Source organism: Sorangium sp. So ce385 (assembly GCF_051474135.1).
Classification (GTDB): Bacteria; Myxococcota_A; Polyangia; order Polyangiales; family Polyangiaceae; genus Sorangium; species Sorangium cellulosum_D.
On sequence record NZ_CP150337.1, the window covers coordinates 3,590,344 to 3,705,686 of the forward strand.

Here is a 115,343-nt window from a genome sequence, read left to right on the forward strand (position 1 = left end):
GAGATCGCTCGTGTCGAGCGTGCCCGCCTGACGCGGCGCGGTCGGATCGGACAGGTCGATCACCCGGATATGGGCCACCTTGCCCACCCAGTTCTCGAACGTGGTGGTCAGCGTCACGAGCAGATCGCCCACCTGGTAGAGCTGCGCGTCGATCGGCAGATCGAAGGTGGCCACCGGCTGCTCGAGCTGCGCGACGCCGGAGCTCGGGACGACCTCCGCCTTCAGCTTCCGGTTCTCGTACGGCATCCAGTAGGTGTCGTACGGCAGCTTCACGCGCACGCGGTGGCTGCCGAACGCGAAGACCTTCAGGTAGTCCGGCGCGAGCTCGAGCTGCCCGAGCTTGGTGGGGGCGTCGAGATCGCCCTGCGCGTAGAGGGAGAGGTGCTCGTCGGACACGTTCGCCGTGGCGATGTCCTCGGCGCGGAACGTGCGGCGCACGGGGGTCCCGTGCTCCATCAGGCCGCGGCGGGTCAGCGTCGTGTCCGAGAAGGTGAAGATCTGCACCCCCGAGAACGGGCGCCGGTAGTTGTCCACGACCCTGCTCGCGGAGAACGGGAGCAGCACGAGGCCGGTCTCGGGCTCTCCGGTCGGCGCCACGGCCTCGACGGCGTCGTCGAGCACGGTGAACGCGCGGTGATCCCAGTCGGCCTCCGACCAGCTCCAGCCGTCGGGGGCGCTGTCGACCTCGGCGCGCGCCACGAGCGGGTCCGCGCTGGTCAGGTCGGTGATGTCGTAGAGGCTGGCGGCGAGGCGGCGGCCGTTCTGGTCGTTCACGCCGATGCCGATCAGGCGCGTCGCGCCGAGGACGGGGCGGAAGAAGTTGTTCCACCCCGACACGACGAACTCGCTCTCCTCGGTGACGTTCCCGGCCGGATCGATGGAGAAGGCGTGGAACGGATCCTGTTGCCGGTAGGTGACCGCGAACGCCCTGTCGTCCATGAAGATGGCGCCGTAGAGCGACTGCTCGGCGCCGAAGTCCTCGCTGTCGATCGGCGTGATGTCGTCGCGGTCGGCGGCGTTCCACGTCTCGAGGTAGCTGGGCGCCCCGCTCGCCCACCGCGGGCCGGAGAAGACGCGCAGCATGTCGTCGCGGAAGTCCATGTGGAACTGCGAGCGCACGAAGCTCTTCGCGGTGACGCTGCCGCGCTCCACCATGGATCCGTCGGTGTTCGAGATGTCGATGACCGAGATCGAGCTGGGCTCCTCCGACCAGCTGAAGCGGTTGCGCGCGACGAGGAGCACGTCCGCCTCGGCGTGGATGGCGGTCACGGCGTCGTCGAGCTCGAGCCCGGGGCGCTCGGTCAGCGCGGCGGTGCCGACATCGAAGCTCCTGACCAGGGTCTTGTTGACCCAGTGGAACTGGCCTGGGGCGAACTCCTCGAGCTCCGAGCCGTTCGAGGCGATGTAGAGCGAGGTCTTGCTCGTGCCGCGCGCGAGGCGGCTCGTCATGATGCGGCCCGCGACCGGGTACTGCGACAGGATCTTGGGCGCGGTGCGGTCGGCGATGTCGATGAACAGGACCGTCCCGCCGGTCCGCCGCTCCACGGTCAGGCCATCGGCCTTGAGCTGGTAGCCGGCCCAGTCGTTCAGGAGCACGGCCGCGCGATCGCCGACGACGTACATCTCGACCGGGGTGCCGGCGACCTGGAGCTGGCCGAGGAACTTCGGGTTCGACGGGTCCTGGATGTCGATGACCTGGAGGCCGCGGTAGGGGTTGAGGTTGAGGAGCTGCCCGCCGCCGAGGACGCGGTAGATGTCGCCCTCCTCGATCTCGCGGCTCTCTTCCTCCTCCTCTTCTTCCTCTTCCTCCTCCTCCTCTTCTTCCTCTTCCTCGCCGAGGTAGCCTTCGGTGAAGGGATCGTCGGCCGAGACGAACTCGGTGGGCCCCTCTGGGGTCGCGGGCTCCTCCTCTTCGGGCTCCTCCTCTTCGGGCTCTTCCTCTTCGGGCTCTTCCTCTTCGGGCTCCTCCTCCTCGGGCGGCGGGTTCTCGTTCTCTTCTTCTTCCGGCGGAATCTGCTCCTGCGGATCGGGCTTGTTCTCGTCGCCCCCGCATCCCTGTCCGTACACCAAGAGGAGCGCGGCCATCACCCTGGCCTGCGCTGACAGCACGCCTCTGAATCGAGCTCTCTTCGCCACTGCCTACTCCTCCCTAGTACCTCGCGCGAGGTACGGAGCCTGCGCACATCGATGTGTCCTCCACGGCTGAGCGGCGGTCTGGACGTTCCGGTCCGAGGTCGATGGGATCTCGGTTTCCCGGCGGGCGATCGAGGCGCGTCCGGCACGGCGCGGCCTGCGATTCCCCTGGCGTCCGCGGCCGCGCGCTACCATGAGCCGTGAAGTTGCATTGCACGGATTATCCACGTTCTGGATGACATCCTCAACGCGGAATGCGGTGACGGGACGGAGGCGAAAGCGGATCCACCCGTGACGCACGACGGCATCGGGGCGTATGTTCGTGTGGATTTGGGCAGAGCGGCGCGCCGGGAGTCTCACATGAGGAACGCCGTGCTCACATCGAGCGATAGCGAGCGAGCCTTGCAGTCGCCTCGACCGGTGACGAGGAAGCGACCCAGGACTCCATCCGACCCGTTGAACTCCTCATCATCGCCGAAGCGACGGCCTCCCGACACCCAGGGGTGACCTGCCGCCCCGCCGAGCCCGTTGCGCCGCCGGGCCACTCCGCTGCAAGATGCCCGCGCGCACGACCCCAGCGCCCCCGGCGCGGCCGTCGATCCGCCCCAACTTCCCTCCTTCGGACCTAGCCCCCGCGATGACCAGCGAACCGACCTTCATCGAGAACCCCGTCCTCCGGGGCTTTCACCCCGATCCCTCCATCCTCCGGGTGGGCGAGGACTACTACCTGGCCACCTCGACCTTCGAGTGGTTCCCCGGCGTGCGGCTCCACCACAGCCGCGATCTCCGCCACTGGAACCCCATCGGCTATGCCCTGGACCGCCGCTCGCAGCTCGACCTGCTCGGCAACCCCCGCTCGGGCGGCGTCTGGGCGCCTTGCCTCACCCACGCCGGCGGCGTCTTCTACCTCGTCTACACCGACGTGAAGTCCTGGGGCGGCTTCGTCGACGCGCACAACTACTACGTCACCGCGAGCCGCATCGAGGGGCCGTGGTCCGAGCCCGTCGCGCTGAACCGCGGCGGCTTCGACCCCTCGCTGTTCCACGACGAGGACGGCCGGGCGTGGCTCGTCAACATGGTGTGGGACCACCGCCCCGGCAACAACCAGTTCCCGGGCATCGTGCTGCAGGAGCTCGATCTCGAGCAGCGCCGCCTGGTCGGCGAGCGCCGCTGGATCTTCAGCGGCAGCGGCCGCAGCTGCACCGAGGGGCCGCACCTCTACCGGCGCGGGGACCACTACTACCTCCTCGTCGCCGAGGGCGGCACCAGCTACGAGCACGCCGCCGTCGTGGCGCGCTCCCGCCGCATCGAGGGCCCGTACGAGGTCGACCCGAGCGCCCCGCTCCTCACCTCCGTCCACGACCCGGCCATCGAGCTGCAGAAGGCCGGGCACGGCTGCCTGGTCGAGACCACCACGGGCGAGTGGTACCTCGCCCACCTGGTCGGGCGGCCGCTCCCGGGCGAGCGCCGCTGCATCCTCGGCCGCGAGACGGCGATCCAGCGGGTGCGCTGGACCGACGACGGCTGGCTCGCGCTCGACGCGCCCCGCCCGCCCGCGCCCGCCGTCCGCGTGCCGGCGCCCCGCCTGCCGGACCACCCGTTCAAGGAGCCCCCGGCGCGCGATCACTTCGACCGGGCGGCGCTGGGCGTCGCGTACCAGACGCTGCGCGACGTGCCCGACGAGAGCTGGGTGTCGCTGCGCGAGCGCCCCGGCTACCTGCGCGTCCGCGGCCGCGAGTCGCCCCAGTCACTGCACCGGCAGAGCGTCGTCGGGCGCCGCATCCAGTCGCTCCGCTGCCGCGTCGAGACCTGCCTCGAGTTCGAGCCCGCCTCGTTCCAGCAGATGGCGGGGCTCATGTGCCTGTACGACGACGAGAGCTTCTTCTACGCGCTGCTCAGCCACGACGAGCGCGCCGGGCGCTCGATCGCGCTCCTCGGCAGCGAGCACGGGCGGCTCAGCTGGCTCGCGCGCCCGGTCGCCTGCGCCGCCCCGCGCGTCCACCTCCGCTTCGAGCTCGCCGGCAAGGCGCTCCAGTTCTCGTCCTCGATCGACGGAGAGCGCTTCGACCCGCTCGGGCCGGCGCTCGACGCGTCGCTCCTGTCCGACGAGCGCACCTCGCGTGGCCTGGGCTTCACCGGCGCCTTCGCGGCGCTGTGCGCCCACGACCTCACCGGCAGCGGCCTCCCCGCCGATTTCGACTACCTCGACTACGCGGAGCTCCCGCAGGAGCCCTGATCCCCTCTGGAGCGGTCTTCGCCCTGCGTTACAGAGCGGCGTTCACCCGCACAGGAGACGGGTCCAGCTCGGCGTTTTCGGCGCGGAAGCGCACTCCGGTGCGCTGAGCACCGAAAACGTCGAGGTGGGCCCGTATCCGAAGCGGGTGACCGCCGCTCTAGGCGGCCGCCTCGGCGTCGGGCGCCGGCGCCACGGGCAGGGCCACGAAGAACGTCGCCCCCTTCGAGACCACGCTCTCGACCCAGATGCGCCCGCCGTGCCCCTCGACGATGCGCTGCGCGATGGCGAGCCCGAGGCCCGTCGAGCGCTCGCCGCCGGTGCTGACCGTCCTCGCCCGGCCGAACGGGCGGAACAGCTTGCCGATGTCCTCCGGCGCGATCCCGGGCCCCTCGTCCCGGACCGACAGGAGCACCTCGGTCGCGCTCCCGTCGGCGGTGGGGGCGCTCTCGACCCGGACGCGGATGGTCGTGCCCGGCGGGGAGTAGTGGATCGCGTTGCTGATCAGGTTGTTGAGCACCTGCTCCAGCTTGTGGACGTCCACGTCGACCCGCGGGACGCTCTCGTCGCTCTCGACGACGAGCTTCATGCTCTTCTGCCCGGCCAGCACCATGTTGAGCGCCACGTTCGACTCGACGAGCTGGACGATATCCGTGCTCTTCCGGTCGAGGTTCAGCTTGCCGAGCTCGATCATCGACACGTCGAGCAGGTCGTTGATGAGCGAGAGCATGAACTTGCTCGAGCTCCGGATCATCTGGATGATCTCGACCCCGTCCTCCCGGAGCAGCGACGATTGCTCCCCGCGGCGGTGGGTCATCAGCATGAAGTCGCTGTAGCCCAGGATGACGCCGAGCGGGTTCCGGAGGTCGTGGGCCGCCATGCCGACGAAGCGGTTCTTCTCCTCGTTCAGCCGAACGAGCTCGGCGTTCTTGCCCGCGAGCTCCTCGTGCATCTGGAGGAGCTGCCGGTTGCTCTCCTCCAGCGTGTCGGCGTACTGCTTGAGCTTGAGCTGGCTCCGCTTGTGCTCGATGGCGTAGCGGATCGTGCGCTCGAGGATCTGCGCGTCGAACCGCCCCTTCACGAGGTAATCCGCCGCGCCCGCGCTCATCGCGGCCATGTCGATCTCCTCGTCGCCGACCCCGGTCAGCATGATGATGGGGATCGCGCAGCCGAGGTGGTTCGCCTCGTGCACGACGTCGAGCCCGGTGCGGGCGTCGAGCCGGTAATCGAGGAGGCACACGTCGTAGCCGCCGGCGAGCAGCGCCTCGATCGCCTCGTCCGAGGTGCTCAGCCAGGTGACGTCGTAGCGGGTCCGGGACACCTCGCGGAGGAGCCTGCGCGTGACGAGGTGATCGACCTCGTCGTCATCGACCACCAGGACCTTGATCTCGCTGTCGTTCATCAGGAGCCTCGACGTCGCCGACCCGTCGGTACACCGGCGCTCTCGCGCCGGCGCGCGACGCGCCACGCCGCCCGCGCCGAAAGCCCCGGCGCCGTGGGCATGGTCCCCGTTTTGTTCATCATTGCTTGCGCTTCTGCTCGTCCGCGACGCCCACGAGCGCGCGCGCCAGGGTGATGAGCTGCCCCGCGTCGAACGGCTTGACGAGGAACGCCGAGGCGCCGAGGCGCGACAGGCACTGCCAGTCCGCCGCGCCCCCGGTCCCGGTCGCCACGATGATCGGGAAGTCCCCCCGCGGCAGCTTCCGCACCGCCGCGGTGAGGGCGATGCCGTCCAGGCCGGGCATGTCCAGATCGAACACGCCGAGCGACGGGGGGTTCGCCTCGATGGCGGCGAGCGCGGCCGCGCCGTCGGGCGCGGTCTCGATGACGGCGCCGGGCAGCGCCTGCGCGAGGACGCTGGCGAGGAAGGTGCGGAACGACGGGCTGTCGTCGGCCACCATGACGCGCGTCGTGCGGGCGTACGTCGGCATGGCGCTGCGGGCGTCGAGGAGCGCCTCGCGCAGCGCGTCCGCGCTCGCCATGCGCTGGTCGGGCTCCTTGGCCAGCGCCGCGAGCACCGGCGCGTCGAACGACGCCGGCAGGTCCAGGCAGAGCTCGCTCGGCGGGATCGGCGGCTGATAGGCGTGCTGCATCACCAGATCGACGGTGCTCGTGCTCTGGAACGGAAGGCGGCCGGCGAGCAGGTAGTAGGCGACCACCCCGAGCGCGTAGACGTCGATCCGCGGCAGCAGCGCAGGGTCGAGCTGCCGGCCCAGCGCCACCTCGGGCGCCAGGTACGCCGGGGTGCCGGAGAAGGCGAGCTCGACCCGGTCGCCGCGGGGGATGCGCTTCGCGAGGCCGAGATCGGCGACCACGACGCGGAGGGCCTGGCCGACGAGGATGTTGCTCGGCTTGACGTCGCGGTGGGCGATGCCCGAGGCGTGGATCGCCGACACGCCGAGGCAGGCCTGATCGAGGATGCTCAGCGCCTCGTCGAGGCCGAGCCGGCCGCCCTTGCTGTGGACGTAGGTGTCGAGCGTGACCCCGGGCACGTACTGCATCACGAAGTACGGCGCGTTGACGTACTCCCCGAAGGCGTAGATCTCGACGACGTTCGGGTGGTGGACGCGCGCCATCGCCCGCGCCTCCGCGAGCAGCCGGGCCTGCATCTGCGCGTTGTCGAGCTGCTCCGGCCGGAGCAGCTTGATGGCGACGTCGCGCTGGAGCTGCTCGTCGCGCGCCAGGAGGATGACGCCCATCGCCCCCTCGCCGAGCCGACCCAGAATGCGATAGACCCCTCCCAGTAAAGTACCGTCGGGAGGCACCTGAACGTGGCCTCCGCCCTCGTGCATGCTCGAGCGGGTGGCGGCCAGCGCGAGGTCCTCGTCGCTCAGCGTCGAGCTGTCGCTGTGGTGCTCGACCGGCGGCTCGATCCGCGCGGGGGACCGGTCGCGCACGACGGTGTCGACGCCCGGCAGCGTATCCGCGACGTCGGGCACGAGGGGCGCGGGGGGATCGCCGCCGTTCTCGCTTCCGGAACTGAAGCCAGGCGGGCCGCCCGCCGCATCTGCCATGGAGCGCATGATACGTGCCCTGCTCATGCCTATCAACGAAGAGCGACACGTGCTGCAGCTGCGAAGCGGCGTGCACGCGACGGCCTGTGGACGTGTCGCGGGAGCGTCACGTCCGCCGCCATGGCTGTGCATGCGTCCGCGCGGCGTCAAGCACGATGTCGAGAGTGTGTCGGAATGCCACGCTGCTCAGCGCGGCTGGCCCCTCGCGCGGAGCGGCGCGCGCCAGCATGGCTGGGCCCCTCGCAGGAGGAGCGGCGCCGGGCGGGGCGGCCTCGGCAGCGGCGCTCGCCGATGCGGACTGAGCGGAGCCGCTGGAAAGGATCCTGCGGAAGGGGGCGCGGGGGCGGAAGGCGATGGGCTCGCGGCGCGCGGAGCGATCGGCATAGGCGCGCTGGTCGCGACCGCTCATGACGTGCGCCCGGCGCTCAAGCGGCCCCGATCCCGGCGAGGTAGGCCCGCGCGAGGTGGATGTTGTCGTTCTGCGAAGGGTGGAAGTCGCGGCGCACGTACTCGCGGATACCGCGGAGGAACACGCCCCTCAGCACGGACCTGTGCCTGAGGGGCGGGAGGCGCGCTGTCGTCGCCGCCGCGCGCGCGTCGCGCTCGCGGCGGCGGGGGAGCTCCTGGGCGAGCAGCACGAGCAGGGCGGAGAGCCAGAACATCGACAGCGTGATCGTGGCGACCGCGAAGCCGACGAGGCGCAGGGCGTAGCTCGGGTTGACGAGCTTCAGCACGTCGAAAGCGACGGTCTTGTGCTCGATCTCCTCGGCGGCGTGCCAGAGCAGGAGCTCCCTCGCGGTCGGGTGGGCGAGGTCGAGCGTGCCGGCCTGGAGCGCGTCCTCCGCCATGATCGCTGTGTAGTGCTCGAGGGCCGCGGTGACCGAGAGCCGCAGCTCGGGCGAGCTGACGCGCTCGATGCCGTCGTAGGCGACCCGCTCGTAGGCGCGGAGGAAGCGATCGATCTCGTAGCCCTGCCCGCGGAGCAGGTCGAAGAACCGCTCGTGCGCCTTGGCGTGGTGCCCTTCCTGCCCGAAGAACGCCTTCATCTGGGCGCGCAGCGCCGGGTCCTCGACGCGGTCGGCGTAGCGCGCGACGCTGCGGATGAAGAAGCGCTCTCCCGCGGGGAACAGCAGGTTGACGGCGTTGGCGACGTGGGTCGGCACCATGTGGCCGCCGAGCCAGTGGCGGGTGAGCCCCTGCTCGAACGACACGGGCGGCTTGCGCGGCTTGAGGGGCGCCTTTTCGGTGATCATCGAGCTCTCCTTCCTCGCCAATGCTCCCAGCAGCGCCGGTCGCGGCGCCGCTGGAGCCCGTGCCGGGCGCGACGCCGCGCGCTCAGGGCATGGGTGCCGGTCCGTGTCCATAGCAGCTATTGAACTGTAGTCAATAGTGCCGCGGGCGCGGCTCGGCGCCGCGCGGTGAGGCGCGGCGCGGGCGACGTCAGGGGTTGTAGCGGCGGCCGCTGCGATAGCTCGCGATCGCGAGCTCCACGGGGCGGAAGAGCGGCGCGGGGAGGGCGTCGATGGGGTACCAGGCCCAGCCGGCGATCTTGTCGGGCTCGCGGTCCTCGGGCTCGCCCTCGAACTCCTCTGCGAGGAGCTGGATGTCCACGTAATGCTTGCCGTAGGCGATGATGTTGCTCAGGCACAGGAACGAGAGCTTCTTGACGACGAGGCCGCTCTCCTCGCGCACCTCGCGGATGGCGCAGTCCTCGAAGGACTCGCCGAGCTCGAGGTGGCCTCCGCACCAGGAATAGCTGCCATCGCCGTGGCTGCCGCGCCGCTGCGCCAGGAGCACGCGGCCATCGCGCACCAGCATGACGCCCACGCCGACCTGCGGACGAGCTGCGGCGGGAGCGCCGACGATCGAGGGGGATCCCACAGAACACCTCCGGGCCGCGCGCTCTAGCACGGGGGCGGGGGCCTGCGGGAGAGCGGCAGCGATAGAGCGGCAGCGTTAACGACGACGAGCGGCGAGATCTGATTGACTTTCCAGTGAACATGCGTAGCGTGCAAGCTCCGATGGATATCGCCCTCCCCTGGGAGCTGAACCCCGCCCTGCACGAGAGCCGGCTCGTCCTCCTGGCGCAGACGGCGGTCGATGTCCGCAACAAGGCGTTCAGCGAGGCAAACCGCGAAGAGGGCGATACCAGCTGGGGGATCGGCTGCAAGGCGCACGAGCGGTTCGGCCACGCCCTCTGCAAGCTGGCAGACAGCGGCAAACACCCGTGGCTGACCGTCCACCGAGACGGCCTGTACCTGATGCCCCATATCGAGGGGATCGCGGTGCGCGTGTACCGCGGTCCTGCCGACAAGCCCTCGCAGAGGCACCTCGAGGCGGCGCGCAGCGAGCACAGCCGGCGGGGCGAGTCGCGACAGATGACCTTCTCGTTCATGGGGCAAGAGACCGAGCCGGACGGCCCTTGGTTCTGGATGATGGCCGTCGAGACGGACGTCGAGGGGAGGGCGCTCCGCGCCGTGTTCTTCCAGGCCAACGAGGCGGGCGGGACCCGAAACGCATGGGAGGCCCCGGTCGAGATGGCGCCCGCCGCGCCGGCGCCAGCGCCCGGAGACAAGCCGGCGCGCCCGGCGAAGCAGCGGCCGGCGCAGGGCCAGCCGGCGAAAGACGCGCTCCCCGGCCGCGACGGACGGCCGCTGTTCCGGGCGCAGACCGTGCCCCTGCCGCTCGTGTCGCAGCCGAGCTGACGAGCGCGAGAGGGTCAGCGCGGAGGAGGGCTGTCCGAGGGGGAGCCCTCGCCCCGGATGTTCGGCTCGGCGCGCAGCTCGCCCTCCAGGACGGTGACGGCCTGGCCTCCGAGGTCGACGCGATCGCCGCGCAGGCGCACGCGCACCACCCCGCCGCGCGCCGAGGCCTGATAGGCCAGCATCTCCGCCTTGCCGAGGCGCGCCGCCCAGAACGGCGTCAGGCAGCAATGCGCGGAGCCGGTGACCGGATCCTCGTTGACGCCCGCGGCGGGGGCGAAGAACCGCGAGACGAAATCGAAGTCCCGGGACGAGCTCCGGCTCGTGATGATGACGCCCCGGGCGGGCAGCGTCGCGAGGAGGCCAACGTCGGGCTGCGCCGCGCGGACCTCGTCCTCCGAGCCGAGGAGGACGAGGTAGTCGGACGCGTTCCTGCCGATGTAGAGCGGCTCCACGCGGAGCGCCTCGTCGAGGCCGGGGAGCGGCTCCGCCTTCTCCTCCCGCTTCGCCGGGAAATCCAGCTCGATCCACCCGCCGTCGCGGCGAGACGCGGTGAGCAGGCCGCTCTGCGTGAAGAAGCGGGCCTGCTCGTCGGGCGCGAGCAGGCCTGTCTCCCAGAGCACGTGCGCGCTCGCGAGCGTGGCGTGGCCGCAGAGCGCGACCTCCACCGTCGGCGTGAACCAGCGCAGATCGAAGCCGCCGTCGCCGCGGGCGACCAGAAAGGCCGTCTCGGAGAGGTTCATCTCGCGCGCCACGGCCTGCATCCACGCCGCGGGGCGCGCCTCGGGCAGGACGCAGACCGCCGCCGGGTTGCCGCGGTACGGCTTGGCCGTGAACGCATCCACCTGCGTGATCCGAAGGCTCATCGGCATCGACTACCGCGGTCGTGCTCCGCAGTCCACGCCGAAGGGGCCGATCCCGGACTCGTATGCTGGAGAACTTCGAGATCCGTAGTGCGCGGACCCGCCGTCACGTCGTCACGTCCTCACCACCGGGATTCCCATCGTCCGGCGGAGCGCGTCGAACTCCTCGGTGAAGCGTCCGTTCCCGCCGCGCAGCAAGAGGGGCGGCTCGTCGCGGCACGGCGCCGCGGCCCCGGCGCGGCGCAGGGCGTAGACGGAGAAGAGGGCGGCCTTGCCCTCCTTCGGGATGACGTCGCGCCACGCCTCGAGCGCGAGCCCGGCCGCCGCCGCCGCCGCCTCGACGCGGCCGCGCTGCAGCGCCGACGCGCAGGCCACGAACGGCGCGCCGGGCGCGAGCAGCCGCGCCGCCGCGAGGCAATACTCCTCCACGCCGCCCCGGTGCTCGAAGCGGCACGGCCCGCACTGGACCCGATAGGACTCGATGCCTGTGCCGACCGGCAGGTAGGGCGGCGTCCCCGTCACGAGGTCCGCGGGGCCGAGGCCGTCGAGCGCCGCGGGATCGCGCAGGTCCCCCCACCGGACCTCGCAGCGGTCGTCGATGCCGTTCCACGCGACCGACCGCCGCGCCATCGCCATGCTCACCTCCTGCGCCTCCACGCCCGCGCAGCGCGCGTCCGGGAAGCGCCACGCGGTGAACAGGAGCACCGTGCCGATGCCGCACCCGAGATCCACGGCGCGGCGCGGGGGCGCGTGCGCCACCTGCTCGGCCGCGAACGCGGCGGTCACGAAATCGTCGGCCGACCAGCGGTGGCCGTCGAGCCGCTGGAGGATGCGGAAATCGCCGGAGAGGTAGCAGAGGTCCTCGCCGGGGCCGGGCCAGACCTCCGGCCGCTCCGGCGTCACCGGCCGCGGCCCAGGGGCGACCCAGCCGGGCGGCCGGCGCGCAGGCCGCACGACCCCGCCGGTCGGCGCGAGGGAGGGCTGGACGTCAGGGGGAGCGGTCATCGGCCCCCATGTACCACGCCCGGCGGCGCCGGGGGCTGGCGCCGTCCTCCGGCGCGGCGTCAAGGGCCCGCGTCGCCCTCCGGGCGGACGCAGTCCGTCTTGAGCGCGGGATCATCGCAGAAGCGACACGGCGTGGTCTGGCAGTCCAGCGCAGGGCACGACGTCGGGCACGGCTCGTCCGGGCGGCAGTCGATGAGCTGCCAGGTGATCCAGCTCATGTCGTTCGGGTCGTCCGGGCAATCGCACTTGCGACGGTCGAAGGCGTGCGACGCCATCATGGTGATCGTATGACACTCTCCCTCCGTCTTGTTGTCGTCCGGGAGACCTTCGAAGTAGCGGTTTAACGTGGCCGTGACTGGGCGCTGTCCGCCGGCGATGGTCCCCGGCTCGACGGACACCCGGCCCAAGACGCCCCGGTGTGGGTGCGTCTCAATGTAGAGCCGCCCATAATCGACGTACAGCCCGACCTCCACGGGATCGCCGTTGTCCTCGGACAGCACCGTCGCGTGGAAGTTCGTGATCATGTTCAGCGGGTCGATGTGCACGGGCGTGTGCGGGGGCGGGAAGACCGCCGTGAGCACGGGCGGCGTCCTCTCGGGGTGATCGTACTCCGGCGGCGAGATCACGAGGCAGCCTGTCGCCGACGCGGCGAGCGCCGCTGCCCCGAGCGAGCGCGCGAGCGCGGTAGCGAAGCGCGGGCGCGCCGCGAGGACGGCGGCGCGGAGCAGGGAAGGGCAGGGCGGAGCGGTCATTGGTGGCGCTGGTGAGGGGGGAGCGGTGTAGGGTCCGAAGCGGGACGCTGGAACTCTATCCGCTGCGGCGACGCGCGGGTTGGGTATAGCTGTAATCCGACCGCGGCCGCGCCGGCCTGCCGGCCGCGCCTGGCTGCCAGCGGCGCCGGCCTGCCGGCGGGCGAAGCGCAGGCCGCTCAGCCGCGGAGGCCGAGGCTCCGCCCACGGGGCGGGCGCGCTCGATGGCCGTCGTGGAGCGGCGGCCCGGGCCGGGCGTTCACTTGCGCGGGCTCGCCGGCGCGTTCTCCAGGGCGTAGATGACCTTCACCTGCGTGCCGAACTGAACCTCGCCGGGCGCGACGGGGGTGGCGGCGTCCGCGGACATCGTGCCGGCAGCGAGGCGGGGGGCGTACATCGGGCCGCGCGGGCCGGAGTCGACGATCTCGCTGATCGCGACGACGCCGCCGAGCGAGACGCCCTGCAGCTTGGCGAGCGCTTCGGCGCGAGCCCGCGCGTCCGCGATCGCCTTCTCCCTCGCCTGCGCCTCGAGCGGCTCGGTCTTGTCGAGGCCGAACGAGACACCCCACACGTTGTTCGCGCCCGCGGCGACGACGGCGTCGAGCACCGGCCCGACCTGATCGAGGTTGCGGATGACGACCGTCACCGTGTTGCTCACCTGGTAGTAGTACGCCGGAGGCGCCGCCTGGGGCGGCGCCAGATCGGGCGGCGCGGGCGGCTTCGGGGCGGGAGCCGGCGCCGGCTTCGGCCCGCGCCCCGCGGGCGCGGCGGGCGACGCGGCGGGCGCGGCGGGCGCGGCGGGCGCGGCCGCGGCGGGCGCCGCGAGGGGCTGAGGGGGGAGCATCCAGGGCGGCACGTCGGCCTGCCGCATGAGCTGGATGGAGTAGTTGCTGGTCTGGATGTCCTTGTCCGCGACGCCGAGCTTCCTGAGCGCCGCGAGGATCTCGTTCATGCGCGCGGCGGCCGACTTCGTCGCCTCGTTCACGCTGGGCGCCAGGACCTCGATGCCCAGCTGGGCGCGGGCGACGTCGGGCTTCGTGTGGACCTCGCCGCGGCCGACGACCGTGATGGTGTGGGACTCCGGATGGACGGCCTGAGGCGGCGTCGCCTGCGCCGCGCACGCGGCGAGCAGGGGCGCGGTCGACAGCAGGAACCCGGCGAGGCACAGCCGGCGCGACAGAGAGCTCTGGTTCTTCATGGCCGTGCAACGCGCGAGCCCCGCGCCGCCTTACAGGGGGCGCCGCCGGGCCGCGCGGGCGACGCGCGGGCGACGCGGGCCATGGCCGAGGGGGCCGCATTGCCCCCGTTCTTCAAGTTGTTCCACGGCGCGCCGGGTGCGCTATGGTCGTTCACGTGCTCACAATACCCAGCGATGAAGAGGCCCTCGGAGGACTGCAGGGGGCCACGATCCCCAGCGACCTCTCGCCAAGCATCGGCTACCGGATCGTGTCGCGCGCCGGGGCCGGGACGATGTTCGTCTCGTACTACGCGGTCCGCACCGCGCCCGAGGGCGAGACCCCGGTCGTCGTCAAGATCCTGAGGCCGTCGCTGTTCAGGCAGATGGGGCCGTCGGCGGCCGTCATCGTGAAGAAGGAGGCGGTGTCCCTCGGCCGCCTCAATGAGCAGGTCCCGCCGACCCCCTTCGTGGTCCGCCTCATCGACACCGGCACCTTCGCGGTCCGCCGCGGCACGAAGACGCTCGACCTGCCCTGGATCACGATCGAGTACGTGCACGGCGGCGTCCAGGGCGTGACGCTCCGCCAGCGGGTGCAGGGGACCATCCAGGCCACGGGCCACGCGTTCGATCCGGCGCGCGCGACGCGCGCGATCGAGTGCATCTCGAGCGGGCTGTCGGCGGTGCACGACGTGGGCGTCGTCCACCGGCAGCTCACGCCGGAGAGCATCCTGTGCTGCGGCTCCGGCGACGAGGAGCTGTTCAAGATCAGCGACTTCGGCATGGCGCGGCCGCGCGGCATCCGCGAGACGATCATGGCCGGCGTCGTCAGCAACACCGGGGTCGCGCCGCCGGAGATGCTGTCCGCCGATCCGAGCACGATCGGCCCGTGGACCGACATCTTCAACCTCGCGTCCGTCATCTTCTTCCTGCTCACGGGCGAGCAGTACATCGTCGCGGAGTCGCAGGCGCAGGCGCTCATGGCGGCCATGGCGCGCACGCGCCGGAGCATCCTCGAGACGCGGTGGCTCCACCCCGCGCTGCGCGGCAACGACCAGGCGTGCAAGTCGATCGACTTCGCGCTCCGCTGGGCCTCCGCCGGCGAGGCGCAGGAGCGCCTCCAGGAGGCCGTGGCCGTGGCCGCGATGCTCTCGCCGTACCTCCGCCCCGCCTCGCCGGTCTCCGCGCTCGAGCAGCGGATCGTGGCGAGCGCGGGCGAGCAGCGCACGCGCGCCCACGACGAGATGGCGCCCATGACCATCCCGGCGACGCACGTGAAGGCGCCGGCGCAGCTCAAGGGCGAGCTCGGCCAGACGCTGCTCTCGCCGCGCCAGCCGAAGGCCGCCGCCGCGCCCGCCGCCGTGGATCGCGCCGTCGACCGCCCGAGCCCGGATCGCGCGATCGAGGCCGAGCTCATCAGCGCGCCGCCGCGCCTCAGCCGGGAGGCGCCGCCGCCTCGGCCGTCGTTCATCGTCGAGCGCTGGACGTGGAGCGTGCTCCACCACCCGAGCCTCGACGCGGTCATCCGGAGCGTGGCCTGGGACGGCTACGGCCGGTGCCTCGCGGCGGCGACGGGCGGGCTGCTCTTCTGGAACGGGACGAGCTGGAGCGAGGCGTCGTCCGGCGGGCTCCCGAGCCCGCAGGGCGTGCGCTTCGTGCACCGGATCGGGCCCGGCCGCTGGCTGCTCGGCGGCGACGGCTCGACGCTGGCGGTGTACACGACGGGCGGCGTCACGGGCGTCTTCCAGCTGCCGGGCGAGCCGCAGAGCCACGTCGCGCTGAGCGGCGACCTCGAGGACATGGGCATCCTCGTCTCGACGACGCCGAACGATCCGCGGCCGCTCCTGCACGCGTTCATCGCCAAGCGCTGGCTGCGGCCGATGCCGGCCGAGGGGGTCGCGCTCCTCGCCGCGGTCGCGCGCGTCGAGGACGAGCGGTGGCTGCTCGTCGGCCGGTCGACCGCGGGCGAGGGGCTCGTCGCGCTCTACGCGCCGCTCGACTGGCACATGGAGCGCCTCCCCGCGCCGCCGGCGCGGGCGTTCGTCGCCTGCGCCGGGCGGCCCGATCTCGGCGTGGGCATCGCGGTCGGGGCGGACGGGAGCGTCGTCTGGCGGTACGGGCAGAGCGTCTTCACGGAGCACATCGAGCCGCGCCGCGCCCTGTCGGCCGCGACGATCGACGCGGAGGGCCGCGCCTGGGCGGGCAGCGCGGGCCGCATCTGGGTGCGCCGCGGCGGCATCCCGCCGATGGCGGGGACGTGGGAGTGCGTCTGGGAGAACGACGCCTGGGTCGGCCCGGTGGTGTCGCTGTTCGTCGACTCGGAGGTGGTCGTCGCCATCACCGCGGACGGCGGTATCATCGAGGGGCGCGTCACGGGCTGACGACCCGCGCGCGCTCCGCTCCGATGCCAGGCCACCCGCTGAACCCCGAGGCAGGCTCGACCCCGGTCCCCGACGACCCGCGCGAGGTCGCCGCGGCGCTGCGCGCGGGCGAGCTCTCCCTCCGCCAGTCGCCGTACTACGGATTTCGCTACGGCGAGCGGGGGCGGCGCTTCACCCGGAGCGACAGCGCGTTCCTCGTGACGCTCGCGACCCACACGCGCCCGGTCGTGGAGCGCCAGATCCGCTGGCTCGCGGGCCTGCTCTCCAACCGCGGCATGCCGAGCGTGCTCCTGGAGCAGCACCTCCGGGTCCTCCACCGCACGCTCTGCCGCGCGATCCCCCGGCGCGCCGCGTCCTACGAGCGCCTCCTGGAGGCGGCCGATCTGCTGCGCGAGGTCCGGCGCGCGCACCTGCCCGACGACGTCTGCCGCGCGATCGCCCGGTCGTTCGCGCGCGACGCGGGGCTGCCGCCCACGCGGCTCGCCCTCGGCACCGGGTGGCTGCTCGCCGGGGCGGTCGCGGACGAGCGCTCGGGCGTCCGGAGCGCGGTCGCCAGCGTGGCGTCGTGGTTCACCGACCCCGAGCTCTTCCCGCCGGCGTTCGTCGCCGCGGTGCACCGCGCCCTCGCGGAGGCGCGGGCGGCCGCGCGGCCGGGCCCCGCGCCCCGGTGATCACCGCGCCCCGGCGCGGCCGCCGATGAGGCTGATGTCCTTCGCGTCGATCAGGTCCGGCGCGGTCCACCCCTTCTCGTCGTAGTCGGCCATGCACCGGGCCACGAGCTCCTTACAGCGCTCCGTGGCGCCGGCGGCGGCGGCGGTGTGCAGCAGCTCCACCAGGCAGTTCTCCTCGTTGCCGCCGTAGCTCCGCTCGTAGAGCTCGTGCCGCCCGCCGAACTCGGTGCCCACGGCGTCCCACGTCAGCTTCATCAGCTTGGCGCGCTCCAGCGCGGAGCTGCCGTCCGAGCCGCGGGCGATCCGGTCGAGGTGCCGGCGGAGCTCGGGGACCTCGAAGTCGATCGCGTGCGACGGCACGTACACGAGGGAGCTGGCCAGGACCTTCTCGAGGATCCCCTTGATCCGCGGGTAGATCGAGGGCGCGAGGGCCCGGTAGGTCATGGCGTACTCCGCGTTGGGCAGCACCGTGCCGTCCTTCCACGGCGTCGGCGCGTGGACCATGGCGTCGGCCAGGCCCGAGAAGACGTTGCGCCACGCGATGACCTCGCCCACCTCCGCCTGGACGCCGCGAAAGTCCTTGTTGCCCATGACCTCGACGCCCCGGAGCAGGAGCCCGGCGATGAACTCGAGCTTCACCGAGAGGCGGACGCATCCATGGAAGAAGGCGCGCGGGGCGAAGCCCGAGCGCGGCAGGAACTGCTGCGCCCGCTCGATGTCGCGGTAGATGAGGACGTCCTCCCAGGGCACGAGGACGTTTTCGAGCACCAGGATCGCGTCGTTCTCGTCGAAGCGGCTGGAGAGCGGGTAATCGAACGGGCTCCCCATGACGCCGGCCGTCATCGCGTACGAGGGCCGGCAGAGCAGCTTCACCCCGCGGGCGCCCGTCGGCACGATGAAGGCCAGGGCGAGCCCCTCGTCCTGGATGGGCAGCGTCGCGTACTGGCTGATGAACGTGTAGTTGGTGAGGGCAGAGCCCGTCGCCACCACCTTGGCGCCGCTCACGACGATCCCGCGATCGGTCTCCTTCTCGACGTGCACGAAGACGTCGCGCGACTCGTGGGGGGGCAGCCCGCGGTTGATGGGCGGATTCACGATGGCATGGTTGAAGAACAGGACCTGCTCCTGGGCTTCCCGGTACCAGCGCCGCGCGTTCGCCTCGTAGGGAGCGTAGAACTCGGCGTTGGAATCGAGCGTGGCGAGAAAGCTCGACTTGTAGTCTGGACTACGACCGAGCCATCCATACGACATGCGCGCCCATGCAGCGATGGCGTCCCGGGCCCCCCGCAGATCTTCCACGCTCCTCGGCGATCGGAAGAACTTGTGCGTATACCCGCCTGAGCCGGTGTCCGTCGGCGCCGTCAGGATCGGCCGTGCGTCCGGGTCGTGCAAGGCGTCATAGAGCCGGGCCAGGATGCGCGCGACGTTGCGGAACGCCGGGTGCGCGGTCACGTCGCTGACGCGCTCGCCGTAGACCCAGACCTCGCGCTCGTCGCGCAGGCTCGCCAGGAACTCCTCCCCGGTCATCGGCATCCGGGGCTTCGCGAAGGAAGCGCGGCTCATGAGGGTACCTCGTTGCATGGTTGGGCCGCCCCGTCGCCGTCTCGCTGCGCCGGCCGCGGTCCACCGCGGCGCCCCGGCGCCCGGCACCGGGGCGGGCTGCTCAAGGGAATACGGCGGATTTCACCACATCCGGCGGCGGCCGTCGATTCAGAGTTGCAAGCTGCGGAAATTCTTCAGAAAAGAAACGATACAGAAACACACCTCGAGATACCTTTCCCTTCAGCTCGGCAAGGAGGCACCGCGCGTCGAACGGGCATGTGGCCGGCGCGCGGATGCGGCGCGAGGCGGCGCGGCTCTCGGCGAAGCGAGGCCGCTCGAGCGTCCGGGCGCTTCCGGGCGGCGCTTCGCGCGGGCGCCTCCCTCACCGCAAGGGGCATATGCAAGGCATCTGGTCAGCCGACACGCCGTACGATGGGAAGCGACCTGACAACGACGACGGGGGGCCGCTCTCCGAGGAGGTCGTCACGCTCCGCCGGCGGGTCGGGGAGCTGGAGCCGCAGCTGCCCGAGACGCACCGCTCGGGCGCCGCCCGGGCGGAAGGGGGCTTTGCCGAGCGAGAGGGGCGAGACGGCCGAGGGGCGCTCCTCGACCTCCTGTCGCTGAACCCGGCCGAACAGGCGGCGTTGCTCGACGCCCTCCCGGCGATGATCTTCTTCAAGGACCGCGAGCACCGGTATCTCCTCGTCAACAAGGCCTACGCCGATCACTACCGCGTCTCGGTGGAGCGGATCGTCGGGCGGCGGGACGAGGAGATCTTCGTCGCGGAGACGGCGCGGCAGTACCACGAGAGCGACGAGGCCGTGATGGCGAGCGGGGAGCCCAGGCTGAACGTGGAGCTCCACTGGAGGCTCGCGGACGGCTCCGAGGGCTGGACGATGGAGAACGACGTCCCCTACCGCGACGCACGCGGGCGCGTCGTGGGGATGGTGGGGATCGGGATCGACGTGACCGCCAGGAAGCGGGCCGAGCAGGCGCTGTTGCGCGCCGAGGCCGAGCTGCTCGAGACGCGCGAGCGGCTCCTCGACACCATCTCTGCCCTGTCGACGCCGGTCCTGCCGATCGACGACGGCATCCTGGTCGTCCCGCTCGTGGGGCACATCGACGAGGAGCGGGGCGGCCGGATCATGGAGACGCTCCTCCAGGGCGTCGAGCGCCACAGGGCCGACGTCGTCATCATCGACCTCACCGGCGTCCCGGTCATCGACGGCGCGGTCACGGGCCACCTCTTGTCCTCGGTCCACGCCGCGCGCCTGCTCGGCGCGCAGTGCGTCCTCGTCGGCGTCTCGCCGGCGATCGCGCGGTCGCTCGTGCAGAGCGGCGTCGACGTCCGGGAGCTCGTCCTGCTGAAGGACCTCCGGGCCGGCGTCCGCCACGCGCTCGCCCGGCGGAGCCGCCGCGCCGCCGCGCGCGCGGCGACCTGAGGCGCCGAGTTCATGCCGACGTCTTCCGTCCTTCGTCTCTCGTCCTTCGTCTCTCGTCCTTCGTCTCTCGTCCTTCGTCTCTCGTCCTTCGTCTCTCGTCCTTCGTCTTCCGTGCTCGTCCTTCGTGCGCGTGCGCGTGCGCGTGCGCGATTCCCCGGAGTCAACGCGCACGAGCACGGAAGGGAAGAGATTGTAACCGCAGAGGCACAGAGGGCACAGAGGAAGAGCGAAGAGAGAAGAGAGAGCTCAGAATCACTTCTCCATCCCTCTGTGCCCTCCGTGGTTCATTTTCTCGGGATCTCAACCCGTTCGGTCTCCTCGGCGGTGCGGGGCGGCGCGCGGTGCCGCGCCACGAGGAGCGTGATGTCGTCGTCCTGGCTCGAGCACCAGCTCTCGACGTCCCTCAGGAGGCGGTCGCGGATGATGTCGACGGGCGCGTCCTGGGAGGCCTCGACGGCGGCGCAGAGCCGCTCCAGCCCGAACTGCTCCTGCTGCGCGTTCCGCGCCTCCGTCACCCCGTCGCTGTAGAGCACGAGGAGGTCGCCGTCGTCGAGGAGGAGCTCGGCGTCCCGGGTCACCTCGTCGATCGACGGCAGGACGCCGATCCACACGCCGGAGCTCGCGACGCACTCGCAGCGCCGCGTGCCCGCGCGGCACACGATGATGTCGTCGTGCGCGCCGGCGAACGTCACCCGCCCGCTGCGCTCGTAACGGAGCAGGAGCAGGGTCGCGTGCTCGTCGCGCTTCAACCGATCCCGGATGTTCTCGTGGATCGCCCGGTTGAGCGCGGAGATGAGCTCGCCCGGGCTGGCGGTCGGGTCCTTGCGCGCCATGCACGCGACCATGCTCTGGATCATCAGCATGATGAGGCCCGCCGCGAGCCCGTGCCCCGCGACGTCGCCGATGCCGAGCCACCCGCCCTCCGGCGTCGCGATCACGTCGTAGTAGTCGCCGCCGACCTCGGCGGCCGGCCTCATCGCCGCGCAGAGCTCGAGCCCCTCGACGCGCAGCCGCGGCGGGACGAGCGTCGTCTGGATGCGCTCCGCGACGACGCTCTCCTGGCGGACCCGCTCCTGCTCCAGCCGCTCGCGGATCTCCACCTGCCTGACGATCTCGCGGTGCATCATGGCCGCCTTCATCGCCGAGCCGATCTGGAGGCGCAGGGCGTCGTAGACGACCTCGTTCGCGCCGCTGTTGACGAGCGCGATGCCGAAGTGCTCCGCCTCGCCGAACGAGATCGGCATCGCGATGACGCTCCATCGCTCGTCGGAGCTCAGGAACCCGGGCGGCGCGAGGCTCGAGGACGCGAAGCTCGCGGGCGACGGCTCCACCTCGCGGCTGTTCTCCATCAGGAAGAGCGACCGCAAGGTGGCGCGCTGCGGGTCGTCGTAGAGCGAGATGGCGACGTGCGTGAGGTCGAGCCTGGGCAGCTCCGCGGCGAACGTGCGGCGGAGCGTCGGCATGCTCAGGCTTGTCGAGAAGCACATGCCGGTCCAGCTCAGGTTGATCGACGCGAGCTCCAGGTGCAGCCGCTTCTCGCCCTCGGCGCGCATGGAGGCGTGGCCGATCAGGACGCGCGCGGTGTGCCAGAGCCGCTCGAGATCGTCCTCGGCGACGCCGGGCGCCCGGCGGAGGCGCGCGCGGAGCAGCGTGATCGCGCCCTGGAACTGATCGAGGGCGACGCACTCGCGCCCCGCCGCGTCGAGGATGTCCTGGAGCGCCCGCAGGAAGCGGCCCTCCTGCCCGGCGAGCTCCTCCTCGAGCGCCGAGAGCAGCGCGCGGGGCCAGTCCCTGAGCGACGCGGCCGAGGCGGTCGTCGCCCGCTCGAGCGCGCGCGTGAGGTCCTCCCGCTGCTCGGCGATGGCGCGCGGCGCGCGGCGCGAGGGCGCCTCGGCGGACGCGCGCGGGAGCGCGGCGTAGTAGCCGCAGCCGCACGACTCGCGCCGCGTGAGCTCGACCGGAAGGAGGCTGCACTCCGGCACCCGCTCGCCGGCGAGCTGGCGCAGGACCGTCTCGACCGCGAGCGCCCCGAGCTCCTTGATCGGCTGGCGGACGGTCGTCAGGGACGGCCGCGCGACGCGCGACACGGCGACGTCGTCGAACCCGCACACGAGGACGTCGCCGGGGACGCCGATGCCGTGCGCCTTCAGCGTGTCCATCGCGCCGAGGGCCATGTTGTCGTTGCCGGCGATGACCGCGTCGAAGCGGACCCCGCGCGCGAGGAGCTCGCGCATCGCGCGGCGACCGCCGTCGATCAGGAAATCGCCGACCACGAGGAGGCGCTCGTCGTAGGGGAGCGCGCGCGCCTCGAGGGCCCTCCGGTACGCCCGGGCGCGCAGCTTCGCCTCCGCGTTGCTGGGCGGCCCGCTGATGTACGCGACGCGCCGGCACGCGTGGTCGTCGAGCACGTGCGCGACCGCCACCTCCCCCCCGAGCGCGTTGTCGACGACGACGCTCGGGATGCCCTCCAGCGCGACCCCCACGCTGCATACGGGCAGGGGCGCGTACGATCGGCAGAACTCGTGCACGCCGTCGGCGCCGAGGGGGTTCGTGAGCGCCGACGACATGATCACCGCCCCGTCGACGGTCGCCGCGCCGACGAGCGAGTAGATGCTGCCCCGGGCGTCCAGGAGGGAGTAGCCCCGGCGGGCGCGCGTCTCCCCGAAGGCGATGACGAGGTTGACGTCGTGCACCTCGGCGGCGCGCTCGACCCCGAAGCGCGCCTCCGACTGGTACTCGCCGCAGAGATAGTCGGTCAGGAGGGCGATCGTGGGCCGCCTCGTCGCCATGCGCGGTCGCCCCCGGCTCACGCCTCGTCGATGGACACGAGGCTCGGGGACATGCGCTGGAGGGCCGCCAGGCTGCGCCGCTGCCACCCGAGCCTCGCGTCCGTGAGGAACTTGATCTCGCACCCGAGCCCCTGCGCGGAGATGCCGCAGATGAAGGCGATGAACGCCTTCAGGCAGCTCGAGTTCAGGAAGTACAGGGCGCGTATGTCGAACTCGACGGTGGTCAGCGAGAGGCGCTTCACCTCGTGCTGGACCTCGCTGCAATAGCTGGCGAGCGGCCCGGCCGCCGCCATGTCGCCCGTCCCCGTGAGCTTGATGCTGAGCCGATCGCCGGCGAGCGCCGGCTCGATGCCGAAGCTCTCGGTGACGACGGGCTCAACCCTTAAGCTGCTCATTGGGCCTCCACCGCTCGAGCGGCGCGTGCGCGATGATCGTGAGCTCGTTGCCCTCGATCTTGTAGTCGACGTCGAGCCCTCCCTCGGCGCGGACGCGCGCGAGGCCCAGGCCGGAGACGCCCTCGACCATCGCGGTCTCCGTGATGAGCTCGTCGTAGTGCTTCAGCGGGTCGCTGGCGGTCTTCAGATCGAGCAGGCGCTTCTCGACCTCCCGCAGGCGCTCCGGGGACGCCTCGTTGCGCGCGCGGATCTTCATGATGTGCGAGCGCTCGTCCTCCTCCAGCGCGAGCTCGAGGCTGACGCGAGGGCCGGTGGAATACTTGGTGATGTTCTCGGCGAGCTCGTGCGCGGCCATGTAGAACCGCGAGCTCACGTTCGCGTCGTCCAGCACCGCGCCGCAGAAGCTGGACACCAGCCGCAGCACCGCCGTCGCCAGGCGCTCGCTCGGAAAGAAGGTGATGCAGAGGAATAGCGAAGCGCTCTGCGTTGGTTCGGAGGATGACACAATCCGTAATTGTACGCGGCCCTCGCGCGGAATCCAACCGCGTCCGCGGGGTGTCATGCGCCTCGCAGGCCGGCGAGCACCACACCCCACGTGGTGCGATGCGGTGCGCTGCGCTGCACGGCGCCTGGCCGAGACGAGCCGAGTGGCACGCTCGTTGATTCGATCTCGACGCCCACCGACTCGACGCCCACCGATGGTGAGGTGTGTCCGTGGATCCGGTCGGGCCACCGAGCGCCTCGCGCACAACCGCCGTCACCTGCGGGAGAGATCCCGTCGGGCAACCCCACAAGGAGGTTCTTGCTGTATGAAACGACCCCTCGCGCCCGGGCTGCCCGGGCCATCCGACTGCCGATCTCGCCGCGGGGCGGCGAGATCGCGCGTCCACTCCCTCATGATGCGCGGCGTCCTCGCCGGAGCCGCCGTCGCGACCGTCAATTGTAGCACCGGGCCCGGCGAGGAGCGAGACATCGCGCATGGAACCGGCGGTGTCGACGACGTGGGGGAGGGCGATCTCGGCGATTCGCCGGCTCTCGGGCTCGGTCACGGGCTCGGGGCCGCGCGCGCGGCGCTCTCGAGCGAAGCCAAGGTGTGCGTCTCGATCCAGCGTGGAAGGTCAGGCACGGTGAGAGATGCGACACTGTGGCAAAACGCTCCGGCGTGGAGCGACTCGGCCTCTCCGAACCTCTCGACGGGATCGGCCGGGAGCGCCGGCCGCCGGCGGTCCGTCGTGCACTTCGACCTCTCTCCCGTGCCGACGGGCGCGACGGTCGTCTCTGCCTCGATGGTCTTTCATCAGACGTACAAGGTCGATAGCAGCGCGATCAGCGTACATCGCGTCATGATCCCGTGGGAGGAGCGCACCGTCGCGTGGCGGAGCTTCGGCGACGGCGGCTTCGAGCGGGAGAGCGCCGCGACGATCGCGGCGGAGGCGGGCGTCGGCCCCCGCGCGGCGGACGTGTCGTCGCTCGTCCAGGCGTGGGCGCTCGGGACCGCGCCGAACCACGGCGTGCTCCTCGACGAGGCGCCGGCGCGCTCCACCAACCTGCGGAGCAGCGAGATCGACCGCGCGGAGGAGCGCCCCCGGCTCGACGTCTGTTACGTGACCTGCTCGGACGGCGCGATGAACGGCCTCGAGGCGGGCATCGACTGCGGCGGGCCGCACTGCGCGCCCTGCACGGGCGCGACGACGGGCGCCGCGAGCACCGCCGCGTCGAGCGTCGCGACGTCGAGCTCGACCGGCGGGGCGAGCTCGGCGGGCGATCCCTGCGCGGATCCGGCCGCGCTCCCGCCGGATCCGGTGCCGCCCGAGCGGCTCTCCGAGACGGGGCTCTACGCCGATATCGCGACCCGGTCGCGCGCGGCGAACACGCGCGAGTTCCGCCCTGCGTACGAGCTCTGGTCGGACGGGGCGGCCAAGCGGCGCTTCGTGTACCTGCCGCGCTGCTCGACGATCGACACGAGCGACATGGATCACTGGTCGCTGCCGGTGGGGACGCGGTTCTGGAAGGAGTTCCGCGCCGAGGGCGTGGCCGTGGAGACGCGGCTCATCCACCGGTTCGGGCCGGGGATCGACGACTGGGTGTTCGCCGCCTATGCGTGGGATCGGTCGGGGAGCGACGCGTTCCTGGTCGAGGACGGCGTCGAGGACGCGCGCGGGACCGAGCACGATATCCCGCGGACCGCGGACTGCTGGGAGTGCCACGGCAAGCTCCCGGAGCGCATCCTCGGCTTCAGCGCGCTGCAATTGAGCCACCAGGGGCCGGGCGAGACGATCCGGTCGCTGAGCGACGCCGGGTGGCTCACCGTGCCGATGCCGGGAGGGTTCCGCCCGCCGGGCGACGCCACGGCGGCCGCGGCGCTCGGCTATCTACACGCGAACTGCGGCAATTGCCACAACGACACCGGCGTCGCGACGCTGCGGACTCGCCTGCTCGCGGCGGACACAACGGTGGAGAGCACCGACACGTACACGACGGGCGTGGGCGTGAGGCCCAGCTTCTGGGAGGCCGGCGTGGTCCACCGGATCACGGCGGGAGACCCCGAGTCGAGCGCGGTGGTGCGCCGGATGGCGCACCGCGGCTCCAGGGCGCAGATGCCGCCGATCGGATCGGAGGTCGCCGACGCGGCGGGGCTCGCGGCGGTCCGCGCGTGGATCGAGGACGTGCGGCCGCCGGCCGGGACGTCGAGCGGCGGAAGCAGCGCGAGCGCCAGCAGCGCGAGCGCCAGCAGCGCGAGCGCCAGCAGCGCGGCCAGCGGCAGCGCGAGCGCCGGCGCCGCGACCTCCGGCGCGGGCGGCGGGAGCGCCGGCACCGGCGCGGGCGGGAGCACCGGCGCGAGCAGCGGCAGCGGCGCCGGCGGGAGCGGCGGCGCCGGCCCCGCGTGCGCCGGGGTGCCGCGGCTGAAGCTCACGCAGGTCGCGTCGGGCCTGGAAACGCCCCTCTTCCTCACGAGCCCGCCGGGCGACACCTCGAGGATGTTCGTCCTCGAAAAGGACGGGGTCGTCCGCCTCATCAAGAACGGCGTCCTCCTGGCCACGCCGTTCCTCGACATCCGCGGCGGGACCTCGTGCCCGCCGTCGCGCCCGGCGAGCGCGCGCCCGCTCGTGTGCACGCCCAGCCCGACCGCGGAAGGCGGGCTGCTCGGGATGGCGTTCCACCCGAGCTACGCGAGCAATGGACGGTTCTGGCTCTTCTACACCGCGGCGCCCAGGGGCAACGTCACGATCGCCGAGTTCCGCCGCTCCGCCACGAACCCCGATGTCGCCGACACCGCGGCCGGGAGCGTGCCTGTCCGGACGCTCCTCGACGCGAAGCACGGCGGCTGGAACCACGCGGGCGGCACGCTCGCGTTCGGGCCCGACGGCTATCTCTACGCGTCGGTCGGCGATTCGGCCGTGACGCCGTACTCGGCCTCTCCGGCCAAGGACCTCTCGTCGCCCCTCGGCAAGATCCTGCGGATCGACGTGAATACCGGGCTCGGCCCGTCCGGCAACCTCACCGGCGCAGGCGTGAACCCGCTCGTGTGGGACTACGGCCTGCGCAATCCGTGGCGCTTCAGCTTCGACCGGCGCACGGGAGATCTCTACATCGCCGACGTGGGGCAGAACGCCTGGGAGGAGCTCAACATCGAGCCGGCCCGCACCGGGCGCCGCAACTACGGCTGGCCGACGATGGAGGGCGACCACTGCGTCTCTACCGGGTGCTCCCGCGTCGGCGTGGCGCCCGCCGTGGAGCACAGCCACTCGAGCGGGGAGGGCGGCTCGATCACGGGCGGCTACGTCTACCGCGGCTCGGCGATCCCGTGCCTCCAGGGGAGGTACGTTTACGGCGACTACGGGACGCACCGCTTCTGGACGCTGCGGTGGGACGGCAGCGCCGTGCGGGATCACGTGGAGATCACCGGGGACCTCGCGTCGAGCCTGCCGGCGGCCTCGTTCGGCGAGGACGCCGCCGGCGAGCTGTACGTGGTGATGCTCACCGGGGAGGTGTTCCGCATCGATCCGCGGTGAGCCCGCGAGCTACCCCGCGAGCTGCCCGTACCCCGCGCGGAGCTTCGCGAAGCGCGGGCGCCAGGCCCTGCTCTCGGCGAGCAGCGGCGCGATGCGCGCGAGCAGCAGCGCCACGTCCTCGGGCCGGCCGGCGTCGAGCAGGGCCCGCGCGCGCCAGTAGAGGAGCTCGACCCGCTGGTCGGCGCTCAGGCCGCTTCCGAGCTCGCCCGAGGGCTCGCCCTCCTCGCGGAACGCCGCCCGCGTGCGCGCGCTCTCCATGCTGTTCCTCGGGTCCTTCACGGCGAGCTGCATCACGCCGAGGAGCGCCTGCGCATAGGGCGGCAGGTCCGCGACCGCGCCCTGCGCCCGGAGCCACCGGAGCTGTCGGCTCGCGTCCGCGTGCTCGTCGCGCATCGCGTGGATCCGCGCGAGCAGGAGCGCGCTGCTGTAGACCGGCCGGTCCTTGAACTGCTCGTCCAGCGAGCGCACCTGCCGCACGAGGGGCAGCGCCTCGTCCTCGCGCCCCCAGAGGTAGAGCTGCTCCGCGAGCTTGATCGTCGCCTCGCGCTCCGCCCAGGCGTTGGCCTCCTCACGGGCGAGCTGGACCGCGCGCCTGAGGTCGGCGATCCCGCGATCCGGCGCGTCGAGCGCCGGCCAGAGCTCCGCGCGCCGGACGAGCGCCGCGCCGAGGTGGACCCGGTCGCCCCGCGCCTCGCAGGCGCGCACGGCCTCGTCGAAGCGCTGCTCCGCCTCGTCGAGGTGGCCGCACCGCACGAGCACGCACGCGAGCAGCGTCAGCCCGATCACGTGCGTGTCGTGGTCGGCCTCGCGCACCCGCTCCACGCCGAGCGTCAGCCGCTCGAGGGCGTCCTCCAGGTTGCCCTTGCGGTACGACGAGCGGCCGGCCGCGACCTCGAAGCGCGCGGCGAGCCCGGCGTCGGCGTGGTCCTCGCGGACGTCGAGCAGCGGGATCACCTCCTCGACCCGCGCCGCCGACTCCTCCCAGGCGCCGGCCCAGTCGAGCGCCGTCGCCTCCTCGAGCAGCGCCTCCGCGATCATCCGCGGGTCCTTCATGGTGCGGGCGAGCGCGCCCGCCGAGCGCAGATCGTCGAGCGCCTCGCCGGTGCGCAGGACGCGGTAGCGCACGCGCGCGCGGCCGAGGAGCGCGAGGTACCGCTGGCGCTGATCGTCGCCGTCGGCCCAGAGGAGCGCGGACGAGTAGTGGCCCTCCGCCACGGCGTTGTTGTGCCGGTCGCGGTGCATGTCGCCGAGGAGCAGGTAGGCGTGCGCCGCGCGGGCGCGCGCGCCGGAGGCCGCGGCGTGCCGCGCGATCGGCTCGAGCAGGTCCGGCGCCATCGGCTGGGCCTGGGCCAGGCGCTCCCAGACGGCGAGCGCGTGCCGGTGCATCCCCGCGCGCTGCTCCTCGGTGAGCAGCGCATAGATCGCCTCCTGCAAGAGCGCGCTCCGGAAGGCGTAGCGGGCGCCCCCGCACGGGGTGCCCTCGCGCGCGGCGTCGTGCGCGCCGCGGGGGACGAGGATCCCCCGCGCGGCGAGCGCGCGCAGGCCGCTCGGGACGTCGATGCCGTCGCCGCGAGCGGCCGCGGCGCCCTCGCCGTCGCCCTCACCCTCGAGCTCGCGCGCCCGCTGCACGCCCGCGGCCACGTCCTCCGAGAGCTCGAAGCCGAGCACGGCGCAGAGCCTCGCGCACGCGCCGAGCTCCGGCGGGAGCGCCTCGAGCTGCCGCGCCGCGAACCACTGCCACGCCACCGACGGCGGGAGCTTGTCGAGCTCGGCGGTCGCGAGCTGGTAGCTGCTCGACCGCGCCCGCAGCCGCACGAGGCCCGCGCGCTTGATCGCCCGGGTGAGCTCCACGAGGCAGCGGGGGTTGTAGCCGGCCCACGCGCAGATGCGGCGGAGGGCGGCGCTCGGCGGGTGCTCCGCGGGCCGGAGGAGCTCGGCGCAGAGGAGGCGCCCGGCGGCGTCGTCGAGCGGCGAGAGCGCGACCCGATCGCGCGCGTGGTCGCGGGCGCTCAGCGCGTGGCGCCGCGCCGCGAGCGCCGGCGCGCCGGCGAGGAGCACCCAGAGGGGGAGATCCGCCTCGCGCCGCGTCGCCAGGTCGAGCGCGTCGAGCGCGGCGCCGTCGGCGAGGTGCGCGTCGTCGACGATCACGACGACGGGGCGCTCCGCCGCCCGGCGGCGCAGCCCCTCGGCGATCGCGCGGATCACGCTGCCGCGGCGCGCGGGCGGCGGTTCTTCCGCGAGGCGCGCGCCGTCGGGCCAGCCGAGGAAGGCGGCCACGGCGGGCCACACGTCGCCGCCGAGCGGCTCGCCGAGCCGCTCGACGCAGAGGGCGCGCGGATCGCGGGGCGCCGCGAGCGCGCCGCCCTCCGCGCCGAGCACCGCGGCGAGCAGGGCGGCCGCGGCCTGGCCGGGCCGGCCCCCGGCGGCGCGCCCGGGGTGCTCCGGCTCGGCGCGCAGCGCGATCACGAGCGCGCCGGGGTGCGCGCGCCGGCTGCTCGCGGCGAGCTCCTCGGCGAGCCGCGACTTGCCGAGGCCGCGCTCGCCGACGAGGGCGCAGAGGCCGGGCCCGAGGCCCGCGAGGGCGCGCTCGCGGCTCCCCTCGAGGGCGCTCAGGGGTTCGCCGCGCCCGACGAGCGGCAGCGGCGGCGCGGCGCGCGCGGCGTCGCGATCGCCCGGGGACTGGGGCGCCTCCTGCGCGAAGAAGTAGCGGCCGTCCTCGCTCGCCGCGGCGACGTCGAAGCCGGGGTGGGCGGTGACGAGCTCGGCGCTGAGCGCGATCCCGCGCCACGGATCCGCGGGGAGCCACGCCTCGGGCCGCTCCACGGCGAGCCCGGCGGCGGCCAGGCCCCCGTCGGCCTCGCGCCGGAGCTTCAGCGGCGCGACGTGGATCGCGAGCGGCGCGCCGACCGACGCGACGATCTCCCGCCCCGCGAGCAGCGCGCGCTCGGCCGCGGCCTCCTTCGGCCCCGGGAAGATCGCGACGAAGCGGTAGCCGCGCTGCCGCGCGAGCTGCCCCTCGTGCCGGGCCACGGCGGCGCGGACCTCGGCCTCGGCGCCGCGGGCCTCCAGGGCGAGCACCACCGTGTCGTGCCGGTCCGCGGAGCTCGCGGCGTCGTCCCTCGCGACCTCCGCGGCGCCGGCGGCGCCCGCCGACGCGAGCGCGGCCCGCAGGCCGGCGGCGTCGCGGGGGCGGAGCGCCCGCTCCTTGGCGAGGCAGGCGAGGACGAGCGCCTCGACGGCCGGGGGGACGGGGGCGGCGGCCGCGGTGAGCTCGCTCGGCCGCGGGGGGCGCTGGCCGAGGTGCCCCTGCGCGACGTCCTCGCGATCGCCGGCGAACGGCGGGCGCAGCGTGAGCAGCTCGAAGAGGAGCGCGCCGAACGCGTAGAGGTCCGCGCGCCCGTCGATCGGCTCGGCCCGGAGCCGCTCGGGCGACGCGTACTCGGGCGCGCCGAGCATGGCGCCCAGCGTGGTGAGCGCGCTGTCCGCCGGGTGGCAGACGACGCCGCGATCGCGCTGCGCGAGGCCGAAGTCGAGGAGCCGCACGCCGCCGCCGGGCTCGAGGAAGACGTTCTCGGGCGCGAGGTCCAGGTGGACCAGGCCGCGCTCGTGCACGACCTGGAGGCAGCTCAGCAGGGCGAGCGCGACGTCGAGCGCGGCGCGCAGGTCGAGCGCGGCGGGCAGGCCCTCGAGGCGGGCGGCCAGCGTCTCGCCCTCGAGCCGCTCCATGGCGATGTACGCGCGGCCGTCCTCGAGCACGCCGTTCTGGAGCAGGCGCGGCGAGACCGGGGGGCCGAGCTGCTCGAGCGCCCACGCCTCGCTGCGGAAGCGCTCGCGCGCGAGGAGCGCGTGGGCCCTGCTGACCTTGAGCACGGCGGGCGCGCCGTCCTCCAGCCGGGTCGCGTCCCAGACGATCGAGAACGCGCCCGCGGCGAGCGGCTGGCCGATGAGGAAGCCCGCGAGCGACGGCGGCGTCTCGGCGCCGAGCTCGACGGGCGCGGCGCGGAGCGGCGCCAGGGCGCCGTCCGCTGGGCAGGGGGCGAGGGCTGCAAGTCGGCGATGGCAGGATGGGCAGCGCGGCAAGAAGACCTCGAATGACCTCGGATGGGGCGGCGCGAACCGTGGCCGATATTACCGGGTCTCCGCTCATCACAAGTGGGAAAAGCCGCGTTGCCCGCGCAGCTTTACGCCCCTGGTAAAAGCGCACGTCGCGGGTCGCAGCGACAGCGTGGGCGTCGTGTCGACACAGGGGGACAGGTGCGGCGACGGTCGCAGTGCGCGAAATGCGCGGCGGTCCTCGCGATCTCCCGCGGAGCGGCGGGGGATCCGGCAGGGGGCGAGTCTCCGGCGAGCACCCACCCGAGGAGAGGCGGAGTCGCGCGCGCTCGAGGAACGGCCGAGTCCGGTCGCCGGGGTGGCGCGGCCGGCCACACGGGGCCGGGAGCTGTGGTGTATGCTGCCGCGAGCGGTCGGAGGATTGGATGATCCATCGGCAGACAGGCGAGATCGAGCTCGCGTCCGGGCTCCGCATCGGCCCCTCGTACTCGGAAGCGCAGTTTTTGTCGTCGCCGCTCGCGCGGACGGCCAACGCCTTGAGCCAGGCGCAGCCGAGGAGCGGTTACCGGACGGCGCGCCAGCGCATCGGCTTCCGCACCTTCCGGATCACGCTGCACTTCTTCAGCGGCAAGCTCGCGTCGGTCGAGCTCTTCGAGGTGGGCGCGGAGTCGAAGGCCTTCTGGAACGACTGGTCCGAGAAGGAGGAGGCCGAGCGCAAGGCGAACCACGACGCGTGGCTTGAATCGATGCTCGGCGCGCCGCCGTACGAGTATCCCTGGGGCAAGGTCACCTCCGAGCACGACCCGCGGGGCGGCTACAGCAGCATCGTCGTGCGCTTCGCCTAGCCCCCCCGGATCCGCGCGAGCGCGCGCTCGAGCACGTCGCGCCGCTTCAGCGTCGGCTCGGAGAGCACCCGCGCGATCTCCGGGGCAGCCGCCTCGCCGAGCGACGCGAGCCGCTCGACCTGGAGATCCGGGCCCTCCGACGCCCAGTCGCCCCTCCCGATCGCCTCGGCCGAGAGCCGGGCCACGGCCTGCGTGGGGCAGAGATCCACGTATGCGCTGCGCTTGTACGACCTGGAGAACTCCAGGACGAAGGGCTCCCTGCGATCCCGGGGGAGCAGGCCGAGCATCTCCCGGCCGAGATCGAGGACCACGGGCGAGAGCGCCCTCGCGATCAGCGGATCGTACCGAGGGTCGACCTCCTCGCCGCGCTCGCGCAGCGTGCGCAGCATCGGGAGCATCACCAGGAGGCACTCCAGCGCGTTCGGGCTGGAGGAGCGCCCGATCTCCAGCAGGTGCTCGGCGCGCTCGCGCAGGCGCGCCATCAGCGCGGGGCGCACCGGCTCGACGAGCCGCAGCAGCAGGCCGGGACCCCGGTCCGCGAGCAAGGTGGGGAAGGCGAGGGGAGCATAGGCGCCCGAGACGATGTCGAGGCAGAGCCGGAAGATCTGCTCCGGAGAGCGCTGGCCGTGGAGCGCCTCCAGCAGCGCCGCCTCGTCCACCTGCCCGCGGCGGAGCGCCCGGAGCCACTTCCAGGTCGGCCAGTCGCGGGTCGAGCCGGCGAGCGGCATCGTCAGCCGCGCGTCGAGCGGCCCCGGCGGCGACAGCCCGAGGAACCGCGCGCCCTCCTGCGGCAGCCATAGCCCCCGCCGGGCCAGCATCGACGACGCTTCCCGCGCGAGCGCCTGGAGCGTCCCCTCGGCGACCAGGAGCTCGAGGGTCGCGCGCTGCGGCGCCGAGAGCTCCTCGGGCAGCACCTCGTCGTGCTCGCGCCCCTCGTAGTGCTTGAACGCGACGTCGAACAGCGCGGTGAGCAGGGCGGCCAGCGACTCGCGGTGCGGCGCGGGCGGCTCGACGCGCTCGCCGCTGACGCGCGGCAAGAGCCGCTGCCCTGCGGCGAGCCGGCGCTCCACGGCCGCGCGCAGGACGCCGAGCGCCTCCGCCGGCCGCGCCTCGCCGAGCCGGCCGAGCACCCGCGCCGCGTACGCGCCGACGTGCCCGTCGCCCCACGGGAAATCCCACCGGTCGAGCGGGCCGAGCGCCGCCGCGTCGCCGATCGCCTCGAGCGCCGCGCGCGGCATGCCCTGCGGCGCCACGTGCGCGAGCGCGATGCCGGCGCTCCCGCGCACCAGCGGATCCCGGGAGCGCAGCAGATCCTCGAAGCGCGGCGCGTCGATCGTGGTCCCGAGCCGCCGGCCGATCAGCCCGAGGGCCACGACGGCGCTCGCCCCGTGGGCGACTTCCCCCGCCGCCTCGACGGCGCGCTCGACGGCCTCGCGGTGCTCGAGGGTCGGCCCGGGGAGGGCGGCGAGCACGCAGGCCGCGCTGGCCCGGAGCTGCGGATCGCCGTGGAGCGCGTGCCGCACGTAGAGCGGGGCCCCGGCGCGCGCGGCCTCGCCGACCGCGTCGGCGAGCGGAGAGCGGTCACGCGCGGGCGTCCCGAGGTCGCCCTCCGGCGAGAGGAGCTCCCGCACGAGCAGCAGCAGCCGGTGTCGGTCCGGGACCTCGGGGGCCCCGAGCAGCTGGATCACGAACGGGACGACCTCCAGCGCGGCCGGCCACAAGGTCCCCTGGTGCACGAGCCGATCGAGGAGATCGAGCCAGGCGTCCGCGCGCACCTCGGCGTCCGGAGAGGCCAGATCGCGCAGGATCTCCGGGATGACGTCGCCGGGCCCGCAGGGCGTCTCGAGGGCTCCCCAGTCGACGGCGTCGAGGCCCTCGAGCTCAACCACATCCGCCTCGCCGCCTCGCCGCCCGCTGCCTGCGGTCGCGCTCGGCGTTGTAATCGTCCCTTCCCAGCATGTTGGGAGGCACAGGATCCGGCCCCAGGTAGAGCGTTACCGGCATGCCCTGGCCGCCCCTGCCCGCCCCGAGGCCGGTGTACTGGATGACCATCCCCTGGTTCTCGGGCAGCTGCCTGAAGTTGTCCATCGCGTTGACGCAGTTCGCGCAGGAGTGCCACTCGCCGAAGATCCGGATCGTGGAGCCCGAGAGATCCGTGCGCCCGGTGAGCTGCTGGACGAGCATGACCTCGCTGTCCAGGAGCCGGTTCCCAGGGACGTTGCCGACGCGGAACTCCGGGATCTCGGTGCCGTCGGCGAGCGTGATCCGCACATCGATGTCGTGGCTGAGCCCGAACGGATCGACGGACCACGTGGGCGCTCCGCCGAACCCGTACAGGTCGTTGCCGCCGTAGATCCCCAGCGGATCGGGGCTGCACCACCGCGCCACCTCCGGATCGAAATAGCGGTACCGCGTGTAGCGCAGGCCGGACTCCTCGTCCTCGTACTGCCCGAGCAGGCGGAACGGCGGCTCCACCGTCCGGCCTTGCGCCGCGCGCTCGCCGTCCACGAACGTCTCCCGCAGCTCGCCCCAGGCCGAGTAGGCGCCGGACCACGCCACCCGGCCAGCGGCGTCGATGAGCTCCCTCGGCGTGCCCACGTGGTCGGTGACGTAACAGAACACCTCCCCGTGCTCGGCCTGGAGGAGCGGCAGGAACGTCCCGGGGGCGTGGACGAAGGTCCGTGTCCCGCGCTGGCCGTGGATGTCGGCCGCGAGCATGTCGCCATCCCAGACGAACTCGACGACCTCGCGCAGGTCCGTGTCGCCGTCGAACACCTCCTTGCGAATCCGCCGCCCGAAGGCGTCGTAGGTGAACGCGACCCGGGCGCCCGACGGGAGCCTCACCTCCCGCAGCTGATCGCGGCAGTCCCACACGTACGCCGTCGTGTCGTCGGGCTGCCCGTCCGCTCCGCTCTGCGCCGACCGCTTGAGGACGCGGCGGCCCCGCCGGTCATGGCTGTACGTCGCGCGCTCCGTGCGGACCAGGCGGTTGCCGGGGGCGATCTGCCAGGGCTCCTGCTCCGCCGGCTCCGCCTGCGGCGCCGGCGCGAAGCGCTCCAGCATCCTCCTCAGGGAGCCAGCGACGTCGTAATCGAAGACCTCGCGCCGGGCGCCCCGCTGCGCGGCGACGAGCTGCCCCATGGCGTCGTGCGCGAACGCGGTCGCGCCCCACCGGCGGTCGTCCAGCCGCTCGACGTACCCGTTCTCGTCGTAGCGCCAGGATCGCTGGGCCAGCACCGAGGACAGCGCGCCGCCCGGGGGGCCGACGCTGACCGTCCTCTCGATCAGCCGGTCGAGGGCGTCGCGCTCGCTCCGGATCGTCACCTGTCCCGGGGCGTGCCGCGCGACCTCGCGCCCGAGGCGGTCGAGGCGGATGTCGAGCCGATACCCGTCGTGCTGCACGCCCGTCAGGCTGTACGCCGCGTCGTACTCGTACCGCGTGGTCGCGCCGTCCGGCATGATCCGCTCGGTCCGCCTGCCGCGCGGGTTGTACCCGTACCGGATGCGACGGGCGCCCTGCGTCTCGGCGACGATCCGCCCCAGCGCGTCCCGCTCGAAGACGGTGACGACCCGCTGGCCTCCCTGCTCGCTCACCGCGCCGAGCAGCCTGCCCTTCGGATCGCGGTGGAAGACCGCGGTCACATCCGGCGAGTCGTCGCGCACGATGTTGCCGAGCGGGTCGTGCGAGAACGCGCGGAAGGTGCTGTCCGGATAGTCGATCCGGGCGAGCCGCCCGGCGCGCGAGTATGCGTACGCGAGCTCGCGCCCATCGAAGGACGTCTCCGTCGCCATCCGCCCCGCCGTGTCGTAGGTGAACTCGTAGCTCTCGCCGCGCGGGTTCCTGACCCGCCGCAGCCGCTCTCGCGCCGTGTACGCGAAGCTCCACGTGCCCCCGCCCGGCTCGGTCACCTTCGTGAGCACGCCGGTGCCGCCGTACTCCATCTCATGGCGATACCCCATGGCGTCGGTGGACCGGATCGGCCGATCGAGCGGGCCGTACGCCCAGCGCTCGACGGTGCCGTCCGGGCGGCGGAGGGCGAGCAGGCGCCCGAGCCGGTCGTACTCGACGGAGCTGCGCCGGCCGAGCGCGTCGGTCCGCGCGACGGGGCGCCCCAGGGCGTCATAGGCGTACTCCGTCCTGGCGCCGCGCGCGTCGACCTGCTGGACGACGTTGTGCTGCGCGTCGAACGCGAACGATGCCAGGAGCCCCTGGTCGCCGTGGATCGCGCGGACCCGGCCGCGCTCGTCGCACGTCAACACGTACCGCAGCCCGGAGGGATAGACGATCTCGCGCAGGCGGCCGCGCTCGTCGTACCCGTAACGCTCCACCACCCGTCCCTCCGACTCGACGCGAGCGACGGGCAGGTCGTCCTCGTGATCCCACGCGATCACGTTCCCGGCGCGGTCGATCTCCCGGACCTTGTTCCCGCGCGCGTCGTACTCGTACCGGTTCGTCTCGCCCGCCCCGTTCGCCTCGGCGAGGAGGTAGAGGTCCGCGTCGTACGCGCACGTCCGGATCAGGATCCCGTCCGGCGTCTCCTCGCGCACGACCAGGCCGTCCTCGTTCCAGTGGAGGATCCGCGGCTCGTCATTGCCGCTCAGCCGCGTGATGCGACGCTCGAGATCGGGCACGATCTCGACCGCGTGGATCCCGCCGTCGCCCCAGGTCCGCCTGCACCAGCCGGTCTCGGGATCGTATGCATAGTGGAAGCTCACGCCGTTCTTCAGCGTGGTCTTCACCATCCGGTGGTCCTCGTCGTACGCGTAGCGGTCCGCGTACCCGAGCGCGTCGGTCGCGCTCGCGAGCTCGCCCATGGCGGTATAGCCGTAATCGACCCATTGCTCGAGGCGGTCGCCCGCCCACACCTCGAGGCGCGCGATGCGGCCGCCGTGGGTCAGCTTGACCCGCACCTCCCGGCCCGCGGTGTCGATCACCCGGCGGAGCCTCGCCCCGCTGTACTCCAGCGCGATGGCGTTGCCGTAGGCGTCCTCGATCGATCGCAGGAGCGCCGGCCCCTCGGGCTCGGCCGGCGCGAAGCGCCGGGTCAGGCGGCTTTCGTGATCGTAAACGGCGAAGGCGCCGTCCGGGAGCGCGGTCAGGGTGAGGCGGTCTCCCCGGTGGAAGGCGCGCTCGCCCGGCTTCACCGGCCTGAAGTAGACGTCGCGCCCCTCCTGGTCGCGGAGCGTGATCCGGTGCTCGCCGCGCTCGACGCGCTGCTCGAAGCTGTGGGCCCACCCGCCGCGGCCGAGCGACGTCCGCTCGAGGGCCCGCGCCGAGGAGTAATGGCGCTCCCAGGAGAGCTCGATGGCGCCGGGGAGCGAGAGATCCACCCTGGCGTCGACGACGCGCCCCGAGGTCACATCCACCGGATGGCCGGCCTCGGTGCACTTGCTCCGCGGCGGCGCGGAGGCGCCCTGGTCGGCGAGGTCCTTGGCGCCCTTCTCGGCCGCCTCCTGGCCTGCCTCGTCGGCGTTCTTGGTCGCCGCGCGGAGCCCGTCCCCGAGGAGGTCATCGCCCTTCCGGAACAGGGGCCTCACCAGGTCGCCCGCGAGCTTCGCGAGGAGCGCGCCGCCGGCCTTCGCCGCGACCCCGAAGGCGAGATCCAGGACGAGATCGATCGCCAGCGTCAGCGCCCCCTGCGCGAAATCGCTGAACGTCGGCGTCGTCTGCACCGTCCCCGGGTTCAGCACGAGCGACGTGGGCCACTTGCCGTACTCCCAGCAATCCGCGTTGAGCGACACCGGGCCGCCGATCACGCAACACGTCGCCTTCTCGCCGCAGATCTCGACGGCTCCCCGCGGCAGCCAGCACTTGTGAGAGCCGAAGAGGATGTGGAGCGGCGTCAGGGCGTCGAGCGGATCGGGGATGATCCCGAGGTGAGGCCACAGGAACACCGGCTCATGCTGGTGCGTGACCGAGGGGACGCCGTTGAACAGCACCGTCGGGTGCTGCCTGTCCCCCAGCGTGAACGGGTGGAGAAGCGTCAGCTTCCAGAACCACATCGGCGCGGGCGGGAAGATGTGAAAGCCGCTGTGACCCTCGATGCCGACGATGAGCCAGCCGTTGATGTCGTGAAAGTTGTGCGCCATGCCCGACTCCCTCGCGCCGGTGTCAAATTCAAGCTTTGGTGGAGCTGGTAGGGCCGTCCCACACCACGGTAGAAAAAGCGGCGGGATGTGGCAAGGTGCGTCCCGCGAGCTGTTCAGCGGCCCCCTGCGCGAAGCGCGGGTATCCGTCGCGGCCCGCTCGACGGGGCGCCCGCCGCGATCCTCGTCCGCCTCGTCGCCGCCTTCGGAGGCTGTCGTCATCGCGCGGCGGCGCGGCGTTCGTGGCTGCGTGTTATCGGCGCAGCCACGCATGGCGGCTCGTGTACGCTGCGCCGCCGTGCGATGTTCCGGGAGCGCCGTGCTCCACCCGCGCCGTCTCGTGGCCGTCGCCGTGCTCGCCGGTGCCCTGGCCGGGTCGGACGCGCGGGCGGAGGTCCAGCCCCTGCGCATCACCTACGAGGCGCACGAGGGCTGTCCCAGCCCCGAGGTGTTCCTGCGCGAGCTGACCGCGCGCACGAGCCGCGCCCGCGCCGCCGCGCCGGACGAAGCGGCCCTCGAGGTGCGCGTGCGCATCACCCGGAGCGCGGGCGCTACCCGCGGCCGGATCACCCTCGGCGCGGGGGAGGGGGCGCGCGTCCGCGAGGTCGGCGGCCCCACGTGCGCGGAGGTCGTCGCGGCCCTGGCGCTCATCACGGCCCTCCGGGTCGACCCCACCGCGTCGCTCGACCCGCAGCCGCCGGCCGCTGAGCCGCGCTCGACCGAGGATCCGGCTCCCGGCGGGGCGGCGACCGTCGGCGGGGCGGCGATCGCCGGCGGGGCGGCGACCGCCGGCGGGGCGGCGGACCCCACCGGCGCGGCGCGCGCGACCGGCGCGGCGCGCGCGACCGGCGCGGCGGAGGCCGCCGTCGGCGAAGCGCCGGGATCGTCGACCCCGCCCCGCGTCGCCGCGCCACCGCCCGCCGCCACCCCGGCCCCACCGGCGCAGGTCGCGCGCGCCGCGCCCGCGCCGGCCCGACCGCCGTCGCCGACCGCCCGCGTGTCCTCGGGCGCCCCGCGGCAGCCGCTGCCCGAGGAGCGCCGGTGGACGCTCGGCCTCCACGCGAGCGCGGCGTCCGGCGTCACCCCGGGCGCCCTCCTCGGCGGGGGGCCCTTCATCGAGCTGCGCGCCGATGTCGGCGTCGGCGTCTCGCTTCGCGGCGCGATCGAGCTGGCCGCCACGGGCGCCGTCGACGTCGGGCCGGGCGGCGCCAGCTTCACCCGCGGGATCGGCCGGCTCGACGCCTGCGCGGACCTCTTTCGCCCGGCGCGCTGGCTCGCGCTCGCGCCCTGCGTGGGCGCCGAGGGCGGCTTCCTCCGCGGCGCCGGGCTGGCCGGCGAGGCGATCGCCGAGGCGAAGCAGGCCACGGTGCCCTGGGCCAGCCTCGGGCTCCTCGGGCGCGCGACCGCCTCGCTCGGCGCGCGCGTGCGCGCCGACCTGCAAGGCGGCCCGCAGCTCCCGCTGGTGCGGCGCTCGTTCGTGTTCGAGAGCCCCGCGCTGCTCATCCACGAGGTGCCCGCGGTCACCTGGACGCTGCACGCTGGCGCCGGCCTGTCGTTTTGATGATCCGGCCGCCCGGATCCGGAGATTGCACGAGGCGTGAGCCGTGGTGAAGCGCTGACCCTGGCGGAGCTCCCCGCCGCCGTCCCACCCGAGAGCCGGGCGGCGGCCGGGCGTCTCGCTGCGCTCGTGACGCAGCACTCGGCCTTCGTCTGGCGCTCGCTGGTGCGGCTCGGCGTGCCGCGCGCGGACGCGGAGGACGCGGTGCAGCAGGTCTTCCTGGTGGCGGCCCGGCGGCTCGGGGACATCGAAGCGGGCCGGGAATCTGCGTTCCTGTTCAGCACCGCGCTGCGGATCGCCTCGCGCGCGCGGAGGACGCAGCAGCGGCGCCGGGAGGTCCTGGAGGACGAGCCCCGCGAGCGGGCCGACCCCGCGCCCGGCCCCGAGGAGATGATGGATCGCGCGCGCGCCCGTGCGACGCTCGACGCCATCCTCGACACGATGCCGCTCGACCTGCGCGCCGTCTTCGTGCTGTTCGAGCTGGAGCAGATGACGACGGCGGGCATCGCGGCGCTGCTCGAGCTCCCGTCGGGCACGGTCGCGTCCCGGCTTCGTCGCGCGCGCGAGCACTTCCAGGCCGCCGTGAAGCGGCTGGAGGCGCGGGCCCATCACCGAGGAGAATCGCCATGACCGATCCCGAGCGCCTCCTGGACAAGAAGGAGGGTGATCTGCAGACGGCGCTCCTCCGCGCGGCGCTCGACGAGAGCCCGCCGAGCGGCCTGACGAGGCGTACGCTCGCCGCGCTCGGCGTCGCGACGGCCGCGACGCTCGCGGGCAGCGCGGCCGAGGCGGGGGCGAGCGGGGTGGCCGCGGGGAGCGCAGCTGCGGGCGGGGCCGCGGGGAGCGCGGCTGCGGGGAGCGCGGCTGCGGGGAGCGCGGCTGCGGGGAGCGCGGCCGCGGGCGGGGCGGCCGCTGGCGGGGCGGCCGCGGGCGGGGCGGCCGCGGGCGGGGCGGCCGCTGGGGCCGCGCTGAAGGTGGCGGGCGTGGCCAGCGGAGGCGGGATCTTGAGCGCGCTCGGGATCGGCGCGCTCGCGGGCGTCCTCACCCTCGGGGTCGTGCAATGGACCGGCGTGACGGCGCCGGCGCGGCGCTCGCAGGAGGCGCCCGCCGCGCCGGCAGCACCGGAACACCCGCCCGCCGAGGCGCCGGCAGCGCTCGCCCCGCCGCCGGCCTCCGGCGCGGCGGAGGCGGAGCCTCAGCGCGCCGCGGAGGAGCGCGCCGACGAGGGCCCGCCCCTGTCCGGGCCAGCCGCCCCGGGTCCGGCTGCCCCGGGTCGCGCCGCGCCGGCGAAGGCCGCTCCGGCCGCGACCAGCCCGCGCGCGCCCGAAAGGAACGCTTCGACGCTGGCCTCCGAGCTGGCGTTGCTCGACACCGCGCGGCGCGCGCTGCGGAGCGGCGACCCGGCGGCCGCCCTCGCGCAGCTGGATCGCCACGCGCGCGAGTTCGCCGACGCGCAGCTCGCCGACGAGGCCGCGGCGATCCGCGTCGAGGCGCTGGCGAGCAAGGGAGATCGCGCGGGCGCGCGAGCGGCGGCGCGGCGCTTCCTCGAAGCGCACCCCGGCAGCCCGCACGCCGATCGCGTCGAGTCGGCCGCCGGCATCGGCGCGCGCGAAGAAACCGTGATCCGGAGGAGCGAGCCCGGAGATTGAACCGGCAGGAGGCTTTGTGATGAGGCTCTTGAACACCGTATCCACACTCTGTTGCTCCTCGGTGCTCTCGCTGCTCGTCGCTGCGTGCGGGATATCTTCTCTCGGCAGCGGCCTAGGAGGCGACGGCGGCAGCGACGGCACCAGCAGCTCCGGCGCTGGCAGCGTCTCGAGCGCATCGAGCGGCGCTGGCAACGGCTCGAGCGCGTCGACCGGCGCTGGCAACGGCTCGAGCTCGTCGACCGGCGCTGGCGCCGAGTGCCGCGGCTCGAACCCGGCCGGCTGCAGGACCCAGGGCTGCCCCGCGGGGCAGACCTGCGTCGACGAGGGCTGCACGCCGTCGAGCTGCGGATGCGACCCAGCGACCGGATCCTGGTACTGCACCGACGACTGCGGCGGCGGGACGTGCGTGCCGGACGAGCCCGCGTGCCGCGGCCCGAACCCGGCCGGCTGCAGGACCCAGGGCTGCCCCGCGGGGCAGACGTGCGTCGACGAGGGGTGCACGCCGTCGAGCTGCGAATGCGACCCAGCGACCGGATCGTGGGCCTGCACCGACGACTGCGGCGGCGGGACGTGCGTGCCGGACGAGACCGAGTGTCGCGGCCCGAACCCCGTCGGCTGCAAGACCCAGGGCTGCCCCGCGGGGCAGACCTGCGTCGAGGAGGGCTGCACGCCGTCGAGGTGCGGATGCGACCCAGCGACCGGAGCGTGGATCTGCACCGACGATTGCGGCGGCGGGACGTGCGTTCCCGACGAGACCGAGTGTCGCAGCCCGAGCCCCGCCGGCTGCAAGACCCACGGCTGCCCCGCTGGGCAGACCTGCGTCGAGGAGGGCTGCACGCCCTCGTCGTGCGGATGCGACGCCGCGCGCGGAGTGTGGATCTGCACCGCCGATTGCGGCGGCGGGATCTGCGTGCCCGACAGCGACGCGTGCAGCGAGCCGAACCCCGTCGGCTGCCGCGTCCAGGGCTGCCCGGAGGGACAGACCTGCGTCGACGAGGGCTGCGCGCCCTCGGTGTGCGGCTGCGACGCCGCGACGGGCACGTGGTACTGCACCGACGACTGCGGCGGCGGGACCTGCGTGCCCGCTCGCTGAGCGGGTCGCCGCCCCCGAGCGGCCGGGGTCCGCTCCTCGGCAGCGACGCCTGCGCTCAGGCGCTCGGGCGGGCGCGGGGCGCTGCGGCGCGCGCAGGCAGGGGGCGTTACAGCGCGCGCCGGTAGCGGACCTCCGGCAGGCTGCCCGCGCCGACGCGCGCGGGCCGTCGCGCGCCGTCGCGGGTGAAGCCGGAGAGCTCGTAGAAGCGGCGCGCGCGCGTGTTCCCCTCGAGGACCCAGATCGTCATGGTCCGGTGGCGGCGCCGGGCGAGGTCGGCCTGCGCGGTGTCGAGCAGCGCGGCGCCGAGGCCGCGGCCCCACGCGGCGGGCAGGAGGTAGATCGTGTAGAGCTCGCCCACCGCGCGGGGATCGTCGTCGTCGTCGCGCGTCGGTCCGGCGCTCGCGAAGCCGAGCGCGGCGTCCTCGGCGCAGAGCACCCAGGCCCGCGTGCCGGTCGCGGCGCCGTGGAACAGGATCCGCTGCCAGCTCGCCTCGCGCGCCCGCTCGGAGAGGGCGTTGAGGTCGGCCGCCGGAACGAGGCCGAGGTAAGCCGCCCTCCAGGAGTCGACCTCGACGCGCGCGATGGTCGCTGCGTCTGTGGGCTGCGCCCGGCGGATGACCGCCCTCGTGATCCTCTCCGACATGCTGCCTCGCGTCCCAGTATGCCTCTCGCGGCGCGCGGCGCTGCCGCCGCGTTGCCCGGAGCGCCCGCCCGCGTCGGGCGCCCGTCAAGCGGCGCCCGACGCCGCATTCATCCCGCTGCTCCATCCCCTGCCGGCGCCGGTCCCCTAAGGTCCAGGTGTACGCGGTGACGCAACCGAGCGCTGCAAACGGAGCCGAAGGAGGAAACCATGCTGTGCAAGGAGCTCATGAAGAGGGAGATCCAGTGCGTCATGACCTGGGACACGATCCAGACGGCCGCGCGCAAGATGCGCGATGCGAACGTCGGCTTCCTTCCTGTGTGCGACGACGAGGGGAAGGTGCTCGGCACGCTCACGGACCGCGATCTCGCCATCCGGGTGCTGGCCGACAGCCGCCCGCTGAGCACGAAGGCGGGCGACGTCATGACCCACGCGGTGGTCGCGTGCCGGCCGGACGACGAGGTGCACCGCGCCGAGCAGCTGATGGGGCAGCACCACAAGTCGCGCGTCCTGTGCACCGACGCGGACGGCCGGCTGGTCGGCATCATCAGCCTGTCGGACATCGCCCAGCGCGAGGACGACAAGAACACGGCGCAGACCGTCCGCCGGGTGACCGAGCGGGAGTCGGCGCACGGCGCAGGGGCGTCGTAGCGGCGCCGCGGCGCTCGCGGAGGGGGCCGACTCGACCGGCTCCCGGGCCTGCCGCGGGGCGATCCGGCCTCAGCGGCGCTGCGCGAACCGCTCGTTGAGGGCGGCGAGCTGGTCGTCGAGCTCCTTTCGCGAGCTGAGGCGCCCCTTCTCGGAGAACTGGTAACCGAACTCCAGCGCGCCCTTTTCGATCTGGGCGATGGCGTGGTCCGCGAACTCGTCGAGGGGCACGCCCGTGTCGTGCAGCCCCTTCCCGCCGAGGTCGGTGTTGACCGCGGGCGGGACGATCTCGATGACGCGGATCGGGGTGTCCTTGAGCTGGTAACGCAAGCTCAGGGTGAACGAGTGCAGGGCCGCCTTGGTCGCGCAGTACGTCGGCATGAGGGCGATCGGGACGAACGCGAGGCCCGAGGTCACGTTGAGGATCGCGGGCGACTCCTGCTGTAGCAGGTGGGGAATCAGCAGCATGGAGAGGTGCATCGGAGCTTCCAGGTTGATGGCGATCTCCGACCGGTGCCTCGACCAGTCCTGCGCTTCCCGCAGGGGAGGCGGGCGGTTCTGGACACCCGCGTTGTTGATGAGCACGTTGAGGCCGGGGAGCTCGCGCTTGACCCGCTCGACCAGCGCCGCGCGCTCGGATTCGACCGACACGTCGCACTGGATCGCGCGGAGCCCGGGGCACGCCCGCTGGGCCTCTTCGAGCTGTTCCTGCCGCCTGCCGCAGACGACGACGGTGCTCCCGGCGCGCGCGAACCGCTGGGCGAGCGCGAGGCCGATGCCGCTGGCGCCGCCGGTGATGAGGATGGTGTTTCTGTCGAGGCGCATGCGCTGAACCTAAGCCCATGCCGCCGGGCGATGGAAGCCTCCTGGCGCCCGGCGCTCAGGTGGCGCCCGGCGCGCAGGACGCCGCGCGCGAGCGCCGCGCGCGTCACCCAGGGCCACGCAGCGCTTCGGCCAGGGCCTCGACCAGCGCGCGCACCGGCAGCGAGGGCGCCCGCTCGCCGAGCAGCTCGAGCACGTCCTCGTCGTCCTCGCCGCACGAGAGCTGCACGGCCGCGATCACGGCGCCATCGCGCTCGATCGCCAGGTCGAAGATCCCCTCCTCGTCGCTCACCGGCGCGCCGAGCAGCGCCGACAGCCGGCGGCCGAGGAGCTCGGCCAGCGGCTCGTCGCCGTCGAGGCCTGCCTCGTCGGGCGCTATCTTGGCCTGGACCGGGCGCGCCGGCCCCCCGCTCACCTCGGCCCCCTGGCGATCGAGCCGGAAACGCAACCCACGCGCCTCGAAGAACCCCGTCGTCACGCGCCCGATCAAGGCACGCCGCGCGCGCCCGGGCAAGCCGATCCGAGCGCGAGCGCGCTCCGCGGCCCGCGTCCGGGCTGAGCGAGCTGGGGGGGCAGCAACCCGGTCGGCGTCGTACCGCGCCCGGGCGTGGTAGGGTGCCTCCCATGCGGCGGTTCCACTCCTACGGGCCCGTGGATCCCACGGAGCACTTCGCCGTTGAACGGCGCGAGCTGGTCGAGCAGTGCGTGGCGCAGCTCGTCGGCAACCCGGACAAGGGCGGTTTCTTCTTCACGATTTGGGGGCCACGCCAGACGGGCAAGACCTGGCTGATGCGCAGGGCCATTGAAGAGATCCGCGCTCGGTACGGCGAGCGCTTCGCCGTCGGTGCCCTCTCCGCGCAGGGGTTGTTCGGCGAGGGCGACACCGAGGAGGCATTCTTCCGGGCGGTCCCGGGCATGTTCCGCGAAGGCTTCTCGTTCAAGCCAGCCGCCCCCGCGAGCTGGGAGGGGTGGCTCGAGCTCTTCTCATGGCCGGGGGGCGCGTTCGACAAGCCCCTCATCCTGCTCGTGGATGAGTTCGATTCTCTTCCTCCCGTGATCCTCGACCGTCTGGTGAGCGCATTTCGCAAGATCTATCTCGCCCGCGAAGCCTATACCCTGCACGGCCTTGCGCTCATCGGCGTTCGGCGGCGCTGGGGGTCGATAGCCTCCGGGGATCTCCCTTCAACGTCCAGCGCTCGCTCCACGTCCCCAACCTGACGCGCGCCGAGGTGCTCGATCTCTTCGCTCAGTACCAAGCCGAGAGCGGGCAGGCGATCGAGCCTGCGGTGGTCGAGCGCGTCTTCGATGTGACGCGCGGCCAGCCGGGCCTCGTGGGCTGGTTCGGCGAGCTCCTCACCGAGAAGTACAACCCCGCGCCGAAGGAGGACATCGGGCTCGCCCAGTGGGAGCGGGTCTACATGCTTGCATGCCAGGTGGAGCCCAACAACACCGTGTTGAACCTCATCAAGAAGGCGCGAGGGCCCTGCCGCGACCACGTGATGCAGCTGTTTGGCCGCGCGGACGTGCCGTTCTCCTTCGATGACGACGCGTGCAATTACCTCTACCTGAACGGGATCATCACGTACCAGGAGACCGTCGGGGCCGGCGGCCTGCCCACCACCGTTTGCCGGTTCTCCTCGCCCTTCATCCAGCTGCGCCTGTACAACGCGTTGACGCACGATCTCTTCGGCAACCGCCTCCCTGTGCTCCCGCTCGAGCCGCTGGACACGCTGGCCGACGTGTTCTCCGCGGCCGAGCTCGACATGCCCGCGCTGCTCCAGAGATACCGCGATTATCTGGGGCGGCTCGCGGCGAAGGGGCAGAACCCCTGGAAAGGGCAGCCGCGGCGGCAGGATCTCCACCTGACCGAGGCGGCGGGGCACTTCCACCTCTATGCATGGCTGCAGGACGCCCTGCGCGGGCGCTGCGTGGTGAGCCCGGAGTTCCCCACGGGGAACGGGAAGGTGGATCTGCTGGTGCAAGGCGAGGGGAAGATCGGGCTCATCGAGGTGAAGAGCTTCCGGGCGATGCACGAGCTGCCGCGGGCGCGCGAGCAGGCGGCGCGCTACGCGCAGCAGCAGGGGCTAAGGACGGCGACGCTGGCGCTGTTCGTGCCATCGGACGACGAAGGGGTGCTCGCCGCGCTGTCAGGGGAAGAGGTGATCTCAGGGCTCACGGTGACGACGGTGGCGATCGGATGGGGCTGAGTCGCTGGGGAGCTCCAAAAGGCCGCGTGCGTGGCCCAAGGCGCCTTGCCTGAAGCGCCTCGCGCCGGCGCGGCGTAGCGCCTCCAGCGCTGCAGCGACGCGCCGGGCGGGCGCTTACAGCACGCTGACGAGCGGCCCGGCGTCGCCGTCGAGCCATTGCTCGGAGATCACGAAGCTGGTCGAGATCCCGAGCTGGCCGCGGTACGCCCACATGCCCGTGAGGATCTCGATCACCCTCCGATCGCCGCGCCGGACGGGGAAGACCACGGAGACGCCGCTCGCGAGCTCCTCGCCGTTCTTCTGGTCCAGCCGGAACCACTCCTCGCCGGCGCTCGCGCCGAGCGTCCTCACGACGGCCAGCGAGGGCGCCGTGCAGTCGATGCGCAGCCACTCGCGCCGCATCCGCGCCTTGCATGCGGCGCCGCTCTTGTCCCTCGCGAGCCGCACCGGCTCGGCGTCGTCCCACTCCGCCATCGCGGGCCGCGGCGTCCGCTCGGGCGCGGGCGGCGCCTCTTCCAGCGCGCGCGCCTTGGGCGCCGCCGCGCCCTCTCCCCCGTCCGGGGCGCCGTCGCCCCCGTCCGGGAGGGCTGCCCCCGTCTCCGCCCGGGGTCCGGCCGCGGCGCCGTCCGGCGCGGCGGACGGGGCGCTCTGCGGCTCCGCGGCTTGCGCCGGCGCGAGCGCGCCGAGCAGGACTGTCCCCATCCACAGGAGCTTCTTCATAACGTCCTCAAGAAGGCGACGAGCGCCGCCTTGTCCTTCTTCGACATGTGGCTTGTGCGGCCCATGCGATCCTCGTTGTTCTCGACGAGCTCTTCGAGCGTCCTCGCGGAGCCGTCGTGGTAATAGGGCGCCGTCCCGGCGACGAAGCGCAGCGATGGCGTCTTGAACACCCGGTCCTTCTTCTCCCTGTAAAACCCCGGCTGGGCGACGAAGCGCGGCATCGGGTAGCCCATTCGATCGGTGTACTCGGTCTCGGGCACATGGCAGCGGGAGCACTGGGCCGCCTCGCTCGTGAAGAGCGCGAATCCGTGCTTCTCCTGCGGCGTGAGCGGTCGGTCCTCCCTCGGCGGGGGCGCGAGGCCCTCGCGCAGGAAGCTGGAGAGGTAGGTCGCGCGCAGCCCGAGCGCGCCGTCCTTGGCGGCGCCCATCCCCCATCGATGCAGGCCGAAGCCCTCCAGGATGCGCGCGGCCAGGCTCTCGCTCTGGGCGTTCCAGCCATAAGGGCCCACGGCCGACACGCGCCCTGCGAGCATGGGTGTCTGTCGCGCCACGCCGCCCGCGAGCCCTTCCATCGGCCGGTTGTCGGCGGATCCGAAGAAATTGGCGAAGTCGCCGCCGCTCACCTCGTGCCACACGTGGCCGTCGTCGCGCCCGTCGGGGTGGCACCCGGCGCACCCGAGCCCGCCGCTCGTGAGCCAGTCGGTCGCGTTGTAGAAGAGCCTCCGGCCGACGGCGGCCTGCTCGAGGAGCGGGGGCTCGGCCAGCCGGATGAACGGCACGGGCCCCGGCTCGTAGCGCGCGCCCTCCTTGTGCTCGTCGAGGCGGACGATGGCGAGCGTGTCGGTCGAGCGGCAGTACACCCACGCCACGGACTCGTCCCCGGAGAGGGCGACGCCGCTCGGCGCGCCGCACAGGGTCGCGACGCCGACGTCGCGCGAGAGGGCGTCCAGGGACCCCGGCGCCGCGGCGACGGTCGCCGGCGAGCTGCCGAGCCGGTAGGTGGCGAGGGGCCGGAGCGCCGGATCGATGGAGAGCGCGTCGAGCTCCACCAGGGCGTCGGTGCCCTCGCTGGCGACGAGCAGCGTGCGGGTGCTCTCGCGGACCACGAGGGCGCGCGGCTGGACGAACGGGGAGAGCTCGGTCTTCGGCGCCTCGAGCTCCGGGTCGCCGGCGATGTCGAGCTCGAAATCCCGCGCGATCCGGCTCGGGGCGCCGTCGCGCCGGCGGGGCGCGAGGGGCTCGTCGTTGCCCGTCTGCAGGGCGTCGACGGTGGCGGCGCCGAACCACGAGAGCTCGCCGATCGCGCCGAGCGCGTGGCGCGCGACGAACAGGCGGCGGCCGTCCGGGGAGAGCGCGGCCGCGTATCCGAGCGAAGCGGCGCGCGGCTCGTCCGGAGGGGCGCGGTACGGCGACGGGGGGAGCGCGATCGACCGCGCCTTGGGCGGAGAGCGCAGCTCGATCCGGGTGAGGGCCGCGGACGTGAGGTGCGTGACGTACGCGGCCGCGCCGTCCTCGCGAACCACGACGCCGCGGGGCTCGCGCGGGACGTCGATGGACCACGATTTCGAGGCGGTCGCGAGATCCACGGCGGAGACCTTGGCGGTCCAGGCGCTGGTGACGATGGCGGTGCGCTCGTCCGGTGTGACGGCCAGCCCCCAGGCGTCGGCCGGCAGCGGCACGCGCGCGATCTCCACGAGGCCTGCGGCCGGATCCGGCCTCATGACGAGCAGCAGCCCGGGGTCTCGGATCGTGACGAGCACGCGGTCGTCGAGCGCGAGGACCTGCGCGGGGCGCCCTGGCATGGCGATCGCGATGGGCGGTGTGCTCACGTCCACGGGCAGCGGGATGCGGCGGATGACGCCGTGGTCCTCGTCGGCGAGGTAGAGCGCGTCGCCCTGCGGCGCGCGCACGAGGGCGCCGCCTGCGCGCTGGACCGCGCGGAGCTTCGCGGACGGCGGGGTCGTGGACGGCGCTTGAGGGGGAGACGGCGGCGGCGTGGCGGTCTCCTCGGCTCCGGCATTCCGCTCGTCCGGCGCGGGTTGCCTGGAGGGGGGTGAGCAGGCCGCGGCGAGGAGGGCGGCGGCCAGAAGGAGCGTCGGTGTTCGCGGGTTCATCGGGCGCCCGCAACAACGACGCCGCGCGGTCGGGGTATTCCAGGATCTGCCGGGTCTGGGGGGCTCCTCGCGGCGCCGTTCGAGAGGCCGCCACCCGCCATGGCGCCGCCACCCGGCCGGCATCGTGCCTGACCCCGGAAGCCCCTGATTTCAGCTCCGCGGCGACGTTCCGGACCGCATCTTCGAGTACCTCGGCTTCCTCTTCGCAGCGCTCCGTCTCGAAGCTCCCGGTGAGCCGGTGCCGCCGATCGAGAGCGTCGCCGTGGTCCTCTCGGGGCGCAGGCGGCGCTTGCCGAAGGCCGGCGAGCGCCGCATCGCCTGGCCGGGGCGGCCGTTCAGCGGCGCGCGCTTCCGCATCGACGCCGTCTATCAGCGCACGGTCTCCGAGCTGCGTGCGCGCGGCAGCGTGCTCTGGCTGGTGTTCGCCCCGCTCGCACGCAACGCGACCGCGGCGGCGCTGCGGGAGGTCGTCGCCGAGATCCACGCGGGCGCGGAGACCGCGGAGGAGCGGGCCGAGCTCTACACGGCGCTCCTGGTGATGGCGACGATCGATCCCTGGCGGCATCATCTGCTGAAGGAGCTCATCATGATGGTCGAGGACGAGGAAGAGGGGCTGCTCCGTCGCACGCCGATCATCGGGGAGATGATCCTCGAGGCCGAGCGTCGAGGAGAGGAGCGAGGCGTGGAGCGCGGGGAGCGTCGAGGGGAGGAGCGCGGCGAGGAGAAGGCGATCGCCGAGCTGCTCGGCCGCCTCTTCGCGCGGCGGATCGGGCGGCGACCGACGGCCGAGGAAGAGCGCTCGATCGTCGAGCGAGCCCGCGCGATCGGTCCGGGCGAGGTCGAGGATGCCCTGCTCGATCTCGAGGCCGAGGCGCTGGTTCGCTGGCTCGCGGAGCCGCTCCGCCCTTCGTGAGCTCCGTGGTACCCTGCCGCGCGACGAGCGCTGAGCCGAGCCGGCGCCTCGCTTCTTCCGGGAGACGCCATGCCTGACGCCACGCCGCCCGTTACCCTGCGAGAGATCACCCGCGATAGCCTCGACGCCATCCTCGAGCTCTCCGTGGCCGAGAGCCAGAAAGGCTTCGTCGCGACCAACGCGGTCTCGCTCGCCCAGGCGCATTTCGCGCCGGAAGCCTGGTACCGCGCCATCTACTGTGGCGACGAGCCCGCGGGCTTCGTCATGCTGGAAGACCAGTCGATGGCCTCCCCGCCGCCGGAGAGGCCCGAGATCGGCGTGTGGCGCTTCATGATCGACCAGCGCTTCCAGCGGCGCGGCATCGGCCGGGCGGCGATGCTGCAGGTGATCGAGCACGTGCGGCGCCTGGGGCGCTTCTCGTCGCTGCTGCTGTCCTACGTGCCGGGCCCCGGCAGCCCCGAGGGGTTCTACCGCAGCCTGGGCTTCCGCCCCAACGGCCGCATGGACGGGCCGGAGGTGGTCATGGAGCTGCCGCTCGCCGGCGAATCGTCGCCGTAGCGCGCCGCCGCGCCGCGGCCGGCGCGCCGCGATGATGCGTGCGAGCGACGCGCGGCCTGCGGCTCAGTACGCGAGCACCTCGCTGCCGGACGAGAGCTCGCACGCGCCGTCCTCGGGATCGCCGCCCGTGCGGAGGATCTCGGAGGGCTCCGGCTCGCGGTGGACGCCGGAGAGCTCGATGTCGACCACGCGCAGGATCGCGCGATCGAGCTTGGTCACGTAGTAGCAGGGGATCGTCGGCTCCTTGTGGGCACCGCCGACCCCGGAGTCGTCCGTCAGGAACAGGTATCGGCCGCCCGTCAATTGCGCGGATGAGCGCATGGTGATCTCGGTGAGCTCATCCACGCCGCTCGACGCGACGGGATAGACATGCACGCCGAGGTCCTGGAGGGCTCGTATCCCCTCTGCCATGGCGCCCGCGTTGGTGTCGTGGTGGGGCGCGTCCGCGACCCAGAAGGCGAGGCGCGCGGTGTCGTCGCCGGTGCGCCAGGCGAGGTCGGCAGCCTTGGACAGCGCCATGTCGGGCGCCTCCGGGAAATCGCCGCCGCCGCCGGCCGCCTGCGCGGCGAGCTTCGCCTGGAACTCGTCGGGATCGTCGCGGAAGTCGAACCACCGGACGACGTAGTCGTCCTCGGTGTCTTTATAGACGACGAGCGACCAGCGCTGCGCGGCGTTCGGGTACTTGGCGAAGATGGATTCCGAGAGGGCGATGAACTCCGTCTGGAGATACGTGATCTCGTCGCCCATGCTGCCGGTCGTGTCGATGATGAGCGAGACGTCGAGCGTCTCCTTCGGTCCCGGAGGCGCCGCGAAGAGGCTGTGGGCGGCCTGGTGGTCGGCCTCGGTGAAGGGCAAGAAGCCCGGGAGCTGCTGCGCGTAGAGCGAGCTCCGGTACGAGAGGAAGAAGTCGAAGTTGCGGTTGTCGTCCCAGACGCCCGCGGTGAGCGTGCCAGGCTCGACGCCGCCGCCGCCGGTGCCGCCAGCGCCGCCGCCGCCGCCACCGCCAGCGCCGCCGCCACCGCCGGTGCCGATGCCGGGGCCGACGCCGGTGCCGCCGCCGGCGCCGACGCCGACGCCTTCGCCGCTGGAGCCGCCGGAGAAGTCGCCCCCATCCGACACACCGCCCGCAGCGGCCGAGCCGGAAGCGCCGACGTCAGCGCCGGCGCCGGCGCCCGGGATCTCGCCGTCGCTGCCGTCGTCCGAGCTCGGGTCGCTCGGGCTTGCGCCGCCCGAGCACGCCGCCAGAGCCAGAAGGTTTCCCACCAGGAAAGCGAAGCGGAAACGGTTGCGCATGGGGTCTCCTTGGCCGCCGGGGCCTCGCGCGCCCACGTCGGACGCGGCCGGGCGTGCCGAAATGCATGCGGCGTACCGAGCTGAAATCGTGTGAGTCTCGGCACTTACACGGCCGTCCGATGAGCGTTCTGTGCCATGATGCGCCAGGGTGGGCGACCCGACCCAGGTTGAGGTTGGGCCACCCGACCCGGCAACCCGACCCAGGTTGCGACCCGGCCCAGGTTGAGGTTGGGCGACCCGACCCAGGTTGAGGTTGGGCGACCCGACCCAGGTTGAGGTTGGGCGACCCGACCCAGGTTGAGGTTGGGCGACCCGACCCAGGTTGAGGTTGGGCCACCCGACCCAGGTTGAGGTTGGGCCGACCCAGGTTGAGGTTGGGCGACCCGACCCAGGTTGAGGTTGGGCCACCCGACCCGGCAATCCGACCCAGGTTGAGGTTGGGCCGCCCGACCCGGCAACCCGACCCAGGTTGAGGTTGGGCCACCCGACCCAGGTTGAGGTTGGGCCACCCGACCCTGGCAACCCGGTGGCAACCCGACCCAGGTTGCCCACGGCGGCGGCGGAGCGCCCCCCGGAAGACGAGCTCCGCTCAGGCCCCGCGCAACGCGGCGATCACCGGCGCGGTATCAGGCCGCACGCCGCGCCACAGGGTGAAGCACTCGGCGCCCTGCTCGACCACCATGCCGAGGCCGTCGGCGGTCTGCCTCACGCCGGCCGCGCGCGCGGCCCGCACGAACGCGGTCGGCTCTTTCTTGTACGCCATGTCGTACGCCAGCGAGTCCTTGTCCCACACGCCGTCGGGCAGCGGCGGCACCTCGTTGGTCATCGACGAGGCAGATCCGTTGATGACCACGTCGAACCGCCCGACGATATCCGCGAAGCCGCCGCCGGCGAGACGGGCGGCGCCCGCCTGCGCGCCGAACTCGCCGGCGAGCTCCACCGCCTTGCTGGCGGTGCGGTTGGCGATGAAGATCTCGGCCGGCTGCTCCTCGAAGAGCGGCAGCAAGGCGCCGCGCACCGCGCCGCCCGCGCCGAGGAGCAGCACGCGCGCGCCCATGAGCTCGCGGCCGAGGTTGTACGTGATGTCGCGCAGGATGCCGATGCCGTCCGTGTTGTCGCCGAGGATGGTGCCGTCGGCGCGGAACGTGAACATGTTGATCGCCCCGGCCGCACGGCCGCGCGGCGTCAGCTCGTCGGCCAGCGCGAAGGCCTCGAGCTTGAAGGGCATGGTGATGTTCATGCCCTTGCCGCCGCTCCTCTGGAACTCGCGCACGGCGGCGGCGAAGCCGTCCAGCGCGCCGAGGATCGCGCCGTACTCCATGTCCTGCCCGCACTGCTTGGCGAAGGCGGTCTGCAGCGCCGGCGACTTGGCCTGGGCGATCGGGTTCCCGATGATGGCATAGCGGTCGGTCATGGTCGTCTCCACGCCTCAGCAACGCGAGCAACGCGCGGGCCACACGCAGCCGCGCCAGCGCGCGTCGCAGATCTACGACAGCGCCCAGCCTCTCGCCAAGCGCGCGCGGCGGCACCCCTCCGTCCGTCGGCGCGCCCTTCGCCGTCACGCGCGCCTGTACACAGCGTCAACCCGAGGTTGACGCCGCGAGCGCTCGCCGTCGCGCGAGCGCGCGCCGACGTGAGCCTCATCCCGCCTCGTCCCGCCTCGCGCCGCAGCGCCCCGCGCAGCTCGAGCTCGGGCGCTCGCGGGCCGCGCCGGGCGCTGATACCCTCGCGCGCCATGCCGAGCCACGGGACCGCGCGCACGCACCACCGCACCTGCAACATCTGCGAGGCGATGTGCGGCATCGACATCGAGGTCGACGGCGACCGGATCACCTCGATCCGCGGCGACGAGCGCGACCCGTTCAGCCGCGGGTACATCTGCCCGAAGGCGCTCGCGCTCCAGGACCTCCACGAGGACGCGGATCGCCTCCGGGCTCCGGTCCGGCGCACCGCCTCCGGGTTCCAGCGCATCTCGTGGGACGACGCCCTCGACGAGGTCGCCGGGCGGCTCCGCGACATCCAGCGGCGCCACGGCAGGGACGCCGTCGCGGTCTACCTGGGCAATCCCAGGACGCACAACTACGCGTCGCTCCTCTACCTCACCCCGTTCCTCGATGCGTTGCGGACGCGGAGCTGCTTCTCCTCGAACTCGGTCGATCAGCTGCCGCACCACCTCGTCTCCACCCTGCTCTTCGGGCACCAGCTGCTCGTCCCCGTGCCCGACGTCGATCGCACCTCGTTCCTGCTCATCGTCGGGGCCAACCCGGTCGTCTCGAACGGCAGCCTCATGTCGGCGCCCGGCATGCCGCGGCGGCTCAAGGCGATCCGCGCGCGCGGCGGCACGATCGTCGTCGTCGACCCGCGGCGCACCGAGACCGCGGAGATCGCCGACCGCCACCACTTCATCCGCCCCGGGACCGACGTCTTCCTGATGCTCGGGCTGCTCTCGACCCTCTTCGCCGAGCGCCTCGTCGCGCCGGGGCGGCTCGGCGCATTCATGAACGGGATCGCCGACATCGAGCGGCTCGTCCGCGACTTCACGCCCGAGCGCGTCGCCCCGAAGGTCGGCATCCCCGCGGCGCAGATCCGCGAGCTCGCGCGCGCCTTCGCCGCGGCGCGCCCGGCCGTCTGCTACGGCCGCATCGGCGCCTGCCTCCAGGAGTTCGGCGCGCTCACCACGTGGCTCATCGCGGTGCTCAACCTGGTCACCGGCAACCTCGATCGCCCCGGCGGGGCGATGTTCGCCCGGCCGGCCGTCGACGTTGTCGCGATCCAGGACCTGCTCGGCCAGCGCGGCGAGTTCGGCCGGAGCCGCAGCCGCGTGCGCCAGCTGCCCGCGTTCGCCGGGGAGTACCCCGCCGCCGCGCTCGCCGAGGAGATCCTCACGGAGGGCCCGGGGCAGATCCGCGCGCTCCTCACGATGGCGGGCAACCCGGTGCTGTCGACCCCGAACGGCCGGACGCTCGATCGAGCGCTGTCCGGCCTCGATTTCATGGCCAGCATCGACTTCTACATCAACGAGACGACCCGGCACGCCCACGTGATCCTGCCGCCGACCGGCCCCCTGGAGCGCGACCACTACGACCTCGCGTTCCACGCGTTCGCGGTCCGGAACACCGCCAAGTACGCGCCCGCGCTGTTCGCCCCGGCGGACGACGCGCGCCACGACTGGCAGATCCTCGTCGAGCTCGGGGCGCGCCTCGCGGCGCCCGGGCCCGCGGCGCCGCTCGCCGGCCGCGCGGCGCGCCTCCTGTCGCGGGTGCTCCCCCCGACGCGGCTGCTCGACGCCGCGCTCCGCTTCGGGCCTTACGGCGCCGGCGTGCGCCCGCTGTCGGGCGGCCTCTCGCTGCGCCGGCTCGAGCGCGAGGCGCACGGCGTGGATCTCGGGCCGCTCGTGCCGTGCCTGCCGCAGCGGCTGTTCACGCGGTCCGGGCGCATCGAGCTCGCGCCGGAGGTCCTCGTCGCCGATCTCGAGCGGGCGCGCGCGGCGCTCGGCCGCGAGGAGCGCGGGGGGCTCGGCCAGGAGGAACGCGGGGGGCTCGGCCAGGAGGAGCGCGGGGCGCTCGGCCGGGCCGCGGGCGCGGCGGGGGAGGCGGGCGAGCCAGGGCAGCGGGGCGAGGCGGGGTACGACCTCCAGCTCATCGGGAGGCGCCAGCTCCGGAGCAACAACTCGTGGCTGCACAACAGCCGTCGCCTCGTGAAGGGGAGGAACCGGTGCACGCTGCTCATGCACCCGGAGGACGCCGCCCGCCGCGGCATCGCGGCCGGGCAGCGGGTCCGGGTGCGCTCACGGGTCGGGAGCATCGACCTCGAGGTCGAGCTGACCGACGAGGTGATGCCAGGCGTCGTCAGCGCCCCGCACGGCTGGGGCCACGGCCGCGACGGCGTCCGGCTCGAGACGGCGCGGCGGCACGCCGGCGAGAGCGTCAACGATCTCACGGACGACCGCGCGATCGACGCGCTCTCGGGCACCGCCGCGCTGAACGGCGTCCCGGTGCGCGTCGAGCCGGCCGGGGCGGCGCGGGCCTAGCTTCCCGCCTTCCCGCCTTCATGTTCAATGTTGAGCACGCCCCGCCGCCGGGGCCCGCTCAGTTGCCCGGATCCACGCAAGCGACCGCGCCGGTCCCGTCGTGCCCGCAGGTCTGGCCGAGCAGACTGCAGTCGGTCCTCGTCACCCGGCGCGGCCCCTCGTCGAGCGCCGTGCAGCGCCTGGCGGTAAAACCCTCGCAAACGCCGTCGATCTTGGTGTCGCCGCAGGGATCGGACCAGGTGGTCGCCTTCTTCGCGAACGCGAGCACGTCGGGGCCGAGCGTCGCGTAAACGGCCCCGTGATCGCAGGCGAGCTGGTTCGTCCAAATCGCGCCGGAAGCCACGCCGTAGATGCGCAGCCTACCGCCCTCGATACGCACGAGCGGGCTGCCCGAGTCGCCCTTACAAGGCTGCGCGTCGCCTTCGCCGGCGCCCACGAGAGCCTCGTACCCGGCGAGCAGGACCGTCTCGTCGTAGAGCTTGCGGAGCAAGCAATCGATATCGCACGCCGCCTCGCCTTCGTCGCCCTCCTCCTCGGCTTCGGCCAAGGGACGCGCGAGGAGCCCGCTGCGGTCGCCCGTCGTGGCCCATTGCTTGAATGCCTCGAAGCTGCCGAACATCAGCTCGTAGACCTTGCCTTCCCGCGCGTGCAGGGTCACGCTGCCCGCCTTGCGCGTGCCCAATGTATATTCGTTGTCCTGCACGCCATAACCGATGGCCGCGAAGCGCGTGTCGATGTCGGCGTCCGAGAGATCAGCCATCGCGGCCGGCTCGATGTCGGTGATCTCCTCGTCGAGGTGGACGACGCCCGCGTCCCGACCGAACCCTACGAAGCCCCCATCATGCCCGGGCGCCCGGCCGAGCTCTACGATATCGACCGTACGGTCGGGGTGGGCTCCGTCGAAACCCACGCCGAAATACACGCGGCCCCCCGCGGCCACCTTGCGCGCGGCGTCGACGCAATGTTTCGCGGTGAGGACGGTCGACTTGCCGATCAGGGTGCCGGAGCAAAAGGGGCGGTATTGCACGCCGAGGGCGCCGGTTTTCTCGTTCGCCGCCTCGACGGCGACGCCGAGGCTGCCGATGGCGTCGAGGGCGTCGCTCCTGGCGTCGACGCCGCCGATGATCGCCTGAGAATCGGCGGCGTCGCTCTCGTCGCCGCCCTCCACCGGGGCTGCGCTGCAAGCGGGCAGGAGGCTCGAGGCTGAGAGTCCAGCGAGGAGAAGGCCGAGACGAAGTCTCGAGATGGTAGGCATGAAAACTGGATTCCTTTCGAGAAGATGGTTTGCGCCGCGATGGCGTGCTCGCGCGATGAGCACTCGTCGTGCCAGTCGTCTCCTCGAGCGGCCCTCGGATATCGCGCCTCGTATTTCCCCGGCGGCCGAACCTTCGAGTCAACCCTTGCGTGGTCGAGCAACGGATTGCTCGACCGCGATCCGGAGCGCCCCGCGAAGGATCTCTTGCTTACAGCGCTCCGCACACTCCGGCAGATTCGCGCCCGCCCCGAGCGCCGCGTTGCCCGCTGCGGCGCTGGCGGGCACGCAGCTCCGGCGGCGCTTCAGCTCACCAGCCCACCGAGTCGATGTAACAGACGCCCGACCAGGCGGCGCTCGGGTCGATCACGAGCTCGACCCCCAGCTGCTCGATGGGAGGCGAGCCCGAGCGGTAGCGGACGGTGAACTCGTTCCACGCGTCGCCGTCGAGGTTGCTCATGTACCGATAGTCGCCTTCCCAGAGCCCGTCCTCCATCAAGAGATACGGCTGCACGGAGACGATGCGGCTCGAGGCAGGGAGCCAGACGTGAAACGTGACGTTTTTCCCCGGGGAGACGTCCGGCGAGCGGACGAAGACGAGCTGCATCCTTGCCGGATCCTGCGCGCCCTGGCACCGCAACCCGCCGGCGCCGGCCTGCAAGGTCACGGCGAGGGCGCGCTCCCCCGCGTAGGCATTCGCGCTCGACGGGGCGATGCCGGCGGCCATCTCCCCGCAGAACTCCCACCCTTGTTCGTCCACCTCGAAGCTGTAGTGGGCCTCGTCGACCGGGCTGCGGCCGCCGTCCCTCGCCGGCTCGCGCCCGCCCCTTCCGGCCCCGCCGTCCGGCGCCTGGCTCCGTTCCGGGAGGTCGAGGATCTGATCGCAGGCGAGCGCGCCGGCGCTCGCGAGCGCCGCGAGCACGAGGAGCCCCCCGCGCGGCCTCATCGCACCACCCAGCGCACGGCGATCCCGGAGAGCCCGACCGTCAGCTGCGAGGAGACGCCCTCGCGCCGCCCCGCGTTCGTGCTCGGCGCGGTGAGCGCCAGGACGACGCCCCCGGCGAGCAGGGCGCCCCCGATCACGCTGGTGGCGGTCGAGATCCTCGCGGATGAGATGGCCTGATCGAGGCGCGCCGCGTCCGAGGACGTCGCGCAGCGGCCCTGCGCGTCGCAGGACGCCCGGCCCTTCATCACGGCGGCGTGGACGCCGAACGCGGCCCCGACGCCCAGCGCCGCGACGCCGGCGGCGCCCGTCGCGTAGCCCGCCCACCGCGCCGGAGACACCCCGGGGCGGGCGGGCGGCGGCGCCGACGCCGACCGTGACTTCGCGGCGAGCGGCGGGACCGCGATGGTCGCTCGCTCGCCCTCGCGGGCGACCCAGCGCATCCGCCAGGGCATCCGGCCCGGAGCGCTCGCCTCGATCGAGACCACCCCCGGATCCACGGGGATGGCCGCGCCCCACTGCGCCTCGCGCATGGCGCGCCCGTCGCGCCGGATCTGGAGCCCCGCGGCGCCACGGACCTCTTCCGGGACGACGACCGTGAGCCAGGGGAGCCTCGGGCGGAGCGCCTCGGCGCGCCATCGCGCCTCGCGCTCCTGGTCCCGGCGATTCAGCGTGCTCGCCTCGTCCGCGGCCGCCACGTAGTTCGTCCACGCGCTCGCCAGGCGCCCGGTCCGCTCCAGGCACGTCGCGAAGTAGAATCGGGTACCGATCGCCGGGTCGAGGGCCAGGCTGTCCTTGAGCTTCGGGCAGGCCGCGGAGAAGCGGCCCGCCTCCATGAGCGACATCGCCTCATCGAAGAGCGCCTGCGCCGCCGCCTCGTCCAGCTCGCTGGTCGGCCCGGCCAGGGCCGGCTGCGCGAAGGCGAGCAGCGCACCCGCGGCGAACATCGCTGGTCCTTGCCGTACCATCCGCCCCCCCGGGCCTGGCGGGATGCATCAATGACGCCTACCGCCGAAGGGATCGCGCGCTGGCGAGCTCGCTCCGTCGTCCTCGGGGCGGCGATCCGCGTCCGGCGGCGCCGCTCCCACGCCGTCCGGCGCGGCCTGCGCGGGGGCAACGGGCGTGGGCTTTCGGACGGCGCGCTCGGCGGGGCGCTCGCGCGCGCGTTCGGCGGGGCGCTCGTGCGGGCGCTCGCGCGCGCGTTCGGCGGGGCGCTCGCGCGCGCGTTCGGCGGGGTTCGCCTGCTCGACCTCCGGCGCGGCGGTCGCGGCCGGCTCCGCGGGCACGGGCGGCGGCGAGGGGGGCGGGGGCGCCTCAGGGACGGGAACGGCGTGCGCTGGAGGCTCCGAGGACGGCGGCTCCAGGGGCGGCGGGCGCGCGGAGCGGCGCCGGACCAGGGCCGCGGTGAGCAGGACGCCGGCCACGGCCAGCACGGCGAGGAGCACGCGCGCCTTCGACCGCCGGCCCCGGGAGCGCGCCGCCTCGACAGCGCCAGGGCCCGGAGGACGAACCACCTGCGGCCCGCGAGGAGGAAGCTCCGTCGGGCAGATGCGGGTGACGTCGAGCGGCGCGGGGCTCGGCGGGCAGGTCGAACCGGCCTCCGACAGCGTCGGGGCCGCCTCCGTCCCGCCGAGCGGCTCCGTCGTCCCGCTCGGCTCCGGCGCCGTCGGCGTGCGCGGCGGGACCCCGGGCGAGGCGCCGGCGTCAGGGCCGGCGCTCCACCGGACCGCATGGGGCGCGATCGCCGTGGCCAGCGCGGCGACCGTGCCGAGCCGCCGCTCCGGCTCCTTCTCGAGGCAGCGGAGGATCGTCGCCGCGAGATCTTCCGGGATGTCGTCGCGGAGCGCCCTCGGCGAGACCGGCTCCCCGTGCAAGATCGTCGAGGCGGTCTCGAAGAAGCTCCCTCCCTCGAAAGGCATCCTCGCGGTGAGCAGCTGATACAGCACGACGCCGAGCGCCCAGATGTCGACGCGCGCGTCGACCGCCCGAGGCGAGCCGAGCTGCTCCGGCGCCATGTACAGCGGCGAGCCGAGCATGACATCCGTGCTGGTGATGAAGCCGTCGCCGGTCGCCCCCGGCGTAGGGACGATCTTGGAGATGCCGAAATCGAGCACCTTGAGGCGCACGGAGCCGTCGCGCCGGCGCGCCACGAAGAGGTTCTGGGGCTTGAGATCGCGGTGGACGATCCCGAGCGCGTGCGCCTCGCTGATCGCCTCGCACGTATCGAGTACGTAGCTGACCGCCTCGCCGATCGGGAGCGGACCACGTTCGCTCAGGAGCGCGCGCAAATCCATGCCTTCCAGGTACTCCATCACGATGAACGGAGCGCCGGACTCGAGGAGATCCACGTCGAAGACGCGGACGACGTGATCGCTCGTGAGCCTCGAGGCGGCGCGCGCCTCGCGAAGAAAGCGCTCGATCGCGTCGGGGCGCTGGGCCAGCCACGAGTGAAGGAGCTTGATCGCGACGGGCTCCTCGAGGCGAAGGTGCCGGGCGGCGACGACGACGCCCATGCCGCCTGTGCCGAGGACACGCTCGAGCCGGTATTTCCCCCGGATGATCTGCCCGCTCTCGAACGTGAGCATGGAAAGAGATCTCGCCCGCGCGCGTGGCGCTCGGCGCCGCGCCCCCTCGCGTGCGGGAGTCTGGATGGACTGCGATGCTGGGAACGTCAAGCGCGACGACGACCGCTCGTCCGGCTCGCGGAGCCGCGCTCGGCTCTCCGCTCCCCGGGGCTGACGACCGGGCGGCTCCGGGGTTGTCGCACGGGCGCTGCGGATTACGCTCTCATGGCGGACCCCGGGACCTCGGATCGTGCTGCTCGTGAGCTACAACCACCTGGACCCCGTGATGTCGTCGCTCCTGGTGGATGTCGTCGCGACGGCCGGCCTCCTCGCCATCGCCGTCCTCGCGCTCCGGCTGTCGCTCCGGCTGCGCCGCGCCACCGCGCTGGCCGACGCCTCGTTCAGGGCCAACGTCGCGCTCGCGCCCGGCGAGGGCGTCGTCCTGGGCACCGTCGAGCGGGAGCAGGGCGCCGACGTCGCCGTGCGCGTCGAGGTCGAGCAGAAAGGGGCCGAGTTCGAGCGCGCCGGCAGCTGGAGGCACGAGTGGACCGAGACCGGCCGCAAGGTCCGCGCCCACCCCTTCTACCTCCGCCACGCCTCCGGCGCTCGCGTCCGCGTGGAGCCGGGCGAGGACGTGATGCTCGTCGACGCGCTGGACGGCATGATCCGGGTCGATCTCACCCGGCGCGTGCGTGTGGCCGAGCTCGTGCCCGGCGAGGAGGCCTTCGCGTTCGGCGAGCTCCGGCGCGCGCCGGATCCCGAGGCGCCCCCCCTGGGGTACCGCGAGAGGGCGCAGGGATACGTGCTCGTGAGCCCGCGCAGGCGGCGCATGCTCCTCTCGTCCGAGCCGTTCGGAGAGCAGTTCGCGCGCAAGGCAGCGTTCCACCTGCGGTGGGCCATCACCGCCGGCGTCGCGTCGCTCGCGTTCAACGCCGCGTTCGCGCCCTTCCACGCGCGCCGCTGGCTGGGGGAGACGGTGGAGGCCCGCGTGACGCAGCTGCGGGAGAGCGATGACGACCGCCTCACCTTCCACGTCACGATGCTGGGCCCTCACGGTGTCGCCTTCTCGGACGAGGTGCCCCATGCCGACGTTGTCCGGGTCCGCGGGGGCGGGCCCGTGGAGGCGCGCTACGTCCCGTCGTGGCCGTCAGCCAGCACGATCGGCCCCGACGTGACGGCCCCTTCCATCGCCTACGCGGCCTTGCCGCTCTTCGGCGTCATCGCGATCGCCTACTTCTTCCGCGCGCACGCCACGCTGCCCTGGCACGAGAAGAAGCTGATCGAGCAGGGGAGCGGCCGGCTGGCCGAGAGCGAGTCGGCCGCGCGGGAGGACCAGAAGCGCCCGGAAGGGGCCCCCGGAGACCCGCCTCCGGATGACTCATGATCCAGGAGCTTGGGACGTGATGCGCCACATTGCCAATGCTGGTGCCCGTCATTACGACTTGGCGGTTCACCGGGTCCGCGCACGTGGATCGGCCATTCAGAGGCCAACGAGCCGGGGCGGGCACCTGTAGGCGCTGCCCATGTGGGTGACGTCGGTCTGCTGGCCGGAGATGCTGTCCTTGCTTCCGGAGATCGTGTTCCCGGTGCTCGTGTTCTCCAGGACGACGTAGTTGCTCCCCATCTCGTGCGCCTTGTTCTTCATGTCGTTCACCGCGCCCTCTTGCAGGTTCGCGTTGCTGGTGAACGGTCCGGAGATCGCGCCGCCCTGCTCGCCGATCACCGTCCCCCGGAACCGGCAGCCCTTCGGGGCCGGCTGCCTGGTGACGATGACCCGCTCCGCGCCCGGGTTGAGCTCCACCGCAGCGCAGGCGGGCAGGAGCGTAGGAGACAGCAGCAACAGGAGGATGAGCGCGCACGCGTGGAGCATGTGGGTCTTCATACAGTCACTTTCTACTGCTCGCACAGAGTGTGATCCCGATCCGGAACATTCAGTAGTGCCAAGAGGGGAGATGTAAAGCTCGCAGCTCGGCCTCACCGTGCGGCTGTGGGCGCTCGGTGACGAAACCCATCACGAGGAGGAGAGACCGACGGCGACAATATTCTTCGGCTTCGTTCCCGTCACAAGCGGGGACTCCGGCGGAGAACCCGTGAGGCGCGGGATGGATCCTGCCGGGCCCGATGGCTGATCCTCCTGCGGAACGCTGATGACGTCCATCGGTCGTGAGCGACCGCCGGGCCCTCGGCGCGCTGCCGACGCGCGGCCCTAGCCTGGTGCAGCGCTGGCCGATCCGCCGATCGCCTCGGCCGTGAGCAGCCGTGTCCTCCGGCCCGACGCGAGCGTGAGGTGCTGCCCCCAGCTCGTCTGGTGCGGGACCTCGCCGTCCACGATCTCGCTCGCCCGGATCTCGAACCCCGCGGCGCGGTAGGCGGGGCGCAGCGCGTCGTCGATCCACGCGTCCGAGAGCTCGGGGAGGCCGAGCCGCGCCGCGTAGGGCCGGTCGTCGAAGACGCTCTGGTTGAGCAGCGCGATGAGCTCCCCGCCCGGCCGGACGAGCCGGCGCAGCGCCTCGAGCACGGGCGCCTCCGGGAGCACCAGGGCCGAGAGCAGCGACGCCCACGGGAAGTTCAGGGTCAGGGTGTGGGCGAGCCCGGCGAGCTCCTCGGGGAGCGCCTGCACCGACGCGACCACGAAGAGCGCGTTCGGCCGGCCGCCGCGGGCGGGCTTGCGGCTGGCGCGCCACGACACCTCGCGCATCCGCTCGCCCGCGGGGTCCACGCCGATGCAGTACGTGTCCGGGTGGGCGCCGGCCGAGCGGTACACGAAGCGCCCGTCGCCCGTGCCGACGTCGATGAGCACGCGCGCGTGGCCGGCGAGCTTCGCCTCGAGGTCCGCGCGCGTCCACGTGACGGACGCCTTGCCGAGCTGCACGATCATCGCCGCCTCGAGGCCGCCCTCCCGGCCGCCCGCTCAGCGCGGGGCGCCGCCGCTCCCCGCGCGGGCGCTCTGGGGCGCGCTCGCCGCCGCGAGCTCCCGGCAGCCGATCGCCCGCGCGAGGTCGTCGATCGCCTCGCGCAGCATCCGGACCAGCATCGGCAGCCGCGGCGCCGCCGGCGTCGCGCCGTCCGGGGCCCGCTGGAGCGCCGCGAGCCGCGCCTCGGCGGCGGCGAGCAGGTCCCGGTCGACGCGGTACGACGGGAACAGGTGGGTGAAATACGCGGACGCGAGCTCGTGCGTCCGCGTCTCGAAGACCTGCTGCACCCGCTCGAAGAACCCCTGCGCGTACGGCTCGAGCAGCGCGCGCTGGAACGACCAGTTGAAGCCCGACATGGCCGCGCTCGTCAGGTGCAGCGAGCCGTACCCGCCCTCGTGGAAGCGCTCCCACGCCGCGGCCTTCGCCGCCGGATCCGGGCGCGCCGTCTCGGCGCGCAGCGCCGCGCGCTGGCCGCGATCGGACGGGTCGCGCTCGCGCTCGGCCGCGAGCCGCGCGTCCGCGCCCGCCATGCCGCGCGCGATCCACTTCACGGCGACGGTCCAGCGCATCTCCTGGTCGATCTCGAGCCCCTCCACCTCGATCTCGCCGTCCACGAGGCGCGCGGCCAGGGCGAGATCCGGCGCGGCGTAGGCCGCGTTGAGGAGCGCCCGCGCCCACACGATCTGCGCGTCGCCGCGGGGGGCCGCCCGGAGCGCCGCGAGGGCGAGGCCGGTGAACGCGCTCGCCTCGACCTCGCGCATTTGCTCGGGCACGTAGCGCGCGAGGGCCGTCACCGCGTTCGAGAGCACGGGCTCGACGAGCGAGAGGTCCGGCTCGGCGGGCAGCTTGTCCCTGACCAGCGCGAGGTACGCGGGGGAGGCGAGCTTCTGGTCGCGCACCATGCTCCAGAGCGACGACCAGAGCAGCTGGCGCAGGAGCGGATCCTCGACGCGGCCCATGTGCTCGCGCACGAACGCGAGCGAGCCCGGGTCGAGCGCGATCTTCGCGAACGTGAGGTCGTTGTGGTTCGGGAACACGAAGAGCGGCGCGCGCTGCCCCCGCGCCGCGGCGACCTCGGTGGCCGCGCCGTCGATCTCGGCGGGCACCGCGTCGACGACGAGCGCGCCGTCCTCCTCGCGCGCGAGCGCCACGTCGATGCGGTGCGGCCGGAGGGTCGGGTAGTCCTCGGGGGCCGTCTGCAGCACGCGGAGCCGGCCGATGCGGTCGCCGTCGGGCTCCCACTCGGCGGTCAGCGTGTTGAGCGACGCCTGCTCCAGCCAGACGCGCGACCAGGCGCCGAGGTCGCGGCCGGAGCCCTCCTCGAGCGCGGACAGGAACTCGCGCAGCGTCGCGTTGCCGTACTGGTAGCGCTTGAAGTACCGGCGCATCCCGTCGCGGAAGGCGGGCAGGCCGATCGCGGCGACGAGCTGCTTCATCGCGGCCGCGCCCTTGCCGTAGGTGATGCCGTCGAAGTTCAGGAACGTGTGCTCGGTGTCCGCGAGCTCGCCGGCGATGGGGTGCGTCGTCACGAGCTGGTCCTGGCGGTAGGCCCAGCTCTTCATGACGTTGAACGCCTTCCACACGGCCGGCTGGAAGCGGGTCGCCTGCTCCATGGCGAGGAAGGCCATGTACGTGGCGAAGCTCTCGTTGAGCCAGAGATCGTTCCACCACCGCATGGTCACGAGGTTGCCGAACCACATGTGGGCCATCTCGTGGAGGAAGACCTCCGCGCGCGTGAGGCGCTGGTGGTCGGTCGGCGGGTCCCGGAAGATCATCCGCTCGCTGTGGGTCACGGCGCCGGCGTTCTCCATGGCGCCGGCGTTGAACTCCGGGACGAAGACCTGATCGTACTTGGTGAAGGGGTACGGGTAGTCGAAGAACTCGGGGTAGAAGTCGAAGCCCTGCTTGGTGATCGTGAAGAGCTCGTCCGGGTCGAGGTGCTTCGCGAGCGATCTGCGGCAGTAGAGCCCGAGCGGGATGCCGCGGTGCTCGTCGCGGACGCCGCTGTAGGGGCCGGCGATCAGCGCGAAGATGTAGGTGCTGAACCGGGTCGTCTCCTCGAACACGCGCGTCGAGCGCCCTGGGCCTGCGTCGAAGGTGCGGCGGATGCGGGCGTTGCCGATGACCTCCCAGTCCTCGGGCGCGGTGACGGAGAGCCGGTAGCTCGCCTTGATGTCCGGCTGGTCGAAGCAGGGGAACAGGCGGTGGGCGCTGAACGGCTCGAGGTCCGAGTAGAGGTAGTCCTCGCCGTCCTCCGGGTCGCGGAAGTGGTGGAAGCCGTCGCCGGTGTGGTCGTAGTCGTTCTCGTAGACGACGCGCACGCGCGTCTCCGGGTCGAGCAGCTTGCCCGGGAGGCGGATGCGGCAGTCGGACCACTCGGGCTCGACCGGGACGCCGTTGATCTCGAGCCGCTCGATGCGCCGGCCGCGGAAGTCGATGAAGGTGTCGCCGCTCCCGCGGACGTCGAAGTACGCGATCGCCTCGCCGCGGTAGCCGTCGTCGCCGCGCGACAGGTCGAGGGAGAGCTCGTAGCGCGCGTTGCCGATGCGCGCGGCGCGCTCCTCGGCCTCCTTCTGGGTGAGCACGTCCCGTCCAGGGCCGCCGGTCTTTTCCGTCATGACGTGCACACCCTAGGACGAACCCCCGGACGGTGGCCAGCGATCTGGCGCGGTTGCGAGCGTCGCCCCGCCGGGAGGCGCGGGAGGGAGGCGGGCTGCCGGGCGGCCGGCCGAGGGGCGAGGGGGGCGGATGGCGGGGCGAGGGAGGCGGACGGCTGGGCGAGGGAGCCGTCCCGCGCGGCCGGCGGCCGGGGTGGGGAGCCGACCCAGGTTGGGGGACCGACCCAGGTTGGGGGACCGACCCAGGTTGGGGGACCGACCCAGGTTGGGGAACCGACCCAGGTTTGGGGGACCGACCCAGGTTGGGGAACCGACCCAGGTTTGGGGGACCGACCCAGGTTGGGGAACCGACCCAGGTTGGGGTACCGGCTCACCGCGCCGGAGGGCTGCGCCGCCACGCGAGCGTGGCGGCGATCCCCCCGAGCGCGAAGGCCGCCTGGAGCAGGTGCACCAGCAGCGAGACCGCGATGGCGGAGCTCGCGGTCAGCCCGAGCAGCGGGGCGGCGAGCGTGAAGGCGCCGTCGGTGGCGCCGATCTGACCCGGGATGAGGTCGCCGGCCGCCGTGCCCGCCGCGCCCACGCCGTAGGCGGCGAGCGCGCGGAGAGGGCCGCTCTCGGCGCCGACGGCGGCGAGGAGCACCGCGTACTGCGCCGCCTGGAGCGCGCGGCCCGCGACGCAGGCGGCGAACGGCCACGCCGGGACGGGCGGGCGCTCGCGGACCGCCTCCTGGAAGGCCTCGGTGAGCTGTCCGGCGCGGGCGAACCGCCGGGTGATCCACGCCGAGGCGGCGCGCTGCCGCGCCGCGAAGGCGACGCCGAGGCCGCTCGCGACCAGGAGCGCGGCGTGCGCGAGCACGCCGAGGGCGAACGGGGAGGCGCCGCCGCCGATCCAGAAGAGCGCCGCGGCCGCGAGGAGCGACAGCGGGGCCGCGCCCAGGAGCGCGAGCGACTGGTTCGCCGTGGCGATCGCCGCCGCGCGCGGGGCGCCGACGTGGGGCGAGAGCAGCGCGGCCTTGACCGCCTCGCCCGCGGCGCGGCCGGCCGGCATCAGCGCCATGACCGGGTAGGTGACCGCGTGGATGCGAAGGAGCTCGGCGGCCGGGACCCGCCGCGGGGCGCAGAGCACGCCGGTCGCGAGCGCCTCGCAGCCGACGCGCGCCGCCTCCAGCGCGACCAGGAGAGGCAAGAACGGCGCGGCCCGGATCACCGCGGCGAGCATCTCCGCCGCGCCGACGTGGCGGATGAGCGCGGCCAGGGCGGCCAGGCCGAAGGCCGCGAGCGCCGCGTGGAGCAGCGCCCTCCACCGCGCGCGGCGGGCGGCGGGCGCGTTCAGGGCGGCGGGCGGAGCGGCCGGGACGAGCGCCCCGCCGACCGGCGCGGGCCCGGGATCGCCGCCGGAGCATTCCTCTGCCGCTCGGGCCGGAGGCAAGGGAGCCATGGGGACGCGGGCTGCGAGGCGCATGCCGGCGCCGTGTGGGCGCGGCGTGCGCACGCGTCGGTGAGCTGCCTCGCGGAGCGCAGGCGCCCTGAGCAGGCAGCGCGCGCACGCGTCGGTGAGCTGCCTCGCGGAGCGCAGCGCCCTGAGCGAGCAGCGCGCGCACGCGTCGGTGAGCTGCCCCGCGGAGCGCCGGCGAGCCGAGAGGCGAGGCGGTCCGCGCAGGATCCGGACAGGCTGCCGTGAGGGCTCGCTGGCGCCCGCGCCCGTGACCCCGGCGCTCACGCCGGATCGAGCGGGGCGTGGAGGCGCGCGCCCGGCACCACGATGCCCCCGCGGTCGCCGGGGGTGAGCGAGCCGAAGCGCTCGCGGAACACCGGCGGCAGCGGCCGCGCCCCGGGCGGAGCGAGCCACAGGCGCAGCAGGTGCCGCTTGCGATCCGGCTCCGGCCAGTCCTCGAACGCCGTGCGATCGTGCAGCAGCGTGTGGTTGTGCACGAGCTGGATGTCGCCCGGGCGGAGCTCCATGGTCATGTGGAGCGCAGGGTCGTCGGCGAGCGCGTCGAACAGGTCGAGCGCCTCGACCTGACGCGCCGTGAGCGGCGGGACGTCGGGAAAGCGGCGCGCCGACTCGATGTACTGTCGCTGGTAGATCGCGGACAGGAGCCCGGCGTGCCAGTTGAGCACGGGGATACGGAAATACGGCCTCTCGCCCGCGGGCACCTCGCCGCGGCGGTCGGTCTCGATCGGCGCGAACAGCGCCTCCACGAGGTCCGGGCGCGCGCGCCGCATCTCGTTGTACAGCGTGACCGAGCTGACCAGCGCCGAGAGCCCGCCCGCGCGCGCGGTCCGGAGGCAGAGCAGCGCCACGACGTCGCACGAGTCGGTGTGGAACGTCTGCCGCTCGCGCGTCTGGTAGACGCGCACGCTCGGGTCCTGGCTCGACAGGCCGAGGTCCTTCACGTGACCGAGGACGTGCCCGCGCGCGTTCTGCGAGCGCGCGCTCCCGAGGTGGCTGCCGATGCCGAGGAACGCGATCGCGGCCGCGCGCAGGTCGTCGCGGCCGCCGCGGTCGAGCCAGCGGCCGCGCAGCCCGCGGAGCAGGGCGAAGCCGCGGCCGTCGAGCACCTCGGCGAGCACGCGGCGGAGGCGCGCGGCGAGCGTCGGCAGCGGGAAGTCCTCGCCGCGGATCTGCGCCGGATCGGCGCCCGTCTCGCCGAAGCGGCGGACGGCGGCCTCGACCTCCTCGATCTCCGCGGGCGTGAGGTGCTCGATCCAGCCGTCGCCCCGCGCCATCGCGGGGCCGTACCAGGCCGCGGGGCCGGCGATCTGCGCCGGGATCTGCGAGAGGTCGGCGATCGGTGCGGTCGGTTCGGAGCTCATCGTCTGCCCTCGGGTCGTGGCGGCGGGCGCTCGCCGCGCGCTCGCCCCGCGCGCGCGGGGTGGGAGAGGGAGCGCTGCCGCCGGCGTCGCAAGGCGATCCTCGCGCCGCTTTGCCTGGAGCGGACGATATCAGGGGAAGTATCTTGCCGCGATGCCGATCCCCGATCTGGCCCGCGTGGGCGCCTTCCTGGAGGAGGTCGCGTGCGAGCACATGCTGCCGTTCTGGCGGCGCCTCGCTCCGGGCGACGTCACGTCGAAGGCGACGGTCGCCGACCCCGGCGACCTCGTGACGACCGTGGATCTCGCGGTGGAGCGGCGCCTGACCGAGGGCCTGCGCGCGCTCCTGCCCGGGTCGGCGGTGGTCGGCGAGGAGGCGGCTCACGCGGACCCTCGATCGCTCGACGCGCTCGGCGGCGACGGCTGGATCTGGATCGTCGATCCGCTCGACGGGACGCGCAACTTCGTCGAGGGCAACGACCGCTTCGGGATCATGGCGGCGCTGGTGAGGGCCTCGGAGGCGCGCGCGGCCTGGATCCACCTGCCGGCGCGGCGACAGACGTTCTTCGCGGAGCAGGGGGCGGGCGCCTTCCTGAACGGCGCGCGCTTCAGCGCCGAGCCGGCGGCCGGTGCGGGGGCGCCGGCGGGCACCATCTATGCGCGCTACATGCCGAGCGAGCTGCGCGCGACCGTGGAGGCGCGCGCGCGGGGCCGGCTGCAGGAGGCGAGCGACGCGGGCTGCTCCTGCATCGAGTACACGCGCGTCGCGCGAGGCGACAAGGACTTCTGCGTCTACTATCGCCTGCTGCCCTGGGATCACGCCCCTGGCGCCCTGATCCTCCGCGAAGCGAACGGCGTGGCCGAGCACCTCGACGGGACGCGCTACGCGCCGACGAGCGCGAACCAGGTCACGATCGTCGCCCGGAGCCGGGACATCGCCGATCGCGTCCGGCGGGCGCTCTCCGCCGGAGCCGGCGCCTAGCCCCGCGCCGCGCAGGCTGGTCCCTGCTCAGGGCCCGTAGAGCAGCGCGGCGCCGTCCTTGTCCTTCTGGGTCAGCGCGAGCTCCCACGTGTTCGTCCCGTTGCAGTTCGGATAATGCATGACCGAGCTCGAGTCGTACGTCGTGAGCGCGCGCCAGCTGTTGTCCTCGAAGCACGTGCCCGACTCGGGTCGCGTGTGCTCGTGGCGGAAGCCCAGCGCGTGGCCGAGCTCGTGGCGCAGGATGCCCGCCAGCGTGAGCGGCGGGGCCGTGCCGAACGACGACGCGTCGATCAGGACATTGCGATCGGCGCGCGAGAAGCTCGGAAAGAACGAGCGGGCGAGGTACTTCCCGGAACGGACCGGTCGGACGTCGAACACGACGTTGTTGTTGCTGGCCCTGCAGCGCGCGTCCTCCGCGCTGACGTGCACGAAGTCGACCTGCGCCGCCTGCTCCCAGGCGCCCGCTGCGTCGGTCATGGCCTCGACCACGGCGTCGTAATGGGCGTTGAAGCTCGTGCTGACACAGTAGGTGATGTTCAGCTTCTCAACGTCGTTCCATTTCGCGTCGACGCCGCTCACCTGATGCACGATGAGCGCCCCGTCGCGTACGTGCTGGTCGAAGAACCGGCGCAGCTCGAGCTCGTCCTCGATGGGCGTGTCACCGTCGACGATGTACAGGCCGCTCTCCGGTTCGCTGTACACCGTCGCGGCGAAGGCCTCGAAGCTCTCCGCGGTGTCGTTCACAGCCTCGGCGCCGGCGAGGTCCGGCTCGGCGATGCAGCCGACGCCGAGGAGCGCCGCTCCTGCAGTCACGGCTGCGCGATTGAAGGTCGAGAAGGCGGGGTGAAAAGGGATCCAGCTCATCGACATCGCTCCTCCGGAGGCGGGCAGCGCCCGCCGCCTGCGGGTGACAGGACATCCAGCAGAGTCGTTCGCGGGCGCCCGGCGCGGCTCAGGAAAATGCGCTGTCCCACGGAGGACCGGATCGAGAACACGAGTCGCACGACCGGGGCGAACTCGCCGGCGATCGCGCGGTACGGACTGCGCGCGTCTCGGTCGGCCGCAGCTGGCCTGAGCCTGGCAGGATCAGCGCGCGATCGGCCGGCAGGTCAGCGCCGCGAGATCACGCGCGGCGCGCGCGCAGCGCGGCGTCGGCGCTGAACACGGTGAGCCCGGTCCAGATGCAGGCGAAGCTCACGGCCTGGGTGGCCGTGAACGGCTCGCCATAGACCAGCACGGCCAGCAGGAACTGACCGCTGGGCGCGAGGTACTGGAGGAAGCCGAGGGTGGTGAGCGACAAGCGTCGCGCCGCGTTGGTGAACCAGACGAGCGGCAGCGCGGTGATGATGCCGGTGGCGGCGAGGAGGAGGTCGGTGCGGAGATCCACGCGGCCCATGGCGCCGGCGCCCTGGGCGTGGAGGGTGGCCAGGTAAGCCGCGCCGAGCGGGGCGACGAACAGGGTCTCCAGGGTGGAGCCCGGGAGCGCGTTGACGGCGACGACCTTCCGCAGCAGGCCGTAGACACCGAACGTCCCGGCCAGGGCGAGCGCGATCCAGGGGACCGAGCCGGCGCGCGCGGCGAGGTGCACGACGCCCGCGGCGGCGAGGCCGAGCGCGAGCCACTGCGCCGGGCGCGGCCGCTCGCGCAGGAAGACCATGCCGAGCAGCACGCTGAGCAGCGGGTTGATGAAGTAGCCGAGGCTCGCGTCGAGCACGCGCCCCACCGAGACGGCGTAGATGAAGAGGACCCAGTTCGCCGAGACGAGCGCGCCGGTCGCCGCCATGGCCTTGACGACGCGCCGGTCGCGGAGCGCCGCGCCGAGCGCGCGGCGCTGCCCCGTGGCCAGCGTGAGCGCCGCGAACGCGATCAGGCTCCACACCGTGCGGTGGGCCAGGATCTCGACCGCGCCGACGTGGCGGAGCTGCTTCCAGAAGACGGGGACGATGCCCCACGCGCTGTAGGCGGCGATGCCGTAAACGACGCCCAAGGCCGCTTCTCGGCGGCTCTCGCGAGCGTTCTCGGGCGTGCGCATGAACGGTGATGCCTTCCCAGGCGCGATTTTTCCGGCCCGGCGCAGCCGTTGCGGGGCGCCGCTCGCGTCCAGCCGCGGCGAACATGTCCAGGTTGCTCGCGGATTTCAAGCGTCTTCTGCGGGCGGGCCCGCCGGCCGGTCCGGCGCGGCGCCGCCTCCGTGCCCGCAAAGCTCGGCGCTCGCGCCCGCTGCGGCGTCGTCCGCGTCGTGCGCCGCGCCCACGGCGCCGGCGCTCGTGTCCCCGGGGCCAATCGCGATTGAGCTCGCTCGCGCTGCTTGTTTACGGTGCGATGGTTGAAGTCAGAGCGCCGTTCAGCGACGAGAGGGAGGGCCGCCGCTGCGATGAGCGCCATCCATCGCATGCGCGCCAGAAGGCTTGCATGGAGCGAGGGGAGGGAGACAGAACAACCGATCTGCGGAGGTCGAGGGGGTGAATCGCCGTCGGTCTCGGGCGGGAGAGGAAGGGCTACGAACAGCCTTGAGCGCTCGCCGCCCCGACCCCGAGGTACAGGAGATCTCCGCGACAGGCGCTATCGGCGGCCCGCGTAGCCCCCGTCGCCGCCGCTGCCGACGCTCGTTATGGAATCGTCGTCCCCGTCATCGCGGGTCGCTCCTCAGCTCCGGCACGAGGACCTCGATCCGGCGGCGGTAGGCCGAGCTCGGGTGCTCCGCGACGAAGCGATCCGCGCGGGCGCGCGCCTCGCCGCCGCGGCCGAGCGCCTTCAGGGCGCCGATCGCGATCACCTCGCGCTCCTGGGAGAGCGCGCCGCTCGGGAAGCGCGCGCGATGGACGTCGGTGAGCGCGAGCGCCTCGGCAGGGCGCGCGCCGAGCGCGTCCTGCGCGCGCTGCAGCAGGCTGGTCTCCGTCTCGGCGTCGGGCAGCGCCGCCTGGGCCGGGTCCCCCGCCACCTTCGCGTCGATCGCCGGGGCGGGCGAGCGCGGGGGCGCCGGCGCGCTCGCCGGAGGGCGCGGCGGCTCCGGACCGGGCTCGCGCGCCGGCGGCGCCGCTGGGGGGGCGTCTGCGGGGACCGCCGGCGCTTCCGCGACGGGGGCGGCGGTGGGCGCCGCTTTCGGCGCGGTCGCGACCGCCGCGGCGCGGGGCGGCTCGGGCGGCCGTTGCGAGCGCGACGGCATGAGCCACACGGCCCCGACGAGCACGGCGCCCACGGCCGCGCCGATCGCCAGGCCGGAGAGGGCCGTCGGCGGCGCGGCGGCCGCCGCCGGCGCGAGGCCCGCCGGCGCGGCCGAGCCGCCCGCCGGCGCGGCCGGGCCGCCCGCCGGCGCGGCCGAGCCGCCCGACGGGCCTGGCCCCCCGAGCGGGAGCCGCGCCGCGAGCCGCGCCAGCCGGGCCTCGTCCGGCCCGTCGCGCCGCGCGGCCTCGAGGCCGAGCCGGAGCGCGTCCGGGCTGTCGTCCGCGTCGATCAACCTGGGAAGCTCGTCGCTCATGCGCTGCTCCTCGCGGTCATCCGCGCGGCCCCGGCCGGCGCCGCGCCGAGCTCCTGCCGGCGCATCGTCGCCTCGATCTGCGCCCGCGCGGCGCGCAGCCGCGAGTACGCCGTCTGCAGCGGACACCCCGCCGCCTGCGCGATCTCCGCCATCGGCAGCTGCTCGATCTCGTACAGGACGAACACGGCGCGCTTGTCGTCGTCGAGCTGATCGAGCGCCGCGTCGAGCCGATCGAGCGCGCGGCGGCGGTCGAGCGTCTCGTCCTGCGGCGCCGCCATGATCTGCTCGGGGACGGTGCCCGCCACCTCCTCGCGCCGCCGGTGCGGCCGCCGCCGGTACTCCGACGCGAGCCGCAGGCAGATGCCGTAGAGCCACGTGCGCAGCGCCGAGCTGCCATCGAAGGTGTCGAGCTTCCGGTGGACCACGAGGAACACCTCTTGGCAGACGTCCTCGACGTCGGCGTCGCGAACGCCGAGCCTTCGCAGCACGCGCCACACGTAGGACGCGTTCTCTTCAAAAATCTGCTGGAGGGTCATCCGGAGGGGCCGAGGCAGGGACGCCCGCGGCCCTCCCTGGATGGCCCGGGGGGCGAGCCTTTATCAAGGAAAGTGAACGCCGAGAAGGACGCCGGGCGTCCCCGCCGCGACGCTGCGCGCGCCGGGCGCGCATCGGGGAGGTCAGCTGGGAAGCGTCGACTCCAGGTCCCCGAGGCCCGCGCCCATGCTCTGGGGCACGGCCGGAACCGGCTCTGAGAGGCCTGCGAGCGCGCTCTCGCGAGGCGCCATGCGGACCACGGCGCGGTCGATCAGCCAGCGGATGGAGACGAGCGCGATGCACCCGAGCGCCAGCGGCAGCAGGGTGAAGGGGGTTGCGCCTGTGATGACCCCGAGCAGCGCCGTGGCACCGCCCGGCGGATGAAGACTCTTGGTCGCCACCATCCAGAGCGACGCCGCCGCGACCGCGCATGCCGCCTGAACCGCAAGCGGCGAGCCGGGCAGCACATGCAGCGCGAGCAGCGCCATCATCGCCGAGCCGAAGTGGCCTACGAGGATGTTCCACGGCCGGCTCGCGGGCGTCTCGGGGGCGAAGAATACGATGACGGTGCTCGCCCCGAAGGGCGGCATGAGGGCCGGCCAGGACACGGCGCCGCGGGTCAGCGGGTCGAGCAAGCCGAGCGTGAGGATGAACAATGCAGCACCCGCAGCGGCAAACAGCATGCGGTGGGAAGGGTCAGCAACGCGACCAAGGCTCACAACGCCACTCTCTCCAAATTCCGTCCACGGTCGATACCGCGCGGAAACGGACTGGAAAAAAGCACGAAACCTTGGTGGCAAGCAACCGGCTTCCAGGATGTCGCTTACAATTGCAGTGGATATAGAAAATTGCAGTGGAATTAAACGGTTGCAGGTAGCTCCGACAGTTCCAGGGAGCTCAGACGATTTTGAAGACCTGCCGCGGTATCGCACGGAAGGCACGGAACCGACGCGACGAGAGCTGGTGTGAGCAGAACAAACCCATGCGCCGCGCGGAGGAGGTTTGGTAGCATGGCCCACACGATGTCCGGCGACAGAAGCGCATTGACAACGACGTTGAGCACCACGGCATCGATGCGACTTGGCGCGCCGACCGCCGGGCGCGTGAGCTCGGGGGCGGGCATCGTGCTGCTCTATGCGCCCAATTACGAGCAGTTTCGCCCGGCATACAGCGTCTCCGAGCCAGGCTCGGTCCTCGGCCGCGACCCGAGCGCGGACATCTACATTCCGACGCGCACCGCGTCGCGCCACCACGCCCGCATCGAGCGGCGCGGGGGCGTCTGGCAGCTCCTCGATCTCGGCGGCCGCAACGGCACCCTGCACAACGGCGAGTTCGTCACCGAGGCCGTCCTCGCCCACCTCGACGAGATCCGGATCGGCGACGCCATCTTCAAGTTCGTCGAGAGCGACGCCGAGAGCTACGCGCACTACCGCATCGACGGCGCCTACTTCGACGATCCGGACGCGCCGGCGGGGGCCCGGCCGCGCGTCTCGACGAGCCGGATCGTCGGCGGCTACCAGAGCCAGCGCCTCGCCGGGAGCCTGCGCGAGATCGCGCGCAGCGAGCTGTCGGTGCTGATCCTCGGCGAGAGCGGGACCGGAAAGGAGATCTTCGCCGAGCAGCTCCACGACTGGAGCGGCAGGCGCGGGCCGCTCCAGGCCGTCAACTGCGCGGCGATCCCCGCCGCGCTCATCGAGGGGGAGCTCTTCGGACACCAGCGCGGCGCCTTCTCGGGCGCCGACCGCGACCGGGTGGGCATCCTCCGCGCGGCCCACCAGGGCACGCTCCTGCTCGACGAGATCGGGGATATGCCGCTCGAAGCCCAGGCGAAGCTCCTCCGGGTGATCCAGTCGAAGGAGATCACGCCGCTCGGCGCGTCGCAGCCCGAGCAGGTCGACGTGCGGATCGTCGCCGCCACCCACCGCGACCTCGACGCGCTCCAGCAGACGGGCGCCTTCCGCGCCGACCTGTTCGCTCGCCTGAACGAGTTCCGCATCACCCTGCCGCCCCTGCGCGAGCGCAAGGAGGACATCTTCTCGCTGTGCATCGCGCTCGCGAGGCGCCACGGTCGGCCCGTGGCGCGGCCCAGCATGGCGTTCATGGCGGGCCTGCTCCACCACGATTTTCCCTACAACGTGCGGGAGCTCGAGGCGATCATCAAGCGCTGGGCCGCGAGGGATCGCGGCGCCGAGCTCGACGTCGAGGACCTCAGCGACGAGATCCGGCGCACGATGCGGGGCTACGGCGCCCGGAGCTCGGCGTCGCAGCCGCCGCCCGCGGACGAGGCCCGCGCCACGCCGATCCCGGAGGATGAGGCGGCGATGCCGGCCGGCGAGGGGGCGTACGCGCCGAGGGCGACGCTGCCGCCGAGGATCTCCCCGGACGAGAAGGTGCTGCGGGAGCTCCTGGTGCAGCAGCGGGGCAACGTCGCCGCGGTGGCGCGCGAGCTCGGGAGAGATCGCGCGCAGGTGCACCGGTGGATCCGGCGATTCAACATGAACATCGACGACTTCCGCTGATCGGCGCGGCGGGCGCCGGCCCAGAAGGGTCGTCCTGTGCGCCCGCTCGCGCGCTCGCCCGGCGACTGCCGTGCTCGCGCCCGCCACCGCGCAGCGCGTGCGCGCCGCCGAACCCCGCGCTCGCCGGCCCGATGGTGTGGGCCCGGCGCGCGGCGGCGCAGGCACACCCGCGGCTCGCGCTCGGCGGACGAGCGCCCGCCGCGGCGCCGCGAGATCCGCGTGGCACCCGCGTTGCTGGCGCGGAGCGCGGCGCCGGGATCTGCGCCGAGCACAGCGAGGTGAGGAATGCGAAGTATCTACTCTGTGGCAGGGCTATGCGCATGCGCAGCGATGATGGCCGCGTGCATGCACGACACGAGCGACGGGACGGAGCCTGGAGAGACACGGCCGGGAGAGACAGAGCCTGAAAAGATGGGATTCGTCACCGTCCAGTGGGCGATCGAGGACCAGACCAACGCCTCTCAGTGCAAGGCGTACGGCGCGAGCGCGGTCGAGCTGATGCTCATCAATACGAAGAACAACCACGTCACCAGGCAGGTGGTCCCGTGCGAGCGGTTCGACACGAGCGTCCAGGTCGCCGCCGATGACTACGTCGGGACGATCACGCTCGTCGACGAGAACGAAAAGCCGGTCAGCGAGCCGCTGCCGGTCGGGCCGTTCGAGGTCTCCGGAGCCGAGCAGACGACGCGCCGGGTCAGCTTCCCCGCGGCCGAGGGGCAGCGGGGCAACGAGGGGCAGCGCGGTACGCATCGACAGGGCGACCGGCAACGGCGGTAGACGCGGGCGGGGCGCGCCGCCCGCGCGGTCCCCGGAGCGAGCCGGATCGCGGGCCGAGCCGCCGCGGCAGCATCGGGCCGAGCCGCCGCGGTAGGATCGGGTCGAGTCGCCGCGGTAGGATCGGGCCGAGTCGCCGCGGTAGGATCGGGCCGAGCCGCCGCGCCGCCGGCAGGCCAGGGGAGCGCCGGCGAGACGCCCTCAGAGCGGCGAGGGCGCCTGGTCTCGCCGCGCCCCCGCGGAGAGCGCTCGCCCCTCGACCAGCTTCAGGAGCTTCTCCTTCGTGGTCAGCCCCACGTGGCGCGCCACCTCCTTGCCGCCGGCGAACGCGACGACCGTGGGGAGCCCGCGGATGCCGAAGCGGCGGGCGAGCGCCGGGCTCCGGTCGCCGTTCACCGCCACAACCTTCAGGCGACCTGCGCCCTCCTCCGCCACCTTGTGCAGGATCGGCGCGAGCGCGCGGCACGGCGGGCACCACTCCGCGGTGAACTCGACGAGGACGGGCACCCCGGCCTCCAGCACCTCGGCGTCGAAGTCGAGCTCGTTGATCTCGTGGACGGGATTCGTGGACATTGCGCGAGCCTCCATGCCTTGGCAGGTCTCGACGCGGGCATCCATTACAGCGCGCGCCCGTGTAATGTGGGCGCGGCTCGAGACCTGACCTCCGTAGACCATGGAAGCCATCAAGGACGCGGACGACATCCTGGGTCGCGTGTCGCACCTTGTGCGCGTCGAGCGTGCGGCGCTCGCCGCGCTGGCGCGCGCCGAGGGGGTGACGCCCGAGGATGCGGTCGACTGCGTGCAGGAGGGCCTCTGCACGCTGCTCACCCTCGCGCAGCGGGGCGAGCTCCCGGAGGACGCCGGCGCGTGGGGCGGCGTGCTCGCCGGCATGGTGCGGAACGCCGCGCGCAACCGGCGCCGCCGGCACTTCCGCGCCCGGCCGCACGAGGACCTCGACGCGCACCCGGAGGCCGCCGGGGTGGTCCCGGCGACCGACGAGGCGATCGCGCGCGCGGAGGAGCACGTGCGCCTCCGCGCGTGCGTCGAGGAGCTCTGCGAGATCCAGAAGGCGGTGGTGACCCTGCGCATGCTCGAGGAGCAGCCGGGGGAGGACGTGGCGCGGGCGCTCGGCATCTCGGCCGGCCACGTCGCGGTCCTCCTGCACCGCGCCAAGGCCGCGCTGCGCGCCTGCATGACGGCGCCGCCCTGATCGCGGGCGGCGCGCTCGCGGAGCGCGCGCTCGCTCCCGATCGCGCGCGGCGCGGCGGCGCTCGGGTCTGCTATGTCTCGGGCGAGACGCCATGAGCTCCTCTCCGCCTGCCTTGCGCATCCTCGCGCCCGACGAGCCGCCTGCGTTCGAGGTGGTGAATCCCCAGGGTCGCTCCAGCGCCGTCCTGCTCTGCGATCACGCCTCCAACGCGGTCCCGCGGAGCCTCGCCGCGCTGGGCGCGCAGAAGGAAGCGCTCTGCCAGCACACCGGCTGGGACATCGGCGCGGCGCGCCTCGCGCGGCGCCTGTCCGCCCTCCTCGACGCGGCGCTCGTGCTCTCCGGCTACTCCCGCCTGGTCATCGACTGCAACCGGCCGCTGGGCTCGCCGACCTCCATCCCCGAGATCAGCTGCGGCGTGCCCATCCCCGGCAACGCCATCGACGCCGCCGAGGCCGCGGCGCGCGCGGACGCCTGCTTCTGGCCCTACCACCGCGCCATCGACGCGCTCCTCGACGAGCGGCGGGATCGCCCGAAGAGCACGGCGATCCTCAGCGTCCACAGCTTCACGCCGTCGATGCTCGGCCAGGACCGGCCCTGGCACGCCGCCGTCCTCTACGGCCGCGACCGGCGGCTCGCCGCGCCGTTCCTCGAGGCGATGCGCCGCGAGCCCGGGCTCTGCGTCGGCGACAACGAGCCGTACCGCGTGACCGAGGGGGGCGATTACGGCATCCCCGTGCACGGCGAGGCCCGCGGCCTGCCGTGCGTGCTCCTCGAGATCCGCCAGGACGGGCTGCTGAGCGACGACGGCGTGGAGGCCTGGGCGCAGCGCCTCGCCGCGATCTACCGGGAGATCGAGCCCGGGCTCTTCCCCGGGGCCGGCGGCGCGTGACCCGCGGCGCGCGGCCCCGCCGCCAGCGGGGCCGCCGGGCCGAGGAAGGCCCGGAGGTCATTGACAAGAAAAGTTGTCAAGGCTAAGCCTGACCTCGTGGCTGACGTTGACGTCGTCCGAGATCCGGCCGCGGCCACGGCGGCGATCGCGCTCGTCGAGAGCCGGCCGGTCGCGGAGCTCGGCTCCCGGATCGCGACATTTCGAAAGGAGCCAACATGCCAGTGAAAAAAGACGCGTCCGGCCGCCGGAGCGTCCAGGCGGAGGTCGAGGTCCCCGGCAGCCCCGAGGAGGTGTGGCGAGCCATCGCGACCGGGCCCGGGATCTCGTCGTGGTTCGTGCCGAGCGAGGTGGAGGAGCGCGAGGGCGGCGCCGCCGTGTCTCACTTCGGCCCGGGCAACAGCATGGACTCGGTGTCGAAGATCACGGCCTGGGATCCGCCGCGCCGGTTCACCGCGGAGAGCCCGGAGGACATGGGGCCGGGCAGCCCGGCCGTCGCCACGGAGTGGGTCGTCGAGGCGCGGTCCGGCGGGAGCTGCGTCGTGCGCGTGGTGCACAGCTGGTTCGCGAGCACCGACGACTGGGACAACCAGTTCGAGGGGCACGAGCAGGGCTGGGTCGCCTTCTTCCGCATCCTGCGGCTCTATCTCCTCCATTTCCGCGGAGAGCCCAGCGCGGCCTTCCAGGCGATGGGCGCCGGCCCGGCGCCGCTCGCCGCGACGTGGGACGCGCTGGTCGGCTCGCTCGGGCTCGCGGGCGCCGCCGAGGGCCAGCGGGTGAGCACCTCCGCCGGCGCGCCGCCCCTCGCCGGCGTGGTCGAGCGCGCCGGGCCGAGCGAGCATCCGGAGCTGCTCCTGCGGCTCGACGAGCCGGCGCCCGGCATCGCGCACATCTTCGCGCTCCCCATGGCCGGCAAGATCTTCCTGCCGATCCGCCTCTACCTGTACGGCGACCAGGCCAAAGCCGCGGCCGCCCGCGCCGAGCCCTCGTGGCAGGCGTGGATGGCCGAGCGTTTCTCTCCTGGTCCGTGAGCCGAGTCGACAGAGGAGGGCATCGAGGCCTCTCGCGCCCCCGGGGCCCGGGCGTGGAGCCGTGATGTCGGTTGATGTGCCCGCCGATGGAGGTGTATAGGCCATCGTCAGGACGGCCATGAATCCAAGGCGCCAGCGGCTCATCGAGATGCACCTGCAGCACGGCGAGCGCCTCCTGGCTCGCTCCGAGGGGGGAACGTCGGTCGGCTGCGAGCCGCACCCCGATCTGCCGCATCTCTACACCGTCGACGCGGGCCAGCTGGCTCCCGGCGAGCCGTTTCGGTACGTGGTGCGCGGCGCGGACGGGACCGAGAGGGCGGAGCGGTACTTCGCCCACGCGCTCGACCAGGGAGGGCCCGTGGACGTGTGGGAGGGGATCCGCGCCGTCGACAACGCCTTTTACACGGCCGAGGTCCAGCGTCACTTCGAGCGCCGCGGGTTTGCCGTGGTCCGAGGCGTCCTGTCCGCGGACGTGGTGAGCGCCCTGCGCGCCGTCGTGCACCCCCTGATCGCCGACGTGTGGGCGGAGGACAGGGCGGCCTACCGCGACAAGATCAACCTGGAGAAGGTGCTGCTCCAGGTGCCTTATCTGCTCCAGGCGCTGGCCGAGAAGCTGGGGCCGCTCCTGCGGAGCGTCGTCGGGGACGAGGTGTTCCTCGAGTACGAGCAGGTCATGGTGGTGCGCGCGGGCTCATCGTACGCCACCCGGCGCCACCGGGACGTCGACGGCGGCAAGGAAGGCTTCTCCGAGGCGTCCAGGCGCCACAAGGGCTCCGTGCACCTCTGGATCCCCCTCGTCGACATCGATGAGACGCGGGCGTGCCTCTATGTCGATCCGTTCGACGCGCCGGAGCGGTCCATCGATGTGACGATGCGGGCCGGCGACGCGCTGTTCCTGCACAACTACGTATGGCACGGGAGCCGCGCCAACGCTTCCGCGGTGGATCGCGCCTCGTGGCTCCTGAACTTCGCGCCCGCGCCCAGCCGCGACGAGGCCAACCCGGGCGCCGATCTCAACCTCCAGATCCTGCGCGGCGGGGCGCCCGCCGATCTCGGCCCTGAGGTGTGCTCCCGGCTGGTCCGGGAGAAGCACGCGTTCTTGAACCTCTTCGATGCGTTCTTCACGTACGACCCGTCCTTGAGGCGGATGGTGCACCCGGACAACCGGCGCGCGCGGACCCCGAGCCGCGACCGCGAGCACCGGCTGTCGCGGGCCAGGAGCGACGACCCCCTCGACGAGAGCCTCGCCGGATAGCGAAGGAGAGGTCCTCGCCGGAGCGCGAAGACCTGCGGATCGTCAGACGTCCCCGGACCTCACGCGCTCCTCGGCGCCGCCCTCAGCGCGCGCCGGCGGCTCGCCGCGCGCAGCCAGCCGCGCGCCGAGCTCGTGGATCCGGAACTCGTCGGCCAGCCCGCGCACCTCCCGGAGCCAGGGCGCGAGCCGCGGCTCCTCCGCTTCGAGCGCGGCGAGGCGCTGCACGAGATCCGGGATGCGACCCCGGTCGACGAGCTCGGCGAGCCGCGCGAGCTCCTCCGGCGGCGGCGGTACCAAAAGCTCACGAGGCGGCGCGCCGCCGCCACGACCACCGTCCACGCCGCGCGCGCCGTCGGGCGCCGCGCGGACCCAGGTGAGCGCGAGGCGGCGCTCCAGGAGAGCGAGCAGGGCGCCGAGCTCGATCGGCTTCGGGAGGAAGCCGTCGCAGCCGGCGGCCGCGCTGCGCGCGCGCTCGGGCGCCTCGACGCTGGCCGACGTGGCCAGGATCGGCACATCCGCCAGCCCGGGGAGCCGGCGGATGCGGCGCGCGGCCTCGTCGCCGCCGAGGTCGGGCATGCGCAGATCCATCAGCACGAGGTCCGGCCTGCGCCCGGCCGCGAGCGCGACCGCCGCCCCTCCGCCCGCGGCCTCCAGGACCTCGAAGCCGAGCGGGGCGAGCGCGTCCCGTAGGAAGGCGCGGTTGTCCTCGTGGTCGTCGACGACGAGGATCGACCGGCGCGCTCCCTCGTAGCCCCTGATCGCCTCGGCCCCGCGCCGCTCGCCCGCCGCCGATTCGCCGGAGAGGACGGGGAGATCGAGCGCCACCGTGAAGGCGCTGCCCTCGCCGGGCGCGCTCTCCACGTCGACGCGGCCGCCCATCTGGTCGACGATGCGGCGCGTGATCGCGAGCCCCAGGCCCGCGCCCTCGCCCTGCGCGCGCCGCTCGCCGGCCTGCTCGAACGGCTCGAAGATGCGCGCGCGATCCGCCGGCGCGATGCCGGGGCCGGTGTCCTCGACGCGGAGCACGACGCCGCCGCGCGCGTGCCCGTCGCGCGGCGCGACCCGGAAGGTCACCCGCCCCGCGCGCGTGAATTTGATGGCGTTGCCGAGCAGGTTGAGGAGCACCTGCGTGAGCCGCTTCTCGTCGACCCGGACCCACGCCGGCGTGCCCTCCGCGACCTCGAGCTCGAACGCGAGCCCCTTCTGCGCCGCCCGCACCTTGCACAGCTCCGCGACCGTCCGCGCGAGCGACGGCAGGTGGACGTCCGCCGGCGCGAGATCCATCCGGCCGGCCTCGATGCGGGCGAGATCGAGGACGTCGTCGATCAGCGTCAGCAGGTGCTCGCCCGACCGGCGCACCACGTCGACGCTCCGCCGATCCTCGGCGACAAGGCGCCCGGAGCGCTGGAGGAGCTGCGCGTACCCGAGGATGCCGTTGAGCGGGGTGCGCAGCTCGTGGCTGATGCTCGCGAGGAAGGTGGTCTTCGCCTGGTTCGCAGCGTCCGCGGCGTCCTTGGCGGCCTTGAGCTCGGCCGTGCGCTGCTCGACAAGGAGCTCGAGCTCGCGCGTGCGCCTCCGGAGCGCCCGGAGCCGCAGGCGCACGCCGGCGTAGGCGAGCGCGGACAGGGCCGCCGCATAGCCGAGGTACGCCCAGGCGGTGCGCCACGGCGCGGGCTGGACGCGGAAGGCGACGGTCGCGGGGCCGGCCACGTTGCCGGCGTGATCGCGGCCCCAGACCTGGAAGGTGTACGCGCCGGGCGCGAGGTTCGTGTAGCGCGCGCTCGCGTCCGCGCCCCACGCGCTCGGCGCCACGTCAAAGCCGACGAGCTGGGCGCGGTAGCGCGTGCTGCGCTCGTGGAAGAGGCTCAGGAGCGCGTACTCGAACGCGACGGTGTTCTCGTCCCAGGCGAGCGACGCGCCCGGCGAGAGGGCGAGCGCGCCGCGCGGACGTTGCGCGCGCGCGTCGAGCGCGAGCGGCTTCGGCGCGACGTCCGGGACCTCCTCGGCCGGATCGAGCACCGCCACCCCGCCGGTCGTGCCCGCCCAGACGCGGCCCTGGCCGTCGATGAACGAGCCGTTCTGGTTGCACTCGTCGCTCGGCAGCCCATCGTCGGCGGTGAAGGTGTACGCGGCGAGCTCGGCGGGGTCGTCGGGCGTCGGCGCGCGCGGGGTGAAGCGGGTGACGCCGCGGTCGGTGAAGGCGTAAATCCGGCCCTGCGCGTCCGCGCGCACGCCGTAGACGATGCCGTCCGGCAGCGCCGGCCGGCTCCGCTCGTTCAGCGGCTCGAGCCACGCCTCCGCGTCGAGGTCGTAGCGCGAGATCCCGCCCTGGGTGCCGATCCAGAGCGCCCGCGCGCCGCGCGCGCCCCGGATCTCGGCGAGCGCGGCGACCGCGTTCGAGGCGAGCGGCGCGTCCGCGGCCGTGTAGCTCTGCCATCGCCCGTCCCGCAGGCGCGACAGCCCCTTCATGGTGCCGAACCAGGTGGAGACCTTCCCGCCCGGGCCGACGGTCTCGAGGACGCCGGTCACGTGATCGTCCGCGAGCGGCACCTGCGCCCTCGTGAACACCTGCCACGCGCCGTCCGCCTCGAGGCGCGCGGCCCCGCCGACCGTGCCGACCCAGAGCGCGCGCCCGTCCAGCGACTCCGACAGCCACCGGATGCCGTCGTGAGGGAGCGGGGAGCTCTGCGCCGTGTACGTGGTGAGCTGCCCGCCGGCCCAGCGGTGGAGCCCGGTGGTGTCGCTGCCGAGCCAGACCACCCCGGGCTCGCGCGCCGACGGAAGGAGGAAGGTCAGGAGGTCGCCGAGCTTGCCGGCGAGCTCGGGCGCGTCGAGCGGCGCGAAGCCATGCCCGGAGGAGCGCACCACGGCGTCGTTCATGGCCACCCAGAGCTCGGGCGGGCCCCCCTCTGCGCCCGGCGCGCGCACCTCGGCGATGGCGGTGATGCTGCCGGACAGGCCCGCGTTCCGCTGCGTGAACCCCACCCACCCGTCGTGCCGCAGGCGCGCGAGGCCGCCGGCGTTCGTGCCGATCCAGAGCGTGCGGCCGCCGTGCGCCGCGCCGGCCGCCGCGAGCGCCATCACGTGGTCGTCCGGCAGCGTCGAGCTCGCCTTGGTCAGAGCCGTCCACGTGCCGCCCTGGAGCCGCGCGAGGCCGCCGCCGTACGTGCCGGCCCAGAGCGTCCGCGCGCCCGTGCCGCTCACGGTCTCGGCGAGCGCCCGCACGGGCTGCGAGAGCTCGGGCACGCTCGCGGGGGTGAAGCTCTCCCACCGCCCATCCGCGAGCCGGGCGACGCCGCCCCTCGTGCCCGCCCAGAGCACGCGGCTCCCCGCCTCCCCGGAGGTCTCGAGGAGGCTCATGACCACGTTGCTGGGCAACCCGTCGGCGGTGCTCGCGAAGCGGGCGCAGCCCCGGGCGTCGCAGCGGAAGATGCCGTCGCCGGTGCCAGCCCAGAGCCCCTGCGCCCCGCCGGGGCTCGTGGCCGCGTGGAGCGAGCGGACGTCCGGGTGCTCGAACCCGGGCCCCAGGTCGACCCGCGTCCACCGCTCGCCGTCGAGCCGGTAGAGGCCGTCGATCGTCCCGACCCAGACCGCGCGCCCTCCTTCCGTGGGCGCCTCGAGGAGCGTCCGGATCGGCTTTTCGGCGGTGAGCCCCTCGGCGGCCCCGAAGCGCGTGAAGCGCCCCGCGGCGTAGCGGATGACCTGGCCGGTCATCATCCCGAACCAGACCGCGCCGTCCTGCCCCACCGCGATCCCCTGCACCCAGCTCGACCCCCCGCCGGTCGGCAGGGGGAGGGGCGTGAAGCGGCGCCCGTCGTAGGAAGCGGCGCCGTTCTGGGTGCCGATCCACAGCCGGCCGCCGGGCTCGAAGGCGATCGCGTTGATGGTGATCTGGGGGATGCCGTCCTCCACGTCGAAGACGCGCATCGCCGGCACGCCGCGCGCCCGGAGGTCGGCCGCGGCGGGCGCGGGCGCGAGGGCCACGCCGAGGCCGAGCGCGAGGGCGACGCGCAGGCGCCCGCAGGGGAAGGAGGATTGGCCGAGCATGCCGGCCGCACTCTAGACGAGATCGCGGCGACGGATCGGGCCCCTCGAGGTGTCGCCCGAGCTCATCCCTGGTTTCACGAGAGAATGAGAGAATGAGCCACAGAGGCACAGACGGAAGAGAGAGAAAGGCTATTTCTCTCTCTCTTCTGTGCCCTCTGTGCCTCTGTGGCTCAAATTCTTCTCCATCGCGGAGCCGGAGATGACAGGACCGTGACCGGGCCGCTACACGACGGACATCCGGCTCGATCCTCGACCTCCTGACGCCAGAGCACCGGCTGCGCGTCGCACGTCGTCGCGAGCGCGAGCCCCGCATGCGCACGGCTGGCCCGCTCGCCGAGAGAGGCGACCTGCATCGGACCAAAGTCCTATGGACAGCGCTGCATCGGCTGGAGTACAAGCCCGAGGCCGGATCGGCGAGCGGCGAGGCGGGGCACTTTGCACGATCGACAGGGGCTCTCATTGGCTGATCCGACGGACTACCCCGAGCGCCGCCTGGGGCTGCAGCGGGACAACGGGTTTCTCGAGGTCCGCTTCGAGCGGCACGATCGCACGAGGCCGGTGCACGTCGCGCACCGCTCCCCGTGCCGCATGCTCTTCCCGCGGCAAGAGCCGGACGAGCCGCTGCTCGGGGTGTTCATCACGACCTCCGGCGGGACGGCCGGCGGCGATGTCCTCCGGGTCTCCATCGAGGCATCCCGCGGCGCCACGGCCACCGTGACGAGCCAGGCCGCCGAGAAGATCTATCCCTCGCTCGGCGCCCCGAGCCGGCTGTCGCTCGCGCTCCGCGTGGAGGAAGGCGCCGAGCTCGAGTGGCTGCCCCAGGAGACGATCCTGTTCGACAGCGCCCGTCTCGAGCGGCGCGTCGAGCTCGACGTCGCGCCCGGCGGGAGCCTCCTGGCGCTGGATCTCGTCGTCTTCGGCCGGCTGGCGCGGGGCGAGCGCTTCACGGCCGGCGCGCTGCACGACGTGTGGCGCGTCCGGCGCGGAGGGCGGCTCACGTGGGCGGACGCGCTCGACCTCTCGGGCGACGTCGCCGCGCAGATCGCGAATCCCGCGGGCTTCGGCGGCGCTACGGCGGCGGGGCTCCTGCTGCTCGTCGCCGACGACGCGGCGGCGTGGGTCGACGAGGCGCGCGCGCGGCTCTCGCGGGGGTCGTCCCGCGCGGGCGTCACGCTCGTCGGCGGGGCGCTCGTGGCCCGGGCGCTCGGCGCGGAGCCGGCGCACGTGCGGCGCGATCTCGCCGATCTGGTCTCGTGGCTCAGGGCGGCGCGCTCGGGGCACCCGGCGCGCATGCCGCGTTTCTGGTCGATCTGAGGAGGAGTCGATGAATCTCACCCCGCGAGAGAAGGACAAACTGCTCATCTCCATGGCGGCGATGGTCGCGCGCCGGCGGCTGGAGCGCGGCGTCAAGCTCAATTACCCGGAGGCGATCGCGCTCATCTCCGACTTCGTGATGGAGGGCGCCCGCGACGGCCATTCCGTGGAGGATCTGATGCGCAGGGGCGCGCGGGTGGTCTTCCTCGAAGACGTGATGGAGGGCGTCGCCGAGATGATCCACGACGTCCAGGTCGAGGCGACGTTTCCCGACGGCACGAAGCTCGTCACGGTCCACAACCCGATCGGCCCGCGGCTCGGGGTCATGTCGGCCCCCCAGGACGAGCACGACAAGCCGTAGAGGCGAGGAGGAGGTCCCATGATCCCCGGAGAGATCATCAGCAGAAGAAAAGACCTGATCGTGCTCAACGAAGGCAGGCCGAGCGCGACGGTCACCGTCAAGAACACCGGGGATCGTCCGATCCAGGTGGGCAGCCATTACCACTTCTTCGAGGTCAACGGGGCGCTCGAGTTCGACCGCGACAGGGCCCGCGGCATGCGGCTCGACATCCCGGCCGGCACGGCGAGGCGCTTCGAGCCGGGCCAGACGTACGAGGACGTGCCCCTGGTGGCCTACGGCGGCGACCGTGCCGCCGTGGGGTTTCAGGGGAAGATCAACGGTTCACTCTAGGAGACCCGGGCGATGGCTTCCACGATCACTCCCTTCAACTACGCGAGCCTGTACGGCCCGACCGTCGGCGACAAGGTGAGGCTCGCCGACACCGAGCTCTTCATCGAGGTCGAGCGAGACCTCACGGCTCTCCACGGATACGGAGAGGAGGTCACGTTCGGCGGCGGCAAGGTCATCCGCGACGGCATGGGCCAGTCCCAGCGGACGCAGGCCGAGGGCGCCGTCGACACGGTGATCGTGAACGCCGTCATCCTCGACCACTGGGGCATCGTCAAGGCGGACATCGGCCTCAAGGACGGCCGGATCGCCGCCATCGGCAAGGCCGGCAACCCCGATGTGCAGGACGGCGTCACCATCGTCATCGGCCCCGGCACCGAGGTGATCGCGGGCGCCGGGAAGATCGTCACCGCCGGCGGCATCGACACGCACGTCCACTTCATCTGCCCGCAGCTCGTCGAGGAGGCGCTCTGCTCGGGCCTGACCACGCTGATGGGCGGGGGCACCGGGCCGGCGGCGGGCACGACCGCGACGACGTGCACGCCCGGCCGCTTCCACCTCCGGCGCATGCTCCAGGCCGCCGAGGCGCTGCCGGTCAACATCGGCCTGTTCGGCAAGGGGAACACGAGCCGGCCCGCCGGCCTCATCGAGCAGATCGAGGCTGGCGCCTGCGGGCTGAAGCTCCATGAAGACTGGGGCACCACGCCCTCGGCCGTCGACAACTGCCTCTCCGTGGCCGACGCGTACGACGTCCAGGTGGCGCTCCACTCCGACACGCTGAACGAGAGCGGCTTCATCCAGGACACGATCCGGGCCTTCAAGGGCCGGACGATCCACTCGTTCCACACCGAGGGGGCCGGGGGCGGCCACGCGCCCGACGTCATCACGCTGGCCGGGGTGCCCAACGTGCTGCCGGCGTCCACGAACCCGACCCGGCCGTTCACCAAGAACACGGTGGCCGAGCACCTCGACATGCTCATGGTCTGTCATCACCTCAAGAAGGACATCCCGGAGGACGTGAAGTTCGCCGAGAGCCGCATCCGGAAGGAGACGATCGCCGCCGAGGACATCCTGCACGACCTCGGCGCCATCTCGATCATGTCGAGCGACAGCCAGGCGATGGGGCGCATCGGCGAGGTCGTGCTGCGGACCTGGCAGACCGCCGACAAGATGAAGCGCCAGCGCGGCAAGCTGCCGGAGGAGACGCAGGACAACGACAACTTCCGCGCCAAGCGGTATGTCGCGAAATACACCATCAACCCGGCCATCGCCCAGGGGGTCAGCCGGCACATCGGCTCGGTCGAGGTCGGCAAGCTCGCCGATCTCGTGATCTGGTCGCCGGCGTTCTTCGGGGTCAAGCCGGACATGGTGCTCAAGGGCGGCTCGATCTCCATGGCGCTCATGGGCGAGCCCAACGCCGCGATCCCGACGCCGCAGCCCGTGCACTACCGGCCGATGTACGCGGCCTATGGCCGGAGCGCGATCGAGAGCTCGGTCCTGTTCGTCAGCCAGGCGTCGCTCGCGCGCGGGGTCGGGGCGGCCGCGGGGCTGTCGCGCCCGCTCGTCGCGGTGGAGAACACCCGGTCCGGGATCTCGAAGGCGAGCATGATCCACAACAGCGCCACGCCGCGCATCGAGGTCGACCCGGAGCGCTACACGGTGAAGGCCGACGGCGAGCTGCTCACCTGCGAGCCGGCGGAGGTGCTCCCCATGGCCCAGCGCTACTTCCTGTTCTGACATGCGACGCGCCATCCACGTCATCCCCCGCGGGAGCACCCCAGAGACCGCCGCCGAGGCGCGCGTGACGCTCGACTACGACGACCGCCACCGCCGGCGGATCCGGCTCGCGACCGACGCGGGGTGGGAGTTCCTGCTCGACCTGCCGGAGGCGACCGTGCTCGGCGACGGGGACGGCCTTCGCCTCGAGGACGGCGGCTGGCTCCTGGTCCGCGCGGCGGACGAGGAGCTCGTCGCGGTCACGTGCCGCGAGGCCGCGGACCTGCCGCGCATCGCCTGGCACATCGGCAACCGTCATATCCCGGCCGCCTTCGACGGCGCGCGGATCCTCATCCGGTACGATCACGTGATCGTCGACATGGTCCGGGGGCTCGGCGCCGAGGCGACGCCGCTCCGCGCGCCGTTCACGCCGGAGCGCGGCGCGTACGACCAGAAGGCGCCGCACGGGCATGGGCACCCGCATGCTCACGAGCATGGGCATTCCCATGGGCACGGGCACGCTCATGCTCACGAGCATGAGCACACGCACGAGCATGACCATGCCCACGCTCACGATCATGGGCACTCCCATGCTCACGATCATGGGCACTCCCATGCTCACGAGCATTCGCACGACCATGATCACGGGCACGCTCACGAGCATGGACACGGGCATCCGCACGATCACGGACGCGGACACGGGTGACCTCCGTGGGCGATGACGCGCTCTATCGCCTGATGAGCTGGATGTCGCCGGCCTACCCGGTCGGCGGCTTCAGCTACAGCCACGGCCTGGAGTGGGCGGTCGAGGCGGGCCTCTTGAGCACGGCCGAGCAGCTCCGGGCCTGGGTCGCGGCGATCCTCGGCGAGGGCTCTGGCCGGGTCGACGCGGCCCTCCTCGCGGCGGCCTACCGCGCGGAGCACGACCGGGAGCTCGACGAGGTGGCCGAGCTCGGGGCGGCGCTCCGGGGCACCCGCGAGCTCGCGCTGGAGAGCGCGCAGCAGGGGGCCGCGTTCCTCGCCATCACGCGCGCCGCCTGGCCGCACCCGCGCCTCGACGCCTTCGCGGCGCGCCACGCCGGCGAGGCGCCGTTCCCGGTCGCGGTCGGGCTCGCCGCGGCCGCGCACGGCGTCCCGCTCGATCCGGCGCTGACGGCGTACCTGCACGCCTTCGGCTCCAGCCTTGTCTCGGCGGGCATCCGCCTGGTCCCGCTCGGCCAGACGGACGGCCAGCGCGTCGTGGCGGCGCTCCAGCCGGTCATCGTCGCCGCCGCCCGGCGCGCCCGCGACACGCCGCTCGACCGCATCGGCGCCGCGACGCCGGGGGTCGATCTCTCGTCGATGCACCACGAAACCCAACACACGAGGTTGTTTCGATCATGACAGCAAGCACTCACGGTCCCCTCCGCGTCGGTATCGGAGGGCCGGTCGGCTCCGGCAAGACGGCGCTCGTCGATCGCCTCTGCAAGCGCATGCGCGACGAGTGGCGCGTCGCCGTGGTCACCAACGACATCTACACGAAGGAAGACGCCGAGTTCCTGACCCGCTCGGGCGCGCTCAGCCCCGAGCGCATCGTCGGCGTCGAGACCGGCGGCTGCCCCCACACCGCGATCCGCGAGGACGCCTCGATCAACCTGGCGGCCGTCCGCGAGATCGCGCAGCGCCTCGCCCCGCTCGACCTCGTGTTCGTCGAGTCCGGCGGGGACAACCTGGCGGCGACCTTCTCGCCGGAGCTCGCCGATCTGACCCTCTATGTCATCGACGTGTCGGCCGGCGACAAGATCCCGCGCAAGGGCGGCCCCGGGATCACCCGGTCGGACCTGCTCATCATCAACAAGATCGATCTCGCGCCCATGGTCGGCGCCAGCCTCGAGGTGATGGACCGCGACGCCCGCAAGATGCGGGGCGAGAGGCCGTTCCTCTTCACGAACCTCAAGGAGAACAAGGGCGTCGAGGAGATCGCCGCCTTCATCGTCAAGAAGGGCGGCCTCGAGCCCAAGAGCCTCGCCTCCGCCGGCGGCTGAAGGGCGAGCGAGAAATCAACCGCCAAGGCGCCAAGGACGCCAAGATAGGATGTCTTCTTGGCGTTCTTGGCGGTTCGAGGTCCGCGACGTCCTTCATCCCGATCTCGTGGACGTCATGCTGGACCGGCGCCGAGCGCAGCGCGGGAGCGAGTCAGCGAGGGCTGGCGAGCCCCCTACCGCTGCCCGCCGCCCGAGCCGGCGCCCGCCGCGAGCGCCGCCTCGAGCTTCGGGTACTGCGCGATGAGCGCGTCGAGGCGCACCTTCCTGAAGTCGTACGCGACCTCGATCGTCTCGCCGAGCTTCAGGGTCTTGTCCCGCATGAGCAACCCCCCCGTCTCGTGCTTGGGCCACGCCACGTCGCCCTCCGGCGTACCCTTGCTCGCGAAGGAGAACCAGTACTTGCTGACCTTCTCGGACATCGTCCGATCCGCCGCGGTGAACCTGGGCTTGATGCCCCCGAACGGGAACATCATCTCGCCGCCGTGCGGGACGCCGTGGGGCTGGTCTTGGCGGTCCCCCTCGGGCACGTAGCTGAAGTAGTACCACCGCGTCTCGGCCGCCTTCGAGTGCTTGTCCGCGAGCCACCGGGCCTGCGCGGTGAACAGCATGTCGCGCAGCACCAGGCCGGCGAAGCGGCTCGGGTCCTTGAGGTCCTCCTCGGTCACCTCGGGGTCGCTGCGGTAAAGACCCTTGAGCTGTTCCAGCGCGTTTTCGGCGTCCTCGCCTCCCGCGTCGATGATCATCTGCATGATTTCCGCCGGATTCATGCCGAACGCGTCGAGGACGCTCGCCTCGTCGCTGTTGGTGCCGACGATGAGCGGCTTCTTCGCCTGCTCGCCGGCCTCGAAGGTGGCCCTGAGCCCCGTCGGCAGGACCGTGTCGCCGCGCACCGGGCTCGGCCCCAGGAACGGCACCTGCCCGCGCGGGTTCTCCGGGGTCGGCATGAACTTCTCGCTGAACTTCTCGGCCGGCACCGCCCGCAGCTCCTCGGCCGTGGCCTGCGCGCCATTGAGCCCGAACAGCCCGGAGGCGACCTTCACGCCGAGCTCCGACGCCTTCACCCGGGTCTGCTCCGGGATCGCGTAGGGGCTCTGCGCGATGCCCTTGTGGAACAGGGCCGGGCTCCTGTCCCTCGAGAGCGGGGAGGCGAACAGGGCGAGGACGCTCTCGGCCCCCGCCGACTGACCGAAGATCGTGACATTGCCAGGGTCGCCGCCGAACGCCGCGATGTTGCGCTGCACCCATTCCAGCACGGCGATCTGATCGAGCAGGCCGAAGTTGACCGGCCCGAGCTCCCGGTCCAGGCCCGGATGGGCGAAGAACCCGAGGAGGCCCACGCGGTAGTTGAAGGTCACCACCACCGCGCCCTGCCTGGCCAGCCGACCCCCGCCGTAGATCTTGTCGCTGCCGACGCCGATCTTGAAGGCGCCGCCGTGGATCCACACCATGACGGGCTTGAGCGCGCCGGGGTCCACGCCGCTCGTCCAGACGTTGAGGTAAAGGCAATCCTCGCTCTGCGGCCCCACGCTGCCCGCGCCATCCATCGAGGGATAGGTGGGCTGGAGGCAGGCCATGCCGAAGGCGTCGGCCTTGCGGGTCTCCTCCCAGCGCTCGACCGGCTGGGGCGCCTTCCAGCGCAGGTCGCCCACGGGCGGCCTGGCGTACGGGATGCCCTTGAACACGAGGATCTCGCTCTCGACGACGCCCTGGACCGGGCCCTCTACCGTGTTGATGATCGGCGTGCTGTTGCTCGTCATGGACTCGCCTCCTTGGAATTCGATGGTTGCTCGTCTGGCGCGTCGAGGCGCGCTCCCGTGAAAGCTGGGGAGATGGCCCGCGCGCGCCGCGGCCCGGCGGAGCGCACGTCCCGGGCGGCAGCGCGCTCAAGGGCGCGATCCCTGCATGGGAATCGATGCCTCCGCGCACCGTCGCGCGGCCCGCTGGATCTAGTCCCGGGAGCTGGGATCGCGCCATGGGACCTTGGTCCCATAGGCGCGTCGCAGGCAGACGATGTGGGGTGTCGGGAAGGGCTGGCCCACGAGGCGCTGCGAGAGCGCGGAGCCGGCGCCGAGCCTCGGGGATGGGGGGGATGGGGCGGGAGGCGCGCGCCGCGGCTGCGGCCGCGCGGATCAGGAGTCCTGCACGACGACGCGGTTCATGCGGATCGGGGTCACGGGCCGATCGCTCCCGTCGGTGGGCGACTTCTCGATCTTGTGCACGACGTCCATGCCCTCGATCACGCGGCCGAACACGGGGTGCTTCGAGGGGCCGGGCGTGAACCAGTCGAGGTAGGCGTTGTGGACCGTGTTGATGAAGAACTGGCACGATCCGCTGTTGGGGGCGCCCGTGTTGGCCATGGAGAGCGTGCCGGGCTCGTTCGAGAGCTTGGCGCCGGCCGGGTGCTCGTCCTTGATGCAGCCGTCGGGCCCGTCGCCCGTGCCCGCCAGCCGGCTCTTCGGATCGCGGCTGTGCGGGCAGCCGAACTGGAGCATGAAGCCGTCGATGACGCGGTGGAAGTGCAGCCCGTCGTAAAACCCGCTCTTCGCGAGCTTGAGGAAGTTTCCGGCGGTGACGGGCATCTTGTCGACGTACAGCTCGATCTTGATGTTGCCCAGGGAGGTCTCGAGGAGCGCGGTGGGGTTGGCCATGCGCGAGAGGGTAGGTGAAGACGCGCGCGGGCGGCAAGAGCGGGAAGCGCGCCACCCGCTGGCCCCGGAGCCTCCGCGGCCGGCATGAGCGCCCCTGCCCGCGCCGCCCGCGGCTCCTCGGCCGTGGCGCGCTGCCGCTCCGCCTGACAGCCCCGAGGCGCCTCGACGCCGGGCCGGCTCGTGCTCGGCGCGGCCGCCCGCGGGCCGTCCAGGCCGCTACCGGGGGCTGGCCGTCGGCGCCTCCGGCGCGGCGTCGGCGAACCGCTCCTCCAGCCACCTCGTCAGGCTGGGGAGGTCCGTGTCCATCAGGCCGAAGTGGAAGCCGAGCTCGACCGGATCGTGCGTCGCCGAGACCTCTTCGTACTCCTTGTAGGTCACGTTGACGGGGCCGTTCAGCGCGGCGAGCTGGTGGTGGAGCGTCCTCGTGAAGTCCGCCCGGATGCGTTGATCCTTCGCGCCCTGGGAGATCCGGATCGGGGCGAGGATGCGGAGGGCGGGGTTCATGAGCTCGAGCTGGTCGAAGAACGCCTTCTTGCTGGGGTTCGGCTCCGGGCGCAGCTGCTCGTTCCCCTTGAGCCCGCCCCAGGAGTCGTCCTTGGCCAGCTCGACGCGCGCCCGCTCGTGGATGTGGTGCCACACGCTGTAGGCCTTCACCGTGAGGAGCTCCTCCGGGTCGATGTTCGGGTTGCCGGCGATGGCGCCCGCCAGGAACAGCGCGGTGAAGGCGAAGCCCGGCTGCGCGTAGTCCAGGGTGGTGCCGGCGGCGACGAGGAGGTGGACCCCCGAGGCAGGGGCCATCGCCGCGACCCCGCGCAGGTCGAGATCGGGCGTCCAGATCGGGGCGTGGTGCGCGCCGAACAGCGCCGCCTGGCCGCCCTGCGAGTGGCCCACGATCGCCAGCTTCCTCGAGAGCTCCGCGGGGAAGAGCCGGCGCGCGGCGAGCGCGATGTCGAGGATGCCGTGCGCCTGGGACTCGCCGAGCAGGTACGGGTGCAGCCCGTCCGTGCCGAGCCCCTCGTAGTCGGTCATCGCCACGGCCCAGCCCCTGTCCAGGAACGCGCTGAGGAGCCCGTGCGGGTACTCGTTCCAGGGGTGCGCCGGCGACGTGATCGTGTCGCGCGACGGCGCGCACGAGTCCGCGCAGCCCACCGTCCCGTGCGCCCAGCTCACGATCGGATAGCCGCCCTCCGGGGCGGGCTTGCGGGGCAGCGCGACGATGCCGGAGACCGCGATCGGCTTGCCGTGGACATCTCTCGAACGGTAGAGCACGAGCTGGTTGAGCCGCGCCGACGCGATCGCCGCCTCGCCCGAGAGCGGGCGGGACCAGATCACCTCGCCGTGCTCGCCCTCGAGCAGCGACGGTGGCGGATGGTAGAATGTGTCGTCCTCGGGGACTGTCACGCTGGTCGTCATGGCTTCCTCTCCAGGGCAAGTGAATCGATGCCTCCGCGCACCGTCGCGGGGCCGGCTGTTTGTCGCGGGCGGGCCGTTTGTAGAATCGAGCGCCGGGCCTCGCCATGGGACCTTGGTCCTAGGGAGGCCGTCGCGGCGCGCAGGGGTCAGGGGATCTCCCTTCCGGCGCGGGCGCATCTGGGCCTTACCGTTAGAGCTGCGTCGGCGATGGCTGCTCCCCGCACGTGCTTGGGGCCGTGGTGAGCGACCTCGCCTCTGCCCGCGCCGCGGCGCGGTCGACATCCTTCCACGATGGGTCTACTCCCCCATGCAACCCGCGTCGCGCGCGCGTCGCGTGCCGCGCGCTGGCTCGGCGATGAACGGGGATGGCACCGGCGGCATCCATGAGACCATGCACATGAAACGACTCGACCTTGTCGCGGCATCTCTCGTCGCTCTCCTCGGTTGCTCCGACGCGGGGGGAGGGGGCTCCGGCGGAGCTGCTCCCGGGACGGCGACCGGCGCGGAGGGCGGCATCGGCGGAGGTGGCGGCCTTGGCGGTGCTGGCGGCACCGGCGGTGGTGGCGGCCTCGGCGGCACCGGCGGCGGTGGCGGCCTCGGCGGTGATGGCGGCCTCGGCGGTGATGGCGGCCTCGGCGGTGGTGGCGGCACCGGCGGCACCGGCGGCACCGGCGGCCTCGGCGGTGATGGCGGCGCCGGCGGTGATGGCGGCCTCGGAGGCGCCGGCGGCACCGGCGGCGGTGGCGGCCTCGGCGGTGATGGCGGCGCCGGCGGTGATGGCGGCCTCGGCGGCGCCGGCGGCCTCGGCGGCGGTGGCGGCGCCGGCGGCTCCGGCGCCGCCCTGGGCCCGTGCGGCACTGGCCGCCTGGCGCTCGGCTCTCCGAATGCCTTTCTCGATCTCGGTCACCACAAAAGCCTCTCCCGGCTCTTCCTCTCCGGAAACCGCGTCCTGGGCTGGGACTACGATCGCTGGATCCTCTGGGATACGGACGCCCGCGCCGCGATCGCCGACGGCCACGCGCCGGGCGGCACCTTCTTCGATGATCCGATGTCAGGAGCCCCGCCGCGCGAGCTGCCGGGGGGCGTGGAGCTCCGCGGAGACATCGTGCTGATCCAGACGGACCCTCAGCACGCCTTCGAGCTGCGCAGCGCCGCCGACGGGTCCCTGCTGGCCTCCGTCACCGCGGAGTACGACGAGGCGGGGCTCGCGACCGACGGGAGCTACGTCTGGACGCGCAGGGATTCTGGCAACATCATCACCCTCTGGAGCACCGCGGGGGTCGAGCGCTGGTCCGTGGCGGCGAGCTACCATGGCGCCGTCTACGCGGCGCCGGACGCGCTGCGCATCGCAGCGACCAATCTGGGCGTCACCGTGCTCCCCGCCGACGGCTCGCCTCCCACGGTCACCCCCGCCTTCTCGGGCACGTTCCACGCCTGGTTCCAAGATGGAGAGCGGTTTCTCACCACCACCGGCACCACGGTGCGCGTGTACTCGAAGGCCGCGACCCAGGAGAGCATCGTCAACCTGCCGTCGACCCGTAATCTCGGGGGGACGCGCGACTACTTCTGGATCTTCGAGGACGACAGATCGGGCTACCCGCTCACGATCTATCGCGTCGGGGGCGGCGCCGGCCCGGCCGCCGAGTACGCCTACGGGAGCGAGTACAAGCTCGTGCCGAACGAGCGCGCGCTCGGCATGATCCGCGGAGAATGGCCGGAGCTCGACGTCATCGATCTGGGCGGCGCCGAGGTGACCCGGAGCGAGCACGACATGCCGATGATCGACAACACCAGCATCCACATCGACCAGGACCTGCGCTGGGTGGCCTCGAGCGCGTCCGGCGTGATCTCGCTGAAGGGCATCCTCGCCGATCCGGAGGATCCGGGGCTGCTCGGCTGCGGCAGGGTCACCGCCCTCGGAGGCGCTCGATCGGGGCATGCGGCCGTCGCGACGGGTTCGGGGAAGATCTTCATCTACGACACGGCCGCGCTCGACGCCGGGCCCTGGGCGGCCATCCCGTTCCTCACCGAAAAGGTGATGCTCTCGGCGGACGGCAGCCTGCTCGCGGCGCGTGCCTATGGCGCCCGGTCGAGCGTCGTGGACTACTCTCTCCGGCTCTTCTCCCTGCCGGACGGCGAGGAGCGCGCCTCGCTGTCGCGCGACGTGTGGGTGAGGGACTTCTCGATGTCCCTCGACGGCGCCGTGCTCGGTCGCACCTACTACTCGAGCACCACCATGCACGAGCGCATCGTGAGCGACTGGTCGGGCGAATCGGTGGTTTTCCAGGACACCAGGCGTGCGCCGACGCCGTTCGTCTCCCCCGACGGCCGCCACTTCGTCGTGACCGATGATCTCGCCGAGGATGGCTGCGGGTTCACGCAGATCTACGAGGGCAGCGCGCTCGTCAACGCGGTGCCCGGCTGCGCGGTCGGCTGGATCGACGATACCCGCGTGCTCGTCCAGACCTACGTCCAGGATCGCAACACGGCTCGCTGGAACTACAAGGCATCGACGATCTACGACGAGCTGGGCAACGTCGTCGGCACGCCGTCGCTGCCGAGGCTCCCCGTCCGCATCGAGTACAGCACCGAGGACTACTACGGGATTCAGCCGGTCTCGGCGACGGTCTTCTACTCGCGCGGCGACGGCGTCTTCTACGACATCGAGACGGGGGCGGCGGTCGCGACCTTCGGGGGGGTGCGGAACGCCGTCGCCGGCGCCTTTCTCGTCCACGGGTGCGGCTACAACGTCTGCGCGACGCCCTACTGAGCGGGTCGCCACGGCGGCGCGTGGGGGGGCCGCGCGCAGCAGGCGGCGGCGCGGCGGACCTGGTAGGCGCCTGTTCCGGGAGCGCGACACGGCGTAGGCGAGCGGGGCCGCGACGGCGACTTCGGCGGCGCTCCCCGGCTTCCTACGGAGCCCTCGACGACGAGGGGCCATCGTCGGCTACGCCGTCTCAGCGCGGCGGGGGAGCAGGAGAGGGAGACGCGGGGGAGTCACCGAGGCAATACACGCGCACGCCGGGGACCCCGCCCACGATGACGTGACGCGCGTCGGGGGAGAAGCTCACGTTCCCCATGTTCGCCTCGGCGAAGGAGTACAGGCGACGAACAGGCTCATGCTTCTCGATGTCGAAGATCGTGATCGTGCCCGTGTGGCCGGGTGTGAGGCCCCAGTTCGCCGCCGCGCTCGCCAGGTAGCGGCCGTCGGGCGAGAGGGCGATCTCGCCGTCGTGGATGTCGATGTCGCCCGCGCCGCCGCGGCTCCGCTCGAGGAACTCCTCGATCAGCTCGCCGGTCTCGAGGTCCCAGAAGCGGATGCTGCCCTGCTCGTCGGCGGTGGCGATGCGTTGATTGTCGGGGAAGAAGGCGAGCGTCCGCACCGGGTGCTCGTGGCCGACGAGCTCGTGGAGCACCTCGCGCGTCGCCGCGTCGTGGATGCGGACGGCGATGCCCGTGTACGTCGTGGGAATGGTGGAGTCGTCGCTCGCGGCAAACCCAGCGACCGCGATGAGCCTTTGATCCGGAGACCAGACCCAGGCTGTTTGATTGCCCTCGAAGCCGGGGAAGGTGGCGACGCGCGCGCCGGTCGCGGCGTCGAATACCCGGAAGATCCCCCTCGTGTTGGCGTCATGGGTGCCGAGCATCAGCGTGCCGTCGGGGGACATCCTGAGGTCTCCCGACCACTCGGGGTCCGAGGACGAGGTCGTGGGCAGGTCTTCGTCCGTCTCATAGGTGACGGTCCGCGTCGGATCGCCCTTCTCGAGGTCGTAGTAGCGACCGACGCCGTCATGGTTGATGAGCAGCTCGCCGGAAGGGTGGAAGGCGACGAGGTGCTGGTTGCCAGGCGGCCTCGGAAAGACGCGCAAGCGGACGCCCGTCTCGTAGTCCCACACCTCGGCGGGCTGCCCCACGCCCGCGAACGCGACGTAGGGTCGTGTCCTGTCCAGGTCGTGGCTCCAGACGAAGCCGTTGGCGAACCGCTCGTAGATGACCTCGCCCGAGCCGGTGTCGTAGATGTGGAGGCTCTGCGCCGCGACCGCGAGGCGCGAGCCGTCGGGGGACACGGCGAGCTGGCGCGGCGAGAACCCGGCGGGATACTCCATCTCGACCGCGCCGCCCTCGAGGGCGAGCCGCTCGATGTGGCTCGGGTGGGCGACGTAGACGGCGCCGGTGTCAGGGCCCAGCGCGAGGGCCTGCACGACGTCGCGCGCCCGCACCTCCGCGCGCTCCGGGATACCCTCCTTGGCCTCGAAGACGATCACGTCGTCGTCCTCGGCCCAAGCGAAGCGCGTCCCGTCGGGGGAGAAGGCGCCCACGCGGTCGCCGAAGGTCGTCTCCCCGACGAGCGTCCCGTCCCTGGCGTCGCGGAGCTGGGTGCCGCGGTCCTTGCCGAGAGCGAAGAGGCTGCCGCGCGGCGACGCGATCAGGGGCGCGACAGGGCCTTCGCCGACGTCGACCGACCAGCGCTCCTCCCAGGAGGCGGGGTCGAGCGCCTTGACGGTGCCGTCGCCGAACCCGACCAGGATGACGCCGCCCTCCTCGGAGCGGGCGAACGCGGTGATGCCGGCGATCGTCGGGCTCTCGGCGAGGCGCTTGCCGGACGGGGCGTCCCAGATTCGCACGACCTCGTCCTCTCCGAAGCTCGCGGCCACGCGGCCGTCCGACGAGAGAGCGGCGCCGTAGACCGTGCCGCGGTGATCCGCCGCGGTGCGCTCGACGGCCCACGTCCGCGTGTCGATCGCGCTCGTACCGAGCGTATCGCCGACGAGCAGGCGCTCGCCGTCGCCCGAGAAGTCGACGGTCATGGCGGCCGACGGGAGGTCGCGGCAGGGGGTGAGATCGAAGCCGCCATCGGGGTCGATTCCGCCACCGAGGCTGTCGCCGCCGGAGCCGCTCTCGCCCGGGTCAGCGGGGGGCTCGCCGGACTCGCCGCAGGCCGCGAGGATCGAGAAGAGAAGGATTGAAGATGCACCGAGAAGCTGTCTCATGGTGAGAGGCAGTGTAGCGACGTCCTCGGTTTGCGGGAAGGCCAGCAGGGTATCGGGTGTGGCATGTCACGGTTCGAGGGCGTGACATGTCACGGTTCGAGGGCGTGACATGTCACGGTTCGAGGGCGTGGCATGTCACGGCTTCAGGCGACCGTGCCGGTACGAGCGGAGTCCTGTGACGCGCCGGGGACCACGCACCGCGATCTGGAGCCCGAGAACATCGTCAGTGGCGATCGGCGTCCAGCGCAGGTAGGCGGCGGCGCGGCGGACCTGGTAAGCACCTGTTCCGGGAGCGCGACGCGTCCGGGGAGCCCCCCTTTCGAGGCGGGCGCATCTGGGCGTGACCGTTCGAGCCGTCCCGGCGATGGCGGCTCCGCATGGTATGACCGGGGGAGGCTATACTCCCCCCATGCAACCCGCCGCGCACGCGCGTCGTCTCCGTCACGTTCGCGCGCCGTCCCCACTCCACTTCCCGGAAGAGGCGCTCGTGCCGGAGACCAAGCGCCACCTCGAGATCAGGACGCTGCTCTATCTCGTGCTCAAGGCCTTCTCGGATCGAGCAGCGATCGGATCCAGCCAGTTCGTCTACTGGTCCGCGTCCGACCCGAGCCGGTGCCTTGCGCCGGACGCGTTCGTCCGGCTCGGCACCCCGGACACGCCGTTCGGCTCCTGGAAGATGTGGGAGCGCGGGGCCCCCGAGCTCGCGGTCGAGATCGTGAGCGAGCACGACGCGGATCCGCAGATCTGGGCGGAGAAGCTCGGCAAGTACCACGAGCTCGGCGTGCTGGAGCTCGTCGCGTTCGACCCCGAGGCCGCGCCCGGGGAGCGGCTGCGGGTCTGGGATCGCATCGACGGCGATCTGGTCGAGCGGGTCGTCGAGGGGGAGCGCAGCCCGTGCACGGTGCTCGATCTGCACTGGGTCGTCGTCCCGGCCGCGGGCCAGCCGGCGGCGCTTCGGCTCGCCCGCACCCACGACGGTGCGGAGCTCGTCCTCACCCCCGAGGAGGCCGAGCGCCGGCGCGCGGAGGCCGAGCAGGCCGCCCGCGCGTCGGCGGAGCGGCGCATCGCCGAGCTCGAGGCCGAGCTGCGCCGGCGCGGCGGCTGACCGCGCGGACGCGGCGGCGGCCGTGCAGCCCTATGCCTGGCAGCAGAACGTCGACGGCTCGGCCGGCAGCATCTCGCCGACCGGCTCGCCGCCGCTCGGGGCGCAGCCGCCGGGGTCGACGGCCACGAGCTCGGCCGACTTGCTGCCGAGGGCGACCCCGGGCGGCGTGACGACGCAGAACGACGCCATCGAGCTGACGAGGCTGGATGCGACCTGGTCCGCGCACGCGCCGTCGCTGTAGACCGAGGCCATGATCGTGCACGACGCGCCCTCGGGCGCCCCGCAGCCGCACGCGGAGCAGCCGCGGGTGTCGTCGGCGCCGCCGTAGAAGACGTGGCGATCGAGGTAGGGCTCCTCGCACGTCACGTCGCCCTCGTGGAACACGCAGGTCAGGAAGCCGCCGGGCGGCGGGACCCCGGGCTGCTCCGGCGAGGGCATGCAGGTGCTCCGGTCGCCCGGGCACTCGGTGTAAGCGCCGGGCAGGCAGGCGAGCGCGCGCGTTCGCCAAGGATCGAGGCGGGCCGGCGGCGGCGGCTCGTCGACCCTGGGCGTGCACGCGCCGGTCACCAGCACGGCCGGCGCGTCGACCGAGAGCGCCTGCACGCACGGCTGCCCGCCGCAGTCCTGACCGGCGGGGATCGCGTTCACGGCGGTGCAGGCGCCGTTCCAGGCCTCGGGCGCCGCGAAGGAGGTCACGACGGCGCCGGAGGCCTCGCCGGCGCACGTCGTCGCCGTGTGAGCGGACCAGCGGAGCGGGAGCTGGCACGACGCCGTCGCCGCGTCCGGCGGGTCGCACCGGCAAGCCGCGCAGGCGAGCGGCTCCGGCGCCAGGTCGGCGAAGCCCTCGTAGCCGACGTTCGGCGCGGCGGCGGGGCAGCCCGGCGCCTGGTCCGGCGGGCCGAACCAGAGCAGCACCGGGCCGAACCAGCCGAGCGGCGCCGGCGGGATGCAATCGCCGGCGCAGGCCTGCTCCTCGCCGCCGCCGGCACCGCCGCCGCCGGCACCGCCGGCACCGCCACCCCCGGTGTCGCCTGCGTCTCCGGCATCTCCTGGGCCCGCCTCGGGCCAGGGGCAGCCCGGGTAGCCGTACTCGCTCGGCTGACAGGGACCGTAGATGGTCGGAGTTTCGCCGCAGCCCAGGAGCAAGAGGAGGCCCATCAACGAAGCGGAGCGGATGCGCATGTCGAGCAGCTTATGAGGTGTCTCTGCATCTCCACAATAGGCAGGTCCGCTCCAGTTATCAGCTGTGTTTGTCATTCCCGGGACCCTTTAAAGATTCTCTCCAGATGCTCGTGGCAGACTCATTTCTCAGGTCCCTTCAGTAGGTGGCCGTGACGCTCAACCCGAAGGCCGCGCCGAGCGGCGATGACGTCCAGCGGAGCGGCGCTGGCGTCGCCCTGTCGTGGGCTGCGCGCTTGAGCGCCGCCTCGTTCACGATCCAGGCTGACTCGGCGTAAACCTGCGCGGACCACCTGCGGGAGAGGGGCCACTCGGCACCGAGGCGCGCCCCGAAGCCGAAGAGGGCGTCGCTGCGCGGGCTCATGGTCCATGGGTCCCGAGGGGTGAATCGGACGGCGCCGAGGGTGGCGAGCCCGCATCCGAACAGCGGGCCGCCGCGGTAGCAAGCCAGCGTGGCCGCCGTGATAGCCGTGGTGCCCAGGGGTGTGCCTGCCACCACCCTGTCCAGGGAAACGAGCCCTCGCCCTTCCACGGCGATCGACCAGTCGGACCGGCGAACGCCGAAGGACAGCGTCATTCCGGTCGCAGCTCCCGGCGTGATCCCGAGGCTCAGGCTCGCTCCGAGCCCGGCTTCCAGGCGCAGCCGCTCCGGCGCAGCCGCCGGTGGCTCTGGCCGCGGCGGCGCCCCGCCCGGCTCGGTCGGCCGTGGCGGATCCGGCGCGACGCGCCGGGCTTGCGGTGACGGCGCCGAGGGCGTGGGCGGCGGCGAGGACGCGGGCGGCGGCGAGGACCCGGACGGCGGCGAGGACCCCGACGGCGGCGAGGACCCGGACGGCGGCGACAGCTCGGGCGACGGAGCCGCCTGCTCCGGCGCGCCGAGGAGCTGTGCCGCGATCGCGAGGGCCACGCCGGACAGCAGCTCCTCGCAGCCGCTCCGGGTGCTGAACCCGTAGGCCCACTGGGTTTTCCCCTCGCGGTCGCGCAGCGCCAGCGAGGCCGTGAGCTCGGGTCCCTCCCGCGCGATGTGGATCGTGAGCGCGCGCGGCGCGTCGTCCTCGAACGGGTCGGCCCCGAGCCTGCGCGCGACCTCCGCACCCAGGAACGTCTCGTCGGGGCAGCCCTCGGCGCCGGGCCCTCGCTGGACCTCGATCCGCACCGCAGGCGGCTCCGGCGCGGCGCGCGCCTCCGCGGCGCAGAGCAGGACCATGACGGCCAGGGCGGCGGCGCGTGCCGGGCGTCGCGCGCCCCGGAGCGCTCCGGCGGCGCAGCGGAGAGGCCGCCTGCCGAGCTCCGGTCGAGCCCTGGGCCTGCTCATCGCGACGGCTCCCTTTCAGGCGCGCCCTGCTCCGGTGGGGCGGCGAAGCGTGTCCGGACGAGCGTGCGGAGCCGCTCGCGGATGGACGTCAGCCGGCCGAGGGGAAAGCGCTCCTCGTGCGCGTCGAGCTGCCGGAGCGTCCCGGCGGGGTCGCCGGCGGAGAGGCGCTCCTGCGCTGCGTCCAGCAGCCGGCGTTCCTCCACGAACGCGTCCTCCCGCCCGCCGGCCGGCGGCAACGCCCGCGGAGCGGGACGGCAGGGCCGGTGCAGCGCCTCGGTTGCCGGAGCGACGGCCAGCGGCTCCGGCGCCGGCTGCGGCGCGGTCGCTGCGAGGGAGGCGCCGCGCGCGGGCAGCTCGCGCAGCGCCGCCCCGAAGCGGTGAGCCCAGCGCGGCGGCGGCGGCGTCAGGGCGAGCTGCGCGGCCGCCGTCGCGACCGCGCCCGCCGCCGCCCACCCGAGAGCTCGGGCGATCCGCACCGAGCTGCGTCGCAGGATCGAGGGCGCAGCCAGCGGCGGTGCTGGCGCACGGGGTGTGGATGCCGGCGGTCGCGACGCGGGCAGCGCGGGGGACGGCGGCGCCTGGGCTGGCGATGCCGGCGCCTCCGCGTCGTGCTCCTGCGCCAGGAAGCCCGACGCCAGAGGAAACGGGAGCCAGAAGGCGCGCAGCGCCTGGCGCTGCTCCGGGCGCAGCCGCTCCACGGCGGCGCGGTAGTCGTCGCGGGCGAGGCGAAGCCGGTTGCTGGCGGTGTTGTATTTGAGGCCGAGCTCGCGGGCGATGTCGACGAGCGGCACCTCGTAGGCCTCGTACATGACGAGGAGGACCCGCCGTTCGGGATCGAGCGTGTCGAGCACCTCGGTCGCGAGCTCCAGCCGCTCTCGGTTCGCGAGGTGCTCCTCGCCGCTCGGCGCGGGGTCGACCGCTTGGCGCTGCGACACCAGGTGCAAGCCGGCCGGCACCTCGCGGCGGCGGTGGGCGCGGTCCAGGTGATGGCTGACCTTGTTCAACGCGATCCCGATCACCCATCGGGCTTCAGGGCTGCGCCGCTGGCGCTGGCCCTGCATGCGTGGCGGGCCGGCGGCGGAGGGGGTCTCGCGATGCGTCGGGGTCCAGTCGGGGTGGAAACGGTCGAGGCTCTTGTACGCCGCGAGCAGGACCTCCTGCTGCAGGTCATCGACGTCGGCCTCGGCGACCCCCAGGAGTCGCAGCAACCGGGGGAGAACCTCCGTCGCGGCAGCGTGAATGGAGTTCCAGATGTCGTCGCGGGATCTGCTCATATCTAGAATTGCGGGGAGCTTTCCCGGTCCGTTTGTGGAAACGCACCGCCGGCGCAGGGGCCGGGGGCGCCCTTGGTCGCAGCTGGGCGATCGTCATGGACCGGTCGAGCGGCCCTCCGGGAACCGGAGGCGGCCCGGGCGGGCGAGCTGAGCTTGGCTCCGGCGTCGGACGCGGTCTGGGGAGGGGTTAGCCCACGGCCGGCGCGCCGTTGGGCGCGGCGCCGGGAGCCGGCGGGGTCGCCGTGCCGGACGGCACGCCGCCGGGGGCCAGCGGCGCGGCCGTGCCGGCCGGCGTGACGGGCGCTGGCGGGCCGGGCGGCGCCGCCGGCCCAGCCGGCGCCTCGTCCGGCGGCGCTGTCGCGGTGTCGGTGTCGGTCGACGGCGTCGCGCGGCCCGTGCGCCCCTTGTAGAGCGACGGGGCGATCACGTCGGCGTCCTCCTCGTCCCAGCGCAGGTAGGCGACGGCGCGGCGGACCTGGTCGTAGGCGTGGACGAGCAGCGAGAAGGCGCGCGCCCGCTTGTCCGCGGCCTCGGTCGGCCCGGGTCCCTTGCCGTGCTCCCTGATTCCGAGGGCCGCGAGCAGCTGCGGCCCGACCTCCCCGGCGCGCTTCACCTCCTCCTCGGTCGCCGCCGTCCTGCCGGCGATCTCGGACCAGCTCGCGCTGAAGAGCGCCGAGAGCGCCACGAGGTCGTTCGCCGTGTCGATGTGCCCTTGCCCCGCGCGGATGTCCGCGACCGCCTCTGCGTCGAGCAGGCCGCGTCGGGCGAGCGCCTCGGCGTCGCCGAGCAGGTTCTCGCGCAGCGGCGCCGCCTCGGCGAGCAGCGGCTTCACCGCGCTCTCGGCATCTCCGGTGGCGAGCCACAGGAGGTGCGCGTACCACGCGGCGAGCGCGTAGGTCTCGAGCCGGTCGAGCAGCGTGATATCGAATGTCGGCAGGTGCTCCGCGACGGCGGGGCGCAGCGCGCGGAGACCGGGCAGCACGCCGAGCACCTGGGAGACCACGCGGGGCACGTCGAGGTTCAGGGGGATGAGCCGGTCCGGGCGCAGGGCCTCGATCTCGGGAAGCGCCTTGTCGAAGGCCGCCGCCGCCTGGGGCGGGGCCGAGGGCTTCTTGGGAGCGGGCTTTTTCTTGACCGAAGAAGATTTCGCCATGAGGGGATCACCTCTCGCTTGTCTCCATCGCCGAGCCGTGGAGGACAGGAATGGACACGCCCTCTACCCCCCGCGATGGACGTTGTTATGAGCGCCCGGCGCGCGCCGGACGTTCCGGCCAGGCATAACGACGCGTCTCCATGCGTCAACGCGCCTGGCAAGATCCTGACGACAGGCCGCCCGAGCTCGTGAGCTTGCGCGTGGGCAGCGCGGCAGCCCTGCCAGGAGCGGTTCCGGTCCCGGAGGACGAGCTCAGCGAACCTGTTCAGACCGTGTCCGGTGGGTCCAGGGCAGCGCGGCAGCCTTTCCCGGACCGTGTCCGGTGGGTCGAGGGCAGCGCGGCAGCCCTGCTCGGACCGTTTTCGGTGGCGGGAAGGCAGCGCGGCAGCCTTTCCCGGACCGTTTCCGGTGGCGGGAAGGCAGCGCGGCAGCCCTGCGCAGACCGTGTCCGGTGGGTCGAGGGCAGCGCGGCAGCCTTTCCCGGACCGTTTCCGGTGGCGGGAAGGCAGCGCGGCAGCCCTGCGCAGACCGTGTCCGGTGGGTCGAGGGCAGCGCGGCGGTAGTGCTCAATTTTGAGCAATGGGCCCCGGTCCGCCTTGACGGTCGATCCGGTGCATGAGCCACACGTAGCGCCCGCTCGCTGTCTATATCCCACCTGTCCACCTTCGGTCGGCCAATGTGAGCAAGGTGCACCGCTGGGTCGATCGGCATCGCGATGCTAGCCGCATCTTCGGCTAGCGATGCGGCGCCCGTAGATGGCACGGGCTCCAGATTGCTCGCCGGGGCGCCGGACGATATCGTCCACTGCCGATGGACTTCCCGTACGAGATCCTCGGCGTCCCCGCCATCTTCGTTTTCGCGTTCATCTACGGGTGGGTGAAGCGGCGCGTCGAACTGCGGGCTGCCGAAGCGAGACGCCGCGCAGAGCAAGAGGCGGCGGCCGCCGAAGCGGCGCGTCACGCTGCGGAACAAGCTGCCAGGGAGCAGCAGCGGTGGAACCAGCTCTGTGGACGCTTTGGCCCTGACTTGGCCGCACGCATCCACCGTGGCGAGCTGTGGGTCGGCATGACCGCGGAAATGCTGACGCATTCGAAGGGTTCGCCGGAGGACATCGACGAGAAGGTCCTCAAGACCAAAACGAAGCACGTCTACAAGTACGGCCAGACGGGCATCAACCGGTACGCGCTCAGGGTCACACTCGACAACGGCGTTGTGACTGGGTGGGACGACAAGACGTAAGGCGCCCCGATACGCTCGCCTCACGCCCCGTCTGCCACCGTGACCGCCGCCACGCGAGTCTCGCCCAGTCGGCGATCACAACCCCGAGGAATCCGATGATGCGGTGCATCGAGAATGACGCAACTGCGCCCGGCGATGAGGGTGCGCGCCCGCCCGACTTCTACACGTATGTGTGGCTAGACCCCGATTGGGAGCGGCGCTACCTCGCCGCCTCCCCAGAGAAGCAGCGCTCCATGCGCGCGAGCGGCGTCAAAATCCAGTACCGGCACGCGCCGGCTACGACAGGTCGTCTGACGGCTCCTTCCCCTCGTAGACCGCTCCACACGCCTGGCACGTGAAGCGGCCGCCTGGCCTGATCTGATTGAACGGGACCGTCATCTGGTGCCCGCAATTCTCACAGATGATCTCTGCCGGCGGGATCTCGTCGAAGCCTTCGAGCTCGATCTTCATGGGTGCCTCCCTGTTGCGCGAGGCTACCACGGGCGCGGCGCCGCCCGCTGGCGCTAGCGACCAACGACGCGAAAGAGCCGTCAAACAGGCTGTAAACGCGCACGTTGGCTAGGACAACCCGTGTCCTATCTGCTCAGAAACGCCGGGGAACATAGGCGTTTCGTTGCTATCTTACAGGGTACTTAGCAAAGCGCCCTGCCCCCGGCTGGTCCCCGGAGACAGGGCTGCGGAACACCGGACGGTGGCCCGTCCAGCGCACGTCGCAAGGCGCAGCATGAGGCCATATCTGGGGAGAGGCAAGGCCCTGCATGGCACACGTGCTGCCGATGGCGAAGCGCGTCGAGGTCGTGGCGCATCTTGTCGAGGGAGCGGGCATCCGGCCCACGTCGAGGCTCACCAGCGTGAGCCAGCCGGCGATCCTGTCGCTGCTGCTCCGGGTCGGCGAAGGCTGCGAGCGGCTCCACAACCGGCTCGTGCGCGACGTCGACTGCCGCACGGTCCAGGTCGACGAGATCTGGAGCTACGTGCAGAAGAAGCAGGCGCGCGTCGTGCCGGGCGACTCGCCGGAGGTCGGCGAGGCGTACGTGTTCGTCGGCATGGCGAGCGCGTCGAAGCTCGTCATCGCCTACCGGGTCGGCAAGCGCGACGAGGCGAACACCAGCGCCTTCATCCGGGACCTCCGGGCTCGGCTGGTGACCGTCCCCCAGCTCTACAGCGACGGCTGGGTGTCCTACGTCGCGGCCGTGGGAGCATCGTTCCCGGGCTCGGTCGACTACGCCCAGGTCGTCAAGAACTACAGCCGGAAGGCTCGCCGGGACGACGATCACCGGTACGAGCCCCCGCGCGACCCGTTCATCACCCGCACGCCCGTCTTCGGCGTGCCCGACGTGAAGCGGGCGAGCACGAGCCACGTCGAGCGGCAGAACCTCACGATCCGCATGCACATCCGCCGGTTCACCCGGCTCTGCAACGGGTTCAGCAAGCGCCTGCCGCACCACAAGGCGGCCGTCGCGCTGCACATGGCGTTCTACAACTTCTGCCGCCCGCACGAGGCGCTGCGCGTCACTCCGGCGATGGAGGCCGGGCTGACCGACCACGTCTGGAGCATCGAGGAGCTCGTCGCGGTGGCGCTCGCCGAGACGCCCACGGAGCCGCCGACGCCGAAGGCGCTGAAGCTGCCCGAGCAGCCCGCCGGATCGCCTGCGGCGCCCGCAAGGGCCCTGCCGAACGGGCGTGGGTTCCTGCGGCTGGTCGGGAGCGCGCCGGCTGCGCCGGTGGCGCCTACGCCGCCTGCGGCGAGCAAGCCGGAGGCTCCGCCGTCAGAGCCGCCGCCGAAGCCGGGCTGCTGGGAGCAGATGAGCCTGTTCTAGCCATCGTTCGAGGCCGTTGAGGCGCACGACAGGATTCTGTACATTCGCCACAAACCCGTGGCGCAAGAACGCACAACCTTTCCAGGGCTCTCTCGCACGCCGTGGACAGCGACCGAGGTCACGCGAGTCGGTGCTCCAGCCGCTGTCGCCCTTGCTGGATCCATCGCTACCATGGCGATGAATTGGCCTGGTGAAACACCGCCAACGAACACATTTATCGGCGCCGCCGTCAGCGCCCTGGCGGTGTTTATCACTACCATAATCTGTCTAAACGGCGCCAGACACAAAGACAAAAAGCAGGCGGACCACGAAAGCCCAAAGGACCTAACTGCGTGTCTTCACGTGATGTACAGCGTACTCAAGAACGTAGGAAAGATTGGTGACAGCGAGGCGGAGCGACAGACTCTGCGGATAACTGTCTACAACGTTGTTGGAGACGAGTTGGTGCAGTGCGTTCACTACGTCGGAGGAGACGGCGGAGAACCGGGACGCAAGGTGTCTCTTCGCGCTGGAGTGATCGGGCGTGCCGCTATAACCGGAAGGCCAACCAAGGGTGAGTTGGTCAATACCGACGGAGACAAGTTCATCGAGGAGATGACGCACAAGTGGCATTTCAAGAGAGAGGAGGCTGAAACTCTCTCGATGACTAGGCGCGAATGGCTAGCGATTCCGATAAAGGGAGGCAAACGAGGCGGAGCAAGCAAGGTCATCGCGGTCGTGTACTTGGACTCAAGCAAGAGAAAGTTCTTCAACAAGAGAATCGAAACTATCGCAACCGCTGCTTGTTCAGGGTTGACATCCTACATCGAAAAGCGTAATAATGAACGATGAGGCGGAGGTGTGTGCCATGAACAAGAACAGAAAGCCTGGAAGCAGCAGGTCCCAGCACGGCTCAACCTCGAAAGAGATGATTGTTGGCGAGCGAGTGATCTCGGACCCCGGCTCAGTTATGCTGGTAACGGAACTTGTGCTCTCTCCCGAGGCAGAGCGGGAACTTACGACGAGTGCGACGGAACTCGGAAAGGTGTGCTGACGTCGCGACGCAGCGGCGCCGCGAGCGTCCGTCGATGACGCATACATTGGGGCCCGTCATGGGACGGGTGCTCATCGGCGCCACCTCTGGATCCGCATGGCCAGCATGGCGCGGGCGATACGGAGCCGGCTCGCCGCTGTGAACTGGCTGGGCTACCCGCCGTCCTCGGCCATCTGCGCCATGACGGCGATCTCGCGCAGGACCTCGCCCGGCGCGCGGCCCTCGATGCGGGCGATGGCCTCGACGGCGTCCTCCAGGCGATGGGCGCTGACCTGCGGTCCCTCCACGTAGCGGTCGTGGTAGCTCGGCCGGTTGTGCCCGTCCGGCCCGATGGGCGGGAACCACAGCACGGCGACGCGCCATGGCCGGACGGGTATGGAGACGTGGAACGCGCGGTAGCCGCGCGCGCTCAGGTAGCGCTCGACGTCGTCGGGCGAGACGCAGCGCGTGACCGGTCGGGCGGGGAGCGTGAGCGTCACGCGGCGCGTCGGGTCGCGGAACATCAGCGGGACGTAGCGGCTCATCGGCGCCTCCTCAGCCGCAGGGCCAGCGTCTCGCGGGCGATCCTGAGCCTTGACGCAGCCGTGCCCGGCTTCATGCCGCGCCGCCGGGCGTACGCAACGAGGCTCTCCGGCTCGTCCACAGAGAGCAGCGCCTCCCGCTGCCAGTCGGGCAGGTCGGCCAGCGCCGCCAACACCTCGCGCGCCTCGATCTGGGCGTGTAGGTCGATGCCAACGGGCTCGCGGAGCCTGCCGAGAGGCTGCGCGTGAAGCACCGCTCGCCGCACCCACGCGCTGTGCAGGTAGTGCCCCGTCTTGCGCCACGCGATGCCGTACAGCCACGCGCGGAGCGCCTTGCGGGCGTCCTGCGCGGGCGCCGGCCGGTACATGCCGCGCTTCACCGAGCGCCACGCGCCGAGCAGGATCTCTTGCTCCACGTCGGCACGGTCGCGCTGCGGCACGCCGCTGGAGATGAGCACGGCGACGATGACGCCGCGCTCTGCGAGGAGCGCCTCGATGCTCGGTCGCTTCCGGCAATGTCGCGCGGCAGGCGGGCTCTTCGCCCCCTTCCGCGGGCGCTTCATGCGCTCCTCCCGCACGTCGGGCAGCGGTCGGCCGCCGTGGGAGCCCCCAGGAGGCGATCCACGGGCACGCCGGCGGCGCGCGCCGCCTTCGCGGCGAGGCCATGCGTCGTGTTCGGGTGCGAGCCGTACACGAAGTTTGTGATGGTCGCTTGGGGACGGCCATGGCGGCAGCGAGGCATGCCCAGCTGCCGAAGAGCCCGCGCAGGTTGCGCAGGGCGGCGCGGAGGCGCATCGCCTCCACCTCGGTCAAGGACGTGGAACGGGGACCGCGGCGTGTAGGTACACGTCCGCCTTGCCCACCGTCGGGTGGGATCAGGTACAACTGCATCGTCGGACCTCGTTGTCGCGGGGTTCGGCCACGCAGCCCGGAGCGTTGGCGCGCTCGCGGGCTGCACTTCCTTGGGCCGACCCTACGCGGCGAGATCGTCAGTCGCCATGCCGATCAGGCAAAGTTGAGCACTGAGGCTCAAAGTTGAGCATTACCAGCGCGGCAGCCTTTCCCAGACCGTGTCCGGTGGGTCAAGGGCAGCGCGGCCGAGAGCTTCGCGCCGACTGAGCTTGGCTCCGGCACCGGAAACGGTCTGGTCGGGGTCGCTGCGCTTGCGCGCCGGCGCCGGGCGAAAGCTGACACCGTTTCTCCTCGTGGCCGTGCGCTCCACGCGTCATGTCGCTCGTCCGGCGCGTGGATCGGCTGGGAGGGCCCGGCGCCCTCGCTATCGCGCGTCCGCGCCGGCCGCCATGGGACCAAGGTCCCATAGAAGCGGCCCGGCGCTCGCGGCTACGTACGACGCGCCTCGGCGATGCGCGGACAGCGCGCCTCGCCGGTCGCCGCCCTGCGTTCGGGGCGAGGGCGGGGCCCACCAGACGACGCTTCACCAACAACCCTGATCGACGGATCGCGGAGCGGGGCAGACATGACGGCAACGAGCAACGCGCAGCGCTTTCTCCGGGTTCCTCTCCGGCTACAGGCCATGTGCCTGGACGACGGCGACGACGACGCCGCCAAGGACCGAAGGCGTGTGGTCCGGGCCATGGCGGACTACCGCCGGCTGCCGTTCAGGGCCGGAGGGGTCGACTACGACGACAACCCCAACCTGAGCGAGCACATCCTCGCGCCGCCGTTCTCGCGGGATCTGCCGCTCCTGCCCGGCATCCACCTGCACTGGCTCCTGCCGGACGCCCTGGCCCGGGGGGAACACGAGGCGCAGGGGACGCGGTTCCCGCACGTGCCGAACCGGTGGCTGATCCTGCGCAGCGGCGGGGGGCAGCCGGAGCGGCAATGGGTGGTGGAGAGCGATTACCTCTACCCGGAGGGCTGGGGCGACGAGATCGAGAGCGAGGGGGAGGCGCCGGTCAACGTGATGGCCGTGCCCGATCCGGCGCCGGGAGAGGGGTATCGCTATCGCTTCCTCGGGCGCGCCCTGCCGCTCGCGGAGTGGCGCACCGAGCACGCGAAACCGGAGAACGACTACCTCGCGGCGCTCACGGCCGTCGGGCCCGAGACGGAGGTCGCGGTCCTCGATCCGGTGCGGGCGACGTTCGCGTCGTTCTACCCGAACTGCCGCACCGTGTTCGGGTTCCGGGACGAGGACTTCCCGACGCGCACGCCGCCAGCGGGGCTGCGTTACGACGTCATCGGCTGGTACGGCGACCCGCCGCGCGACTGCCTGGCCCCGCTGCTCGCCGCGGCCGACACGCCGGCGAAGCTGAAGGCGCTGCTCGAGGAGAAGCTCGAGTGGACGCTCGCGGCGGCCGAGCCGGGCGAGGCGCTGCCGCAGGCGACGCTCTTCCACGCGCGGCTCACGTTCGCGCCGGGCGCGCGGGCCGCGCGGGATGTCGTCCGCGACCTGCCCCCGCCCGCGCTCGCCGTGGGGCAGACCGAGACGGAGGCGCTGGCCGCCTACCTGGCCTACCTGCACGCGCCCGAGAGCAACGAGGAGTCCCTCGCGAAGCGCCGCCTCATCGAGGACCAGCTCGAGGCGCTGCAGCTCGCGGACCGGCTGGAGGGGCACCGGCTCGACCTCGACGCGATCCTCTACGAGGCGCGCCACGAGCGGGGGTTCGCCTCGCACGCGGCCGGCGTCCGGTGGGCGGTCCAGCCGGAGACCGAGGGCGCGGGGGACCTGTTCGCGCGGCTGCGCCGGGCGCCGGCGCGCGCGGCGCGGGCGCAGCCGCCCGAATGGGCGGGCCTGCTCGAGGCGCTGAACACGCTCCAGGACGAGCACCAGCGCGCGCTCGACGAGCTCGAGCACCTGCGCCAGCGGATGTACGTCCGCTGGCACGCCCTCGTGAACGCGAGGGAGGTCGTGGGCGTCAACTTCTTCGAGGGCTACGTCGTGCCCGTGCGGCGCCGGCGCACCTCCCTGGGGCAGCTGGCGCTCGAGCAGGACGAGGCGACCGGCGGCTTCCGCGCCCGCGTCGAGCCCGTGGTCCACCGGATCGTCTCCCGCCTGAGCAGCTACTACGCCGACTACGTGGCGAGCCTCAACGCGGGCGCCCCCTTCGATCTGGACGAGTCGGGCGACGATTACTGGGTCTGGCCCGTCGAGTTCCCCAACTGCATCGACGAAGCGTTCAAGCTGTCCGCCGATCACACGGTCGTGGTGCTGCAGCGGGACGAGGCGTGGGAGATCCACGACCGCGGCGTCGTCTATCCCGTGCGCGCGGACGCCGAGGGGCTCCTGCTGGAGATCCCGCCGCCTTCGTCGTCGATCGCGAGGCGGCTCGCGGCGGCGCTCGAGGCGCTGCAATCGGCCGTGCTGGCGTACAACGCGACCGAGGCGGGGGCGGCCGCGCCGTTCGCCGTGCGCACGCTGCCGGCGGCGCCTTATTACGAGCCGGCCGATCCGGTCCTGCTCATCACGGGCGAGGCGGCGGCGGGCGCGATCTGGAAGGGCGGCGCAGACGACGATCTGCTCCCGTGCGACCGCGTGGACGCGGCGCTCGACCTGGCGGCGCTGCCGGACGCCACCGTCGCCGCCTTGCAGGCCTACCTCGCAGGGCTCGGCGAGGACGAGGGGAACGTCTGGGCGGAGCCGCCGTGGAACCCGTTCCTGATGCACTGGTCCTTCCACGTCGCCTCCTGCGGCCGCGACGAGAACGGCGACTACGACCCCGAGCTCGTGCGCGCGCACTACAAGCTCGACACGCAGGCGGTGGATCACGCCCTCCTGCCGGGGCAGGAGGACA

At 72.8% G+C, this 115,343-nt stretch carries 89 protein-coding genes (2 of these 89 only partly in view); 39 read left to right on the forward strand and 50 right to left on the reverse strand.

Going from position 1 to position 115,343, the window contains the following annotated elements:
- A protein-coding gene (locus WME83_RS13430) for a beta-propeller domain-containing protein (RefSeq protein WP_437319670.1) crosses the window boundary here: on the reverse strand, positions 1-2,109 show its 5' portion. It extends 1,218 nt beyond the left edge of the window; only the first 2,109 of its 3,327 coding nucleotides appear in the window; the start codon lies at positions 2,107-2,109; the stop codon falls past the left edge of the window.
- Positions 2,110-2,770: 661 nt separating this feature from the next.
- On the opposite strand from WME83_RS13430, the gene WME83_RS13435 reads away from it, so the two are divergent.
- A complete protein-coding gene (locus WME83_RS13435) occupies positions 2,771-4,369 on the forward strand; it encodes a glycoside hydrolase family 43 protein (protein ID WP_437319671.1) in 1,599 nt (532 codons plus the stop codon).
- Between the two features lie 157 nt (positions 4,370-4,526).
- Here WME83_RS13435 and WME83_RS13440 read toward each other — a convergent pair whose 3' ends face one another.
- From WME83_RS13440 to WME83_RS13455, 4 genes are all read right to left on the reverse strand, one after another.
- Positions 4,527-5,768, reverse strand: a complete 1,242-nt coding sequence (locus tag WME83_RS13440; RefSeq protein WP_437319672.1) for an ATP-binding protein — start codon at positions 5,766-5,768, stop codon at positions 4,527-4,529.
- A 118-nt stretch (positions 5,769-5,886) separates the two neighbouring features.
- The gene (locus WME83_RS13445; RefSeq protein WP_437319673.1) at positions 5,887-7,389 is read right to left on the reverse strand and encodes a protein kinase domain-containing protein; all 1,503 of its coding nucleotides are present in this window, start codon (positions 7,387-7,389) and stop codon (positions 5,887-5,889) included.
- A gap of 416 nt (positions 7,390-7,805) precedes the next feature.
- Positions 7,806-8,633, reverse strand: a complete 828-nt coding sequence (locus tag WME83_RS13450) for a metal-dependent hydrolase (protein ID WP_437319674.1) — start codon at positions 8,631-8,633, stop codon at positions 7,806-7,808.
- 187 nt (positions 8,634-8,820) lie between these two features.
- Positions 8,821-9,261, reverse strand: coding sequence for a nucleotide triphosphate diphosphatase NUDT15 (locus WME83_RS13455; RefSeq protein ID WP_437319675.1), 441 nt, complete (start codon positions 9,259-9,261; stop codon positions 8,821-8,823).
- Positions 9,262-9,401: 140 nt separating this feature from the next.
- Here WME83_RS13455 and WME83_RS13460 point away from each other — a divergent pair, with 140 nt between their 5' ends.
- A complete protein-coding gene (locus WME83_RS13460) occupies positions 9,402-10,085 on the forward strand; it encodes a hypothetical protein (RefSeq protein ID WP_437319676.1) in 684 nt (227 codons plus the stop codon).
- 14 nt (positions 10,086-10,099) lie between these two features.
- Here WME83_RS13460 and WME83_RS13465 read toward each other — a convergent pair whose 3' ends face one another.
- From WME83_RS13465 to WME83_RS13480, 4 genes are all read right to left on the reverse strand, one after another.
- Positions 10,100-10,948 carry a PhzF family phenazine biosynthesis protein gene (locus WME83_RS13465; protein WP_437319677.1) on the reverse strand — a complete coding sequence of 283 codons (849 nt, stop codon included), beginning with the start codon at positions 10,946-10,948 and terminating at the stop codon, positions 10,100-10,102.
- Between the two features lie 111 nt (positions 10,949-11,059).
- Complete coding sequence (locus WME83_RS13470) at positions 11,060-11,950, reverse strand: tRNA1(Val) (adenine(37)-N6)-methyltransferase (RefSeq protein WP_437319678.1); 891 nt, start codon at positions 11,948-11,950, stop codon at positions 11,060-11,062.
- Positions 11,951-12,009: 59 nt separating this feature from the next.
- Positions 12,010-12,702, reverse strand: coding sequence for a hypothetical protein (locus WME83_RS13475; protein WP_437319679.1), 693 nt, complete (start codon positions 12,700-12,702; stop codon positions 12,010-12,012).
- 256 nt (positions 12,703-12,958) lie between these two features.
- Positions 12,959-13,897 carry an SIMPL domain-containing protein gene (locus tag WME83_RS13480; RefSeq protein ID WP_437319680.1) on the reverse strand — a complete coding sequence of 313 codons (939 nt, stop codon included), beginning with the start codon at positions 13,895-13,897 and terminating at the stop codon, positions 12,959-12,961.
- Between the two features lie 155 nt (positions 13,898-14,052).
- On the opposite strand from WME83_RS13480, the gene WME83_RS13485 reads away from it, so the two are divergent.
- Both WME83_RS13485 and WME83_RS13490 read left to right on the forward strand, forming a co-directional pair.
- The gene (locus WME83_RS13485) at positions 14,053-16,254 is read left to right on the forward strand and encodes a serine/threonine protein kinase (protein WP_437319681.1); all 2,202 of its coding nucleotides are present in this window, start codon (positions 14,053-14,055) and stop codon (positions 16,252-16,254) included.
- Between the two features lie 23 nt (positions 16,255-16,277).
- Positions 16,278-16,925 (forward strand): hypothetical protein, encoded by a 648-nt coding sequence (locus tag WME83_RS13490; protein WP_437319682.1) that lies wholly within the window; start codon positions 16,278-16,280, stop codon positions 16,923-16,925.
- Here the strand turns inward: WME83_RS13490 and WME83_RS13495 are convergent, their stop codons facing one another.
- Positions 16,926-18,488, reverse strand: coding sequence for a 4-hydroxyphenylacetate 3-hydroxylase N-terminal domain-containing protein (locus tag WME83_RS13495; protein WP_437319683.1), 1,563 nt, complete (start codon positions 18,486-18,488; stop codon positions 16,926-16,928).
- A 377-nt stretch (positions 18,489-18,865) separates the two neighbouring features.
- Here WME83_RS13495 and WME83_RS13500 point away from each other — a divergent pair, with 377 nt between their 5' ends.
- A complete protein-coding gene (locus WME83_RS13500; RefSeq protein ID WP_437319684.1) occupies positions 18,866-19,909 on the forward strand; it encodes a PAS domain-containing protein in 1,044 nt (347 codons plus the stop codon).
- Positions 19,910-20,193: 284 nt separating this feature from the next.
- Here WME83_RS13500 and WME83_RS13505 read toward each other — a convergent pair whose 3' ends face one another.
- Genes WME83_RS13505 through WME83_RS13515 form a run of 3 tightly spaced genes read right to left on the reverse strand, consistent with a single transcriptional unit; the run spans position 20,194 to position 23,598 of the window.
- Entirely contained in the window at positions 20,194-22,698 is a 2,505-nt protein-coding gene (locus tag WME83_RS13505; protein ID WP_437319685.1) for a SpoIIE family protein phosphatase, read from the reverse strand.
- A gap of 17 nt (positions 22,699-22,715) precedes the next feature.
- The gene (locus WME83_RS13510; RefSeq protein ID WP_437319686.1) at positions 22,716-23,093 is read right to left on the reverse strand and encodes a hypothetical protein; all 378 of its coding nucleotides are present in this window, start codon (positions 23,091-23,093) and stop codon (positions 22,716-22,718) included.
- Entirely contained in the window at positions 23,074-23,598 is a 525-nt protein-coding gene (locus tag WME83_RS13515; protein WP_437319687.1) for a hypothetical protein, read from the reverse strand. The genes WME83_RS13510 and WME83_RS13515 overlap by 20 nt, the downstream gene beginning before the upstream one ends.
- Before the next feature lie 622 nt (positions 23,599-24,220).
- On the opposite strand from WME83_RS13515, the gene WME83_RS13520 reads away from it, so the two are divergent.
- Positions 24,221-27,106: a PQQ-dependent sugar dehydrogenase gene (locus WME83_RS13520; protein WP_437319688.1), complete on the forward strand. Its 2,886-nt coding sequence runs from the start codon at positions 24,221-24,223 to the stop codon at positions 27,104-27,106.
- Between the two features lie 9 nt (positions 27,107-27,115).
- On the opposite strand, the gene WME83_RS13525 is transcribed toward WME83_RS13520, so the two are convergent.
- Positions 27,116-31,186, reverse strand: coding sequence for a serine/threonine-protein kinase (locus tag WME83_RS13525; RefSeq protein ID WP_437319689.1), 4,071 nt, complete (start codon positions 31,184-31,186; stop codon positions 27,116-27,118).
- Positions 31,187-31,584: 398 nt separating this feature from the next.
- Here WME83_RS13525 and WME83_RS13530 point away from each other — a divergent pair, with 398 nt between their 5' ends.
- Positions 31,585-32,004 (forward strand): hypothetical protein, encoded by a 420-nt coding sequence (locus tag WME83_RS13530; protein ID WP_437319690.1) that lies wholly within the window; start codon positions 31,585-31,587, stop codon positions 32,002-32,004.
- Here WME83_RS13530 and WME83_RS13535 read toward each other — a convergent pair.
- Together WME83_RS13535 and WME83_RS13540 are read right to left on the reverse strand one after the other, a co-directional pair.
- Positions 32,001-33,893, reverse strand: coding sequence for a hypothetical protein (locus WME83_RS13535; protein ID WP_437319691.1), 1,893 nt, complete (start codon positions 33,891-33,893; stop codon positions 32,001-32,003). The two genes, WME83_RS13530 and WME83_RS13535, sit on opposite strands and share 4 nt — an antisense overlap.
- Positions 33,886-38,094: a DUF6531 domain-containing protein gene (locus tag WME83_RS13540; protein ID WP_437319692.1), complete on the reverse strand. Its 4,209-nt coding sequence runs from the start codon at positions 38,092-38,094 to the stop codon at positions 33,886-33,888. Before WME83_RS13540 ends, WME83_RS13535 begins: the two co-directional genes overlap by 8 nt.
- 295 nt (positions 38,095-38,389) lie before the next feature.
- Between WME83_RS13540 and WME83_RS13545 the strand changes: the two genes are divergently transcribed.
- From WME83_RS13545 to WME83_RS13560, 4 genes are read left to right on the forward strand one after another with little or no spacing between them, the layout of a single operon-like run.
- Entirely contained in the window at positions 38,390-39,652 is a 1,263-nt protein-coding gene (locus WME83_RS13545) for a hypothetical protein (protein ID WP_437319693.1), read from the forward strand.
- A 36-nt stretch (positions 39,653-39,688) separates the two neighbouring features.
- Positions 39,689-40,279, forward strand: a complete 591-nt coding sequence (locus WME83_RS13550; RefSeq protein WP_437319694.1) for an RNA polymerase sigma factor — start codon at positions 39,689-39,691, stop codon at positions 40,277-40,279.
- Positions 40,276-41,298, forward strand: a complete 1,023-nt coding sequence (locus WME83_RS13555) for a hypothetical protein (protein ID WP_437319695.1) — start codon at positions 40,276-40,278, stop codon at positions 41,296-41,298. Before WME83_RS13550 ends, WME83_RS13555 begins: the two co-directional genes overlap by 4 nt.
- A gap of 19 nt (positions 41,299-41,317) precedes the next feature.
- A complete protein-coding gene (locus tag WME83_RS13560; protein WP_437319696.1) occupies positions 41,318-42,391 on the forward strand; it encodes a hypothetical protein in 1,074 nt (357 codons plus the stop codon).
- 106 nt (positions 42,392-42,497) lie between these two features.
- Here WME83_RS13560 and WME83_RS13565 read toward each other — a convergent pair whose 3' ends face one another.
- Positions 42,498-43,034, reverse strand: coding sequence for an N-acetyltransferase family protein (locus WME83_RS13565; protein ID WP_437319697.1), 537 nt, complete (start codon positions 43,032-43,034; stop codon positions 42,498-42,500).
- Between the two features lie 207 nt (positions 43,035-43,241).
- Between WME83_RS13565 and WME83_RS13570 the strand changes: the two genes are divergently transcribed.
- Positions 43,242-43,682: a CBS domain-containing protein gene (locus WME83_RS13570; protein WP_437319698.1), complete on the forward strand. Its 441-nt coding sequence runs from the start codon at positions 43,242-43,244 to the stop codon at positions 43,680-43,682.
- A gap of 69 nt (positions 43,683-43,751) precedes the next feature.
- On the opposite strand, the gene WME83_RS13575 is transcribed toward WME83_RS13570, so the two are convergent.
- On the reverse strand, positions 43,752-44,504 hold the full coding sequence (locus tag WME83_RS13575; protein ID WP_437319699.1) for an SDR family oxidoreductase: 753 nt from the start codon (positions 44,502-44,504) through the stop codon (positions 43,752-43,754).
- Between the two features lie 103 nt (positions 44,505-44,607).
- Entirely contained in the window at positions 44,608-44,979 is a 372-nt protein-coding gene (locus tag WME83_RS13580) for a hypothetical protein (protein ID WP_437319700.1), read from the reverse strand.
- Positions 44,980-45,125: 146 nt separating this feature from the next.
- On the opposite strand from WME83_RS13580, the gene WME83_RS13585 reads away from it, so the two are divergent.
- Together WME83_RS13585 and WME83_RS13590 are read left to right on the forward strand one after the other, a co-directional pair.
- Entirely contained in the window at positions 45,126-45,719 is a 594-nt protein-coding gene (locus WME83_RS13585; protein WP_437319701.1) for a hypothetical protein, read from the forward strand.
- Between the two features lie 11 nt (positions 45,720-45,730).
- A complete protein-coding gene (locus tag WME83_RS13590; RefSeq protein ID WP_437319702.1) occupies positions 45,731-46,708 on the forward strand; it encodes a hypothetical protein in 978 nt (325 codons plus the stop codon).
- A gap of 114 nt (positions 46,709-46,822) precedes the next feature.
- Here WME83_RS13590 and WME83_RS13595 read toward each other — a convergent pair whose 3' ends face one another.
- Entirely contained in the window at positions 46,823-47,428 is a 606-nt protein-coding gene (locus tag WME83_RS13595; RefSeq protein WP_437319703.1) for a hypothetical protein, read from the reverse strand.
- Positions 47,425-49,542 (reverse strand): hypothetical protein, encoded by a 2,118-nt coding sequence (locus WME83_RS13600; RefSeq protein ID WP_437319704.1) that lies wholly within the window; start codon positions 49,540-49,542, stop codon positions 47,425-47,427. The genes WME83_RS13595 and WME83_RS13600 overlap by 4 nt, the downstream gene beginning before the upstream one ends.
- 238 nt (positions 49,543-49,780) lie before the next feature.
- On the opposite strand from WME83_RS13600, the gene WME83_RS13605 reads away from it, so the two are divergent.
- Positions 49,781-50,455, forward strand: a complete 675-nt coding sequence (locus tag WME83_RS13605) for a hypothetical protein (RefSeq protein ID WP_437319705.1) — start codon at positions 49,781-49,783, stop codon at positions 50,453-50,455.
- Positions 50,456-50,524: 69 nt separating this feature from the next.
- Entirely contained in the window at positions 50,525-51,013 is a 489-nt protein-coding gene (locus WME83_RS13610) for an N-acetyltransferase family protein (protein ID WP_437319706.1), read from the forward strand.
- A gap of 63 nt (positions 51,014-51,076) precedes the next feature.
- Here the strand turns inward: WME83_RS13610 and WME83_RS13615 are convergent, their stop codons facing one another.
- Positions 51,077-52,306 (reverse strand): vWA domain-containing protein, encoded by a 1,230-nt coding sequence (locus WME83_RS13615; protein ID WP_437319707.1) that lies wholly within the window; start codon positions 52,304-52,306, stop codon positions 51,077-51,079.
- A gap of 589 nt (positions 52,307-52,895) precedes the next feature.
- Entirely contained in the window at positions 52,896-53,720 is an 825-nt protein-coding gene (aroE, locus tag WME83_RS13620; RefSeq protein ID WP_437319708.1) for a shikimate dehydrogenase, read from the reverse strand.
- A 321-nt stretch (positions 53,721-54,041) separates the two neighbouring features.
- Here aroE and WME83_RS13625 point away from each other — a divergent pair, with 321 nt between their 5' ends.
- A complete protein-coding gene (locus WME83_RS13625; protein ID WP_437319709.1) occupies positions 54,042-56,336 on the forward strand; it encodes a molybdopterin oxidoreductase family protein in 2,295 nt (764 codons plus the stop codon).
- Positions 56,337-56,394: 58 nt separating this feature from the next.
- Here WME83_RS13625 and WME83_RS13630 read toward each other — a convergent pair whose 3' ends face one another.
- From WME83_RS13630 to WME83_RS13645, 4 genes are all read right to left on the reverse strand, one after another.
- Positions 56,395-57,591 carry a trypsin-like serine protease gene (locus WME83_RS13630; protein WP_437319710.1) on the reverse strand — a complete coding sequence of 399 codons (1,197 nt, stop codon included), beginning with the start codon at positions 57,589-57,591 and terminating at the stop codon, positions 56,395-56,397.
- 307 nt (positions 57,592-57,898) lie between these two features.
- Positions 57,899-58,534 (reverse strand): hypothetical protein, encoded by a 636-nt coding sequence (locus WME83_RS13635; RefSeq protein ID WP_437319711.1) that lies wholly within the window; start codon positions 58,532-58,534, stop codon positions 57,899-57,901.
- The gene (locus WME83_RS13640) at positions 58,531-59,478 is read right to left on the reverse strand and encodes a hypothetical protein (protein WP_437319712.1); all 948 of its coding nucleotides are present in this window, start codon (positions 59,476-59,478) and stop codon (positions 58,531-58,533) included. The genes WME83_RS13635 and WME83_RS13640 overlap by 4 nt, the downstream gene beginning before the upstream one ends.
- Positions 59,479-59,526: 48 nt before the next feature.
- Complete coding sequence (locus tag WME83_RS13645) at positions 59,527-61,116, reverse strand: protein kinase domain-containing protein (RefSeq protein WP_437319713.1); 1,590 nt, start codon at positions 61,114-61,116, stop codon at positions 59,527-59,529.
- 238 nt (positions 61,117-61,354) lie between these two features.
- Between WME83_RS13645 and WME83_RS13650 the strand changes: the two genes are divergently transcribed.
- Entirely contained in the window at positions 61,355-62,479 is a 1,125-nt protein-coding gene (locus tag WME83_RS13650) for a hypothetical protein (protein ID WP_437319714.1), read from the forward strand.
- 96 nt (positions 62,480-62,575) lie between these two features.
- Here the strand turns inward: WME83_RS13650 and WME83_RS13655 are convergent, their stop codons facing one another.
- From WME83_RS13655 to WME83_RS13675, 5 genes are all read right to left on the reverse strand, one after another.
- On the reverse strand, positions 62,576-62,977 hold the full coding sequence (locus tag WME83_RS13655) for a DUF4156 domain-containing protein (RefSeq protein WP_437319715.1): 402 nt from the start codon (positions 62,975-62,977) through the stop codon (positions 62,576-62,578).
- A gap of 324 nt (positions 62,978-63,301) precedes the next feature.
- Positions 63,302-63,973, reverse strand: coding sequence for a class I SAM-dependent methyltransferase (locus WME83_RS13660; protein ID WP_437319716.1), 672 nt, complete (start codon positions 63,971-63,973; stop codon positions 63,302-63,304).
- A gap of 33 nt (positions 63,974-64,006) precedes the next feature.
- Positions 64,007-66,628, reverse strand: a complete 2,622-nt coding sequence (gene pepN, locus WME83_RS13665; protein WP_437319717.1) for an aminopeptidase N — start codon at positions 66,626-66,628, stop codon at positions 64,007-64,009.
- Between the two features lie 370 nt (positions 66,629-66,998).
- Positions 66,999-68,066, reverse strand: coding sequence for a lysylphosphatidylglycerol synthase domain-containing protein (locus WME83_RS13670; protein WP_437319718.1), 1,068 nt, complete (start codon positions 68,064-68,066; stop codon positions 66,999-67,001).
- A 278-nt stretch (positions 68,067-68,344) separates the two neighbouring features.
- Entirely contained in the window at positions 68,345-69,445 is a 1,101-nt protein-coding gene (locus WME83_RS13675; protein WP_437319719.1) for a TauD/TfdA family dioxygenase, read from the reverse strand.
- A gap of 151 nt (positions 69,446-69,596) precedes the next feature.
- On the opposite strand from WME83_RS13675, the gene WME83_RS13680 reads away from it, so the two are divergent.
- The gene (locus WME83_RS13680; RefSeq protein ID WP_437319720.1) at positions 69,597-70,424 is read left to right on the forward strand and encodes an inositol monophosphatase family protein; all 828 of its coding nucleotides are present in this window, start codon (positions 69,597-69,599) and stop codon (positions 70,422-70,424) included.
- 27 nt (positions 70,425-70,451) lie between these two features.
- Here the strand turns inward: WME83_RS13680 and WME83_RS13685 are convergent, their stop codons facing one another.
- The 5 genes from WME83_RS13685 to WME83_RS13705 all read right to left on the reverse strand — a co-directional run bounded on the left by WME83_RS13685 (position 70,452) and on the right by WME83_RS13705 (position 75,119).
- Positions 70,452-71,288, reverse strand: coding sequence for a matrixin family metalloprotease (locus WME83_RS13685; RefSeq protein WP_437319721.1), 837 nt, complete (start codon positions 71,286-71,288; stop codon positions 70,452-70,454).
- A gap of 259 nt (positions 71,289-71,547) precedes the next feature.
- Positions 71,548-72,411, reverse strand: coding sequence for an EamA family transporter RarD (rarD, locus tag WME83_RS13690; protein ID WP_437319722.1), 864 nt, complete (start codon positions 72,409-72,411; stop codon positions 71,548-71,550).
- 642 nt (positions 72,412-73,053) lie between these two features.
- Positions 73,054-73,902, reverse strand: coding sequence for a hypothetical protein (locus WME83_RS13695; protein ID WP_437319723.1), 849 nt, complete (start codon positions 73,900-73,902; stop codon positions 73,054-73,056).
- Positions 73,899-74,438, reverse strand: a complete 540-nt coding sequence (locus WME83_RS13700) for an RNA polymerase sigma factor (protein WP_437319724.1) — start codon at positions 74,436-74,438, stop codon at positions 73,899-73,901. Before WME83_RS13700 ends, WME83_RS13695 begins: the two co-directional genes overlap by 4 nt.
- A gap of 141 nt (positions 74,439-74,579) precedes the next feature.
- Complete coding sequence (locus WME83_RS13705) at positions 74,580-75,119, reverse strand: HPP family protein (protein ID WP_437319725.1); 540 nt, start codon at positions 75,117-75,119, stop codon at positions 74,580-74,582.
- Positions 75,120-75,509: 390 nt separating this feature from the next.
- Between WME83_RS13705 and WME83_RS13710 the strand changes: the two genes are divergently transcribed.
- Positions 75,510-76,955 carry a sigma 54-interacting transcriptional regulator gene (locus WME83_RS13710; RefSeq protein ID WP_437319726.1) on the forward strand — a complete coding sequence of 482 codons (1,446 nt, stop codon included), beginning with the start codon at positions 75,510-75,512 and terminating at the stop codon, positions 76,953-76,955.
- A 411-nt stretch (positions 76,956-77,366) separates the two neighbouring features.
- Positions 77,367-77,732, forward strand: coding sequence for a hypothetical protein (locus WME83_RS13715; protein ID WP_437319727.1), 366 nt, complete (start codon positions 77,367-77,369; stop codon positions 77,730-77,732).
- Positions 77,733-77,930: 198 nt separating this feature from the next.
- Here WME83_RS13715 and WME83_RS13720 read toward each other — a convergent pair whose 3' ends face one another.
- A complete protein-coding gene (locus WME83_RS13720) occupies positions 77,931-78,302 on the reverse strand; it encodes a thioredoxin family protein (RefSeq protein WP_437319728.1) in 372 nt (123 codons plus the stop codon).
- Between the two features lie 100 nt (positions 78,303-78,402).
- Here WME83_RS13720 and WME83_RS13725 point away from each other — a divergent pair, with 100 nt between their 5' ends.
- From WME83_RS13725 to WME83_RS13740, 4 genes are all read left to right on the forward strand, one after another.
- Complete coding sequence (locus tag WME83_RS13725) at positions 78,403-78,939, forward strand: RNA polymerase sigma factor (protein ID WP_129574713.1); 537 nt, start codon at positions 78,403-78,405, stop codon at positions 78,937-78,939.
- A gap of 91 nt (positions 78,940-79,030) precedes the next feature.
- A complete protein-coding gene (locus tag WME83_RS13730) occupies positions 79,031-79,828 on the forward strand; it encodes an N-formylglutamate amidohydrolase (protein ID WP_437319729.1) in 798 nt (265 codons plus the stop codon).
- A gap of 215 nt (positions 79,829-80,043) precedes the next feature.
- On the forward strand, positions 80,044-80,856 hold the full coding sequence (locus WME83_RS13735; RefSeq protein ID WP_437319730.1) for an SRPBCC family protein: 813 nt from the start codon (positions 80,044-80,046) through the stop codon (positions 80,854-80,856).
- Positions 80,857-80,974: 118 nt separating this feature from the next.
- Positions 80,975-82,111: a phytanoyl-CoA dioxygenase family protein gene (locus tag WME83_RS13740; RefSeq protein ID WP_437319731.1), complete on the forward strand. Its 1,137-nt coding sequence runs from the start codon at positions 80,975-80,977 to the stop codon at positions 82,109-82,111.
- A gap of 42 nt (positions 82,112-82,153) precedes the next feature.
- On the opposite strand, the gene WME83_RS13745 is transcribed toward WME83_RS13740, so the two are convergent.
- A complete protein-coding gene (locus tag WME83_RS13745; protein ID WP_437319732.1) occupies positions 82,154-86,158 on the reverse strand; it encodes an ATP-binding protein in 4,005 nt (1,334 codons plus the stop codon).
- 459 nt (positions 86,159-86,617) lie between these two features.
- Between WME83_RS13745 and WME83_RS13750 the strand changes: the two genes are divergently transcribed.
- Genes WME83_RS13750 through ureG form a run of 7 tightly spaced genes read left to right on the forward strand, consistent with a single transcriptional unit; the run spans position 86,618 to position 91,900 of the window.
- Complete coding sequence (locus WME83_RS13750; RefSeq protein WP_437319733.1) at positions 86,618-87,472, forward strand: urease accessory protein UreD; 855 nt, start codon at positions 86,618-86,620, stop codon at positions 87,470-87,472.
- Positions 87,473-87,482: 10 nt separating this feature from the next.
- Entirely contained in the window at positions 87,483-87,833 is a 351-nt protein-coding gene (locus WME83_RS13755) for an urease subunit gamma (RefSeq protein ID WP_437319734.1), read from the forward strand.
- 18 nt (positions 87,834-87,851) lie between these two features.
- The gene (locus tag WME83_RS13760) at positions 87,852-88,163 is read left to right on the forward strand and encodes an urease subunit beta (protein ID WP_437319735.1); all 312 of its coding nucleotides are present in this window, start codon (positions 87,852-87,854) and stop codon (positions 88,161-88,163) included.
- 12 nt (positions 88,164-88,175) lie between these two features.
- Positions 88,176-89,897: an urease subunit alpha gene (gene ureC / locus WME83_RS13765; protein ID WP_437319736.1), complete on the forward strand. Its 1,722-nt coding sequence runs from the start codon at positions 88,176-88,178 to the stop codon at positions 89,895-89,897.
- Position 89,898: 1 nt separating this feature from the next.
- Positions 89,899-90,582 (forward strand): urease accessory protein UreE, encoded by a 684-nt coding sequence (locus WME83_RS13770; protein ID WP_437319737.1) that lies wholly within the window; start codon positions 89,899-89,901, stop codon positions 90,580-90,582.
- Between the two features lie 32 nt (positions 90,583-90,614).
- Positions 90,615-91,259, forward strand: a complete 645-nt coding sequence (locus WME83_RS13775) for an urease accessory protein UreF (RefSeq protein WP_437321997.1) — start codon at positions 90,615-90,617, stop codon at positions 91,257-91,259.
- Positions 91,256-91,900, forward strand: a complete 645-nt coding sequence (gene ureG / locus WME83_RS13780) for an urease accessory protein UreG (protein ID WP_437319738.1) — start codon at positions 91,256-91,258, stop codon at positions 91,898-91,900. The genes WME83_RS13775 and ureG overlap by 4 nt, the downstream gene beginning before the upstream one ends.
- A 173-nt stretch (positions 91,901-92,073) precedes the next feature.
- Here the strand turns inward: ureG and WME83_RS13785 are convergent, their stop codons facing one another.
- The 3 genes from WME83_RS13785 to WME83_RS13795 all read right to left on the reverse strand — a co-directional run bounded on the left by WME83_RS13785 (position 92,074) and on the right by WME83_RS13795 (position 95,961).
- The gene (locus WME83_RS13785; RefSeq protein WP_437319739.1) at positions 92,074-93,657 is read right to left on the reverse strand and encodes a carboxylesterase/lipase family protein; all 1,584 of its coding nucleotides are present in this window, start codon (positions 93,655-93,657) and stop codon (positions 92,074-92,076) included.
- A 372-nt stretch (positions 93,658-94,029) separates the two neighbouring features.
- Positions 94,030-94,548 (reverse strand): peptidylprolyl isomerase, encoded by a 519-nt coding sequence (locus WME83_RS13790; RefSeq protein WP_437319740.1) that lies wholly within the window; start codon positions 94,546-94,548, stop codon positions 94,030-94,032.
- Positions 94,549-94,764: 216 nt separating this feature from the next.
- Positions 94,765-95,961, reverse strand: a complete 1,197-nt coding sequence (locus WME83_RS13795; RefSeq protein WP_437319741.1) for a lipase family protein — start codon at positions 95,959-95,961, stop codon at positions 94,765-94,767.
- A 397-nt stretch (positions 95,962-96,358) separates the two neighbouring features.
- Between WME83_RS13795 and WME83_RS13800 the strand changes: the two genes are divergently transcribed.
- Positions 96,359-98,731, forward strand: a complete 2,373-nt coding sequence (locus WME83_RS13800; RefSeq protein ID WP_437319742.1) for a hypothetical protein — start codon at positions 96,359-96,361, stop codon at positions 98,729-98,731.
- A 187-nt stretch (positions 98,732-98,918) separates the two neighbouring features.
- On the opposite strand, the gene WME83_RS13805 is transcribed toward WME83_RS13800, so the two are convergent.
- Entirely contained in the window at positions 98,919-100,952 is a 2,034-nt protein-coding gene (locus WME83_RS13805; RefSeq protein WP_437319743.1) for a WD40 repeat domain-containing protein, read from the reverse strand.
- 487 nt (positions 100,953-101,439) lie between these two features.
- Here WME83_RS13805 and WME83_RS13810 point away from each other — a divergent pair, with 487 nt between their 5' ends.
- Positions 101,440-102,057, forward strand: coding sequence for a Uma2 family endonuclease (locus tag WME83_RS13810; protein ID WP_437319744.1), 618 nt, complete (start codon positions 101,440-101,442; stop codon positions 102,055-102,057).
- Between the two features lie 30 nt (positions 102,058-102,087).
- On the opposite strand, the gene WME83_RS13815 is transcribed toward WME83_RS13810, so the two are convergent.
- The 4 genes from WME83_RS13815 to WME83_RS13830 all read right to left on the reverse strand — a co-directional run bounded on the left by WME83_RS13815 (position 102,088) and on the right by WME83_RS13830 (position 106,978).
- Positions 102,088-103,239 carry a hypothetical protein gene (locus WME83_RS13815; RefSeq protein ID WP_437319745.1) on the reverse strand — a complete coding sequence of 384 codons (1,152 nt, stop codon included), beginning with the start codon at positions 103,237-103,239 and terminating at the stop codon, positions 102,088-102,090.
- A 136-nt stretch (positions 103,240-103,375) separates the two neighbouring features.
- Complete coding sequence (locus WME83_RS13820; protein ID WP_437319746.1) at positions 103,376-104,551, reverse strand: hypothetical protein; 1,176 nt, start codon at positions 104,549-104,551, stop codon at positions 103,376-103,378.
- A complete protein-coding gene (locus WME83_RS13825; protein WP_437319747.1) occupies positions 104,548-105,759 on the reverse strand; it encodes an RNA polymerase sigma factor in 1,212 nt (403 codons plus the stop codon). The genes WME83_RS13820 and WME83_RS13825 overlap by 4 nt, the downstream gene beginning before the upstream one ends.
- A 253-nt stretch (positions 105,760-106,012) precedes the next feature.
- Entirely contained in the window at positions 106,013-106,978 is a 966-nt protein-coding gene (locus WME83_RS13830) for a hypothetical protein (RefSeq protein ID WP_437319748.1), read from the reverse strand.
- An 810-nt stretch (positions 106,979-107,788) separates the two neighbouring features.
- Between WME83_RS13830 and WME83_RS13835 the strand changes: the two genes are divergently transcribed.
- Positions 107,789-108,217 (forward strand): hypothetical protein, encoded by a 429-nt coding sequence (locus WME83_RS13835; protein WP_437319749.1) that lies wholly within the window; start codon positions 107,789-107,791, stop codon positions 108,215-108,217.
- Positions 108,218-108,493: 276 nt separating this feature from the next.
- Here the strand turns inward: WME83_RS13835 and WME83_RS13840 are convergent, their stop codons facing one another.
- On the reverse strand, positions 108,494-108,667 hold the full coding sequence (locus WME83_RS13840) for a hypothetical protein (RefSeq protein WP_437319750.1): 174 nt from the start codon (positions 108,665-108,667) through the stop codon (positions 108,494-108,496).
- A 308-nt stretch (positions 108,668-108,975) separates the two neighbouring features.
- Here WME83_RS13840 and WME83_RS13845 point away from each other — a divergent pair, with 308 nt between their 5' ends.
- The 3 genes from WME83_RS13845 to WME83_RS13855 all read left to right on the forward strand — a co-directional run bounded on the left by WME83_RS13845 (position 108,976) and on the right by WME83_RS13855 (position 111,070).
- Positions 108,976-110,037: an IS1 family transposase gene (locus WME83_RS13845; RefSeq protein ID WP_437319751.1), complete on the forward strand. Its 1,062-nt coding sequence runs from the start codon at positions 108,976-108,978 to the stop codon at positions 110,035-110,037.
- A gap of 171 nt (positions 110,038-110,208) precedes the next feature.
- Positions 110,209-110,868, forward strand: a complete 660-nt coding sequence (locus WME83_RS13850; RefSeq protein WP_437319752.1) for a hypothetical protein — start codon at positions 110,209-110,211, stop codon at positions 110,866-110,868.
- Between the two features lie 16 nt (positions 110,869-110,884).
- The gene (locus WME83_RS13855) at positions 110,885-111,070 is read left to right on the forward strand and encodes a hypothetical protein (RefSeq protein WP_437319753.1); all 186 of its coding nucleotides are present in this window, start codon (positions 110,885-110,887) and stop codon (positions 111,068-111,070) included.
- Between the two features lie 152 nt (positions 111,071-111,222).
- Here WME83_RS13855 and WME83_RS13860 read toward each other — a convergent pair whose 3' ends face one another.
- Positions 111,223-111,594, reverse strand: a complete 372-nt coding sequence (locus tag WME83_RS13860; protein WP_437319754.1) for a hypothetical protein — start codon at positions 111,592-111,594, stop codon at positions 111,223-111,225.
- The gene (locus WME83_RS13865) at positions 111,591-112,154 is read right to left on the reverse strand and encodes an RNA polymerase sigma factor (protein WP_437319755.1); all 564 of its coding nucleotides are present in this window, start codon (positions 112,152-112,154) and stop codon (positions 111,591-111,593) included. The genes WME83_RS13860 and WME83_RS13865 overlap by 4 nt, the downstream gene beginning before the upstream one ends.
- Before the next feature lie 914 nt (positions 112,155-113,068).
- Here WME83_RS13865 and WME83_RS13870 point away from each other — a divergent pair.
- Positions 113,069-115,343: the 5' portion of a hypothetical protein gene (locus tag WME83_RS13870; RefSeq protein WP_437319756.1), read on the forward strand. The gene runs 1,700 nt beyond the window's last position; only the first 2,275 of its 3,975 coding nucleotides appear in the window; the start codon lies at positions 113,069-113,071; the stop codon falls past the right edge of the window.

Bases quoted from the DNA above. Each gene is read 5' to 3' on its own strand.
- WME83_RS13435 (WP_437319671.1), top strand. From the start codon at position 2,771: ATGACCAGCGAACCGACCTTCATCGAGAACCCCGTCCTCCGGGGCTTT.
- WME83_RS13440 (WP_437319672.1), bottom strand. From the start codon at position 5,768: ATGAACGACAGCGAGATCAAGGTCCTGGTGGTCGATGACGACGAGGTC.
- WME83_RS13445 (WP_437319673.1), bottom strand. From the start codon at position 7,389: ATGCGCTCCATGGCAGATGCGGCGGGCGGCCCGCCTGGCTTCAGTTCC.
- WME83_RS13450 (WP_437319674.1), bottom strand. From the start codon at position 8,633: ATGATCACCGAAAAGGCGCCCCTCAAGCCGCGCAAGCCGCCCGTGTCG.
- WME83_RS13460 (WP_437319676.1), top strand. From the start codon at position 9,402: ATGGATATCGCCCTCCCCTGGGAGCTGAACCCCGCCCTGCACGAGAGC.
- WME83_RS13465 (WP_437319677.1), bottom strand. From the start codon at position 10,948: ATGAGCCTTCGGATCACGCAGGTGGATGCGTTCACGGCCAAGCCGTAC.
- WME83_RS13470 (WP_437319678.1), bottom strand. From the start codon at position 11,950: ATGACCGCTCCCCCTGACGTCCAGCCCTCCCTCGCGCCGACCGGCGGG.
- WME83_RS13475 (WP_437319679.1), bottom strand. From the start codon at position 12,702: ATGACCGCTCCGCCCTGCCCTTCCCTGCTCCGCGCCGCCGTCCTCGCG.
- WME83_RS13480 (WP_437319680.1), bottom strand. From the start codon at position 13,897: ATGAAGAACCAGAGCTCTCTGTCGCGCCGGCTGTGCCTCGCCGGGTTC.
- WME83_RS13490 (WP_437319682.1), top strand. From the start codon at position 16,278: ATGCCAGGCCACCCGCTGAACCCCGAGGCAGGCTCGACCCCGGTCCCC.
- WME83_RS13495 (WP_437319683.1), bottom strand. From the start codon at position 18,488: ATGAGCCGCGCTTCCTTCGCGAAGCCCCGGATGCCGATGACCGGGGAG.
- WME83_RS13500 (WP_437319684.1), top strand. From the start codon at position 18,866: ATGCAAGGCATCTGGTCAGCCGACACGCCGTACGATGGGAAGCGACCT.
- WME83_RS13505 (WP_437319685.1), bottom strand. From the start codon at position 22,698: ATGGCGACGAGGCGGCCCACGATCGCCCTCCTGACCGACTATCTCTGC.
- WME83_RS13510 (WP_437319686.1), bottom strand. From the start codon at position 23,093: ATGAGCAGCTTAAGGGTTGAGCCCGTCGTCACCGAGAGCTTCGGCATC.
- WME83_RS13530 (WP_437319690.1), top strand. From the start codon at position 31,585: ATGATCCATCGGCAGACAGGCGAGATCGAGCTCGCGTCCGGGCTCCGC.
- WME83_RS13540 (WP_437319692.1), bottom strand. From the start codon at position 38,094: ATGGCGCACAACTTTCACGACATCAACGGCTGGCTCATCGTCGGCATC.
- WME83_RS13555 (WP_437319695.1), top strand. From the start codon at position 40,276: ATGACCGATCCCGAGCGCCTCCTGGACAAGAAGGAGGGTGATCTGCAG.
- WME83_RS13560 (WP_437319696.1), top strand. From the start codon at position 41,318: ATGAGGCTCTTGAACACCGTATCCACACTCTGTTGCTCCTCGGTGCTC.
- WME83_RS13565 (WP_437319697.1), bottom strand. From the start codon at position 43,034: ATGTCGGAGAGGATCACGAGGGCGGTCATCCGCCGGGCGCAGCCCACA.
- WME83_RS13570 (WP_437319698.1), top strand. From the start codon at position 43,242: ATGCTGTGCAAGGAGCTCATGAAGAGGGAGATCCAGTGCGTCATGACC.
- WME83_RS13575 (WP_437319699.1), bottom strand. From the start codon at position 44,504: ATGCGCCTCGACAGAAACACCATCCTCATCACCGGCGGCGCCAGCGGC.
- WME83_RS13585 (WP_437319701.1), top strand. From the start codon at position 45,126: ATGCGGCGGTTCCACTCCTACGGGCCCGTGGATCCCACGGAGCACTTC.
- WME83_RS13595 (WP_437319703.1), bottom strand. From the start codon at position 47,428: ATGAAGAAGCTCCTGTGGATGGGGACAGTCCTGCTCGGCGCGCTCGCG.
- WME83_RS13600 (WP_437319704.1), bottom strand. From the start codon at position 49,542: ATGAACCCGCGAACACCGACGCTCCTTCTGGCCGCCGCCCTCCTCGCC.
- WME83_RS13610 (WP_437319706.1), top strand. From the start codon at position 50,525: ATGCCTGACGCCACGCCGCCCGTTACCCTGCGAGAGATCACCCGCGAT.
- WME83_RS13615 (WP_437319707.1), bottom strand. From the start codon at position 52,306: ATGCGCAACCGTTTCCGCTTCGCTTTCCTGGTGGGAAACCTTCTGGCT.
- aroE (WP_437319708.1), bottom strand. From the start codon at position 53,720: ATGACCGACCGCTATGCCATCATCGGGAACCCGATCGCCCAGGCCAAG.
- WME83_RS13625 (WP_437319709.1), top strand. From the start codon at position 54,042: ATGCCGAGCCACGGGACCGCGCGCACGCACCACCGCACCTGCAACATC.
- WME83_RS13630 (WP_437319710.1), bottom strand. From the start codon at position 57,591: ATGCCTACCATCTCGAGACTTCGTCTCGGCCTTCTCCTCGCTGGACTC.
- WME83_RS13635 (WP_437319711.1), bottom strand. From the start codon at position 58,534: ATGAGGCCGCGCGGGGGGCTCCTCGTGCTCGCGGCGCTCGCGAGCGCC.
- WME83_RS13640 (WP_437319712.1), bottom strand. From the start codon at position 59,478: ATGTTCGCCGCGGGTGCGCTGCTCGCCTTCGCGCAGCCGGCCCTGGCC.
- WME83_RS13645 (WP_437319713.1), bottom strand. From the start codon at position 61,116: ATGCTCACGTTCGAGAGCGGGCAGATCATCCGGGGGAAATACCGGCTC.
- WME83_RS13655 (WP_437319715.1), bottom strand. From the start codon at position 62,977: ATGAAGACCCACATGCTCCACGCGTGCGCGCTCATCCTCCTGTTGCTG.
- WME83_RS13660 (WP_437319716.1), bottom strand. From the start codon at position 63,973: ATGATCGTGCAGCTCGGCAAGGCGTCCGTCACGTGGACGCGCGCGGAC.
- pepN (WP_437319717.1), bottom strand. From the start codon at position 66,628: ATGACGGAAAAGACCGGCGGCCCTGGACGGGACGTGCTCACCCAGAAG.
- WME83_RS13670 (WP_437319718.1), bottom strand. From the start codon at position 68,066: ATGGCTCCCTTGCCTCCGGCCCGAGCGGCAGAGGAATGCTCCGGCGGC.
- WME83_RS13675 (WP_437319719.1), bottom strand. From the start codon at position 69,445: ATGAGCTCCGAACCGACCGCACCGATCGCCGACCTCTCGCAGATCCCG.
- WME83_RS13680 (WP_437319720.1), top strand. From the start codon at position 69,597: ATGCCGATCCCCGATCTGGCCCGCGTGGGCGCCTTCCTGGAGGAGGTC.
- WME83_RS13685 (WP_437319721.1), bottom strand. From the start codon at position 71,288: ATGAGCTGGATCCCTTTTCACCCCGCCTTCTCGACCTTCAATCGCGCA.
- WME83_RS13695 (WP_437319723.1), bottom strand. From the start codon at position 73,902: ATGAGCGACGAGCTTCCCAGGTTGATCGACGCGGACGACAGCCCGGAC.
- WME83_RS13700 (WP_437319724.1), bottom strand. From the start codon at position 74,438: ATGACCCTCCAGCAGATTTTTGAAGAGAACGCGTCCTACGTGTGGCGC.
- WME83_RS13705 (WP_437319725.1), bottom strand. From the start codon at position 75,119: ATGCTGTTTGCCGCTGCGGGTGCTGCATTGTTCATCCTCACGCTCGGC.
- WME83_RS13710 (WP_437319726.1), top strand. From the start codon at position 75,510: ATGCGACTTGGCGCGCCGACCGCCGGGCGCGTGAGCTCGGGGGCGGGC.
- WME83_RS13715 (WP_437319727.1), top strand. From the start codon at position 77,367: ATGGGATTCGTCACCGTCCAGTGGGCGATCGAGGACCAGACCAACGCC.
- WME83_RS13720 (WP_437319728.1), bottom strand. From the start codon at position 78,302: ATGTCCACGAATCCCGTCCACGAGATCAACGAGCTCGACTTCGACGCC.
- WME83_RS13725 (WP_129574713.1), top strand. From the start codon at position 78,403: ATGGAAGCCATCAAGGACGCGGACGACATCCTGGGTCGCGTGTCGCAC.
- WME83_RS13730 (WP_437319729.1), top strand. From the start codon at position 79,031: ATGAGCTCCTCTCCGCCTGCCTTGCGCATCCTCGCGCCCGACGAGCCG.
- WME83_RS13735 (WP_437319730.1), top strand. From the start codon at position 80,044: ATGCCAGTGAAAAAAGACGCGTCCGGCCGCCGGAGCGTCCAGGCGGAG.
- WME83_RS13740 (WP_437319731.1), top strand. From the start codon at position 80,975: ATGAATCCAAGGCGCCAGCGGCTCATCGAGATGCACCTGCAGCACGGC.
- WME83_RS13745 (WP_437319732.1), bottom strand. From the start codon at position 86,158: ATGCTCGGCCAATCCTCCTTCCCCTGCGGGCGCCTGCGCGTCGCCCTC.
- WME83_RS13755 (WP_437319734.1), top strand. From the start codon at position 87,483: ATGAATCTCACCCCGCGAGAGAAGGACAAACTGCTCATCTCCATGGCG.
- WME83_RS13760 (WP_437319735.1), top strand. From the start codon at position 87,852: ATGATCCCCGGAGAGATCATCAGCAGAAGAAAAGACCTGATCGTGCTC.
- ureC (WP_437319736.1), top strand. From the start codon at position 88,176: ATGGCTTCCACGATCACTCCCTTCAACTACGCGAGCCTGTACGGCCCG.
- WME83_RS13770 (WP_437319737.1), top strand. From the start codon at position 89,899: ATGCGACGCGCCATCCACGTCATCCCCCGCGGGAGCACCCCAGAGACC.
- WME83_RS13775 (WP_437321997.1), top strand. From the start codon at position 90,615: ATGAGCTGGATGTCGCCGGCCTACCCGGTCGGCGGCTTCAGCTACAGC.
- ureG (WP_437319738.1), top strand. From the start codon at position 91,256: ATGACAGCAAGCACTCACGGTCCCCTCCGCGTCGGTATCGGAGGGCCG.
- WME83_RS13785 (WP_437319739.1), bottom strand. From the start codon at position 93,657: ATGACGAGCAACAGCACGCCGATCATCAACACGGTAGAGGGCCCGGTC.
- WME83_RS13790 (WP_437319740.1), bottom strand. From the start codon at position 94,548: ATGGCCAACCCCACCGCGCTCCTCGAGACCTCCCTGGGCAACATCAAG.
- WME83_RS13795 (WP_437319741.1), bottom strand. From the start codon at position 95,961: ATGACGACCAGCGTGACAGTCCCCGAGGACGACACATTCTACCATCCG.
- WME83_RS13800 (WP_437319742.1), top strand. From the start codon at position 96,359: ATGAAACGACTCGACCTTGTCGCGGCATCTCTCGTCGCTCTCCTCGGT.
- WME83_RS13805 (WP_437319743.1), bottom strand. From the start codon at position 100,952: ATGAGACAGCTTCTCGGTGCATCTTCAATCCTTCTCTTCTCGATCCTC.
- WME83_RS13815 (WP_437319745.1), bottom strand. From the start codon at position 103,239: ATGCGCATCCGCTCCGCTTCGTTGATGGGCCTCCTCTTGCTCCTGGGC.
- WME83_RS13820 (WP_437319746.1), bottom strand. From the start codon at position 104,551: ATGAGCAGGCCCAGGGCTCGACCGGAGCTCGGCAGGCGGCCTCTCCGC.
- WME83_RS13830 (WP_437319748.1), bottom strand. From the start codon at position 106,978: ATGGCGAAATCTTCTTCGGTCAAGAAAAAGCCCGCTCCCAAGAAGCCC.
- WME83_RS13835 (WP_437319749.1), top strand. From the start codon at position 107,789: ATGGACTTCCCGTACGAGATCCTCGGCGTCCCCGCCATCTTCGTTTTC.
- WME83_RS13840 (WP_437319750.1), bottom strand. From the start codon at position 108,667: ATGAAGATCGAGCTCGAAGGCTTCGACGAGATCCCGCCGGCAGAGATC.
- WME83_RS13845 (WP_437319751.1), top strand. From the start codon at position 108,976: ATGGCACACGTGCTGCCGATGGCGAAGCGCGTCGAGGTCGTGGCGCAT.
- WME83_RS13850 (WP_437319752.1), top strand. From the start codon at position 110,209: ATGGCGATGAATTGGCCTGGTGAAACACCGCCAACGAACACATTTATC.
- WME83_RS13855 (WP_437319753.1), top strand. From the start codon at position 110,885: ATGAACAAGAACAGAAAGCCTGGAAGCAGCAGGTCCCAGCACGGCTCA.
- WME83_RS13860 (WP_437319754.1), bottom strand. From the start codon at position 111,594: ATGAGCCGCTACGTCCCGCTGATGTTCCGCGACCCGACGCGCCGCGTG.
- WME83_RS13865 (WP_437319755.1), bottom strand. From the start codon at position 112,154: ATGAAGCGCCCGCGGAAGGGGGCGAAGAGCCCGCCTGCCGCGCGACAT.